General features: G+C 68.8%; 108 protein-coding genes and 4 tRNA genes (1 of these 112 only partly in view). 79 read left to right on the top strand and 33 right to left on the bottom strand.

Features of this window, described 5'->3' with window-relative positions:
* Positions 1-341: integrase core domain-containing protein (locus PYV02_RS11510; protein WP_275759180.1), on the top strand; the 341-nt coding region annotated here is incomplete at its 5' end.
* Between the two features lie 76 nt (positions 342-417).
* A complete protein-coding gene (locus tag PYV02_RS11515; protein ID WP_275759181.1) occupies positions 418-939 on the top strand; it encodes a M23 family metallopeptidase in 522 nt (173 codons plus the stop codon).
* Between the two features lie 118 nt (positions 940-1,057).
* Here PYV02_RS11515 and PYV02_RS11520 read toward each other — a convergent pair whose 3' ends face one another.
* The 3 genes from PYV02_RS11520 to PYV02_RS11530 form a co-directional block, all read right to left on the bottom strand.
* Positions 1,058-1,306, bottom strand: coding sequence for an SHOCT domain-containing protein (locus PYV02_RS11520; RefSeq protein ID WP_275759182.1), 249 nt, complete (start codon positions 1,304-1,306; stop codon positions 1,058-1,060).
* Between the two features lie 248 nt (positions 1,307-1,554).
* Positions 1,555-2,061 (bottom strand): SRPBCC family protein, encoded by a 507-nt coding sequence (locus PYV02_RS11525; RefSeq protein WP_275759183.1) that lies wholly within the window; start codon positions 2,059-2,061, stop codon positions 1,555-1,557.
* 33 nt (positions 2,062-2,094) lie between these two features.
* A complete protein-coding gene (locus PYV02_RS11530) occupies positions 2,095-2,616 on the bottom strand; it encodes an AAA family ATPase (protein ID WP_275759184.1) in 522 nt (173 codons plus the stop codon).
* A gap of 100 nt (positions 2,617-2,716) precedes the next feature.
* Here PYV02_RS11530 and PYV02_RS11535 point away from each other — a divergent pair, with 100 nt between their 5' ends.
* The 14 genes from PYV02_RS11535 (at position 2,717) to mobF (ending at position 24,987) form a co-directional block, all read left to right on the top strand.
* A complete protein-coding gene (locus PYV02_RS11535; RefSeq protein ID WP_275759435.1) occupies positions 2,717-3,004 on the top strand; it encodes a metal-sensitive transcriptional regulator in 288 nt (95 codons plus the stop codon).
* Positions 3,005-3,039: 35 nt separating this feature from the next.
* Positions 3,040-3,393: a heavy-metal-associated domain-containing protein gene (locus tag PYV02_RS11540; RefSeq protein WP_275759185.1), complete on the top strand. Its 354-nt coding sequence runs from the start codon at positions 3,040-3,042 to the stop codon at positions 3,391-3,393.
* The gene (locus PYV02_RS11545) at positions 3,390-5,669 is read left to right on the top strand and encodes a heavy metal translocating P-type ATPase (RefSeq protein ID WP_275759186.1); all 2,280 of its coding nucleotides are present in this window, start codon (positions 3,390-3,392) and stop codon (positions 5,667-5,669) included. Before PYV02_RS11540 ends, PYV02_RS11545 begins: the two co-directional genes overlap by 4 nt.
* Before the next feature lie 190 nt (positions 5,670-5,859).
* The gene (locus PYV02_RS11550) at positions 5,860-6,297 is read left to right on the top strand and encodes a DUF6153 family protein (protein WP_275759187.1); all 438 of its coding nucleotides are present in this window, start codon (positions 5,860-5,862) and stop codon (positions 6,295-6,297) included.
* Between the two features lie 97 nt (positions 6,298-6,394).
* A complete protein-coding gene (locus tag PYV02_RS11555; protein WP_275759188.1) occupies positions 6,395-7,003 on the top strand; it encodes a DUF305 domain-containing protein in 609 nt (202 codons plus the stop codon).
* Positions 7,004-7,205: 202 nt separating this feature from the next.
* Entirely contained in the window at positions 7,206-8,090 is an 885-nt protein-coding gene (locus tag PYV02_RS11560; RefSeq protein ID WP_275759189.1) for a WD40/YVTN/BNR-like repeat-containing protein, read from the top strand.
* A gap of 76 nt (positions 8,091-8,166) precedes the next feature.
* On the top strand, positions 8,167-9,663 hold the full coding sequence (locus tag PYV02_RS11565) for a multicopper oxidase family protein (RefSeq protein ID WP_275759190.1): 1,497 nt from the start codon (positions 8,167-8,169) through the stop codon (positions 9,661-9,663).
* Between the two features lie 26 nt (positions 9,664-9,689).
* Positions 9,690-12,302, top strand: a complete 2,613-nt coding sequence (locus PYV02_RS11570; protein ID WP_275759191.1) for a heavy metal translocating P-type ATPase — start codon at positions 9,690-9,692, stop codon at positions 12,300-12,302.
* Positions 12,303-12,360: 58 nt separating this feature from the next.
* On the top strand, positions 12,361-14,778 hold the full coding sequence (locus PYV02_RS11575) for a phosphoketolase family protein (RefSeq protein ID WP_275759192.1): 2,418 nt from the start codon (positions 12,361-12,363) through the stop codon (positions 14,776-14,778).
* Entirely contained in the window at positions 14,775-17,978 is a 3,204-nt protein-coding gene (locus tag PYV02_RS11580; protein WP_275759193.1) for a beta-phosphoglucomutase family hydrolase, read from the top strand. The genes PYV02_RS11575 and PYV02_RS11580 overlap by 4 nt, the downstream gene beginning before the upstream one ends.
* Positions 17,975-19,024, top strand: a complete 1,050-nt coding sequence (locus PYV02_RS11585; protein WP_275759194.1) for a type II glyceraldehyde-3-phosphate dehydrogenase — start codon at positions 17,975-17,977, stop codon at positions 19,022-19,024. Before PYV02_RS11580 ends, PYV02_RS11585 begins: the two co-directional genes overlap by 4 nt.
* Positions 19,025-19,061: 37 nt before the next feature.
* Positions 19,062-19,817, top strand: coding sequence for an SDR family NAD(P)-dependent oxidoreductase (locus PYV02_RS11590; protein ID WP_275759436.1), 756 nt, complete (start codon positions 19,062-19,064; stop codon positions 19,815-19,817).
* 355 nt (positions 19,818-20,172) lie between these two features.
* On the top strand, positions 20,173-21,033 hold the full coding sequence (locus PYV02_RS11595) for a DMT family transporter (RefSeq protein WP_275759195.1): 861 nt from the start codon (positions 20,173-20,175) through the stop codon (positions 21,031-21,033).
* 420 nt (positions 21,034-21,453) lie between these two features.
* Entirely contained in the window at positions 21,454-24,987 is a 3,534-nt protein-coding gene (gene mobF / locus PYV02_RS11600; RefSeq protein WP_476693113.1) for a MobF family relaxase, read from the top strand.
* Positions 24,988-25,042: 55 nt separating this feature from the next.
* On the opposite strand, the gene PYV02_RS11605 is transcribed toward mobF, so the two are convergent.
* From PYV02_RS11605 to PYV02_RS11615, 3 genes are read right to left on the bottom strand one after another with little or no spacing between them, the layout of a single operon-like run.
* Positions 25,043-25,591: a signal peptidase II gene (locus PYV02_RS11605; RefSeq protein ID WP_275759197.1), complete on the bottom strand. Its 549-nt coding sequence runs from the start codon at positions 25,589-25,591 to the stop codon at positions 25,043-25,045.
* Complete coding sequence (locus PYV02_RS11610) at positions 25,588-26,202, bottom strand: cadmium resistance transporter (protein ID WP_275759198.1); 615 nt, start codon at positions 26,200-26,202, stop codon at positions 25,588-25,590. The genes PYV02_RS11605 and PYV02_RS11610 overlap by 4 nt, the downstream gene beginning before the upstream one ends.
* Positions 26,199-26,552 (bottom strand): ArsR/SmtB family transcription factor, encoded by a 354-nt coding sequence (locus PYV02_RS11615; RefSeq protein ID WP_275759199.1) that lies wholly within the window; start codon positions 26,550-26,552, stop codon positions 26,199-26,201. The genes PYV02_RS11610 and PYV02_RS11615 overlap by 4 nt, the downstream gene beginning before the upstream one ends.
* 316 nt (positions 26,553-26,868) lie before the next feature.
* Between PYV02_RS11615 and PYV02_RS11620 the strand changes: the two genes are divergently transcribed.
* Positions 26,869-27,252 (top strand): sulfate permease, encoded by a 384-nt coding sequence (locus PYV02_RS11620; RefSeq protein WP_275759200.1) that lies wholly within the window; start codon positions 26,869-26,871, stop codon positions 27,250-27,252.
* A 194-nt stretch (positions 27,253-27,446) separates the two neighbouring features.
* On the opposite strand, the gene glnA is transcribed toward PYV02_RS11620, so the two are convergent.
* Positions 27,447-28,883 (bottom strand): type I glutamate--ammonia ligase, encoded by a 1,437-nt coding sequence (gene glnA / locus PYV02_RS11625; protein WP_275759201.1) that lies wholly within the window; start codon positions 28,881-28,883, stop codon positions 27,447-27,449.
* 129 nt (positions 28,884-29,012) lie between these two features.
* Between glnA and PYV02_RS11630 the strand changes: the two genes are divergently transcribed.
* A complete protein-coding gene (locus PYV02_RS11630; protein ID WP_275759202.1) occupies positions 29,013-29,414 on the top strand; it encodes an RDD family protein in 402 nt (133 codons plus the stop codon).
* Positions 29,415-29,450: 36 nt separating this feature from the next.
* Here PYV02_RS11630 and PYV02_RS11635 read toward each other — a convergent pair whose 3' ends face one another.
* From PYV02_RS11635 to lipB, 3 genes are read right to left on the bottom strand one after another with little or no spacing between them, the layout of a single operon-like run.
* On the bottom strand, positions 29,451-30,164 hold the full coding sequence (locus PYV02_RS11635; RefSeq protein ID WP_275759203.1) for a DUF4191 domain-containing protein: 714 nt from the start codon (positions 30,162-30,164) through the stop codon (positions 29,451-29,453).
* 40 nt (positions 30,165-30,204) lie between these two features.
* Positions 30,205-31,197, bottom strand: coding sequence for a lipoyl synthase (lipA, locus tag PYV02_RS11640; protein WP_275759204.1), 993 nt, complete (start codon positions 31,195-31,197; stop codon positions 30,205-30,207).
* Complete coding sequence (gene lipB, locus PYV02_RS11645) at positions 31,194-31,835, bottom strand: lipoyl(octanoyl) transferase LipB (RefSeq protein ID WP_275759205.1); 642 nt, start codon at positions 31,833-31,835, stop codon at positions 31,194-31,196. The genes lipA and lipB overlap by 4 nt, the downstream gene beginning before the upstream one ends.
* A gap of 103 nt (positions 31,836-31,938) precedes the next feature.
* On the opposite strand from lipB, the gene PYV02_RS11650 reads away from it, so the two are divergent.
* Positions 31,939-33,243 carry a protein kinase gene (locus PYV02_RS11650; protein ID WP_275759206.1) on the top strand — a complete coding sequence of 435 codons (1,305 nt, stop codon included), beginning with the start codon at positions 31,939-31,941 and terminating at the stop codon, positions 33,241-33,243.
* On the opposite strand, the gene sucB is transcribed toward PYV02_RS11650, so the two are convergent.
* The 3 genes from sucB to PYV02_RS11665 form a co-directional block, all read right to left on the bottom strand.
* On the bottom strand, positions 33,244-34,707 hold the full coding sequence (sucB, locus tag PYV02_RS11655) for a 2-oxoglutarate dehydrogenase, E2 component, dihydrolipoamide succinyltransferase (protein ID WP_275759207.1): 1,464 nt from the start codon (positions 34,705-34,707) through the stop codon (positions 33,244-33,246).
* A gap of 45 nt (positions 34,708-34,752) precedes the next feature.
* Positions 34,753-36,126, bottom strand: coding sequence for a dihydrolipoyl dehydrogenase (gene lpdA / locus PYV02_RS11660; RefSeq protein WP_275759208.1), 1,374 nt, complete (start codon positions 36,124-36,126; stop codon positions 34,753-34,755).
* Positions 36,127-36,263: 137 nt separating this feature from the next.
* On the bottom strand, positions 36,264-37,748 hold the full coding sequence (locus tag PYV02_RS11665) for a leucyl aminopeptidase (protein WP_275759209.1): 1,485 nt from the start codon (positions 37,746-37,748) through the stop codon (positions 36,264-36,266).
* Positions 37,749-37,840: 92 nt separating this feature from the next.
* On the opposite strand from PYV02_RS11665, the gene PYV02_RS11670 reads away from it, so the two are divergent.
* The 4 genes from PYV02_RS11670 (at position 37,841) to PYV02_RS11685 (ending at position 42,365) form a co-directional block, all read left to right on the top strand.
* On the top strand, positions 37,841-38,761 hold the full coding sequence (locus PYV02_RS11670) for a proteasome assembly chaperone family protein (protein WP_275759210.1): 921 nt from the start codon (positions 37,841-37,843) through the stop codon (positions 38,759-38,761).
* Between the two features lie 21 nt (positions 38,762-38,782).
* The gene (locus tag PYV02_RS11675) at positions 38,783-40,099 is read left to right on the top strand and encodes an MFS transporter (protein ID WP_275759211.1); all 1,317 of its coding nucleotides are present in this window, start codon (positions 38,783-38,785) and stop codon (positions 40,097-40,099) included.
* Positions 40,100-40,285: 186 nt separating this feature from the next.
* Positions 40,286-41,659, top strand: a complete 1,374-nt coding sequence (locus PYV02_RS11680; RefSeq protein ID WP_275759212.1) for an RNA polymerase sigma factor — start codon at positions 40,286-40,288, stop codon at positions 41,657-41,659.
* Between the two features lie 4 nt (positions 41,660-41,663).
* Entirely contained in the window at positions 41,664-42,365 is a 702-nt protein-coding gene (locus PYV02_RS11685; protein WP_275759213.1) for a coenzyme F420-0:L-glutamate ligase, read from the top strand.
* A gap of 34 nt (positions 42,366-42,399) precedes the next feature.
* Here PYV02_RS11685 and PYV02_RS11690 read toward each other — a convergent pair whose 3' ends face one another.
* Together PYV02_RS11690 and PYV02_RS11695 are read right to left on the bottom strand one after the other, a co-directional pair.
* Positions 42,400-43,419 carry a sugar-transfer associated ATP-grasp domain-containing protein gene (locus PYV02_RS11690; RefSeq protein WP_275759214.1) on the bottom strand — a complete coding sequence of 340 codons (1,020 nt, stop codon included), beginning with the start codon at positions 43,417-43,419 and terminating at the stop codon, positions 42,400-42,402.
* Between the two features lie 8 nt (positions 43,420-43,427).
* Complete coding sequence (locus PYV02_RS11695; protein ID WP_275759215.1) at positions 43,428-43,655, bottom strand: DUF7455 domain-containing protein; 228 nt, start codon at positions 43,653-43,655, stop codon at positions 43,428-43,430.
* 223 nt (positions 43,656-43,878) lie between these two features.
* Between PYV02_RS11695 and PYV02_RS11700 the strand changes: the two genes are divergently transcribed.
* Both PYV02_RS11700 and PYV02_RS11705 read left to right on the top strand, forming a co-directional pair.
* Complete coding sequence (locus PYV02_RS11700) at positions 43,879-45,957, top strand: DNA gyrase/topoisomerase IV subunit B (RefSeq protein ID WP_275759216.1); 2,079 nt, start codon at positions 43,879-43,881, stop codon at positions 45,955-45,957.
* A 64-nt stretch (positions 45,958-46,021) separates the two neighbouring features.
* Positions 46,022-47,551, top strand: a complete 1,530-nt coding sequence (locus PYV02_RS11705; protein ID WP_275759217.1) for a carboxylesterase/lipase family protein — start codon at positions 46,022-46,024, stop codon at positions 47,549-47,551.
* A 12-nt stretch (positions 47,552-47,563) separates the two neighbouring features.
* Here the strand turns inward: PYV02_RS11705 and PYV02_RS11710 are convergent, their stop codons facing one another.
* A complete protein-coding gene (locus tag PYV02_RS11710) occupies positions 47,564-50,014 on the bottom strand; it encodes a DNA gyrase/topoisomerase IV subunit A (protein ID WP_275759218.1) in 2,451 nt (816 codons plus the stop codon).
* 12 nt (positions 50,015-50,026) lie between these two features.
* Between PYV02_RS11710 and PYV02_RS11715 the strand changes: the two genes are divergently transcribed.
* Positions 50,027-51,148, top strand: coding sequence for an alkaline phosphatase family protein (locus PYV02_RS11715; protein ID WP_275759219.1), 1,122 nt, complete (start codon positions 50,027-50,029; stop codon positions 51,146-51,148).
* Here the strand turns inward: PYV02_RS11715 and sepH are convergent.
* Entirely contained in the window at positions 51,145-52,155 is a 1,011-nt protein-coding gene (sepH, locus tag PYV02_RS11720) for a septation protein SepH (protein WP_338056620.1), read from the bottom strand. The two genes, PYV02_RS11715 and sepH, sit on opposite strands and share 4 nt — an antisense overlap.
* 172 nt (positions 52,156-52,327) lie before the next feature.
* Here sepH and PYV02_RS11725 point away from each other — a divergent pair, with 172 nt between their 5' ends.
* Positions 52,328-52,621 carry a DUF4193 domain-containing protein gene (locus PYV02_RS11725; protein WP_275759220.1) on the top strand — a complete coding sequence of 98 codons (294 nt, stop codon included), beginning with the start codon at positions 52,328-52,330 and terminating at the stop codon, positions 52,619-52,621.
* On the opposite strand, the gene PYV02_RS11730 is transcribed toward PYV02_RS11725, so the two are convergent.
* Positions 52,618-53,064 (bottom strand): DUF3093 domain-containing protein, encoded by a 447-nt coding sequence (locus PYV02_RS11730; protein ID WP_275759221.1) that lies wholly within the window; start codon positions 53,062-53,064, stop codon positions 52,618-52,620. The genes PYV02_RS11725 and PYV02_RS11730 overlap by 4 nt on opposite strands.
* Before the next feature lie 53 nt (positions 53,065-53,117).
* On the opposite strand from PYV02_RS11730, the gene dut reads away from it, so the two are divergent.
* From dut to PYV02_RS11765, 7 genes are all read left to right on the top strand, one after another.
* The gene (gene dut / locus PYV02_RS11735) at positions 53,118-53,573 is read left to right on the top strand and encodes a dUTP diphosphatase (protein WP_275759222.1); all 456 of its coding nucleotides are present in this window, start codon (positions 53,118-53,120) and stop codon (positions 53,571-53,573) included.
* The gene (locus tag PYV02_RS11740; protein WP_420833630.1) at positions 53,570-54,178 is read left to right on the top strand and encodes a DUF3710 domain-containing protein; all 609 of its coding nucleotides are present in this window, start codon (positions 53,570-53,572) and stop codon (positions 54,176-54,178) included. Before dut ends, PYV02_RS11740 begins: the two co-directional genes overlap by 4 nt.
* Complete coding sequence (locus PYV02_RS11745) at positions 54,175-54,870, top strand: DUF3159 domain-containing protein (protein WP_275759223.1); 696 nt, start codon at positions 54,175-54,177, stop codon at positions 54,868-54,870. Before PYV02_RS11740 ends, PYV02_RS11745 begins: the two co-directional genes overlap by 4 nt.
* Positions 54,871-55,081: 211 nt before the next feature.
* Positions 55,082-57,898 carry an aconitate hydratase AcnA gene (acnA, locus tag PYV02_RS11750; RefSeq protein WP_275759224.1) on the top strand — a complete coding sequence of 939 codons (2,817 nt, stop codon included), beginning with the start codon at positions 55,082-55,084 and terminating at the stop codon, positions 57,896-57,898.
* Positions 57,899-57,907: 9 nt separating this feature from the next.
* Positions 57,908-59,842 (top strand): 1-deoxy-D-xylulose-5-phosphate synthase, encoded by a 1,935-nt coding sequence (gene dxs, locus PYV02_RS11755; protein WP_275759225.1) that lies wholly within the window; start codon positions 57,908-57,910, stop codon positions 59,840-59,842.
* Between the two features lie 28 nt (positions 59,843-59,870).
* Positions 59,871-60,245, top strand: a complete 375-nt coding sequence (locus PYV02_RS11760; protein WP_275759226.1) for a MerR family transcriptional regulator — start codon at positions 59,871-59,873, stop codon at positions 60,243-60,245.
* Positions 60,242-61,219, top strand: a complete 978-nt coding sequence (locus PYV02_RS11765) for an aldo/keto reductase (protein ID WP_275759227.1) — start codon at positions 60,242-60,244, stop codon at positions 61,217-61,219. The genes PYV02_RS11760 and PYV02_RS11765 overlap by 4 nt, the downstream gene beginning before the upstream one ends.
* A gap of 52 nt (positions 61,220-61,271) precedes the next feature.
* On the opposite strand, the gene PYV02_RS11770 is transcribed toward PYV02_RS11765, so the two are convergent.
* From PYV02_RS11770 to PYV02_RS11785, 4 genes are all read right to left on the bottom strand, one after another.
* A complete protein-coding gene (locus PYV02_RS11770) occupies positions 61,272-63,407 on the bottom strand; it encodes a 3-hydroxyacyl-CoA dehydrogenase NAD-binding domain-containing protein (RefSeq protein WP_275759228.1) in 2,136 nt (711 codons plus the stop codon).
* A 1-nt stretch (position 63,408) separates the two neighbouring features.
* Positions 63,409-64,605 carry a thiolase family protein gene (locus tag PYV02_RS11775; RefSeq protein ID WP_275759229.1) on the bottom strand — a complete coding sequence of 399 codons (1,197 nt, stop codon included), beginning with the start codon at positions 64,603-64,605 and terminating at the stop codon, positions 63,409-63,411.
* Between the two features lie 70 nt (positions 64,606-64,675).
* Positions 64,676-65,923, bottom strand: a complete 1,248-nt coding sequence (locus PYV02_RS11780; protein ID WP_420833631.1) for an HRDC domain-containing protein — start codon at positions 65,921-65,923, stop codon at positions 64,676-64,678.
* Complete coding sequence (locus tag PYV02_RS11785) at positions 65,916-66,509, bottom strand: DUF3000 domain-containing protein (RefSeq protein WP_275759230.1); 594 nt, start codon at positions 66,507-66,509, stop codon at positions 65,916-65,918. Before PYV02_RS11785 ends, PYV02_RS11780 begins: the two co-directional genes overlap by 8 nt.
* Positions 66,510-66,598: 89 nt before the next feature.
* Here PYV02_RS11785 and PYV02_RS11790 point away from each other — a divergent pair, with 89 nt between their 5' ends.
* Entirely contained in the window at positions 66,599-67,774 is a 1,176-nt protein-coding gene (locus PYV02_RS11790) for an alpha/beta hydrolase family protein (protein WP_275759231.1), read from the top strand.
* A 1-nt stretch (position 67,775) separates the two neighbouring features.
* Here the strand turns inward: PYV02_RS11790 and PYV02_RS11795 are convergent, their stop codons facing one another.
* Positions 67,776-68,207, bottom strand: a complete 432-nt coding sequence (locus tag PYV02_RS11795; protein WP_275759232.1) for a SufE family protein — start codon at positions 68,205-68,207, stop codon at positions 67,776-67,778.
* A gap of 9 nt (positions 68,208-68,216) precedes the next feature.
* The gene (locus PYV02_RS11800; RefSeq protein WP_275759233.1) at positions 68,217-69,116 is read right to left on the bottom strand and encodes a sulfurtransferase; all 900 of its coding nucleotides are present in this window, start codon (positions 69,114-69,116) and stop codon (positions 68,217-68,219) included.
* Between the two features lie 116 nt (positions 69,117-69,232).
* On the opposite strand from PYV02_RS11800, the gene zapE reads away from it, so the two are divergent.
* Positions 69,233-70,240 carry a cell division protein ZapE gene (zapE, locus tag PYV02_RS11805; RefSeq protein WP_275759234.1) on the top strand — a complete coding sequence of 336 codons (1,008 nt, stop codon included), beginning with the start codon at positions 69,233-69,235 and terminating at the stop codon, positions 70,238-70,240.
* Here zapE and PYV02_RS11810 read toward each other — a convergent pair.
* Positions 70,212-71,372 carry a Na+/H+ antiporter NhaA gene (locus PYV02_RS11810; RefSeq protein WP_275759235.1) on the bottom strand — a complete coding sequence of 387 codons (1,161 nt, stop codon included), beginning with the start codon at positions 71,370-71,372 and terminating at the stop codon, positions 70,212-70,214. The two genes, zapE and PYV02_RS11810, sit on opposite strands and share 29 nt — an antisense overlap.
* Before the next feature lie 225 nt (positions 71,373-71,597).
* Here PYV02_RS11810 and PYV02_RS11815 point away from each other — a divergent pair, with 225 nt between their 5' ends.
* The 3 genes from PYV02_RS11815 (at position 71,598) to PYV02_RS11825 (ending at position 74,785) form a co-directional block, all read left to right on the top strand.
* On the top strand, positions 71,598-72,863 hold the full coding sequence (locus PYV02_RS11815) for an ammonium transporter (RefSeq protein ID WP_275759236.1): 1,266 nt from the start codon (positions 71,598-71,600) through the stop codon (positions 72,861-72,863).
* A 105-nt stretch (positions 72,864-72,968) separates the two neighbouring features.
* Positions 72,969-74,042 (top strand): ammonium transporter, encoded by a 1,074-nt coding sequence (locus tag PYV02_RS11820; protein ID WP_275759237.1) that lies wholly within the window; start codon positions 72,969-72,971, stop codon positions 74,040-74,042.
* Between the two features lie 11 nt (positions 74,043-74,053).
* Positions 74,054-74,785 carry a YqjF family protein gene (locus PYV02_RS11825; RefSeq protein WP_275759238.1) on the top strand — a complete coding sequence of 244 codons (732 nt, stop codon included), beginning with the start codon at positions 74,054-74,056 and terminating at the stop codon, positions 74,783-74,785.
* Here PYV02_RS11825 and PYV02_RS11830 read toward each other — a convergent pair.
* Positions 74,715-75,521 (bottom strand): EI24 domain-containing protein, encoded by an 807-nt coding sequence (locus PYV02_RS11830; RefSeq protein ID WP_275759239.1) that lies wholly within the window; start codon positions 75,519-75,521, stop codon positions 74,715-74,717. The two genes, PYV02_RS11825 and PYV02_RS11830, sit on opposite strands and share 71 nt — an antisense overlap.
* Before the next feature lie 13 nt (positions 75,522-75,534).
* A tRNA-Val gene (locus PYV02_RS11835) sits at positions 75,535-75,610 on the bottom strand.
* A gap of 98 nt (positions 75,611-75,708) precedes the next feature.
* On the opposite strand from PYV02_RS11835, the gene PYV02_RS11840 reads away from it, so the two are divergent.
* From PYV02_RS11840 to PYV02_RS11850, 3 genes are all read left to right on the top strand, one after another.
* Positions 75,709-75,780 (top strand) — tRNA-Gly (locus PYV02_RS11840).
* Between the two features lie 40 nt (positions 75,781-75,820).
* A tRNA-Cys gene (locus PYV02_RS11845) sits at positions 75,821-75,891 on the top strand.
* A gap of 35 nt (positions 75,892-75,926) precedes the next feature.
* Positions 75,927-76,001: transfer RNA gene (locus tag PYV02_RS11850), tRNA-Val, on the top strand.
* 45 nt (positions 76,002-76,046) lie between these two features.
* Here the strand turns inward: PYV02_RS11850 and PYV02_RS11855 are convergent.
* Entirely contained in the window at positions 76,047-76,472 is a 426-nt protein-coding gene (locus PYV02_RS11855; protein WP_275759240.1) for an SRPBCC domain-containing protein, read from the bottom strand.
* A gap of 106 nt (positions 76,473-76,578) precedes the next feature.
* On the opposite strand from PYV02_RS11855, the gene thrS reads away from it, so the two are divergent.
* The 5 genes from thrS to PYV02_RS11880 all read left to right on the top strand — a co-directional run bounded on the left by thrS (position 76,579) and on the right by PYV02_RS11880 (position 81,479).
* On the top strand, positions 76,579-78,492 hold the full coding sequence (thrS, locus tag PYV02_RS11860; RefSeq protein WP_275759440.1) for a threonine--tRNA ligase: 1,914 nt from the start codon (positions 76,579-76,581) through the stop codon (positions 78,490-78,492).
* 2 nt (positions 78,493-78,494) lie between these two features.
* Positions 78,495-79,061 carry an HIT family protein gene (locus PYV02_RS11865; RefSeq protein ID WP_275759241.1) on the top strand — a complete coding sequence of 189 codons (567 nt, stop codon included), beginning with the start codon at positions 78,495-78,497 and terminating at the stop codon, positions 79,059-79,061.
* Positions 79,062-79,103: 42 nt separating this feature from the next.
* A complete protein-coding gene (gene pdxS / locus PYV02_RS11870; RefSeq protein WP_275759242.1) occupies positions 79,104-79,991 on the top strand; it encodes a pyridoxal 5'-phosphate synthase lyase subunit PdxS in 888 nt (295 codons plus the stop codon).
* Positions 79,981-80,574: a pyridoxal 5'-phosphate synthase glutaminase subunit PdxT gene (gene pdxT, locus PYV02_RS11875; RefSeq protein ID WP_275759243.1), complete on the top strand. Its 594-nt coding sequence runs from the start codon at positions 79,981-79,983 to the stop codon at positions 80,572-80,574. The genes pdxS and pdxT overlap by 11 nt, the downstream gene beginning before the upstream one ends.
* A gap of 296 nt (positions 80,575-80,870) precedes the next feature.
* Positions 80,871-81,479: a hypothetical protein gene (locus PYV02_RS11880; protein ID WP_275759244.1), complete on the top strand. Its 609-nt coding sequence runs from the start codon at positions 80,871-80,873 to the stop codon at positions 81,477-81,479.
* A 42-nt stretch (positions 81,480-81,521) separates the two neighbouring features.
* Here PYV02_RS11880 and PYV02_RS11885 read toward each other — a convergent pair whose 3' ends face one another.
* Positions 81,522-81,947, bottom strand: coding sequence for a hypothetical protein (locus tag PYV02_RS11885; RefSeq protein ID WP_275759245.1), 426 nt, complete (start codon positions 81,945-81,947; stop codon positions 81,522-81,524).
* A 34-nt stretch (positions 81,948-81,981) separates the two neighbouring features.
* On the opposite strand from PYV02_RS11885, the gene PYV02_RS11890 reads away from it, so the two are divergent.
* From PYV02_RS11890 to PYV02_RS11930, 9 genes are all read left to right on the top strand, one after another.
* Entirely contained in the window at positions 81,982-82,740 is a 759-nt protein-coding gene (locus tag PYV02_RS11890; RefSeq protein ID WP_275759246.1) for a YebC/PmpR family DNA-binding transcriptional regulator, read from the top strand.
* 5 nt (positions 82,741-82,745) lie between these two features.
* The gene (gene ruvC / locus PYV02_RS11895) at positions 82,746-83,300 is read left to right on the top strand and encodes a crossover junction endodeoxyribonuclease RuvC (RefSeq protein WP_275759247.1); all 555 of its coding nucleotides are present in this window, start codon (positions 82,746-82,748) and stop codon (positions 83,298-83,300) included.
* Between the two features lie 32 nt (positions 83,301-83,332).
* Positions 83,333-83,950: a Holliday junction branch migration protein RuvA gene (gene ruvA, locus PYV02_RS11900; RefSeq protein WP_275759248.1), complete on the top strand. Its 618-nt coding sequence runs from the start codon at positions 83,333-83,335 to the stop codon at positions 83,948-83,950.
* Positions 83,947-84,966: a Holliday junction branch migration DNA helicase RuvB gene (gene ruvB, locus PYV02_RS11905; protein ID WP_275759249.1), complete on the top strand. Its 1,020-nt coding sequence runs from the start codon at positions 83,947-83,949 to the stop codon at positions 84,964-84,966. Before ruvA ends, ruvB begins: the two co-directional genes overlap by 4 nt.
* Before the next feature lie 112 nt (positions 84,967-85,078).
* Entirely contained in the window at positions 85,079-85,480 is a 402-nt protein-coding gene (gene yajC, locus PYV02_RS11910) for a preprotein translocase subunit YajC (protein WP_275759250.1), read from the top strand.
* A 100-nt stretch (positions 85,481-85,580) separates the two neighbouring features.
* Positions 85,581-87,326, top strand: a complete 1,746-nt coding sequence (secD, locus tag PYV02_RS11915) for a protein translocase subunit SecD (RefSeq protein WP_275759251.1) — start codon at positions 85,581-85,583, stop codon at positions 87,324-87,326.
* The gene (secF, locus tag PYV02_RS11920; RefSeq protein WP_275759252.1) at positions 87,326-88,324 is read left to right on the top strand and encodes a protein translocase subunit SecF; all 999 of its coding nucleotides are present in this window, start codon (positions 87,326-87,328) and stop codon (positions 88,322-88,324) included. Before secD ends, secF begins: the two co-directional genes overlap by 1 nt.
* Positions 88,324-88,632: a rhodanese-like domain-containing protein gene (locus PYV02_RS11925; protein WP_275759253.1), complete on the top strand. Its 309-nt coding sequence runs from the start codon at positions 88,324-88,326 to the stop codon at positions 88,630-88,632. Before secF ends, PYV02_RS11925 begins: the two co-directional genes overlap by 1 nt.
* Positions 88,633-88,653: 21 nt before the next feature.
* The gene (locus tag PYV02_RS11930) at positions 88,654-90,897 is read left to right on the top strand and encodes a RelA/SpoT family protein (protein ID WP_275759254.1); all 2,244 of its coding nucleotides are present in this window, start codon (positions 88,654-88,656) and stop codon (positions 90,895-90,897) included.
* Here PYV02_RS11930 and PYV02_RS11935 read toward each other — a convergent pair.
* The 3 genes from PYV02_RS11935 to PYV02_RS11945 form a co-directional block, all read right to left on the bottom strand.
* Entirely contained in the window at positions 90,884-91,444 is a 561-nt protein-coding gene (locus PYV02_RS11935; RefSeq protein WP_275759255.1) for a type IV toxin-antitoxin system AbiEi family antitoxin, read from the bottom strand. The two genes, PYV02_RS11930 and PYV02_RS11935, sit on opposite strands and share 14 nt — an antisense overlap.
* A gap of 74 nt (positions 91,445-91,518) precedes the next feature.
* Positions 91,519-92,757, bottom strand: a complete 1,239-nt coding sequence (locus PYV02_RS11940) for a DUF349 domain-containing protein (RefSeq protein WP_275759256.1) — start codon at positions 92,755-92,757, stop codon at positions 91,519-91,521.
* A gap of 66 nt (positions 92,758-92,823) precedes the next feature.
* Positions 92,824-93,603: a peptidylprolyl isomerase gene (locus tag PYV02_RS11945; RefSeq protein ID WP_275759257.1), complete on the bottom strand. Its 780-nt coding sequence runs from the start codon at positions 93,601-93,603 to the stop codon at positions 92,824-92,826.
* Between the two features lie 87 nt (positions 93,604-93,690).
* Between PYV02_RS11945 and PYV02_RS11950 the strand changes: the two genes are divergently transcribed.
* The 18 genes from PYV02_RS11950 to PYV02_RS12035 all read left to right on the top strand — a co-directional run bounded on the left by PYV02_RS11950 (position 93,691) and on the right by PYV02_RS12035 (position 109,930).
* The gene (locus PYV02_RS11950; protein ID WP_275759258.1) at positions 93,691-95,007 is read left to right on the top strand and encodes a replication-associated recombination protein A; all 1,317 of its coding nucleotides are present in this window, start codon (positions 93,691-93,693) and stop codon (positions 95,005-95,007) included.
* A gap of 192 nt (positions 95,008-95,199) precedes the next feature.
* Positions 95,200-95,829 carry a 30S ribosomal protein S4 gene (gene rpsD, locus PYV02_RS11955; RefSeq protein ID WP_275759259.1) on the top strand — a complete coding sequence of 210 codons (630 nt, stop codon included), beginning with the start codon at positions 95,200-95,202 and terminating at the stop codon, positions 95,827-95,829.
* A gap of 94 nt (positions 95,830-95,923) precedes the next feature.
* Complete coding sequence (locus PYV02_RS11960; RefSeq protein WP_275759260.1) at positions 95,924-96,298, top strand: DUF948 domain-containing protein; 375 nt, start codon at positions 95,924-95,926, stop codon at positions 96,296-96,298.
* Positions 96,299-96,342: 44 nt separating this feature from the next.
* Positions 96,343-96,564, top strand: a complete 222-nt coding sequence (locus PYV02_RS11965) for a hypothetical protein (protein ID WP_275759261.1) — start codon at positions 96,343-96,345, stop codon at positions 96,562-96,564.
* Between the two features lie 65 nt (positions 96,565-96,629).
* Positions 96,630-99,284 (top strand): alanine--tRNA ligase, encoded by a 2,655-nt coding sequence (alaS, locus tag PYV02_RS11970; protein WP_275759262.1) that lies wholly within the window; start codon positions 96,630-96,632, stop codon positions 99,282-99,284.
* Positions 99,285-99,286: 2 nt separating this feature from the next.
* Entirely contained in the window at positions 99,287-99,748 is a 462-nt protein-coding gene (ruvX, locus tag PYV02_RS11975; RefSeq protein WP_275759263.1) for a Holliday junction resolvase RuvX, read from the top strand.
* 2 nt (positions 99,749-99,750) lie between these two features.
* Positions 99,751-101,400 carry an endolytic transglycosylase MltG gene (gene mltG, locus PYV02_RS11980; protein WP_275759264.1) on the top strand — a complete coding sequence of 550 codons (1,650 nt, stop codon included), beginning with the start codon at positions 99,751-99,753 and terminating at the stop codon, positions 101,398-101,400.
* Positions 101,393-102,226 (top strand): shikimate dehydrogenase, encoded by an 834-nt coding sequence (locus PYV02_RS11985; protein ID WP_275759265.1) that lies wholly within the window; start codon positions 101,393-101,395, stop codon positions 102,224-102,226. Before mltG ends, PYV02_RS11985 begins: the two co-directional genes overlap by 8 nt.
* Before the next feature lie 30 nt (positions 102,227-102,256).
* The gene (gene aroC / locus PYV02_RS11990; RefSeq protein ID WP_275759266.1) at positions 102,257-103,450 is read left to right on the top strand and encodes a chorismate synthase; all 1,194 of its coding nucleotides are present in this window, start codon (positions 102,257-102,259) and stop codon (positions 103,448-103,450) included.
* The gene (locus PYV02_RS11995) at positions 103,443-103,940 is read left to right on the top strand and encodes a shikimate kinase (protein ID WP_275759267.1); all 498 of its coding nucleotides are present in this window, start codon (positions 103,443-103,445) and stop codon (positions 103,938-103,940) included. The genes aroC and PYV02_RS11995 overlap by 8 nt, the downstream gene beginning before the upstream one ends.
* Positions 103,937-105,013 carry a 3-dehydroquinate synthase gene (gene aroB / locus PYV02_RS12000; RefSeq protein ID WP_275759268.1) on the top strand — a complete coding sequence of 359 codons (1,077 nt, stop codon included), beginning with the start codon at positions 103,937-103,939 and terminating at the stop codon, positions 105,011-105,013. The genes PYV02_RS11995 and aroB overlap by 4 nt, the downstream gene beginning before the upstream one ends.
* 97 nt (positions 105,014-105,110) lie before the next feature.
* A complete protein-coding gene (locus tag PYV02_RS12005) occupies positions 105,111-105,575 on the top strand; it encodes an aromatic ring-opening dioxygenase LigA (RefSeq protein WP_275759269.1) in 465 nt (154 codons plus the stop codon).
* Positions 105,576-105,594: 19 nt separating this feature from the next.
* On the top strand, positions 105,595-106,035 hold the full coding sequence (locus PYV02_RS12010) for a type II 3-dehydroquinate dehydratase (protein ID WP_275759270.1): 441 nt from the start codon (positions 105,595-105,597) through the stop codon (positions 106,033-106,035).
* Positions 106,036-106,131: 96 nt separating this feature from the next.
* Positions 106,132-106,689 carry an elongation factor P gene (efp, locus tag PYV02_RS12015; RefSeq protein WP_275759271.1) on the top strand — a complete coding sequence of 186 codons (558 nt, stop codon included), beginning with the start codon at positions 106,132-106,134 and terminating at the stop codon, positions 106,687-106,689.
* A complete protein-coding gene (nusB, locus tag PYV02_RS12020; RefSeq protein WP_275759272.1) occupies positions 106,690-107,103 on the top strand; it encodes a transcription antitermination factor NusB in 414 nt (137 codons plus the stop codon). It begins immediately after the preceding gene.
* 74 nt (positions 107,104-107,177) lie between these two features.
* Complete coding sequence (locus PYV02_RS12025) at positions 107,178-108,005, top strand: ABC transporter ATP-binding protein (protein ID WP_275759273.1); 828 nt, start codon at positions 107,178-107,180, stop codon at positions 108,003-108,005.
* 7 nt (positions 108,006-108,012) lie between these two features.
* Complete coding sequence (locus PYV02_RS12030) at positions 108,013-109,053, top strand: aliphatic sulfonate ABC transporter substrate-binding protein (protein WP_275759275.1); 1,041 nt, start codon at positions 108,013-108,015, stop codon at positions 109,051-109,053.
* The gene (locus PYV02_RS12035; RefSeq protein WP_275759276.1) at positions 109,046-109,930 is read left to right on the top strand and encodes an ABC transporter permease; all 885 of its coding nucleotides are present in this window, start codon (positions 109,046-109,048) and stop codon (positions 109,928-109,930) included. The genes PYV02_RS12030 and PYV02_RS12035 overlap by 8 nt, the downstream gene beginning before the upstream one ends.
* A gap of 23 nt (positions 109,931-109,953) precedes the next feature.
* Here PYV02_RS12035 and PYV02_RS12040 read toward each other — a convergent pair whose 3' ends face one another.
* The gene (locus tag PYV02_RS12040; protein WP_275759277.1) at positions 109,954-110,466 is read right to left on the bottom strand and encodes a DoxX family protein; all 513 of its coding nucleotides are present in this window, start codon (positions 110,464-110,466) and stop codon (positions 109,954-109,956) included.
* Between the two features lie 166 nt (positions 110,467-110,632).
* On the opposite strand from PYV02_RS12040, the gene pyrR reads away from it, so the two are divergent.
* The 5 genes in view from pyrR to carA are tightly spaced (each overlapping or abutting the next) and all read left to right on the top strand, a layout consistent with a single transcriptional unit that may run on beyond the window.
* Entirely contained in the window at positions 110,633-111,160 is a 528-nt protein-coding gene (gene pyrR, locus PYV02_RS12045; RefSeq protein ID WP_275759279.1) for a bifunctional pyr operon transcriptional regulator/uracil phosphoribosyltransferase PyrR, read from the top strand.
* Positions 111,157-112,167, top strand: coding sequence for an aspartate carbamoyltransferase catalytic subunit (locus PYV02_RS12050; protein WP_275759281.1), 1,011 nt, complete (start codon positions 111,157-111,159; stop codon positions 112,165-112,167). The genes pyrR and PYV02_RS12050 overlap by 4 nt, the downstream gene beginning before the upstream one ends.
* Positions 112,164-113,462 (top strand): dihydroorotase, encoded by a 1,299-nt coding sequence (locus tag PYV02_RS12055; protein WP_275759282.1) that lies wholly within the window; start codon positions 112,164-112,166, stop codon positions 113,460-113,462. Before PYV02_RS12050 ends, PYV02_RS12055 begins: the two co-directional genes overlap by 4 nt.
* The gene (locus PYV02_RS12060; protein ID WP_275759283.1) at positions 113,455-113,940 is read left to right on the top strand and encodes a PH-like domain-containing protein; all 486 of its coding nucleotides are present in this window, start codon (positions 113,455-113,457) and stop codon (positions 113,938-113,940) included. The genes PYV02_RS12055 and PYV02_RS12060 overlap by 8 nt, the downstream gene beginning before the upstream one ends.
* Positions 113,937-114,564, top strand: partial view of a glutamine-hydrolyzing carbamoyl-phosphate synthase small subunit gene (carA, locus tag PYV02_RS12065; protein WP_275759285.1) — the 5' portion only. The gene runs 506 nt beyond the window's last position; only the first 628 of its 1,134 coding nucleotides appear in the window; its start codon is at positions 113,937-113,939; its stop codon lies off the right edge, out of view. Before PYV02_RS12060 ends, carA begins: the two co-directional genes overlap by 4 nt.

Here is a 114,564-nt window from a genome sequence, read left to right on the forward strand (position 1 = left end):
GCTGGCGCCGCCGACCCGAGCCTGGAACCGTGGTCCACGCGGATCGTGGAGCGCAATACACCAGCTGGCTCTTCGGCCACCGGCTCCGGCAGGCCGGCCTCCTGGGATCGATGGGCAGAGTCGCGTCGAGCGTCGACAACGCGCTCATCGAGAGCTTCTGGTCGACGATGCAACGCGAGCTTCTCGACCGCACCACCTGGGACTCCAGGGCGCAACTCGCGTCGGCCATATTCGAGTGGATCGAGGGCTTCTACAACCCCCGCCGCCGACACACCAGCCTCGACAACCTCAGCCCCGCCGACTACGAAGCCCTTCACAACACTGCCGAAATCGCGGCATGATCAACACACAACAACCGTCCGGGAAACCGGGTCAGGCTCCCTTGCGCTCCAGCAACAGTTGGACAATCAAGCAAGGATGACCCAACAGTTGCTCGTGCTCCGCGAGCGTCGCGCCGCTACGGAGGCGGACTATCTCGCTGGGGTGAGAGAGCGGATCGCGGCAGCCCCCAGTCTCGACGCGGGTGAGATCAGTGATAGCGGTTGGGTCCGCCCGTCGGGAGGGTACATCACGTCGCCGTTTGGGTGGCGAACGGACCCTTGGTACAGCTTCCATACCGGGACCGATCTCGGGGCGAGCTGTGGTGCGAACATCTATGCCGCGACCGGCGGGACTGTGATCTACGCGGGGTGGAGCGGAGGTTACGGCAACTACGTTCTGATCGACCACGGCAACGGGCTTCGTACCGCGTACGCCCACATCGCACCCGGTGGGATTCTTGTCTCCAATGGTCAACGCGTGGAGATCGCACAAAACATCGCGAAGGTGGGCACGACCGGCAATTCGACCGGTTGCCACCTCCACTACGAGGTCCTGGTCAACGGGATCGCCACCGATCCGGCAACCTTCATGGCGGACCGAGGGATCCGGATCGGCTAGGGCACTCTCTGGGCAAAGGTCTCCAAGCGATAACCGTTCAGCGGGTCACCGGCGTGCGCTGCCGAGGAACCACAGCCCGCCCAGCGTGAGCGCCGTGCTTCGACTGAGCGGCTCCACCTCAACTGTCGCCGAGCACTTGGAGCTGTTCGCGGTACTGGTCCGCCGTCACTTCCCCTTTGGCGAATCGTTCGTCGAGGATCAGCCGTGCCGGGGTCTTTGTTTGCACTGATCCCCGGCGCGCTGAGATTCCGCCACGACCGCCGCCGAACAGGCGCACGGCGAGCAGCACGAGAAGCACGATCACGACCAGCGTCAGAGGTCCGATCAGCCACATCCAGCCCATGTCCCAGCCGTATCCCCACATCATGTGGAACTCCTCACCTCGAGTGGTCGTCTCTGAATGGCATCACGGTAACCCGGGATGGAACTCGGTCGCAGGGCCATTGGTCCCGCCGATCCACGCACCCCGAGAACGCTCCAGGTCGCGGCCCATGAAGAACGGGGCCACGTCAGACCCGCGAGACGAGGATGAGCACGACGTTGAGCGGCTTCCTGGGCCGATGCGCTTCTCTTCTGCAACGAGCCGTTAGGCCATGCGACTCCGCTGGTTGTGCGTCAAGTGAAGTGAGAACGTGCGGAACCCAGCATCTGTTGCACACACCAATCGGCGTACATGGAACCGCCGAGCCGACCGAGCCAGCGGCGACGGCTCGGGAGGTCGTAGTCGATCCACACGGTCAATGTGCTGCCCGCCGGTACCTGGGGCGCGATGCGGAAACCCAGGCGATACGCGCCGATCACCACGAGTCGGTCCTCGACGGTCTCCCAGGTCTTCTTCTCGAAGGGAACCCGCTCGGTGACGATCTCATCGACGAAGAGGTCGAATCCCAGCACCTTGCCCCGCATCACGATGTGCGAACCGATCGTGCGGCCGTGCTGGTCATCGAGGATGAGCTGCATCGTGCCGCCGGCCATCATCGGTGAGCGGCTCGACTCCATGTGGGATGACAGGTTGCGGTGGTCGTCGAGAAAGTCGAAGACCTCCTGCGGACTTGCAGGCAGGTCCGCCGAGGCTTCCGCGTGCCGCGGATACGTCCGGTCACCGCTCTGTTGTGTACTCATCGGACAAGGATGACGTAGTTTCGACGGGCTCGACTAGAGCCGATCCAGAATGTAGGCAACTCGGTCAGCGGGGTTGAGGGGTGGCACTTTCACCACCGGGATCGGGAGGTTCTGGTACACCTCGGTGAGCAGGGCATGAATGCGCAGCTGGGCTGCAGCGTCCTCGGTGCGAGCGTAATCCGGGGCGAGGGGAAGCAGGTCGAGGATGAAGGTCGTCCGGTAGGCGACGTGCTGGAGCGCGTCGAGCAGCTGCGGGTCGGGCTCGAGGTCGAGGAACCGGTAGTAGGCCAGCGAGTCGGGAATGGCGCGGTCGAGGAAGACGGTCTCCTCAGGGTCCAGGCTCGCCTCCTGCTCAAGTTGCATCGTGAGCACACCGCGTTGGAACTCCCGCTGTCGGGCGCGCACTTCCTCGACGGCCTTGCCCTCGATGCGCTTGAGGTCCAGGTAGTGGCGGGCGTGCTCGATCGTCGTAGCGAAGCCGCGCTCGCGGAGCAGGTTCACAGTGGTGGTCTTGCCCGAGCTGGGGCCTCCGGTGAGGACATACCAGTTGGTCACAGTCTGTCTCCTTCCTGTTTGCGGCTGGCGGCTGCGAGATCGCTGAGCGATACCCTATACCCCTAGAGGGTAGTATAGGATGGTGAGCGGAGGTGCAGATATGCATGGTCATGGCTACGTGGACGACAAGGGCGCCCTGCTGAAGCGGCTTCGGCGAGCTGAGGGTCAGGTTCGCGGCATTGCCCGGATGATCGAGGAGGATGCGTACTGCATCGACGTGATCACCCAGGTTTCCGCCGTCAAGAGCGCTCTCGAGTCGGTCGCTCTTGCCCTATTGGAGGACCACCTCACGCACTGCGTCGCTGAAGCCACCGCAACGGGTGGACCCGTCGCTGAAGCCAAGCTGCGCGAGGCGAGCGACGCGATCGCCCGGCTCGTGCGCTCTTGAACCGCACCTAACTTCCCATCACGAAAGGATCATCCATGTCTGTTTCCGAAATCCGCGACCTGGGTCTTACCGACAAGAACTCCGGTTGCGCCTGTTGCACCCCGAGCGGTCATAGCGCCGCGGCCCCCAAGGATGTCGCGAGTGCACTCGAGCCTGCTGCAGCGGGCGTTGTGGTGACCGACTATCTCGTTGATGGGATGACTTGCTCGCACTGCGTGCGCAGCGTCACGGAAGAACTGTCCGCGATCACCGGCGTCACCAACGTGGATGTGGCCCTGAACGCGGGCGGAATCTCCCGCGTCCGGGTCGCCAGCGCTGCACCGCTCGACGACGGTCAGGTGCGAGGGGCGGTCGAGGAGGCCGGGTACACGCTCGCACCGGTGTCATGAGCGCGATCGATGTCGATCTCGACATCACCGGGATGACCTGCGCGTCCTGCGCAACCAGGATCGAGCGGAAGTTGAACAAGCTACCCGGCGTCGAGGCCACCGTGAACTTCGCCACCGAGAAGGCCCATGTGCGCTCCGCTGACGTGCCCATCGATGAGCTCATTGGTGCGGTGGAAGCGGCCGGCTACGCCGCCGTTGTTCCCGCGCCGCCGAACGCGGGTGGCGTGGATGGGCCAACGGCGAAGGACGAGGAACTCCTCGGGCTGCGTCGCCGCTTGATCATCTCCGCGGGCCTCGCCGCACCGGTCGCGGTGCTGTCGATGATCCCCGCCCTGCAGTTCACCAACTGGCAGTGGCTAGCCCTGACCCTGGCCGCACCGGTTGTGGTGTGGGGGGCGTGGCCGTTCCACCGTGCCGCGGCGGTGAATGCTCGGCATGGGGCCGCCACGATGGATACCCTCATCAGCGTCGGTGTGCTCGCCGCGTTCGGCTGGTCGCTGTACGCACTGTTCTTCGGCTCGGCCGGGATGCCCGGGATGCAGATGAGCGTCCAGCTGATCGGTACGCCACAGGCCGGCGGGCACGAGCTGTACCTCGAGACTGCCGCGATCGTCACGGTGTTCATCCTTGCCGGTCGCTACATGGAGACCCGCGCGAAACGACAGTCCGGCGAGGCGCTCCGCGCGCTGTTGGAGCTCGGCGCGAAAGACGCCACGGTGCTCCGGAACGGGGTCGAGGCCCGCGTCGCTGTCGACCAGTTGGTTCCCGGCGACACCGTCTTGGTGCGCCCCGGTGAGAAGATCCCTTCTGACGGGCTGGTTCTGGAGGGTGCCTCCGCGGTCGATGAGAGCATGCTCACCGGCGAGTCAGTTCCGGTCGAGGTCGCCCCGGGCGCACACGTGACCGGGGCAACCGTCAACGTCGGCGGCGTGCTCGTCGTGCAGATCACCCGCACGGGCGCGGACACCGAGCTGGCACGCATGGGACGCCTCGTGGAGGAGGCCCAGACCGGCAAGGCCCAGGTGCAGCGCCTCGCCGACCGGGTCTCGGCCGTCTTCGTGCCCGTCGTCATCGGCCTGGCCCTGGTCGCGTTCACCGCCTGGATGATCGCCGGCGCCGGCCCGGAGCTTGCGTTCACCGCGGCGGTGACGACCCTGATCATCGCGTGCCCGTGTGCGCTGGGACTCGCAACCCCGACGGCGCTGCTGGTCGGCACCGGTCGCGGGGCGCAGCTGGGCATCTTGATCCGCGGCCCGCAGGTGCTGGAGCAGACCCGCCGCATCGACACTGTCGTTCTCGACAAGACCGGGACCATCACCGCCGGGATGATGACCGTCACTGGCATCCACCCCGTTCCCGGCGTCCACACCGACGAACTGCTGCGGTACGCCGCCATCGTGGAGCACGGCTCCGAGCACCCCATCGGACGCGCCATCGCCCAAGCCGCACCCGTCGCCGAGCCGGCGGAGGAGTTCACCGCGCATCCCGGCGATGGGGTGCAGGCCGTCGCCGAGGGGCACCTCATCGTGGCAGGCCGCGCCGACTGGCTCCGCGGGCAGTGGGCCCTCGTCGTGCCAGACGCGCTCGCCGCGACGATCGCCGCCGAGGAGGCTCGTGGAGCGAGCGTCGTCGCGGTCGCCTGGGACGGCCAGCTCCGCGGGGCCATCAGCGTCGCCGACACGGTCAAACCCACCAGCGGCGAAGCCGTGGCACGCCTCAAGCGCCTCGGACTCACCCCGGTGCTGCTGACCGGCGACAACCCCGGCGCCGCGCAAGCGATCGCTGCGATGGTCGGCATCAGCGATGTGCGCGCGGGCGTCAATCCCGCGGGCAAGCTCGAGGTCATCCGAGCGTTCCAGGCGGATGGACACGTGGTAGCGATGGTCGGCGACGGGGTCAACGACGCAGCCGCGCTGGCCGCCGCGGACCTGGGGATCGCGATGGGCACCGGCACCGACGCGGCCATCACCGCCGCCGACCTCACGATTGTCAGCGGGGACTTGCTGCTGGTTCCGGACGCGATCCGACTCGCCCGCCGCACCCTCGGCACAATCAAGGGCAACCTGTTCTGGGCCTTCGGCTACAACGTCGCCGCGATCCCCGTCGCGATGCTCGCCCTGCTCAACCCGATCTTCGCCGGAGCGGCGATGGCGCTGTCCTCCGTGTTCGTCGTCACCAACAGCCTCCGGCTGCGCCGCTTCCACCTGCTCCCGGCACCCGTCAGCAGTCATCCCACCACCATGCACTCGAACGCCTCTGCGGCAGCGCGAGCCTGAGATACCAACCCGTTCGCAGGTCGAGAGGAGCAGCGGTGGGACCTTCGGCCCCATACGGCAGACCGGGCAGGCGGAAGTATCGAGGCACGGTGGTCCCGCCCAGGTTTGACGTGCGATCCTGGGGCTGGATGCCTTACCCCTGTTTCTCGGGGGGCAGGGAGTTAGCCTTGGGTGTGAGGGAGGTGGGCGCATGAAGACGATCCGCTCACTGGCGAGCACACACTCGAGCATGCATCGCATCGTGTTCACTCTCGGATTCGCCCTCGCGCTCATCGCAGGTCTGCTCGCGATGCACACGCTCGGCGTCGGCGACACCCACGTCGACTCCGGCCTTACCGCGTCTGCCTCCGACCATGGTCAGGTTGGGGCCGCCACGGATCGCACAGCGGTCGATCCTGGTCACTGCGCGGGTGAGTGCGGGGCTTCGAGAGACATGCCCGAACACTCGATGTTGCTGATGGTCTGTGCGCTGGCGTTGCTCGCCGCCGTCATCGTCATCTTGGCTCCAGCCTTGCTTGCCCGCTTCAGCACGTCTCTGGGCATGACGATGCTCGTTCGTCACGCCGTCCGCGCGGTGCCGCGACTACGACCACCCTCACTGCTCGTCCTGTCCATCAGCCGGACCTGATTCGCCCCCCTTCCCGGGCTCGCCGGGAGGATGCTTCGCCCTACCCGGGCGGCCGAATCACGACCCGTTTTCCGACTGATATCAAAGGACTTACACAATGAGATTTCGCACAATCGCGCTGGCCTCCGGCGCACTCATCACCACCGTTTTGGTGCTGACCGGCTGCGCCCAGAGCAGCACTACGGGCGCAATGCCCGGCATGGATCACGGATCCACGCCCATGACGCCTTCCGAGAGCACGAGCGATGTCAACTTCGCCGATCAGACGTTCGTGACCATGATGATCCCCCACCACGAGCAGGCCGTCGAGATGGCCGACCTCGTTCTTGGCAAGGATGGCATTGACGAGCGGGTGAGTGATCTCGCCCAACAGATCAAGGACGCTCAGGGCCCGGAGATCGAGACCATGAAATCCTGGCTCTCGGCCTTGGACACCCCCTACGACAGTTCCGAGACCGGCGGCATGAATCACGGCGGCGGGATGATGTCCGACGACGACATGGCGGCGCTGGAGTCCGCCACCGGCGTCGAGGCGAGCCGGCTGTTCCTGGAGCAGATGATCCTGCACCACCAGGGGGCCATCGACATGGCGCAGACCGAGCTGATCACCGGCCAGAATGCGGATGCCCTTGCTCTGGCCCAGACGATCATCGACGCGCAGGCCGCCGAGATCGCCACCATGCAGAACATCCTCGGCACCCTCTAAGGTCGGCCTCCGTGCGTGCTGCGGCTGACCCTGCGGGGCGGCCGCAGCACGCACCTCGAACCTCGACGGGCACCGCCTTGTCGAACTCAGATTGGACCGTATTCATGAGCACACGCTCTATTGCACTCTTCTTGTTCGGCGCTGTGATCCTTGCCGTCGCCCTCGGCGTCGCCGTGATCGCGATCTTCACCATCGGAGCAGTATGAACCGCACACACGCGCTCGCGCTGGCCTCCGGCCTGGCCGCCGTCGTAAGCGCCACCGTCCTGTTGTCCGGCTGCTCAACCGGGCCCACCTCGCCACCGGCGAGTCCTGTGGTGAGCTTCGCACACGTCCACGAACTCGTCCTCGGTCAGCAGGAGGGCGATCTTCTGGTCGGCACCCATGAGGGCCTCTACCGGCTGCTGATCGACTCCGACGGCGCCAGCACCGCAACTGGTCCACTTGGTGGCCTCGACTTCGACCCAATGGGGTTCACCATGGCCGAGAACACCGCCTACGCCTCTGGACATCCGGGCCCTACCACCCCGGCAAGCTTCGGCAGCCCGAATCTCGGGCTCATCACCAGCACTGACCTCGGCGAGACTTGGAGCAACGTCTCGCTGACCGGTGTGACCGACTTCCACGCCCTGGCCGTGATGACCAGCGACGCCGAGTTCCCACAGGTTTTCGGCATCGACCCGGGTAATCCGCGACTGCAACGCAGCACGGACGGCGGGCGAACCTGGGGCGACGGAGCCGAGCTGGTCGCGCGTGACATCCTCGTGGTCGGCACCACGCTCTACGCGACGACTCCGGAGGGGCTGGCCGTCAGCGAGGACGATGGGATGACCTTCATTCTCGATCCCGCCGCACCGGCCCTTTACCTTGTCGCCGTAGATCGCCGGGGTGGCCTCGCTGGCGTCGATACGACCGGCACGCTGTGGACCCGCGGCCCCGGCGAGGACTGGGATCACGGCCACACCGTGACCGGGACACCGCAGGCCGTGGCCGTCGACGGGGCACGTATCTATGTCGCCGACGACCGGGGCATCGCCTTCACCGAGGATTCGGGCGCAACGTGGATCGTGCTCGAGGTGCGCGGATGAGTCGCGAGGCGGGGACCTTCGCCTCTCGAACACCAAGGACCACCAGGACAGCATCGACTGACGAGAGAGGACTGGCATGAACTCCGAGATCCGCAACGCGAACCTGACCAGGCGCGGCTTCCTTGCCGTCGGCACCGGAACGCTCGCCGCGATCGCGCTTGCTTCGTGCGCTGCGCCACCGCGATTCGTCACCCCGACCGGGGCGCCGGTGCGGCAGGCTGAGCTGGCCCGCGGTGGCACGGGGCGGGTCACGAGCGTCGAGCTGGTCGCCTCCCCGACGCAGGTGGACCTCGCCGGTACCGTGGCGAACACCTGGAGCTTCGGGTCGGTACCGGCGCCGACGATCCGGCTGACGGCAGGGGACACCCTGCGCGCGAACGTGCGTAATCGGCTCCCGGCTGACACGTCCGTGCACTGGCACGGCCTCGCGCTGCGTAATGACATGGACGGGGTTCCCGGGGCGACCCAGGGCCCGATCGGGGCCGGGGAGGACTTCAGCTACGAGTTCGTCGCCGCCCAACCGGGCACGTATTGGTTCCACCCGCATGTCGGCGCGCAACTGGACCGCGGCCTGTATGGCGCCCTCATTGTCGACGACCCGAACGAACCCCTGGGCTACGACGACGAGTGGGTGGTCATCCTCGATGACTGGCTCGACGGGGTGACCGGCACCCCAGACGAGGTGCTCGAGGAGCTGCGCGGCGGGATGGGCGGAATGATGGGCAACGGCGGTGGCCACATGATGATGGGTGCCCGCTCGGCGTTGCTCGGCGGGGACGCGGGTGACGTGTTCTACCCGCACTACCTCATCAATGGCCGCCCGCCGGCGGACCCGGAGACGTTCACCAGTGCCCCCGGACGGCGGGTTCGGATCAGGATCATCAACGCGGGCAGCGATACGGCGTTCCGGGTGGCGCTGGGCGGTCACCGGCTCACCGTCACCCACAGCGACGGATTCCCGGTGAACCCGGTGGATACCGACGCGATCCTGATCGGCATGGGCGAACGCTACGACGCTCTGGTCACGCTCGGTGACGGTGCGTTCCCGCTCATCGCCGCGGCGGAGGGCAAAGGCGAGACGGCGCTGGCTATCGTGCGCACCGGATCCGGTGATACCCCGCGGGCGTCGGAGACCATCCCCGAACTGACCGGGTCGGTCCTCACGGCGGGCGCGCTCGCCGCCGACCCGAGCGTCGCGTTCCCGGATCGCGCGGTCGACCGTGAGCTGACGGCGAGGCTGTCCGGCTCGATGATGGCCTACGACTGGGCGATCAACGGTCGCCGGTTCGACCCGGCCGACCCCTTGGCGGGCGCACTCGCGGTGGCGCAGGGCGAACGGGTGCGGCTGCGCATCGAGAACACCACCCAGATGTGGCATCCGTTCCACCTGCACGGGCACACCTACCAGCACTCCGGCGCGGGACCGCGCAAGGACACCTCGATCATCCTGCCTGGTCAGTCCTTGACGGTCGACTTCGACGCCGACAACCCGGGACTCTGGGCTGCACACTGCCACAACATCTACCACGCCGAGGCCGGGATGATGACCATCCTCGGCTACCAGGCCACCTGACAACCCAGTAGGAAGAAGCAGAGAACATGCAAGAACGAACCGTCGTCCTGGAAGTATCCGGTGTCCAGTGGGCGTCCTCGAAGTCCGTCGTGGAATCGACCCTCCTCCGCCAACCGGGCGTCATCTCCGTGGAGGCCAACCCGGTCTCCCAGACGGCGAACGTCTCCTACGACCCCGAAACCACCTCGCAGGCCCACTTGCGCCAGTGGATCATCGAATGCGGATACCACTGTGCCGGCCAGTCCGTCCCGAACCATATCTGCGATCCCGCCCACGACTCCCACCAAGCATCCCTGGGCCACCACCACATGCCCGCGACCCAGGAACACACGGTGCCTGACGACAGTCCGCTTCCTCCGGAGCCGACGCAGGAGCACGCAGAACACGAACACGCAGGGCATGAGCATTCGGGGCACGAGTCGATGACCGGACACGAAGCGCACAGCGCCGCGCCGGTCGCGGCCGACCCGACGGCGCCCGACCACACTGCGGCTGACCCCGCCGCGGCAGGCACTGTGGACCACTCGGGTCATGCCGGCCACGGCACACCGGCGCGGAGCAGTCAGGATGTGATGGGGCACGGCGGCGGCCACGCCGGCATGTCGATGGCGTCGATGATCCGCGACATGCGCAACCGGTTCCTGGTCGCGGCGATCCTGTCCGTGCCGATCATCCTGTGGTCCCCGATCGGCCGGGAAGTGTTCGGGTTCACCGTCCCGGCCCCGTTCGGGCTGCGGGATGACGTGTTTTCGCTGGTCCTGTCGCTGCCGGTGATCTTCTACTCGGCCTGGATCTTCTTCGACGGCGCCTTCCGGGCGCTGCGGGCACGGACCCTGGACATGATGGTGCTGGTCGCCGTCGGCGTGGGTTCCGGCTGGCTCTACAGCGTCATCGTGACCCTCACCGGCGGCGGTGAGGTGTTCTACGAGGCCGCCACGGTGCTGGCCGCGTTCGTGCTGCTCGGCCACTGGGTCGAGATGCGTGCCCGCGGCGGCGCGAACGACGCCATCCGCACCCTGCTGGAGCTCGCCCCGGCGCGGGCGGTCGTGCTCCGCGACGGGGAAGAGGTCGAGGTGCCCACCGCCGAGGTGGTGCCCGGAGACCTGATGCTGGTACGCCCCGGCGCGAAGGTCCCCACCGACGGGGAGGTCGAGGAGGGTGACTCCGAGATCGACGAGTCGATGGTCACCGGTGAGTCCCTGCCGGTGGAGAAGACGCCGGGCTCCGCGGTGATCGGGGCGACGGTGAACACCACCGGCACCCTGCGGGTGCGGGCCACGAAGGTCGGGGCTGACACGGCGCTGGCGCAGATCGTGGCCCTGGTGCAGGAGGCGCAGAACTCCAAAGCGCCCGGACAGCGCCTGGCGGACCGGGCCGCGTTCTGGCTGGTGCTGGTCGCCCTGATCGGCGGAAGCGCGACCTTCCTGGTCTGGTGGCTGACCGGCGCCCCCGTGCCGACTGCGATCCTGTTCGCCATCACCGTCGTGGTCATCACCTGCCCCGATGCCCTGGGCCTGGCCACCCCGACCGCGATCATGGTCGGCACTGGCCTCGGCGCCAAACGGGGTGTGCTGTTCAAGAATGCCAGCGCCCTGGAATCCGCCGCGCACATCGACACTGTCGTCCTCGACAAGACCGGCACCCTGACCAAGGGCGAACCCGAGGTCACCGACTACCTGCCGATCGGGATGGACGACATCGAGCTGTTGTCCCTGGCCGCCGCCGCGGAACGCGAGTCCGAGCATCCCCTGGCCAAGGCGGTCGTCGCCTACGCCGACGCGCGCAAGATCCCCCGGCGCACGGCCACCGCGTTCCGCAACGTCACCGGGCTCGGGGCGGTGGCGACCGTGGACGGACGCCGGGTGGTGATGGGCAACGCCCGGCTGATGGCCGAGGAGGGAATCGACATCAGCACCATCTCGGCGGCGCAGAACGATCTGGCCGCCACCGGCCGCACGGCGATCGCGTTCGCCGTCGACGGGAAGGCAGCCGGGGTGATCGCCCTTGCCGACGCGCCGCGGGAGACCGCCGCGGCCTCGATCGCCGCCTTGCACGAGTCCGGCATCGAGGTCGTGATGCTCACCGGCGACAACGAGCCCACCGCCCGACGGATCGCCTCGCTGCTGGGCATCGACACCGTCATCGCCGAGGTCCTCCCGCAGGACAAGTCCGCCAAGATCACCGAGCTGCAGCAGGCCGGGAAGAAGGTCGCGATGGTCGGCGACGGCGTCAACGACGCCCCCGCCCTGGCTCAGGCCGACCTCGGCATCGCGATCGGCGCCGGGACGGATGTCGCGATCGAGACCGCCGATGTGGTGCTGATGCGCTCGGACCCGCTGGATGTTCCGGTCGCGCTGCGCATCGGCAAGGGCACCGTTCGCAAGATGCGGCAGAACCTGGGCTGGGCCATCGGCTACAACGTCATCGCCCTGCCCATCGCCGCCGGCGTGTTCTTCCCGGCGTTCGGCATCATGCTCAGCCCGGAGATCGCCGCGATCAGCATGTCCGGCTCGAGCGTGATCGTCGCCGTCAACGCCCTGCTGCTGAAGCGACTCCACCTTCCCGCCCCGGCCGCGCCCACCCCCGCCGAACCAACGACGGCGAGCAGTCCCGCGCCCGTCCCCACCGGCACCCGGTAGACGCCGCCCGCAACCGCTCGATCCCACACAGGTACCACGCAGAGAAAGCGATGAACTGATGAACACACGCTCTACTCCCACAGACGTCGATCCGGTCCTGGACCCGGCGCAGCTGGAGCGCATCAACGCCTGGTGGCGGGCGGCGAACTATCTCTCGGTCGGGCAGATCTACCTGCTGGACAACCCGCTGCTGCGGGAGCCGCTGCTGCCGGAGCACATCAAGCCCCGGCTGCTCGGGCACTGGGGCACCACGCCGGGGCTGAACTTCATCTACGCCCACCTGAACCGGGCCATCATGGAGCGCGACCTGGACACCATCTACGTGATGGGTCCGGGTCACGGCGGCCCCGGCCCGGTCGCGGCGGCCTGGCTAGAGGGCACCTACACCGAGACGTACCCGGACATCACCCGGGATGCCGACGGGATGCGTCGCCTGTTCCGGCAGTTCTCCTTCCCCGGCGGCATCCCCAGCCATGTCGCGCCGGAGACGCCCGGGTCGATCCACGAGGGCGGCGAGCTGGGCTACGCCCTCTCTCACGCCTACGGCGCGGCGTTCGACAACCCCGACCTGATCGTCGCCGCGGTGGTCGGCGACGGGGAGGCCGAGACCGGGCCGCTGGCAGCGAGCTGGCAGTCCAACAAGTTCGTCGACCCGGCGCGGGATGGCACGGTGCTGCCGATCCTGCACTTGAACGGGTACAAGATCGCCAATCCCACGGTGCTGGCGCGGATCACCCCGGAGGAACTCGACCACCTGCTGCGCGGCTACGGGCACACCCCGTTCTACGTCGAGGGCGACGACCCGGCGCGGATGCACCAGGACTTCGCCCGTGCCCTGGACGCCTGCCTCGATGAGATCCACGAGATCAAGCGCCGGGCGCGCGCCGGCGACACCGGGCGGCCGCGCTGGCCGATGATCGTGCTGCGCTCCCCGAAGGGATGGACCGGGCCCAAGGAGGTGGACGGCAAGCAGGTGGAGGGCACCTGGCGTGCCCATCAGGTGCCGTTCGCCCAGGCGCGGGAGAACGACGGGCACCGCGCCATCCTCGAGCAGTGGCTGCGCAGCTACCGGCCCGAGGAGCTCTTCGACGAAGACGGCGCCCCCGTTCCCGTGCTGGCCACGCTGCACCCGTCCGGCACCCGCCGGATGAGCGCCAACCCGCACAGCAACGGCGGCGGGCTGCTGAAGGATCTGCGGATGCCGGACTTCCGCGACTACGCCGTGCCGGTGGAGACGCCAGGCACGGCCACCGGGGAATCCACCCGCGTCCTCGGCACCCTGCTGCGGGACGTGATGGCCGGCAACATGGAGACCTTCCGGGTGTTCTCACCCGACGAGAACAACTCCAACCGGCTGGACGCCGTGCTCGAGGCCACCAACCGCGCCTGGAATGCCGCCACTATTCCAGGTGACGACCACCTCGCCCCAGACGGGCGGGTGATGGAGATTCTCTCCGAGCACACCATCCAGGGCTGGCTCGAGGGGTACCTGCTCACCGGACGGCACGGGTTCTTCTCCTGCTACGAGGCATTCATCCACATCGTCGACTCCATGTTCAACCAGCACGCCAAGTGGCTGGACACCACCAACAGCATCCCCTGGCGCCGCCCGATCGCCTCCCTGAACTACCTGCTCACCTCGCACGTCTGGCGGCAGGACCACAACGGCTTCTCCCACCAAGACCCGGGGTTCATCGACCACGTCGTGAACAAGAAAGCGGACGTGATCCGGGTGTACCTGCCGCCGGACGCCAACACCCTGCTCTCGGTGGCCGACCACTGCTTGCGCAGCCGTCAGTACGTCAACGTCATCGTCGCCGGCAAGCAGCCCCAACTGCAGTTCCTGGACATCGAGCAGGCCATCGAGCACTGCGCCAAGGGCATCGGCATCTGGGACTGGGCCAGCAGCGACGACGGGCAGGAACCCGATGTCGTCATGGCCTGCGCCGGCGACGTGCCGACCCTGGAGACCCTCGCTGCGGTGACGATTCTCAAGACGCACTTCCCCGACCTGCGCATCCGGGTGGTCAACGTCGTGGACCTGATGCGACTGCAGGACGAGCGGGCACACCCGCACGGGCTCTCCGACCGAGACTTCGACGCCCTGTTCACCACGGACACGCCGGTGGTCTTCGCCTACCACGGCTACCCGACGCTGATCCACCGGCTGACCTACCGGAGGGCAAACCACGGCAACCTGCACGTCCACGGCTATCAGGAGGAGGGCACCACCACCACGCCGTTCGATATGTGCGTGCTCAACGAGCTCGACCGGTTCCACCTGGCCATCGACGTCATCGACCGGGTGCCACGGCTGCGCGACGTCTCCGCGCACGTCCGGGAGGAACTGCGCAACGCCCTCATCCGGCACAGCGCCTACATCCGCGAGCACGGCCAGGACCTCCCCGAAATCCGCGACTGGACGTGGGGCGGGGAGGACAAAGTTCCTCCGGCTCAGGGCGGTGCGCCCAGATGAACGGGGCGCCCGGCATCCAGGGTGCTCACGACCTGGATGCGGTCTATGACGCGGTCCTCTTCGACATGGACGGTGTAGTCACCAACACCGCCGCGATTCACGCCGCCGCGTGGAAGCAATTGTTCGACCAGGTGCTCCAGGACCCGCGTGTTCACGTGGACGATCCCGAGAGGACCTTTGACGCGGTCACGGACTACCGCCGATATGTCGACGGCCGCAGCCGTGAAGATGGCGTGTCCGCCTATCTGGACGCCCGGGGGATCACACTTGAGCCTGGCAAGCCTGACGACCCCCCGGAGGCGTGGACGGTCGCCGGGCTCGCCGCCCGCAAGAACGACCTATTCCTGGCAGAGCTCGGCGCGCGCGGACTGCGCTCCTACCCCGGGACGACGGCGCTGCTCACCCGGCTACGCAACGCCGGCGTTCCGGTCGGCCTGGTCACGGCAAGCCGCAACGCGCGGCAGATGCTCGCGGCGGCCCAGCTCACGGAGCTGTTCGACACCGTCGTGGACGGTCAGATCGCCTTGGAGCAGAGACTACCCGGCAAACCGGACCCGGCGATGTTCTTGGAGGCAGTCAAACGCCTGGGTGTCACACCGGCGCGCGCCGCCGTCGTCGAGGACGCCGTCTCGGGGATCGAGGCCGCCCGTCAGGGTGGATTCGGGCTCGTCGTCGGGATCGCCCGTCAGGGCCACCGCGAGGAGTTCGAGGCGGCCGGGGCGGACATCGTCCTGAACGATGTGGGCGAACTCGATCTGGGCGCGAAGGTCGCCGATCCGTGGGTACTCGTCTATCACGGGTTCGACCCGGCCCACGAGGGGCACCGCGAAGCGTTGACGGCCCTGGGCAACGGGTACCTGGTCACCCGGGGTGCCCGCCCGGAACACACCGATGACGGAACCCACTACCCCGGGACATACCTCGCAGGGGTCTATAACCGCCTCGTCAGCAGCATCCACGGCCGGAGCCTGGAGGAGGAGCACCTGGTCAACGTGCCCAACTGGCTCCCGCTGGACATTCGGGTCGGCAACGGTCCGTGGTGGTCGAGCGGGCGAGTCACGACGCACGAGGAACGGCGCGAGGTGAACCTGCGGTCGGGAATATCGACCCGTTGGGTGACGCTCGTGGGTCCGCGCGGGAAGCGTCTGAGCGTCGTGCAGCGATCTTTCGTCTCGATGGAAGATCCGCACCTGGCGGTGCTGGAGACCACGGTCGTCGCGCTCGGGTGGGGCGGCTCGGTCACCCTCCGGGCGGGCGTCGACGCCGGTGTCCGCAACACCAATGTCGCCGCCTACCTTGGGTCCGACACCAGTCATCTGTCTCCGCCGACGTTCACGCAGGTCGGCGACATCCTCCTCTGCGAGGTGCAGACCAAGCAGAGCCAGATACGGATCGCCACGGCCATCCACCTGCACCTCACCGGGGCGGACGCAGCATGGCAGGAGGCGGGCACGAGACACGGACGTCGATACAGCAGGGAGGTCGAGCTCACACTGGTGGGTGGGGAGCCGGCGACGCTCACCAAGACGGCCTCGATCTTCACCTCCCGCGACTCGGCGATCGCCTCACCGGGGACGGCCGCTGTCAAGCGACTCCACGACCACGCCGGGGACACCGTCGGCGCACTCGATCGTCACCAGGCCGCCTGGGAACGACTCTGGCAGCGCTTCGCCATCACCATCGACGCTGACCCGCGCAGCCAACTCGTGCTGAACCTTCACATCTTCCATGTGCTGCAGAGCCTCTCACCCCACACTGCCGACCTGGACGCGGGCGTGCCGGCCCGCGGCCTGCACGGAGAAGGCTACCGAGGACACGTCTTCTGGGACGAGCTGTTCGTGCTTCCCGTGCTCGGTCTGAGGCTGCCCCCGGTCGCCCGCGCCCTGCTGGACTACCGATGGCATCGTCTGGCAGCCGCCCGCACAGCCGCACGAGAGATCGGCCTGCCGGGTGCGCTCTTCCCCTGGCAAAGCGGCAACGATGGCCGAGAGGAGACACCGGACCAGATCTACAACCCTCGCTCCGCACGATGGATGCCCGACAACTCGCGCCGCCAGCGGCATGTGGGGCTGGCGGTCGCCTACAACGCCTGGCAGCACTACCAGGTCAGCGCCGACCGCGACTGGCTCGCCGAGCGAGGTGCGGAACTCATCATCGAGGTCGCCCGGTACTTCGCCGCCTCCGCCGTGCACGACCCCGCGACCGACCGCTTCCACATCGCCGGCGTGATGGGCCCCGACGAGTACCACGACGGCTACCCCGACGCCCCGGGAGAAGGGGTCCGCGACAACTCCTACACCAACGTGATGGTCGCCTGGGTGTGCCACCGCGCCGGTGACGCACTTCAGGAACTGGTCGGCCACGCCCGCGACGATGTCATCGACCGTCTGCGAATCGACGACGACGAGATCGCGCGCTGGGAACACGTGAGCCGGCGCCTCGCCGTCCCGGTCCATGCCGACGGGGTCCTCAGCCAGTTCGACGGGTACGAGAGCCTCCTCGAACTGGATTGGGCGGGCTACTGGGACCGGTACGGGAATATCGGTCGCCTCGACCTCATCCTCGAGTCCGAGAACGACACCACCAACCGGTACAAGCTGGCCAAGCAACCCGACGTCGTCATGCTCGTCTATCTGCTCGGCCAGGACGGACTGAGACAACAGCTGGGCCGCCTCGGCTACCCGTTCTCGCAGGACGACCTCGTCCGCACCGTCGCCTACTACCTCGAGCGCACCGCGAACGGGTCCACGCTCAGCCGAGTCGTGAACGCCTCAGTTCTCGCCGGCCTCGACGAGTCCCGGTCGTGGTCCCTGTTCCGTGAGGCGCTCATCGCCGACCTGGACGATACCCAAGGGGGAACGACCCGCGAAGGCATCCACCTCGGAGCGATGGCCGGCACCGTCGACCTCATCGCTCGATCCTTCGCCGGCCTGCAATTCGACTCGAAGCAGATCAGCTTCGCACCACGACTCCCAACACGACTGGCGGACCTCCGCTTCCAGTTCGCCTACCGCGGGCACCGGATCGACGTCGACCTGAACCACGAAACCCTCCACGTCCACCTTCTTCCCAGCCTTGCGCCACCGATCCGGTTCAGAACAGGGGAGACCCGGGTGTCGCTGGCCGGGGACGAATCCCATGACTTCCCGCTGACCCGCATTCCCAATTCGCACGACACGATGAGAAAGGCACCTTCATGAACAAGATCCAAGTCGGCGTCAACGGCTACGGGGTAATTGGCAAGCGCGTCGCCGACGCAATACTGCTGCAGCCGGACATGGAGCTCGTCGGCGTCGCGGATATCGCGACTGACTGGCGCATCAAGTCCGTAACCAACCGGCTGCCCCTGTTCGCCTCGACGGAGGACGCGAAGGTGGCGATGATCGCCGCCGGGCTGCGACCGCTGGGGACACTCGACGAGTTGCTGGAGCTCTCCGACATCATCATCGACACCACGCCCAAGCATGTGGCGGCAGGCAATCTGGATCGGTACCGCACGGCGGGGGTCAAGGCGGTGTTCCAGGGCGGCGAGTCCCACAAGACGACCGGACACTCCTTCGTCGCTCAGGCAAATTACGAGAGCGCCCTCGGCCGGGACACCACCCGGGTGGTGTCCTGCAACACGACCAGCATCGTCCGGGTGCTGGGAGCACTCGACAACGCGGGACTCCTCCTGCGCGCCCGCGGCGTGCTCATCCGCCGCGCCACAGACCCGTGGGAGTCGCACTTGGGCGGCATCATGAACACGATGGTCCCCGAGCCCACAATCCCCTCGCATCAAGGCCCCGACGCGCAGACCGTGCTACCCGGCCTCGACCTGGTCACCATCGCAGCCAAGGGTGCCCACACCCAGACGCACAGCCACTTCTGGACGCTCCAGCTGACCCGAAAGGCAACGAGGGAGGAAGTGTTGAGCGCCCTTCGCGCCGCGCCACGCATAGCCTTCATCCGGACGTCTGATGGTCTGGTTGCGCTCAACTCGACGATTGAGCTGATGCGTGACCTCGGTCGCCCCCGAGGCGATATGTGGGAAGTGGCCGTGTGGGAGGACCTCGTGACTGTGCAGGGCGATGAGGCATTTCTCACCTATCAGGTCTACAACGAAGCGATCGTCGTCCCCGAAACCATCGACGCGATCCGAGCACTGACCCGGACCGCCCCCGACGCCGCCTCCTCGATGCACATCACCGATACCACGCTGGGGATGCTCCAGGACTTCCTGCCACCCACCGCGCCAAACAGCTGAACTCAAGTAGCACTACACGAAGGAGAAAACGATGGCTATGGAGTCAATATCAGGGCGCTTCGCCGGGAAGACCGCCGTGGTCACTGGTGCCGGATCCGGCATCGGCAAGGCCACAGCGGTGCGCCTCGCGCAAGAGGGCGCCCGGGTGGTGGCCACTGACATCAGTGAGCCGCGGCTGCAGCAACTGAGCGCCGAGCTGGCGGCTTTCGGCCTTGTGACGGTGGTTGGCGACGTCAGCTCGCAGGCCACCGTTGACGCCGTTCTTGAGGCGGCGCAGGGACGCGTGGATGCCCTCGCCAATGTCGCCGGGATCATGGATGGTTTCCTCCCGCCTGCCGAGATCGAGGACGACATCTGGCAACGGGTCATGGACGTGAACGTCACCGCGATCATGCGACTGACCCGCGCCGTACTTCCTTCGATGATTCAGGCCGGCAGCGGCTCGATCGTCAGCGTCACCTCGGAAGCGGGCCTGCGCGGATCCGCCGCCGGCACCGCCTACACGACCTCCAAGCACGCCGTCATCGGCTTCACCAAGAGCACCGCGTTTTTCTACACACCCAACGGTGTCCGGTGCAACGCGGTCGCGCCCGGGGGCGTCGTGACCAACATCGAGGCACCCTTCAAGTCTCAGTTCGCCGGCGAACGACTCGGACCCTTTATGCAGGTCAACGTCCCTCCGCTTGCCACCTCCGAGGAGCTCGCTGCGGCAATCACCTGGCTGCTCAGCGACGACTCGACCAACATCTCCGGCGCCGTGCTTCCGAGCGACGGCGGCTGGACCGCCATCTGACGGCCATGCACACGCCAGCCCATCGCGGTGGGGCGGGCGCTAAGGCTGCTCTCCTTCGTGTTCCAGCTTCACCGCGGCGGTCACCTCATCAATGTGACGGTCGGTCACCGCAGCGTGAGCGCCCTGGGTGGCTACCTTCTTTGGACCATGCGACGGCGGCGATGACACTACTTCCGTCTCAAGGTGAGAGAGGCATATCAGTGAACAAGATCCAGGTCGGTGTCAACGGCGGGCGTAGGAGACAGCGCGTCGGCTCTCGCGGCCGTGAAGATTCCGGCGACCGACCGTGAATAGCCCCCGACCAGGAGTTGATAACAAGACCACTGCCGTAGCAGGCAACCCGAATCCCTGGCGAATGCTGTGGGTGACACTCTCCTGGGGTTCGTGCTTCGTGGCGATCAGCATCGGGCTGCAGGATGCGCCCCTACTCTGGCTGGCAGCGATGCGCGCCCTCACCGCGGGCGTCGCCCTGCTGCTCGTGACGGGCATCCGACGCACCCCCCTGCCCCGCGACCGACACACCTGGGTACTGATCGTGTGCCTCGGGGTCGTGAACGTGGCACTCGCCTACGCAGCCATGTTCGGCGGGATCATCGGACTGTCCACCGGAGTCGCGGCGATATTGGCCAACGTGCAGCCGATCCTGATCCTCCTGCCCGCCTGGTGGCTGTACCACGAACGCCCCTCTAGGACGGCTCTCGTCGCGATGCTCCTTGGCCTCGCCGGCCTCCTGCTGATCGTGCTTCCAGCCGGGCTCGGTACCGGGGCGTGGTTGTCGCTGAGCTCCGCCGTGGCAGTCACGATCGGCACCCTGATCTCTCGGGTGGTCCGGGCTGATCCGTTCGTCGTAGCGGCCGCGCAACTCCTGATCGGTGGGGCCGTCCTTGCGATCGCGGCAGCCGTTGTCGAAGGCCCGCCGACGATCAACTGGAACGTGCGGTTCGTCCTCGTCCTGCTCTTCATGTCGCTGGTCGGGACCGCAGCCACCACGGTCGCATGGTTCGCTGAAGCCCGACGCGCTCGATTGGACATCCTGACAACGTGGACGCTGCTCGTGCCTGTTGTCGGCATAGCACTGTCGCTCGTGTTCCTCGATGAGCGCCAAAGCGTATGGGGCTGGGTCGGGACCGCCGTCGTCTTGGTATCGATGCTTGTCCTGGTGGTCACACCCCGTCGATCGCCCAGCAACCTACCGGACCAGTTGCCGCCCTCGTGACGTGGGTGACGATCGATACCGACCAGTGACAGGGGCTTGTACGGCTGGCGTCGAGGCGCGCATTCCGCATCGAGCGTTCCAGCCGATCGTTGCGGGATTGCGTGCAGGGAGTCGCCGCTGGCGTTCTCGACCAGCTTCGGAGTGCAGTCACGGATCTTGGTGTCAATCGGTCGCGTCGACGGGCGCGGCCGCTGAGATCGAGCGAGTTGTCCAGCTCGAGCATCTCGCCGCGCGACTTGCGAAGGGTTCGGAAATCCCCGGCCTCACCGTCAATCATACGAAGGACCGCGAGTTGCACGAGGATAGCGATCGGCCCCCAGAGACCAGTACACGTCTGGCACATCGAGGCTGACCCCGCCTGACGGCGGGCTCGGCGGCTCACCTCTTTGACGAGAGAGGCGGTGCCGGGTGTCGGTTTCGATGCGAGTCATGGGTGCGGGGGACGGCTACAAGTACCTACTGCGCACGGTGGCGTCGGCCGACGGGGAGCGGGCGCTGTCAACGCCTCTGACCCGCTACTACGCCGAACAGGGCACCCCGCCCGGCCGGTGGATGGGCAGCGGCCTCGCCGCGCTCGGGCACGGCGAGATCCACGAGGGTGCGCAGGTGTCGGAGGCGCAGCTCCAGCTCCTGCTCGGCATGGGCCTTGACCCGGTGACGGGCGATCCACTGGGGAAGGCGTACCCGGTGTTTCCGAGCGTCGAGGATCGGATCGCCGCTCGGCTCGCCAGGCTCGATCCGGCGCTGGGCGCGACGGAGCGTGCCGAGGCAGTCGCCGTGATCGAGGCGGAGGAATTTGCGCGCACGTCGCGGCGGGCGGTCGCGGGGTTTGACTTCACGTTCTCGTTGCCGAAGTCGGCGTCGGTGCTGTGGGGTGTCGCGGACGCGGCGACCCAGGCGCGGATTGCCGAGGCGCACCATGCGGCCGTTGCGGAGGTCGTTGCATTCATGGAGCGGGAGGTTGCGGCCACGCGCTCGGGCGCAACCTCCCGCGATGGCGCGGTTGCACAGGTCGAGGTGACGGGGCTGCTCGCCACCGCGTTCGACCATTTCGACTCGCGGGCGGGCGATCCGCAGTTGCACACGCATGTCGTGGTGAGCAACAAGGTGCGCACGCTGTTCGACGGCAAGTGGCGGTCGCTGGATAGCCGACCGCTGCACGCGGTGACCGTGGCGCTGAGCGAGCTGCACACCGCGATCTTCGCCGACCACCTGACTCGCGCGCTCGGCGTGCGCTGGGAGCGGCGCGAGCGCGGAGCCGACCGCAATCCGGTGTGGGCGGTCGCCACGGTGCCGGAAGGACTGGCTGCGGAGTTCTCATCCCGGTCGCGGCACATCGAGATCGAGAAGGATCGCCTGATCGCTAAGTACGAGGCGGCGCACGGGCACGCACCATCGCGGGAGACGATCATCCGGCTTCGGCAGCAGGCGACGCTGGCGACCCGGCCTGACAAGGAGGTCCGTCCGCTCGCCGACCTCGCCCAGGAGTGGCGCACCCGAGCGAGCCGACTGCTGGGCCGGGACGCAACCGAATGGGCGCGAGAAGCCGTCGCGGTCGAGCCCGCGAAGCTCCTGTGCGCGGAGGATGTGCCGCCGGAGCGGATCGCCAGGCTCGGCGTGTCGGTGGTCGCCGCGGTTGCCGAGAAGCGCACGACGTGGAGCTTCTGGAACCTGTACGCCGAGGCCGCACGGCAGACGATGGGCTGGCGCTTCACCGGCACGGAGGACCGCGAGGCGATCACTGGCATGATCGTCGATGCCGCAGAGCAGGCGTCCATCCGGCTCACCCCGCCCGAGCTTGCCTCCAGTCCCGCGGCGTTCCAGCGCGCGGACGGGACGAGCGTGTTCCGGCCTCGCAACGCCGCCCGCTACAGCGGTGCCGCGGTGCTCGCTGCTGAGGATCGGCTGCTTGCACGCTCCCGCGAGCAGGTTGCACCGCGCCTGGCCGACGCAACCATTGCGCACTCGCTGCAACCCCGCCGTGGGCGCGCGCTCGGCGACGACCAGCGCGCCGCACTCGCAGCGATTGCGTCGTCAGGGCGGATGCTCGACCTGCTCGTCGGCCCCGCAGGGGCGGGCAAGACCACCGCGCTGCGCGCGTTGCGGCGCGCATGGGAGGCCGAGCACGGGCACGGCTCAGTCATCGGCCTGGCACCGTCCGCGGTCTCGGCCGAAGTGCTGGCCGGTGACCTCGGCATCCCGACAGAGAACACCGCGAAGTGGTGGCAGACCTACCGCGACCACGGCACCGGGTTCGCTGCTGGGCAGCTTGTGATCGTGGACGAGGCATCCCTTGCCGGGACGCTCGCGCTCGACCGCCTCGTGCGCGTCGCGGTCGAGGCCGGAGCCAAGGTGCTGCTCGTAGGCGACCCCGCGCAGCTCCAGTCCGTCGACGCCGGGGGAGCGTTCGGGATGCTCGTCGCCGACCGCGCCGATGTGCCCGAGCTGACGGACGTGCGCCGCATTGCCGCAGCCTGGGAGAAGGAGGCATCCCTCGACCTGCGCCACGGGCGCATCGAAGCCATCGACTCCTACCAGGCCCACGGGCGCATCCGTGCGGGCGAAGCCGAGCGCATGGCTGATGCCGCCCACGCTGCGTGGCAGCGCGACCGCGCCGCAGGACTGGCGAGCATCCTCATCGCCGAGTCGAGCGCGATGGTCACTACCCTGAACCAGCGCGCCCGTGCCGACCTCATCCTCGCCGGGCAGGTCGACGCGCGCGCCGAGGTGCGGCTGCATGACGATACCGAGGCGGCACTGGGGGACGCGATCATCACCCGCCGCAACGACCGCGAGCTGCGCATCGGCCGCGGCTGGGTGCGCAACGGCAGTCGATGGACGATCACCGCCGTCGGCAGCGACGGGTCGCTGCGGGTGCGTCCCGCCGGACGGCGCTGGGGCGCGACCGTGCGGCTCCCCGCTGAGTACGTCGCCGAGCACGTCGAACTCGGCTACGCCGTGACCGCGTACCGGGCGCAGGGGGTCACTGTCGACACCGGGCACACGCTCGTCGAGCCCGGCGCGACGCGCGAGACCTTCTACGTCGCCATGACCCGCGGCAAGGAAGGTAACACCGCCTACGTCTCGATCAACCATCCCGACGAGGACCACATCCACCCGCCCACCCAGGACACCGCCGCAATCGCGGCGCGCAAGATGCTCGCCGGGGTGCTCCAGCACGTCGGCGCGGAACTCTCCGCCCGCCAGATGATCGCCGCCGAGCAGGACGCCTGGGGCTCAGTCGGCCAGCTCGCCGCCGAGTACGAGACCATCGCCGCGGCCGCACAGCAACCGAGGTGGGAAGCCCTCGTGCGCGCGACTCGGCTCACCGAGGCCGAAGCCGACGCCGCCATCGGATCGACGGCGTTCGGCGTGCTCGGTGCCGAACTGCGCCGCGCCGAGGCGGACGGGTACGACGCGGATCGCCTGCTGCGCGCGCTCGTTGCCTCACGCCCGCTCGACAACGCGGGCGACGTGGCTGCGGTGCTCCACGAACGGGTGATCCGAGCCCTGACCCGAACGAACGGTGCCGGGCGCGTGCGCCAGCCCGCCACGCCCATCGCCGGACTCATCACCCCAGCTCTCGGCACAATGGACGAGGACATGCGCACCGCGCTCCGCGAACGCGCCGCACTCATCGAGCAGCGCGCGGACGCACTCGTCGCCGAAGCGGTCGGCGCGTCCGCGGCATGGGTGGTGGAACTCGGCACAGAGCCCGTAGATCCGCAGCTCGCGGCTCTGTGGCGACGCGAGGCACGCACCGTCGCTGCCTACCGCGATACCTACGGCATCACCGAGGCCAGCACGCTCGGACTCGTCGGCGACGACGCCCGGCAGCGCGCAGACGCTGCGCGAGCACACGACGCGATTCTTCGCGCACAACAGCTCGTGGCACGCGCGGCCGAACCGGATTCGACAGCCCGCGCCGTCGGAATGTCCGCACTGCGCCTGTAGCCGCCCCCCAGTGCCATGCACACTGCAACTGCTGACGCACTCTGACCTTGCCTGATCAGGCTTGCCCTTGAGGGTGGACGTTCGTTAGCCGCCGGCCTGCGGTGTTGGGGCCGCGGCCGCGCAGCGGGAAGGTGAGCGCCCAGAGGGCGATTCCGCAGGTTGTGAAGATGTCGGCGACGTTGAAGATCGCAAACCAGTCGACGGCGATGAAGTCGACGACGTGGCCGGTGAGCGGTCCGTTCTCGGCGCGGCTGATCCGGTCCCAGAGGTTGCCCAGCGCCCCGCCGGCCGCGATCGCCAGGAAGATCGTCCCGGTCAGGTCGGCGGTCCGGGCCAGCCGCACGGCGATCCAGCCCACGAGCGCGGCGATGAGGACTATCAGGCCGACCACCAGCGGTGCGCCGACGTCGGCACCGATCCCGAACGCGACTCCGGGGTTGAAGAACAACTCCAGCCGCACGGTGGGGACCAACGGGATGACCGCCCCGTCGGACAGCGACGCCAGCGCCCACGCTTTGCTCAACCGGTCCAGAACGAACGCAGCGACCAGCGCGGTCGCCGCCGCGCCTGCCGCCAGCACCGAGCGGCCTTTGCGACTGGTCACGTCAGGACGTCGATCAGGCGCGGCACGACGCCCGACTCGATGAGGATGTAGAGGCCGAGGCCGATGAACACGACCGGGACGAGCCAGTGCTCGATGCGCTCCAGAGCCTCGGTCATCCGCCGGTTCGTGCCGATGGCCCGGGCGACCAGGCACCACACCGCGACGAGCAGCAGGAACACGACAATGGTGACGACCGTGTCCAGCGGCGGCTGGGTGCGGAACACCGGCGTGTAGAGGGAGATGTTGTCGGCCCCGTTAGCGATCGTGATCCCGGCGACCCCGAGCAGCCCGCCCGCCATGATGGAGCTCTCGTCGTCATCGTCGTCTTCCTCGCTGCGGCGGCGCAGGTAGCGCACCAGCCCGTACACGCCGATCCCGAGCGGGATCAGGCCGAGGAACCCGACCCATTCATCGGGGACGATGGTCAGGCCGAGGGCCGCGACCACGCTGATCGCCACGAGGGCGATGAAGCCCAGGTACTGCCCCAGGACCACCTGCCAGCCCTTGAGGGAGCCCCTGGTCGTTGCCAGGAACAGCACGGTGAGCACCACGATGTCGTCGATGTTGGTCGCGGCGAACAGCCCGATCGCCGCCGCGATCGTCCCGATCATCGTCCAGCCCCGGTTGCCTCGGGTCGTCCGTAGGTCGCGCAGAGGTCGACCTTGTGCCCGGTGGCAGCCAGCAACACCTCGGCGGCCTCCAGGATGTCGTTCAGCTCCGGCCGCGTGAGCGAATAGAATACCTGCCGGCCCTCCACCCGTCCCTCGACTAATCCGCAGTCACGCAAGCAGGCGACGTGCTCGGAGATCGTTGACTGCGCGAGCCCCAGCTCATCCACCAGGTCTCGCACCCGCCCCTCACCACCCATCAGCCGCTGAACGATGCGCAGCCGCGTCGGGTCCGCGAGGGAGTGGAACAGCGAAACGGCAGCGAGCTGCTCAGGCGCATCAGTCATCGGCATACGCCGATTATATCGTTAGTTTACGTTGATCGATTCCGTTGCCACGACTCAACGGGATGGGGAGCCGGTAAGCCAAGCTCCGGCGTCGAGCGAGGTCTCTTCTGTTTTGAAGTCGTTCGGGCCAGGCAAGTCCCAGGGCGCTGACAAGTTGCATGACAGCGGACAGCCGCTCTTTCCTGTGTCCAAAGTCGGGCGTACCCTGGGTTTCGAGGTAGTAGCCACGATTTCTAGGTCGCTTGCGACGGTCCCATCGGGACGCTCCCCACATGATCTACCTCCTCGGCGGAGCTACGCACCCTCTCAGGAGGCGGACATCATGCTCCGACTGCTCTGGAATCTCAGCAACCGCGTCCGGCTGTTCCTGCGGACCTACATGCCGACGAACATCCTGCTCGATGCACTGCGCACGCGACGCGGTCTGAAGTGGGGCGTGCCCGCCATGCTGATCGCCGCGCCGTACCTGCTCGGCGCGTGGCTCCTGACCGTCTGGATCTCCGACGGCGGGCCGAGCTGGCTGAACCTGCTCGTGCCGCTGTTCATCTGGAACGCACTGAAGTTCCTCGTCAACGGCCCGATCACGCTCATCATCCTGATCCGGGCACGCCTTGCCGAGCGACGTGCTCGCCGAGTCGCCGAGCGGGAGTCGGCGGCTTACGCTGCGGGCGGCGACCTCCCCGTGCTCACCGCGACGCGCATCTGACCCGGCCGTACGGGACCGCCGACGGCACCGCAGAAGCGGTTATCCGCTCCGTCCGAAATCCCGTCCGTTTACTGCCCGTAGCCGTCCGTAAACGTCCAGAGATAGACTGAGCCCCAGACGGCAACTGCCGCCTGGGGCTCAGAAAATCACTGGCCTCGGAAACCGGAAGTACGGTCCCGAAGACCTCCCCGGAATCAGACGCCGAAGTACAGCTCGTACTCGAACGGGTGCGGGCGCTGCGCGAAGGGCAGGAGTTCCTTCTCGCGCTTGTACTCGATCCAGGTCTCGATGAGGTCCTTGGTGAAGACGCCACCCTCGAGCAGGAACTCGTGGTCGTTCTCGAGCGCGATGAGCGCCGCGTCGAGCGAGCCGGGAACCTGCGGGATGTTCTTGGCCTCCTCGGGCGGGAGCTCGTAGAGGTCCTTGTCGACGGGCTCGTGCGGCTCGATCTTGTTCTTGATGCCGTCGATGCCGGCCATGAGCTGCGCCGCGAACGCGAGGTACGGGTTGCCCGAGGCATCCGGCGCACGGAACTCGATGCGCTTGGCCTTGGGGTTCGTACCCGTGATCGGGATGCGGATCGACGCCGAGCGGTTACCGGCCGAGTACACCAGGTTGACCGGCGCCTCGAAGCCCGGGATCAGGCGGTGGTACGAGTTGACGGTCGGGTTGGTGAAGGCGAGCACGGCGGGCGCGTGCTTGAGGATGCCGCCGATGTACCAGCGGGCGATGTCGGAGAGTCCGCCGTAGCCCTTCTCGTCGTAGAACAGCGGCTTGCCGTCGTTCCACAGTGACTGGTGCGTGTGCATGCCCGAACCGTTGTCGCCCATGAGCGGCTTCGGCATGAAGGTCGCGACCTTGCCCCACTCGAGCGCCGTGTTCTTGACGATGTACTTGAACTTCAGGATGTCGTCGGCGGCGTGCACCATCGTGTCGAACTTGTAGTTGATCTCGCCCTGGCCGGCGGTGCCGACCTCGTGGTGGCCGCGCTCGACCTCGAGGCCCGCATCGATGAGCTTGAGCATGATGTCGTCGCGCATGTCGGCGTGCTTGTCGAGCGGCGTGACGGGGAAGTAGCCGCCCTTGTACGGGGTCTTGTTGGCGAGGTTGCCGCCCTCTTCTTCGCGACCGGTGTTCCACGCGGCCTCGTCGGAGTCGACCTCGTAGAAGCTCTTGTTCTGCTTCACCTCGTAGCGCACGTCGTCGAAGATGTAGAACTCGGCCTCGGGGGCGAAGAACGCGGTGTCGGCGATGCCGGTCGAACCGAGGTACTTCTCGGCCTTCTTGGCCACCTGACGCGGGTCGCGCGAGTAGATCTCGCCGTTGCGCGGGTTGTAGATGTCGAAGACGAGGATGAGCGTGCGCTCGGTGCGGAACGGGTCGAGGTAGGCCGTCGAGATGTCCGGGATGAGCTGCAGGTCGGACTCGTGGATGGACTGGAACCCGCGGATGGAGGAACCGTCGAACATCTGACCGACCGCGAAGAAGTCCTCGTCGACCGTGGACGCCGGGATCGTGAGGTGCTGCTGGATGCCCGGCAGGTCGGTGAAGCGGATGTCGATGAACTTGACGTCCGTATCCTTGATGAACTTCAGGACCTCGGAAGCGTCCTTGAACTTGGGGTTGGACATAGGCGGTACTCCAATGGGTGCAGAGCGGGATGGTGCAGTCGCAGCCACGTTGAGGGTATGTGCAGGGGGTTTCACCGGCGTCACGCAATTGTTTCCGGCATGTTACGGGCGGCTCGATAGGATCGTGGCGTGCCGAGTCCAGCCCCCGCGACCGACTGGCCGGGCAAGCGGCTCGGGCTGCCGCAGACGGGGCCGCGGTCCGTCGGCCGGCTGGGCCGCAGACTCGCCGCCCTCGCGATCGACTGGGCCGCCGCGGTCGTCATCTCCGTGGCGTTCTTCGACTACGACCCCCTCGCGACGCTCGGCGTCTTCGCCGTCGCGCAGATCGTCTTCCTGCTCACGGTCAACGGCAGCGTCGGGCACCTGGCCCTGGGGCTTCGGGTCGTGCCGGTCGCCGGCGGCTACCTGGGGTGGTGGCGTCCGTTCGCGCGCACGGCGCTGCTGTGCCTGGTGATTCCGGCGGTCATCTGGGATCGCGACCAGCGCGGGATGCACGACCGGCTGATCGGCACGGTGCTCGTCAGGCGCTAGCGGGCGTCCCGATCGACAGGTTCCACCAGCGGCGGATCACCGCGGACGCGGCGCGCGCACCTTGGTCGGGTCCATGCCCTTCGGGATCGGCAGCCCGTTGCGGCCGAGCGAGTTGAGCCGGTTCGACACCGCGATCACCTCGGCCTTGCGCAGTGCGTTCTTCAGGGAGCGCAGCTTGCCGGGGAGCTTGTGCAAGGGGGTCGACTCGGGGTCGGGCCCCACGTACACGAACGTGATCGGCACGTTGGGCAGGATGCGCGCGACGTTGCGGCGCTCGTCGTCCAGCATCCGCTGCGTGCGGCTGCGCGGGCCCTCGCCGATGAGGGCGATGCCGCCGCGTCCCACGGCGCGGTAAACGGCGTCCTGGGTTTTCGGGCTCACGGAGATCGGCATCTCGCTCGCCGTCCAGCCGCGTCGCAGCGAGCTCTTGAGCACGGCACCGACCGCGCCGGGCTGGCCGGCGATCTGCGAGTACGCGGCGCGCTCGGCGAGCCGGCCGAGCACGATGAGGAACACGAGCAGACCACCGAGCAGGCCGGTGATCACATAGAGCACGAAGCCGATGACGTTGTCGCGCGAGAGCAGGAACGCGAGCACGAGACCGACCGCGAGCGGGCCCACGAAGGAGAGGATCATCCACCACAGGGCGGTCTTGTCGTAGCGGATGGTCATCCTGAAGACCTGGACCATCTGCTTGAGACGTCCCGGCTCCTTGGCGGCCTTCGGGGCTGTGGTGGAGGTGCGTGCCATGGTTCCTAGGATACGGGTGTTCTCGGCGACGTCGGCCCGCTCAGGAGACCGCCTGCGCGAAGCCCAGCTCGGCATCCGCGAGGTGCTTGAGATGGTCGGGGATGGCACGCCCCTTCGAGAGCATCGAGCGCGCCCAGAGTCGGCCGGCCCGGTAGCTCGAGCGCACCAGGGGACCGGCGAGCACGCCGAGGAAGCCGATCTGCTCGGCGGCGGTGGCGAACTCGACGAACTCCTGCGGCTTCACCCAGCGGGCGACGGGCAGATGCCGCGCGGAGGGGCGCAGGTACTGGGTGATGGTGATGATGTCGGTACCCGCGTCGTGCAGGTCCTGCAGGGCCTGCAGCACCTCGTGCGGCTCCTCGCCCATGCCGAGGATGAGGTTCGACTTCGTGATGAGCCCGGCCGCGCGCGCCTGGGTGAGCACGTCGAGTGAGCGCTCGTAGCGGAACGCGGGCCGGATGCGCTTGAAGATGCGCGGCACCGTCTCCACGTTGTGCGCGAACACCTCGGGGCGGGAGTCGAAGACGATACCGAGCAGATCGGGGTTGCCGGAGAAGTCCGTCGCGAGAATCTCCACACCCGTGCCCGGGTTCTGCTCGTGGATCTGCCGCACGGTCTCGGCGTGCAGCCACGCGCCCTCGTCGGGCAGATCGTCGCGCGCCACACCCGTAACGGTCGCATAGCGCAGATTCATGCTGCGCACCGACTCGGCGACGCGACGCGGCTCGTCGGTGTCATAGTCCGCGGGCTTGCCGGTATCGATCTGACAGAAGTCGCAGCGACGGGTGCACTGGCTGCCGCCGATGAGGAAGGTCGCCTCGCGGTCTTCCCAGCACTCGTAGATGTTCGGGCATCCGGCCTCCTGGCAGACCGTGTGCAGGCCCTCGCCCTTGACCAGATCCTGCAGCTGCCGGTACTCCGGTCCCATCTTCGCGACGGTCCTGATCCACTCCGGCTTGCGCTCGATGGGCGTCTCGGCGTTGCGCACCTCCAGGCGCAGCAGCTTGCGGCCGCCGAGGTCGTGCCCGCTCATGCAGGCACCGCCATCGCGTGCTCGAAGTGTCTGCCGATCAGGGGCACGACATCGCCCGGGGTGACCTCGCGACCGAGCACACGACTGATCGAGGTGACCCCGGCATCCAGGATGCCGCACGCCACGATCTTCGAGTACGCGTCGAAGGCGTTGCTGCAGTTGAGTGAGAAGCCGTGCATCGTCACCCCTTGCGCGACGCGGATGCCGATCGCGGCGATCTTCTGCGCGCCCACGGGCTGCTCGTGGCCGATCCACACGCCCGAGCGGCCCTCGACGCGACCGCCGTCGATGCCGAGTTCTGCGAGCACGCCGATGAGCATGCCCTCGAGGCGGCGCACGTAGCCGACAACGTCGACGGGCTCCGCCAGCCGCAGGATGGGGTAGCCGACCAGCTGTCCCGGACCGTGCCAGGTGATCTTCCCACCGCGGTCCACGTCGATGACGGGCGTGCCGTCGGTGGGCCGCTCGAAGGGCTCCGTGCGTCTGCCCGCGGTGTAGACGGAGGGATGCTCCAGCAGTAGCAGGGTGTCGGGCTTCGAGCCCTCGACGACGGAACGATGGGTTGCGCGCTGAAGCTCGAGAGCTTCGACGTACGGCACGGAGTTGGCGCTTAGCCCCGTGACGACAATGTCGACCACGCGCATAGCCTAGCTCCTCGCTCCCAGCACGCGCGGGGTCGTCGCCGTCCACGGGTGTGCGGCGGGCCCACGGGTGCGCGCGGCCGGGCGACAGGGTGAGGGGATGGTGGTGGATTCGCTCGGGGGATACCGCGTCATCCGCAAGCTCGGCGACGGTGGCCGAGCCGAGGTGCTGCTCGGACACGCGGACGAGGCGTCGGAGCCGATGGTCGCGCTCAAGGCCTATCGACCGGGGGTTCCGGATGCCGCGGCGATGACCGAGGCGCAGGCGCTGCACCGCGGGGCGGGTGCGCACGTGATGCGACTGATCGACGTGGTGCCCGGTGCGGACGGGGCGCCGGTGCTGGTGCTCGAGCGCCTCCCCGGGGGCTCGCTGGAGCGCCTGTTGCAGCAGCGTGATCGGTTGCGGGCGGGGGAGGCGATCACGATCCTTGCGCCGATCGCGCAGGCGGTCGCCCGATTGCACGATGCGGGCGTGCTGCACGGCGGCATCGCCGAGCGCGCGGTGCTCTTCGATGGTGGCGGCGCGCCCGTGCTCGCGTGCTTCGGCCGGGCTCTGCTCGTGGAGCCCGGTCTCTCACAGGCCGCTCGCGAGGCCGACGCGGGTTTCGCCGCCGACCTGGCGCAGTTCGCCGCCGTCGCCCGCGCGGTGCTCGAGCGCACCGACGAGCCCGGCGCGCCCGCCCTGCTCGACTCGCCGGGCACACTGGCGTCCTTCGCGGGCCGCCTGTTCGAACTCGGCGAGCCGCTCCCGGTGCGATTCGACGCAGGCGGTGCGGAACCGAGGGCCGTGCCGGCGCGGCTCGTGCGGGCCGAGGGCGCGCCGGAGCCGCAGGCGACCGCTCCCGCGGCGCTGGCCGTACCGGACTGGATCGAGCGGATGCTCCCGGCGTCGGTCCCGGAGACCCTCGGTCGGCTGCGCTCCGCGCTCGCGACGGTGCGCCGCCCGGTCTGGATCGCCACCGCCGCCGTGGGTGTGGCGCTCATCGCGGCGCTCGTGCTCGTGCCCATGGGCGGAACGCCCGATGCCGCGCCGCGGGTGCCGGCCTCGTCGCCGACCGCGGAGTCCGCGGACACCGGACCGGTGACCGCCGACGACCCGGTCGCGGCGGCGATCGCGCTGCTCGCCACGCGCGAACGCTGCCTGCGCGACCTCTCGGTGCTGTGCCTGGATGCCGTCGGTCAGGCCGGATCCGCCGCCCTCGCCCAGGATCAGGAACTGGTCCGTCGGCTGCAGGACGGCGGCGAGCTTCCGGCGCTCCCGCAGCCGGACCCGGAGATCGTGACCATCGTGGAACGCCTCGGGGACTCGGCGATCGTCTCGCTCGGCCCGAACAGCGAACCGGCCTCGGTCCTTCTGATGAAGGGCGAGGCCGGTTGGCGGATCAGGGAGTACCTGTCCGGCTGATCAGATGCCGAGGTTGCCCTCGAAGTCCCCGCTCTCGAGGCGGTCCTTGACGGCCGTGAGGAAGCGGGCCGCGTCGGCACCGTCGACGATCCGGTGGTCGTAGCTGAGTGCCAGGTAGACCATGGAGCGGATCGCGATGGCGTCGCCGCCGGCGTCGCTGACCACGACCGGCTTCTTCGACACGATTCCGGTGCCGAGGATCGCGGACTGGGGCAGGAACACCACGGGCGTGTCGAACAGCGCGCCGCGCGATCCCGTGTTGGTGAGCGTGAACGTTCCGCCGGCGAGCTCGTCGGGCTTGAGCTTGTTCTCGCGGGTGCGCTCGGCGAGGTCGGCGATCTGCTTCGCGAGGCCGGCGAGGTCGAGGGTGCTCGCATCGCGGATCACCGGCGTGAGCAGGCCGCGCTCGGTGTCGACGGCGATGCTCAGGTTCTCGTGGGCGGGGTAGACGATGCTCTCGCCTTCGACCGTCGCGTTGATGATCGGGTAGGCCTTGAGCGCCTCGACCGCAGCGAGGGCGAAGAACGGCAGGAACGACAGCTTCACGCCCGTCTTGGCCTGGAAGTCCGCCTTCACCTGATCGCGCAGGTGCGCGACGAGCGTCACGTCCACCTCGACGACCGTGGTCAACTGCGCCGTGGACTGCATCGAGATGACCGCGCGCTCGGCGACCACCTTGCGCAGGCGTGACATCGGCACGGTGGTGCCGCGCAGCGGCGAGACCTCGAGCGGCTTCGCGGCTGCGGCGGCGGGAGCCGGTGCGGAACCAGAGGCCGTGGTCGCGGCACCCGCGGAGAGCACGTCCTGCTTGCGGATGCGTCCGCCGACGCCGGTGCCGGCGAGGGATGCCAGGTCCACACCGCGTTCGTGAGCGAGCTTGCGCACCAGAGGCGTGACGTAGCCGGCGTGCGACTCGGGGGAGACCCCGGCGGGCGCAGGTGCAGCAGGGGGTGCGGGTGTAGCAGCGGGTGCGGGTGTAGCAGCTGGTGCCGGCGCAGCAGCGGGGGCCGGCGCAGCGACGGGTGCTGGCGCGGCGACGGGCGCGGCTGCCGGCGCAGCCGGCGCGGCAGCTGCGGGGGGCGTGTCGACCGCCGGGGCCTGCGCGGGAGGCGCGGCGGCAGCGGGCTCGGCGGCGGGGGCGGCGGGGGCCGCGGGCTCGGGAGCCGGAGTCGGCTCGGGAGCCGCGACCGGCTCGGGCGCTGCGGGCGCTGCCGCGGCGGCTCCGGAGCCGTCACCGATGGTCACGAGCGCGGTGCCGACCTCGACGGTCTCGTCCTCCTGCACGAGAATCGCCTCGATGACGCCCGCGACGGGGGATGGGATCTCGGTGTCGACCTTGTCCGTCGATACCTCGAGCAGCGGCTCATCCACCTCCACCCGGTCGCCGACCTTCTTCAGCCAGCGGGTGACCGTTCCCTCGGTGACGCTCTCGCCGAGCGCCGGGAGGTTGACGGATTCGCTCATCAGTGATGCTCCTTTGTACCGTGCAGTTTCAAGTCTAGGTGAGGGTCAGATGCCGTGCAGGGGCTTGCCGGCGAGGGCGAGGAACGCCTCTCCGAGCGCCTCGTTCTGCGTCGGGTGAGCGTGGATGAGGGGGGCGATGTCCTCGGGGTACGCCTCCCAGTTGACCGCGAGCTGTGCCTCGCCGATCAGCTCGCCGACGCGAGCGCCGATCATGTGCACGCCGACCGTCGGGCCGTCCTTCACGCGAACGACCTTCACCGATCCGGAGGTGCCGATGATGTGGCTCTTGCCGTTGCCGGCGAGGTTGTAGTCGTAGGTTGCGATGGCATCCGCGCCGTACTTCTCGGCCGCCTTCGCCTCGGTGAGGCCGATGGAGGCGACCTCGGGGTCGCTGTAGGTGACCTTCGGGATGTTGACGTCCTCGATGACGATCGGGTTCAGGCCCGCGATCTCCTCGGCGACGAAGATGCCCTGCTGGAACCCGCGGTGGGCCAGCTGGAGTCCGGGAACGATGTCGCCGACGGCGTAGACACCTGGGATGTTGGTGGCGAGACGCTCGTTGGTGATGACGAAGCCGCGATCCATCGTGACCCCGACCTCCTCGAAGCCGAGTCCGGCGGTGGCCGGGCCGCGGCCCACGGCGACGAGCAGCAGCTCGCCCTCGAAGGTCTTGCCGTCTTCGAGCGTCACGACGACACCCTGGTCGTTCTGGGTCACGCCCTGGAAGCGCACGCCCAGGTTGAACTCGATGCCGCGCTTGCGGAAGGCGCGCTCGAACTGCTTGCTGATCGCCTCGTCCTCGTTGGGGACCAGGTGGGGGAGCGCCTCGATGATCGTGACCTCAGCACCCCAGCTCTTCCAGACGCTGGAGAACTCGACGCCGATCACGCCGCCGCCGAGCACGAGCACCTTCTTCGGCACGAAGTCGAGCGCGAGCGCCTGCTCCGAGGTGATGACGCGGCCGCCGATTTCAAGGCCCGGCAGCGAACGCGAGTACGAGCCGGTCGCGAGCACGACATTCTTGCCGACCACGGTGTCCGCACCGACTTGCACGGTGGTGGGCGAGATGAGCTTGCCCTCGCCCTCGATGGTCGTGATGCCGCGGGCCTTGATCAGGCCCTGCAGGCCCTTGTACTTGCTCGCCACGACCTCTTCGCGGTACGCGGTCACCGCGCCGATCTCGACGCCGCCGAACGTGGAGGTCACGCCGTACTTCGCGGACTCGCGGGTGACGTCGGCCACCTCGGCCGAGTGCAGCAGCGCCTTCGTGGGGATGCAGCCGACGTGCAGGCAGGTGCCGCCGACCTTGTTCTTCTCGATCAGCCCGACGGTCATGCCGAGCTGGCTCGCGCGGAGCGCCGCGGCGTAGCCACCACTTCCGCCGCCAAGAACTACAAGGTCAAAAGTGTGCTCAGCCAATTTCCCGGAAACTCCTCGTGTGAAGGACTCGTGCACCGGCACGCCAGGAGGGTGTGGTGGAGGCTGCCGGAGTGGGGCGGAAAAGACCCGCCTGAAGAACCCTACTACTCGGTGCGGTGCGCCGCTGAGCGCGCCCCTCAGCCTTCCGCGAACTCGCGGGCGAACTCGATCAGTGCGCGCACGGCCACTCCGGTCGGTCCCTTGCCGGTGAAGCCCCAGCCCGCTGCGCCGTTGTTCGCGGGGCCGGCGATGTCCAGGTGCGCCCAGGGGATCGGCGTGCCTTCTGGCGAATCGCCGACGAAGTCGCGCAGGAAGGCTGCGGCGATCAGCATGCCGCCGGCGGTGTTGCCCGGCTTCACGTTGGCGATGTCGGCGATGTCGGAGGCGAGCAGCGGACGCAGCTCGGGCCCTATCGGCATCGGCCACAGGGTCTCTCCGACCCGATCGCCCGCGGCGACGACCCGGCCGACGAGTTCCCGGTCGCCCATCGTGCCGACATAGCGCGTGCCGAGCGCGATGGATGCCGCCCCCGTCAGGGTTGCGACGTCGATGATCGCGTCCGGCTGCTCCTCGCTCGCGGCCACGAGCCCGTCCGCGAGCACGAGTCGTCCCTCCGCATCGGTGTTGAGCACCTCGACGGTCTTGCCGCCGCGGATGCGCAGCACGTCGTTCGGGCGGATGGCGGTGCCGGACGGGAGGTTCTCCGCGAGGCACAGCCACGCCGTGACCCGCAGCGGCAGCTTCAGCCGTGCCGCGGCGAGCACCACCGCGAGCACCGTCGCGGCACCGGTCATGTCGTACTTCATGCCGATCATGGATGCCGGCGGCTTGAGCGACAGTCCGCCCGAGTCGAACGTGATCCCCTTTCCGACGAGCGCGAGGTGACGCTCGGCGTGCTCGGGGGCGTAGGCGACCTTCACCAGTCGCGGCCCGCGCGTCGAGCCCTGGCCCACCCCGAGGATGCCGCCGAAGCCGCCGGCCTCGAGCTCGGGTTCGGCGAGCACCTCGACGCTGAGTCCGTCATGCTCGGCGAGGGCCGCCGCCTCGGCGGCGAAGGTCTCCGGGTAGAGATCGCTGGGCGGCGCGTTGACGAGGTCGCGCACGGTGTGCACGGCGGTCGCGATGGTCGTCGCCCGCTGCACCAGGGCATCCGAGCCGACTGGGGTCACCACGACGATGGTCGCCGCCGGGGGCTTCGCGGCCTCGAGCGAGGCGTTGCGGTAGGCCGTGTACCCATAGGCGCCGAGTGCGGCGCCCTCGAGCACCGCGAGCGCCTCCTCCTCGGTCGAGGCCGGGAGCGCGATGACGAGCGAGTCGATGCCACGCAGCTGGCGTGCAGCCGAGCCGGCGGCGTAACGCAGGTCGTCGACGGTGATCTCTCCGCCGCCGAGACCGACGAGCGCGATGCTCTCGGTCGCGCCGTATCCGCCCGGCAGACGCCGCACCTCGTCGTGCCCACCCGTCACGCCGATCGCCTCGAGGGCGAGCTGGAGCGGCTGCAGCGCGAGGTCGTCGCCCAGCAATTGCGGGCCATCATCCGTCTTGCGCACCCCGAGCACGAGCACGTCGCCCTCGATCTCGAGGGCGGGGCGGTCGGAGGTGGAAAGCGCGGGCACGGTCATCCGGCCATCGTATCCACCGTCCGTCGTGCTGTTCGCTGTGAGCGTGCGCCCGTGCCCGGCGCACATGCCGGGGCCCCGATTACCATGGAGCCATGCTCGATCCGACCGGTCTGTACGACATCTCGACCGAGGTCGTCGACGTGCCGTCCGGCCTGCATCTGGTCGCGGCTCTGACCGGATTCACGGATGCCGGCTCCGCCGTCACGCAGTTCAGCGAGTACCTGCTGTCCACCCTCGACCACCGCGTCGTGGCGGAGTTCGACAGCGACGCGCTGCTCGACTACCGCGCCCGCCGCCCCACCATCTACTTCGACCAGGATCACCTGAGCGAGTACCACCCGGCCAAGCTCAACCTGTACCTGATGCGCGATGAGCTCGACCAGCCGTTCCTGTTGCTGACCGGCTACGAGCCTGACTTCCAGTGGGAGCGCTTCACCGCGGCGGTGCTGCAGCTCGTGGATCGCTACCGGGTCAAGGACACCACCTGGGTGCACGCGATCCCCATGCCGGTGCCGCACACCCGCCCGATCGGCGTGACCGTCAGCGGCAACCGCACCGAGCTGATCGATGCGATGTCGGTATGGCGACCGCGCACGCAGGTGCCGGCCAACGCGCTGCACCTGCTCGAGTACCGGCTGCAGGAGCTGGGGCATCCGACGACCGGCTTCGTGCTGCTCATCCCGCACTATCTCGCCGAGACCGAGTACCCGGCCGCGGCCGTCACGGCGCTCGAGAGCGTGAGCGCGGCGACCGGGCTCATCTTCCCGACCGACCGGTTGCGCGAAGAGGGGCGCGAGTTCCTCGCGAAGATCGACGGGCAGGTCGAGGGCAACCAGGAGCTCGCTCGGCTCGTGGGCACCCTGGAGGAGCGGCACGACTCCTACATGCTGGAGAATCCCCTGCGCTCGCCGTTGACCGACGTCGACGGCGAACTGCCGAGCGCCGACGAGATCGCGGCCGAACTGCAGGACTTCCTGGCCAGTCGCAGCACCGAGGACGAGGACTCCGCATAGCGGCTCGCTAGCATTGGCGCAATGTCCTCGCGCCAATGGATCGTGCTCGTCGGGGGCATGCTCGCCTACGTCGTCGCGGTCTTCCAGCGCAGTTCGCTCGGGGTCGCCGCCGTCGAAGCGACGGATCGTTTCGGGGTCAACGCCGCCGCACTCTCGACGCTCGCCGTCGTGCAACTCATCGTCTACGCGGTCATGCAGGTGCCGTCGGGGGTGCTGCTCGACCGGTTCGGTCCGCGCGCGCTGCTGATCGGCGGCGCGCTCGTGATGGTGGCCGGGCAGGCCACCCTCGCGCTCGCTCCGTCGCTCGGCGTCGCCCTCGCGGGGCGCGTCCTGCTCGGGGCCGGGGATGCCGGCACGTTCATCGCCGTGCTCCGGCTGGTGAGTCTGTGGTTCGCCGCGCGACACGTTCCCGTGCTGTCGCAGGTGGTGGGATCGGTCGGCCAACTCGGTCAGGTGATCTCCGCCTTTCCGTTCTTCTTCCTGCTGCACCTGTGGGGGTGGACGCCCGCGTACCTCTCCGCCGCGGCGCTGTCCGTGCTCGCGGCCGCGGTGGTCGTCGCCACCGTGCGCGAACCTCCCCGGGCCGCGATCGCCCGGGCGACGTGGGCGGCATCGATCGCGGACGTGCGGCGCAGCTTCGCGCATCCGGGCACGCAGCTCGGATTCTGGGCGCACTTCGTCACCGCCGGGCCCGCGAACATGTTCGTGCTGCTCTGGGGATTCCCGTTCCTCTCCGTCGGGCTCGGCTACGGCCCGAGCCTCGCTGCCGGTCTGCTGACCCTGGTGGTGGTGACCGGTGCCGTCGCTGGGCCGGTCGTCGGCATCCTCACCGCCCGGTTTCCGCTGCGACGCAGCACGCTCGTGCTGTTCGCGGTGTCGGTGCTCGGTGCGGTCTGGGCCGCGGTGCTGGCCTGGCCGGGCGGCCCGCCGTTCTGGCTCGTGGTCGTCTTGATCGTCGTGCTCTCGACCGCGGGGAGCACCGCATTCGTCGGCATGGACTTCGCGCGCACCTTCAACCCGCCGACCTCCCACGGTTCGGTGACCGGCTTCGTGAACATGGGCGGGTTCAGCGCGACGCTCGTCATCATGCTGTTGGTCGGCATCGTGCTCGACGCGGTGGATCGCGCCCGCGGCGGATCCGGCGTGCCCGCCGAGTTGTACTCGCTCGCGTCGTTCCGCGTCGCGTTCCTCGCGCAGTTCCTGATCGCGGGCACCGGCGTGGCGATGCTCGTGCACGCACGCCGCAGGACGCGCCGCAGATTGCTCGCCGACGAGGGAATAGCGGTGTCCCCTCTGTGGGTTGCAATCATGGAGGCCTGGCGTCGACGGCGGCGATGACCGCGTGGCGGGGTCCCCGCGCAAAGCGTGCAATAATTGAGGCTTGAGACCCGGTCTGGTCCAGGGATCCGCGACACTCGATGCGAGCGTCACGGTGAGGACTTGACATGGGTCTTAGTACTGCCCGAAAGCGGCACGGCTGCGCACAACCAGCGCGCAGACCGACCAACAGGATGAGGTGCTCACATGGCAACCCGAACCAAGGCTGCTCCGGCCAAGGCTCCTGCCGCGTCGACGAAGGCGTCGACGCGTACGCAGGCCACGAAGGATGACGCTCCCGAGGTGGAGCCCAAGGTCGTGAAGGCCACGACGACCAAGGTCGCCGCAAAGGCGCCCGCGAAGGCATCGGCCGCCAAGAAGCCTGCCGCGAAGGCGGGCAAGGCCGGCGACCCGGCAATCGATGAGGACATCGTCGATGAGCCCGTGGAGATCGACGAGGACGACGTCGAAGACGTCGAGGTCGTCGCCGTGGTCGAGGTGGAGACCGAGGACGTCAAGGATGACGACACCGACGCCTCCGACGATGACGACGACGACGAGGAGAAGTCGACCGGCAAGGACGAGGCCCTGCCGACTGGCGCGCTCGTGCTGTCCCTCGTCGACGACGAGGACGAGGTCCCCGTCTACTCGAGCGCCATCACCGGAGCCACCGCCGACCCGGTGAAGGACTACCTCAAGCAGATCGGCAAGGTCGCGCTGCTCAACGCCGCCGAAGAGGTGGAGTTGGCGATGCGCATCGAGGCCGGCCTCTTTGCCGAGGACAAGCTCTCGCACATGTCCGCCAGCGAGCAGCGCTCGACCCTCGGGCGCGAGTTGCAGTGGGTGGCCAAGGATGGCCAGCGCGCCAAGAGCCACCTGCTCGGCGCGAACCTGCGTCTCGTCGTGTCGCTGGCCAAGCGCTATACCGGTCGCGGCATGCAGTTCCTGGATCTGATCCAGGAGGGCAACCTCGGCCTCATCCGCGCCGTCGAGAAGTTCGACTACACCAAGGGCTTCAAGTTCTCGACCTACGCCACGTGGTGGATCCGCCAGGCGATCACCCGGGCGATGGCGGACCAGGCCCGCACCATCCGCATCCCGGTGCACATGGTCGAGGTCATCAACAAGCTCGCGCGCGTGCAGCGCCAGATGCTGCAGGACCTGGGTCGCGAACCCACGCCCGAGGAGCTGAGCCGCGAGCTCGACATGACGCCCGAGAAGGTCATCGAGGTGCAGAAGTACGGCCGCGAGCCAATCTCGCTGCACACCCCCCTCGGTGAGGACGGCGACAGCGAGTTCGGCGACCTCATCGAGGACACCGAGGCGGTCGTTCCCGCGGATGCCGTGGGCTTCACGATGCTGCAGAAGCAGCTCGAGTCGCTCCTCGACTCGCTGTCCGAGCGGGAGGCCGGCGTCATCCGTATGCGCTTCGGTCTCGGCGATGGCATGCCCAAGACGCTCGACCAGATCGGCGACACGTTCGGTGTGACGCGCGAGCGCATCCGGCAGATCGAGTCGAAGACGATGGCCAAGCTGCGTCACCCGTCCCGGTCGCAGTCGCTGCGCGACTACCTCGAGTAGACCGGTGGCAGCCAAGGCCAACGAGGGCAAGTCCCTCGAGGTCACGGTCGACGGGGTCGCCTACCAGCGCATCCCGATCAAGACGCATGTCGTGCTCGCGGGAGAGAACCTCGCCGAGGTCGTCACCGGATACGCGGCCAAGCTGCTGGAGGACGGCGACACCCTGTTCGTGACCGAGAAGATCGTCGCGATCACGCAGGGCCGCGCCTTCCCCGTGGAGTCGATCGAGCCGCGCCGACTCGCCACCTTCCTCTCCCGTTACGTGACGAAGACCTCGCACGGCATCGGGCTCGGCATCCCGGAGACGATGGAGATGGCGCTGCGCGAATGCGGCACGCCACGCATCCTGTTCGCGGCGGCGGTCGCGGCGGTGACCAAGCTCTTCGGTCGTCGCGGCGATTTCTACCGGATTGCCGGCTCGAAGGCTCGCGCGATCGACGGCCCGACGAAGAACACCATCCCGCCCTACGACTCGCAGGTCGTGCTCGGCCCGGAGCGTCCGAACGAGGTCGCAGCCGAGTTGCGCACGGCGCTCGGCAAGGCCGTGGATGTCGCGATCGTGGACATCAACGACTTCGGCGGCAACATCCTCGGCTCCACGCTGGGTCGTGCGGCGGATGCCCGCCTCGCCGCGATCCTCAAGGACAACCCGCTGGGTCAGGATCGGCAGTCGACGCCGCTGGGGATCATCCGCGTCGCACGCTGACCGCGCGCCGATCTCGACTCGAGCGCAGCCGAGATCAGAATCCCGTGACCTCTTTGAACAGCGGTCGCAGTCCCGTGCGCACGCCCGAGACGCTCGGCTTGAGCTGGAAGACGCCCGAGTTGTAGTTGCCCTCGATCACGACGGGTCCGTCGGGCGTGACGGCGATGTCCCAGCCGACGTAGGGGATCTGGGGAACCTCGTGCCCGAGCTTGTCCACGAGGTCGAGCACCTGGTCGAACAGCGGCACCCGGAAGCCGACGATGGACACTCCGGTGATCGGGTGCACCGTGTGGATCGCCCCCGACTCCGCGGTGAAGGCGCCGTAGTGGGCCACGCCCTCCTCGTCGAGCATCGTGTACATGCCGCCCTGGCTGACGTTGTCGACACTCCCGCCGGCGCCGGCCTTGAGGGTCGCTCCGAGGATGCGCACGTCACCAGCGTCGGTGAGGTAGCTGATCATGCGCAACGAGTTCACGCTCGAGGGGTTCAGGCTCGCCATCACGGGATGCTGCACGATCACCTGCTCCACCAGGAACTGGCGTCGCTCGGTGAGCTCGGCGTGCAGCGCTGCGAAGTCGGTGATTGCGGCGCCGGAACGCTTCTCGATGCCGTAGCCGCCGAGGCTGTCGGGCACCTTCGCCATGAAGTCGCCGTGCTTGCGCACGAACGCCCCGAGTTCATCGGGGGTCGCGTCACGGATGTCGAGCCAATCGCGACCGAGGTACTTGCCGAAGCGCACGTTGAACTTCGACTTGTCCCGGAACAGGGGCCGGTACTCGGCCTGGTTGACCTTCAGCACGAGCCGGTCGGACTTGGGATGCGTCATGTACGTGCGCCGCTCGGCGCGCGTGAGCAGGTGGAAATCCCAGTCCGCGTAGTCCTGGAACGCCACCTCATGGAAGGCGGCACCCCACAGCATGTCGAGCACGATGAGCGGCCGCGGCATCCACGTCTGCTTGCTGGCGCGCGTGGCGATCTCCCAGACGGCCTTGCGATCGAAAGCCCTCGCGCGGTCGACGAGATACCGCAGGCGTCGGCCGACGCCGAGTCCCACCGAGGTCGTTACTTCGTGGGCTCGAGGAGTCGCGAGGACTCGTCGTGCCAGGCGAGCGCGGTCGGGAAGAGCTTGTCCTTGAACTTGGCACCGTGGTGCGCGCAGAACAGCAGGTCGCCGCTGGCCAGGGTCACCTTGATGTAGGCCTGGGCGCCGCAGGAGTCGCAGCGGTCGAGGGCGGTGAGGACGTAGTCCAGCTCGTCGACGGCGCTGTTCTCGGTGGCGATCTGAGACATGTGCTGCTCCTTCGGGCTGGATGATGAACCTGCGTGATCACAATCCTTCCACGCCTCTGTTACAGACGCGGGTCAATTACCGGGTATTTCGCTGTGCGCGTAGCCGCTGCGGCCCCGTGATCGGCCGGAGCGGCCCGGCGCGGGTGTCGGTGCGAGGCAACAGGCTCGGGTGAGCCTACTGTTGAACCGGCTTGTGCCATGCACGACAAGGAGTGGACCCGAATTGAGCGCCGACTACAACGCCCGTCATCTCTCGGTGCTGGAGGGCCTCGAGGCGGTGCGCAAGCGCCCCGGGATGTACATCGGGTCGAACGACTCTCGCGGTCTCATGCACTGCCTCTGGGAGATCATCGACAACTCGGTGGACGAGGCGCTCGGCGGCCACGGATCGAGCATCGACGTGGTGCTGCACGCCGACGAGAGCGTCGAGGTGCGAGACACGGCGCGCGGCATCCCCGTGGACATCGAGCCGAAGACGGGCTTGTCGGGCGTCGAGGTCGTGTTCACGAAGCTGCATGCCGGCGGCAAGTTCGGCAGTGGTTCCTATGCGGCCTCGGGCGGTCTGCACGGCGTCGGTGCCTCGGTCGTCAACGCGCTCTCCGAGCGGCTGGACGTCGAGGTCGACCGCGACGGCAAGACCTGGGCGATGTCGTTCCATCGCGGCGAGCCCGGCGTGTTCGACGACCGCGGCGGGCAGAAGACGCCGGATGCCCCGTTCACCCCCTTCACCTCCGGCAGTGAACTGCGGGTCGTCGGCAAGGTTGCGAAGAACGTCACCGGCACGCGCATCCGCTATTGGGCCGACCGACAGATCTTCGCGAAGGGCGCGAGCTTCCAGACCGAGGAGCTGCTCGATCGGCTGCGGCAGACGGCGTTCCTGGTGCCCGACCTCAGGCTCGAGCTCGAGGACCACCGCGGCGAGACGCCGTTGCACGAGACCTTCCACTTCGCCGGCGGCATCGGCGAGTTCGTCGAGCACCTGGCTCCGGATGCCCCGATCACCGACACCTGGCGCATGGTCGGCACCGGCACCTTCACCGAGACCGTGCCCGTGTTGCAGGACAACGGACACATGGTCGCCACCGAGCTGCAGCGCGAGTGCGCGGTCGACATCGCGCTGCGCTGGGGCACCGGCTACGACACGGTGTTCAAGAGCTTCGTCAACATCATCGCCACCCCGAAGGGCGGCACGCACCAGGCCGGCTTCGAGCAGGGCATGCTCAAGTTCCTGCGGGCCGAGGTGGAGAAGAACGCGCGCCGGCTGAAGGCGGGCAACGACAAGCTCGAGAAGGACGACATCCTCGCTGGCCTCACCGCGGTGCTCACGGTGCGTCTGCCGGAGCCGCAGTTCGAGGGCCAGACCAAGGAGATCCTCGGCACCCCCGCGGTGCGTGCGATCGTCGCGAACGTCGTCGCCAAGTCGATGGCGGAGAAGTACGCCTCGTCGAAGCGCGACGACAAGGCGCAGGCCGCGCTCGTGCTCGACAAGGTCGTCGCCGAGATGAAGTCGCGCATCTCGGCGCGCGCCCACAAGGAGACCCAGCGTCGCAAGAACGCGCTCGAGAGCTCGTCGTTGCCGGCGAAGCTCGTGGACTGCCGATCGAACGACGTCGCCAACAGCGAGCTGTTCATCGTCGAGGGCGACTCCGCGCTGGGCACCGCCAAGCTCGGCCGCGACAGCGAGTACCAGGCGCTGCTGCCGATCCGCGGCAAGATCCTCAACGTACAGAAGGCGTCGGTGAGCGACATGCTCTCGAACGCCGAGTGCGCGTCGATCATCCAGGTGATCGGGGCCGGCTCCGGCCGCAGCTTCGATCTCGAGGCCGCCCGCTACGGCAAGGTCATCATCATGGCGGACGCGGATGTCGACGGTGCGCACATCCGCACGCTGCTGCTGACCCTCTTCTTCCGCTACATGCCGGAGATGATCCGGGACGGACGCGTCTATGCTGCGGTGCCGCCGTTGCACCGCGTGATCGTGATGAACCCTGGCTCGAAGCCGAACGACACGATCTACACCTACTCCGAGGCCGAGCTCAACGCGGTGCTCGCCGGCCTCAAGAAGTCCGGCAAGAAGTACCAGGACCCGATCCAGCGCTACAAGGGGCTCGGCGAGATGGATGCCGATCAGCTGGCCTCCACCACGATGGACCGGCGCCACCGCACGCTGCGCCGGGTCAACATCGGGGATGCCGAGGCCGCCACCAAGGTCTTCGAACTGCTCATGGGCAACGACGTCGCCCCGCGCAAGGAGTTCATCGTCGCCGGCGACGGACTCAACCGCTCCCGCATCGACGTCTGAGCGCCGCACGCACCGCCCGTTCGTCGCGCACCGCCCGTTCACCTCGGGGCGATAGCGTGCCGCCATGACCGGGTCGCTCGAGTTCGAGGTGACCGGCGGTGCGGTGCGCGGCACCGTGCGGCGCGGGCTTCGCATGTGGCGCGGCATCCCGTACGCCGCACCGCCCACCGGCGAGCGACGGTTCAGGGCACCGGCCGCGGTAGTGCCCTGGCGGGGGACCCGGGACGCCGCGGAGTTCGGTCCCATCGCCCCCCAGGACCGCGACGGGCAGTTCCGGGTGCGCACCAGCGCCCCGATGTCCGAGGACTGCCTGACCCTCAATGTGATCGCGCCCGAGGGACCCGTCACGGCGGCGCCGGTCATGGTGTTCCTGCACGGCGGCGCGTACTCGGTGGGCTCGGCTCGCGAGATCCGCAGGCAGGGCGAGGGACTGGTGCGGGAGGGCGGGGTGGTCTTCGTCAACCTCAACTACCGCCTCGGCGCGCTGGGCTGGCTCGACCTGTCGAGCTTCTCGACCCCGGAGCATCCGATCGAGTCCAATCTCGGGCTGCGCGATCAGATCGCGGCCCTGGCGTGGGTGCGGGACAACATCGCGGCGTTCGGCGGGGATCCGGCCCGCGTCACGCTGTTCGGCGAGTCGGCGGGCGGTAACGCCGTCACGACGCTGATGACGGTGCCGTCCGCGCGCGGTCTCTTCGCGCGGGCCATCGCGCAGAGCGCACCACCGAACGCGATCTATCCGCCGGAGGTGACGGCGGTCTGGGCCGGCGAGTTCATGGAGTTGCTGAGCGGCCGAGTGGACGACCTGGCCGTCGAGAGCACGAGCCACGAGGATGCCGCGACGCTGCTCATGACGGCGAGCACGGGCGCGCTGGTGCGCACCACCACGGAACTGCAGCTGCTGATGCCTGACCGCTTTCCGGGCACGGTCGCGCTGTGCCCGGTGATCGACGGAGCGCTCGTGCCGGAACGACCGCTCGACGCGTTCAAGGCGGGTCGGGCGCATCCGGTTCCCCTGATCATCGGCACCAACGATCGCGAGGGTTCGCTCTTCCGCGGGCGACTGGACATCCTCGCGACCACGCCGCCGCGCATCCGCGCGATCTTCGCCCGCACGCCCAAGCGCTCGCGACGCGCGCTCAAGGCCCAATACCCGGGCCTGCCGGCCAGACGGCCGGCCGCGGACTTCGGCGGCGACTTCGCGTTCTGGTACCCGAGCGTGAAGGTCGCCGAGCGGCACGCTCGATTCGCTCCCGTGCACATGTATCGCTTCGACATCGCGCCGCGGCTGCTACGCCTGGCCGGCCTGGATGCGACGCACGGTCTCGAACTGTTCGCGCTGTTCGACCGGATGAACGGACTGTTCGGCCGTGGCATCGGCGCGCTCGGCGGGCGGCGGGCCTTCAAGCGCGCAGGGTCACGGATGCAGCGGCACTGGCTGCGATTCGCGTGGGGGGATCCGCTCGCGCCCGAGTGGCCCCGGTACACGCGCCGTCGTCGTCGCACCCTGGTCTTCGACCGGGCGGATCGCATCGAGAAGGACCCGCGCTCCGAGCGGCGTCTGGCCTGGCAGGACTTCGTGCCGCACGTGTGACGCCGGCCGCGATCAGACCGATTCGCCGATCGAACCGATGACCGCGTCGAGAGGGGTGCCCGAGGCATCCCGCTTGGCGCCGCCGTCCGGCAGCGTGCGCGCCGCGCCGTCCGTGCCGACCGCCAGCGCGGGCGCCGGACCGACCCAGGCGAGACCGAGCACATCCTCGCCCTTGAGGAAGGAGTGCGCCCGCACGCCGCCCGTCGCGCGCCCCTTGCCGGGGAACTCGGAGAGCGACGACACCTTGGCCCGTCCGGGATCGGCGCCGGCGATCGTGGCCACCGAGGTGGAAAGCGTCGCAACGACGTTGTCGACGCCGGGGTCGACGGAGCCGAAGAACATCACGCTCGCCTTGGCGCCCAGGTTGATGCCCGCCATGCCGCCCGCGGCCGGCCCCTGCGGCCGCACCGCCGACGCGGCGAAGTGCAGCAGCTGAGCATCCGAGGTGACGAAGACGAGTTCCTCGGCGTCGCCGCCCTGGGTGACGCCGACCACCTCGTCGCCCGGCTTGAGCGCGATGATCTCGAAGTCGGGCTTGGCGGGCCAGCCGCCCATGGCGACGCGCTTGACGACGCCCTGGCGGGTGCCGAGCGCGATGGGCTCGCCGTCGAGCGTGACGAAGCCGAGCACCCTCTCCTTGCCGCCGATCGCGAGGTAGTCGTTGATCTTGGCCCCCGCGGCGAGCTGGATCGAGTTCGCAGGCACGCTCGGCAGGTCAACGGCCGTGAAGCGGATCAGGCGACCGGTGTTCGTCACGGCGCCGATCTCGGTGCGGCTCGTGGTCGTCACGCGGGAACGGATGGCGTCGTGCTTGCTGCGCCGACGTTGCGCCGACGGCGTGGAATCCTCGGTGACATCCACCCGGATTGCGCGCCCCGTGGTCGAGAGCAGCACCTCGCACGGCGCGTCCGCGATCTCGAGCACCGGCGCCGCTTTGCGCGCGGCGGCCGAGGTCGCCACCGACGGGCGGGCCTGCGTGAGCAGGGTGCGACGCGGCGTGCCGAACTGCTCGGCGACCTGCTCGAGCTCATCGGAGACGAGCTGGCGGATGCGGGCCGGGTCGGCGAGCACACCCTCGAGATAGGCGATCTCGGCGCGCAGCTTGTCGGCTTCGGCCTCGAGCTCGATGCGGCTGAACTTGGTGAGCCGCCGCAGGCGCAGTTCGAGGATGTACTCGGCCTGCAGGTCGCTGAGCTCGAACACGTCCATGAGTCGGGTGCGCGCCTGGTCGCTGTCGTCGCTCGTGCGGATCACCTGGATGACCTCGTCGATGTCGAGGATCGCGATGAGCAGCCCCTCCACGAGGTGCAGCCGCTCGCGGCGCCTGGCGAGCCGGAACTCGCTGCGTCGCCGCACGACCGACAGGCGGTGGTCCAGGTAGACCTGCAGCAGCTCCTTCAGCCCCAGCGTTCGGGGCCCGCCGTCGACGAGGGCGACGTTGTTGATGGAGAAGGACTCCTCGAGCGGCGTGAGCCGGTAGAGCTGCTCGAGCACGGCATCCGGGCTGAAGCCGGTCTTGATGCCGATCACCAGGCGCAAGCCGTGCTTGCGGTCGGTGAGGTCGGTGACATCGGAGATGCCGCTGATCTTCTTGGCGTTCACGCCGTCTTTGATCTTCTCGATCACACGCTCGGTGCCCACGAGATACGGCAGCTCGGTGACGACGAGGCCGGTCTTGCGTGCCGTGATCGACTCGACGGAGACGCGGGCTCGGGTCTTGAACGCGCCGCGGCCGTTCGTGTACGCGTCCTTGATGCCGTCGAGGCCGATGATCGTGCCGCCGGTGGGCAGGTCGGGCCCGGGCACGAACGACATCAGGTCGTCGAGGCTCGCATCCGGATGATCGAGCAGATGCCGCGCGGCACCGACGACCTCGATCAGGTTGTGCGGGGCCATGTTCGTGGCCATGCCGACCGCGATGCCGCTCGCCCCGTTGACGAGCAGGTTGGGGAACGCCGCCGGCAGCACCTCCGGTTGCATGAAGGAGTTGTCGTAGTTGGGCACGAAGTTCACGACGTCCTCATCGAGGTCGTCGGTCATCGCCAGTGCCGCGGCCTGCAGTCGCGTCTCGGTGTATCGCGGTGCCGCCGGTCCGTCGTCGAGCGTGCCGAAGTTGCCGTGCCCGTCGATGAGCGGCACCCGCAGCACGAAGTCCTGGGTCAGGCGCACCATCGCGTCGTAGATCGAGGCGTCGCCGTGCGGGTGCAGCTTGCCCATCACGTCACCGACGACGCGCGACGACTTCACGTGCCCGCGATCCGGTCGCAGCCCCATCTCGCGCATCTGGAACAGGATGCGGCGCTGCACGGGCTTCAGCCCGTCGCGCGCGTCGGGCAGGGCCCTCGCATAGATGACGGAGTATGCGTACTCGAGGAACGATCCCTCCATCTCGGTGGCGAGATCGATGTCCTCGATGCGTTCGCCGGCGGGGGAGGGCGCGGTCGGGTTGTCAGGGGTAGCCATAAGATCGAGGCCATGTTACCGGCGCTCGATCCCCAGGCGCCGAGCCTTGCCGATGTGCTGCGAAGTTGTCTGGAATCGGTGCAGTCCGCCCCGAACCGTCTCGGGTTGCCGCCCGCCGACAGCGCCATCGTGCTGCTCGTTGACGGCCTCGGTGCCGATGCGCTGCGCGCGAGCGCCGGACACGCCCGCACGCTCATGTCGGCGATGGGCAAGAAGGACACGATCGCCTCCGGATTCCCCACGACCACGGCCTCGGCGCTCGCCTCGTTGACCACGGGGCTCACCCCCGGTCAGCACGGACTGGTCGGCTACTCCGTGCTCGATCCGCAGAACGATCGCGTGATCAACCAGCTCACCGGGTGGGACGACCGGCTCGACCCGCATCGATGGCAGGCGCATCCGACCCTCTTCGAGACGGCCGGACGCCTGGGCTTGGCTCCCGCCGCCGTCGGGCCGGCGAAGTTCGCCGAGTCGGGGTTCACGCAGGCGGTGCTGCGGGGCGCGAACTACGTCGGGGCGCGCTCGATCGCCGAACGACTGGAGGTCGCCGCCGAACTCGCCCGCACCCCGGGGGCGCTCGTCTACGTCTACGTGGCCGAACTCGATCAGGCCGGCCACGCGCACGGCTCGCAGTCGTCGCAGTGGACGCGAGCGCTCGAAGAGACGGATGCCGCGCTCCGCTCGGTCGCACCGACGCTGTCCCCGCGCACCGGCCTCCTGGTCACGGCCGATCACGGCATGATCGACATCCCGCAGCATGCCCACGTCATCGTCGACGACACCTCGGAACTACTCGAGGGGGTGCGGCACGTCGCGGGCGAGCCGCGCTGCCTGCAGCTGCACCTGCACGACCGGCGGCAGACCGTGGCGCTCGCCCAGCGCTGGCGGGCCGTCGAAGGCGAGCGTGCATGGATCGCGACGCGCGACGAGGCGATCGCGGCGGGCTGGTTCGGCGCGGTGCGGGATGATGTCGTCCCGCGCATCGGCGACGTGCTGATCGCCGCGCGCAAGAACGTGGCGTACTACCTCGCCGGGTCGTCCGGCATGACGATGGTCGGACAGCACGGCTCCTGGTCGCCGGCCGAGCTGCGCGTGCCCCTGTTGCGGATGGGAGCGTACGCGCGCGGAGCCTAGGCCGGGTCCTCGTCCGGTCGAGCGCCGAAGACGATCTCGTCCCAACTCGGCATCGCCGCGCGACCCTTCTTCGTGCGCGGTTGCGGCTGCGTGGAGCGCGGACTCGCCGGCGGTTCCTCCGCCTCGGGCATCGGTACGTCGATCACGCGGATCGTGCCGGTGGAGGGGTGCGCGGCGCGGGCCTCGTCCTCACCGAAGCTCGCGGACTCCCGTTCCCCGCGGCGCCGACGCAGCGCCTCGAGCAGGTCGGCGGTCTGGTTGCCCGGTACCGGCTCCTCCTCGTGCCGTGCGATCGAGATCGGCTTGGCCGCGGTTGCGGATGGTGCGGGTGCCTCGGCGGGATCGATCGCGAACGCCCCGCTGTCGAATCGCGTGGCATCGGTCGGCGCGGTGGGGGACACCGCGCGAAGCCGGGGCATGAGCGGCCCGGCGGCCTCGCCCTGCGAGAGGGAGATCGCCTCGTTGTTCAGGGGTACCAGGGAGTGCTTCTTCGGGTCGAACTGCCAGCGGGCGTCATGGTCGATGTGGTTCGCGGTGAACGCGAGCTTGACGATCCATCCGGTCGCCTCCTTCCAGCTCGCCCACCGTTCGCCGACCGCACCGAGCTCGTGCAGCCGTTCGCGGATCGCGGTGCCGAAGGACTTGCCCTGGCTGAGCGGGTCGGTGTCGCCCGCCATGCGCACCGGCACGTCCAGTGCGGATTGCACCACGAACTCCCGCTCCGCCAGCACGGGACCCTCGAAGCGCTGGATGTACTCGAGCGGCGCTCCCGTGATGGATGCGACATCCTGTGCGGACATGCCGGAGCGGATGTGCGCCTGGATCTCGCGCGGCGAGAGCTTCGGTCCGACGCCCGGATCCGTCACGGTCTGCCGGAGCTTGGATTGCATGAGCTCGTCGATGGGGATGCGGTAGCGCGTCCCGTCGTCGGCGGCGACGAGCAGCGCGCCGTTCTCGACGCCGATCACTCGCAGGTCCTGCATGACGATGCCCTCCCGGCCGTGCATTTGGGCACCAGGATGACACGCCGTCGGCCTGTTTCCGGGGAATAGCGCGGGCGTGCCGGATGTTGCATCGGCGACGGAAAGCGACGGCTCTTCAGGGGTTTGCTATTTGCAACCTCGTGATGCACACTGTCCCCGCCGATTGAGCACGCATGTTTACTAGAACTGGATGGGCATGGCCACCGACTACGACGCACCTCGCAAGACCGACGACGACAGCGAGTCGATCGAGGCTTTGAAGGAGCGCGTTCCGGACAAGTCGTCCGGTTCGATCGACGTCGACGACGCCGACAACCCCGGCAGCTTCGAGCTGGCCGGCGCGGATCTCTCCGACCTCGACCTCGACGTCGTGGTGCTCCCGCCTCAGGCGGACGAGTTCACCTGCGTGAACTGCTTCCTCGTCAAGCACCGCTCGCAGATCGACCACGAGACCAAGCTCGGACCGATCTGCATGGAGTGCGCGGCCTAGCCTCGGTTCTGCAGCGCCCTGACGAGTTCGTCGGGACGTCGCGTCGACACCAGCCAGTACGGCGTGGGGTCGTCATGATCCCGCAGCTCGACCTTCACCACGGGGTCGACCCAGCCGCGGATCAGCAGCCAGGCCCGCGCGTCGAGCCGCGGCCCGCGTTCGGCGCGCGCCTCGTCGCCCGCGAATCCGGCGGCCGTGCCGAGCAACGATCGCGGAATGCGGGCGCGGCCGGCGATGAACTCGTCGTCGGTCACCTCGATGCGCGGGGATGCGGCCAGCAGCAGCACGATGCAGCCCGCGTACAGCACGATCGCGACCACGATCCCGGCGGTCAGGTCGATCGGCAGGAACACGAGCAGGCTCGCAGGGATGACCAGCGCGGTGGCTACGTACAGCCAGGGGGCGGGCCAGAGACGCTCGCGATAGTGGGGCACGTCATCCATTGAACACCCCGCGGGCATGCGAGCAGTTCAGCGTTCTGCACTACCCTCGTCACGTGGTTGACAACGTCGAGGTGCTCATCGCCTCCGGTCGGATTCCCGAGTACGCGCACGCGGGAGACGCGGGTGCGGACCTTCATGCCGCCGACGCGCACGTCATCGGTCCGGGGGAGCGTGCGACCGTCGGCACCGGCGTGTCCATCGCACTGCCCGACGGCTACGTGGGCTTCGTGGTGCCGCGATCCGGACTCGCGATGCGGCACGGCATCACGATCGTCAACAGCCCCGGGACGGTGGATGCCGGCTACCGCGGCGAGATCCGCATCACCCTGCTCAACACCGATACCGCGCACGCCTTCGTGATCGAGCCGGGCGATCGGATAGCGCAGCTCATCGTCATGCCCGTGTCACGGGCCCGTTTCATCCCGGTGGAGTCTCTGCCGGGCAGCCAGCGCGGCACGTCCGGTTTCGGTTCAACCGGCATCGGCGCCGCAGAGGGAGTGCAGTCGTGAGTGACATCATCGGGATCGAAGCATCGGGAGAGGGTGCGGGGCAGCCCAAGTCCGCGCCCGAGGATCGTGCATCGGCCGGTCCGCTCGACGAGGCTGAGGCGAACGCCGTCCGCCCCTACGTCGACCTCGGCGGCGTGAAGATCCTCCCTCGGCCGGAGCTGCACCTGCGGCTCGAGGTGGAGGAGGCGACCAAGCGCGTCGTGGCCGTCAGCCTCGACTACGCGGGCTCCACGTTGCAGGTGCAGCCGTTCGCCGCACCTCGATCCAGCGGTCTGTGGCACGAGATCCGTCAGCAGATCGTGGACCAGATCCAGAAGCAGGGCGGCACCACCCGCATCGTCGACGGAGTGTTCGGTCCCGAGGTGCTCGCCGAGATCCCGGCCCAGCAAGGCGGCAGCCGCCTGGCCAGGTTCGTCGGCGTCGACGGCCCGCGGTGGTTCCTGCGCGGCGTGATCGCCGGCGAAGGCGCGACCAACGCCGAGGCCGCCGCGAAGGTCGACGACCTGTTCCGTTCGATCGTGGTCGTGCGCGGCACCACGCCGATGCCGCCGCGTGACCTCATCCCGCTGCACATGCCGGCGGCGGGTCAGGGCGCGAGCGAGTGAGCGACGAGCAGCAGCCGCCCTCGTTCAGGGAGTCGCTGCAGGCGGCGGCGAAGCGCTCCGGCTTCGGCAAGGTCGAGCCGGGTCAGGCCCCGACGGGTGCCGCGCTCCTGGCCGCGATGGGCGGGGTGCGCGGACTGGTCGAGTCGATCCTGCCCGGGTTCGCGTTCCTCGTGGTCTACACGATCACGCAGGAACTGCTGCCCTCCGTGCTCATCCCGCTCGCGATCGCCGTGCTCTTCCTGCTGGTGCGGCTGGTCATGCGTTCGCCCTGGACGCCGGCAGTGGCCGGCATCGTCGGCATCGGGCTCTCGGCGGGCCTGGCCCTGCTGACCGGTCGCGCCGAGGACAACTTCGTGCCCGGCTTCATCATCAACGCCGTGTTCCTCGTCGGGCTGATCGTCAGTCTCGCCGTGCGCTGGCCGATCATCGGCGTGATCGCGTCGCTGATCACGGGCGAGGGCAGCGGTTGGCGTACCGACCGCGCGAAGTTCCGGGTCGCCGTGATCGCGACGCTGCTGTGGTGCGGTCTGTTCGCGGTGCGGCTGGGCATCGAACTGCCCTTGTATTTCACCGGAGAGACCCAGGCGCTCGCGGGCTTCAAGCTCATCCTCGGTGTGCCGTTCTACGCGGCGATGCTCTGGGTGACCTGGCTGCTCGCCCGCACCGTGTACTCCCGCGTCGAGGAGGACTGAGCGCGCCCGGCGCGGCTCCCGACGTGAGCGCCGCGACGTGATACATTTATCTTGATATCAAGATAGTTTTGCGCCCGATCGAGGGTGAAACCGCACCGCGGCGGGCTTAGGCTTGCCTTGCTGGCAGCGTGTCCGAAGGGCCGCGAGGATAGCCAGGGCACCGCGGCGGGACGGCGCAGCGCAGCGAGTCAGTCACAGCAAGGGAGACGACATGTCGGCAGTGAACAGTTTCGGGTCGAAGGACACGCTCACGGTCGGGTCGACCGACTACGAGGTGTTCCGCATCGACACCGTCGACGGCCACGAGAAGCTGCCGTTCAGCCTGAAGGTACTGCTCGAGAACCTGCTGCGCACCGAGGACGGCGCCAACGTCACGAAGGAGCAGATCGAGGCCCTCGGCGGCTGGGTTCCCACCGCGGAGCCGGACACCGAGATCCAGTTCACCCCGGCCCGCGTGGTCATGCAGGACTTCACCGGTGTGCCCTGCATCGTCGACCTCGCCACGATGCGTGAGGCGGTCGGCGCCCTGGGCGGCGACCCCAACAAGATCAATCCGCTCGCTCCCGCGGAACTCGTCATCGACCACTCGGTGATCGCCGACCTGTTCGGCACCGAGAACGCCCTCGAGCGCAACGTCGAGATCGAGTACGAGCGCAACGGCGAGCGCTACCAGTTCCTGCGCTGGGGACAGACCGCCTTCGACGACTTCAAGGTCGTGCCGCCGGGCACCGGCATCGTGCACCAGGTGAACATCGAGTACCTGGCACGGGTCACCTTCACCCGCGAGGTGGGTGGCAAGCTGCGCGCCTACCCGGACACCTGTGTCGGCACCGACTCGCACACCACCATGGTCAACGGCCTCGGCGTGCTCGGCTGGGGCGTCGGCGGCATCGAGGCCGAGGCGGCCATGCTCGGCCAGCCCGTCTCCATGCTCATCCCCAAGGTCGTCGGCTTCAAGCTCTCCGGCGCCATCCCGACGGGCGTGACCGCGACGGATGTCGTGCTCACCATCACGCAGATGCTGCGCAAGCACGGCGTGGTCGGCAAGTTCGTCGAGTTCTACGGCGAGGGCGTCGGCCAGGTGCCGCTGGCCAACCGCGCCACCATCGGCAACATGAGCCCGGAGTTCGGTTCGACCGCCGCGATGTTCCCGATCGACGAGGTGACGCTCGACTACCTGCGCCTGACCGGCCGCAGTGCTGAGCAGGTCGCCCTGGTCGAGGCCTACGCCAAGCTCCAGAAGCTCTGGCACGACCCGGCCGTCGAGCCCGTGTTCAGCGAGTACCTCGAGCTCGACCTCAGCACGGTCGTGCCGTCGATCGCCGGGCCGAAGCGTCCGCAGGATCGCGTCGAGCTCAGCCGGGCCAAGACCCAGTTCGAGCTCGACATCGTCGACTACGCGGGTCAGCGGCTCTCCGAGGTGGACGCCGCGGTCGAGGCGACCTTCCCCGCGTCCGACCCCGTCGGCTTCACCCCTGAGGACGAGGAGAGCGCGCACCAGCACTCGCACACGCAGGCGAGCATCGCCCCGGCATCCGTCTCGCGTCCCACCAAGGTGACGCTCTCGGATGGCTCGGGCTACACGCTCGACCACGGTGCCGTCGCGGTCGCGGCGATCACCTCGTGCACCAACACCTCGAATCCCTCGGTGATGCTCGCCGCCGGTCTGCTCGCGCGCAACGCGAACCAGAAGGGCCTCAAGGCCAAGCCGTGGGTCAAGACCACGATGGCGCCCGGCTCGAAGGTCGTCACCGACTACTACGAGAAGGCCGGCCTCACCGACGACCTCGAGGCTCTCGGCTTCTACACGGTCGGCTACGGCTGCACGGTGTGCATCGGCAACACCGGTCCGCTGATCGAAGAGGTGACCGAGGCGATCAACCGCAACGACCTCGCCGTGACCGCGGTGCTCTCGGGCAACCGCAACTTCGAGGGTCGCATCAGCCCCGACGTCAAGATGAACTACCTCGCGAGCCCGCCGCTCGTGATCGCCTACGCCCTCGCCGGTTCCATGAACTTCGACTTCGAGACCGACCCGCTCGGCAAGGACAGCGACGGCAACGACGTCTTCCTCAAGGACATCTGGCCGGATGCCGCCGAGGTGCAGGCCACGATCGACTCCTCGATCTCCACCGAGATGTTCACCAAGGAGTACGGAGCGGTCTTCGACGGCGACGAGCGCTGGCGTTCGCTGCCAACGCCGGACAGCGAGGTCTTCGAGTGGGACGAGCAGTCGACCTACGTGCGCAAGCCCCCGTACTTCGAGGGCATGACGCTCGAGACGACCCCGGTCACCGACATCGCGGGCGCGCGCGTGCTCGCCAAGCTCGGCGATTCGGTCACGACCGACCACATCAGCCCGGCCGGCAACATCAAGGCCGACAGCCCTGCGGGCAAGTACCTGCAGGAGCACGGCGTCGATCGTCTCGACTTCAACTCCTACGGCTCGCGCCGCGGCAACCACGAGGTGATGATCCGCGGCACGTTCGCGAACATTCGCCTGAAGAACCAGCTGCTCGACGGTGTCGAGGGCGGCTTCACGCGCGACTTCACGAAGGCCGATGGCCCGCAGTCGTTCATCTACGACGCGAGCGTGAACTACCAGGCCGCGGGCACCCCGCTCGTCATCTTCGCGGGCAAGGAGTACGGCTCCGGTTCGAGCCGCGACTGGGCGGCCAAGGGCACCTCGCTGCTCGGTGTGCACGCGGTGATCGCGGAGAGCTTCGAGCGCATCCACCGTTCGAACCTGATCGGCATGGGTGTGATCCCGCTGCAGTTCCCCGCGGGGCAGACGGCGGACAGCCTGGGCCTGGACGGCACCGAGGTCGTGACGATCTCGGGCATCGAGGCCCTCAACGCGGGCACCACACCCAAGTCGGTCCGCGTCGTCGCGGCGCCCAGCGAGCACTCAGCGCCGGGCAAGGCGACCGTCGAGTTCGACGCGGTCGTGCGCATCGACACGCCCGGTGAGGCCGACTACTACCGCAACGGCGGCATCCTCCAGTACGTGCTGAGGTCGCTCGTTTAGGCTGGTGCCATGAGCCTGCTCGAGAACATCCGCGGTCCACGCGATCTGGATGGATTGTCCGACGAGCAACTCGTCGAGCTGGCCGCCGAGATCCGCGATTTCCTCGTGCGCGAGGTGTCGAAGACCGGCGGCCATCTCGGCCCGAACCTCGGCGTCGTCGAGCTGACGATCGCCATGCACCTGGTGTTCGATTCGCCGCGGGATGCCGTGATCTTCGACACCGGACACCAGAGCTACGTGCACAAGCTCCTCACCGGACGGCAGGACTTCAGCCGGCTGCGCGAGCAGGGCGGGCTCGCGGGCTACCCGCAGCGCAGCGAGTCGGTGCACGACATCGTGGAGAGTTCGCACGCGTCGAGTTCGCTGTCGTGGGCCGACGGCATCTCGCGCGCCTTCGACATGACCGGTCAGCACGACCGCCACGTCGTGGCGGTGGTCGGGGACGGCGCGCTGACCGGCGGCATGACGTGGGAGGCGCTCAACAACATCTCCGACGACAACAGCCGCAACCTCGTCATCGTCGTCAACGACAACGGTCGCTCGTATGCGCCCACGATCGGCGGGATGGCGCACTTCCTCAACGACGTGCGCACCCGTCGCTCCTATCGCAGCCTGCACTCCACGTCGCGCAAGGTGTTCGAGCGCTTCGGTGCGCCGGGTCGTGCGCTCTACCGCGGAATCCGCGGCGGCACCCACGGGTTCCTCTCCCGGCTGACGAACAACGAGGCGCTGTACTCGAACCTCGACATCAAGTACCTCGGTCCCGTGCACGGCCACGACATCCGTGCCCTCGTCGAGGCGTTCCAGCAGGCCAAGAACTATGGCGCCCCGGTGATCGTGCACGCCATCACCGAGAAGGGGCGCGGCTACCGGCCCGCGCTGCTCGACACCGCGGATCAGTTCCACGCCGTCGGTCAGATCGACCCCGAGACGGGAGAGCCGATCGAGGCCGCCAGCAAGCCGAGCTGGACCAGCGTGTTCGCCGACGAGATCGTCGAGCTCGCGGATGCCGACCCCCGGCTGGTCGGGATCACCGCGGCGATGCTGCGGCCGACCGGGCTCCACAAGTTCGCGGAGCGGCACCCCGACCGCGTGCTCGACGTCGGCATCGCCGAGCAGCACGCGGTGACCTCGGCGGCGGGGCTCGCGTTCGGCGGGTTGCATCCCGTGGTCGCGATGTACGCGACGTTCGTCAACCGCGCCTTCGACCAGGTGCTCATGGATGTCGGCCTGCACCGGGCCGGCGTGACCTTCGTGCTCGACCGGGCCGGCGTCACCGGTCCCGACGGGCCGTCGCACCACGGCATGTGGGACTTGGCGATCCTGCAGGTCGTGCCGAACATCCGCATCGCCGCACCGCGGGATGCCACGTGCCTGCGCGAGGAGCTGCGCGAGGCGGTGGCCGTGGATGACGGCCCCACCGTGCTGCGCTTCTCGAAGGGCAGCGTCGGCACGGAGTACGACGCGGTACGCCGCACCGATGACGGCGTGGACGTGCTGCGCGAGGCGCCGCACAAGGACGTGCTCATCGTCACCGTGGGACCGATGGCCAAACTCGGTCTGCAGGTCGCGGAGCGGCTCGCGGCACAGGGGATCGGTGCAACGGTGATCGACCCCCGCTGGGTGGTGCCGGTGCCGCAGAGCGTGATCGGCTTCGCGGCGGAACACCGCATCCTGATCTCCATCGAAGACGGCATCCGGGTCGGCGGCATCGGCACGCGCATCCGTCAGGACCTGCGCGCCGCTGGCGTCGATACCGCGGTGACCGAGCTCGGCCTGCCCGACGAGTTCCTGCCGCACGGCAGCCGGGACTGGATCCTGGAGCAGGTGGGGCTGACGCCGCAGGCCATCGCGCGCGACGTCGTCGCCCAGGTGCTCGGCAGCAAGATCCCCGTGGCGCGGCCGCTGCCGACGGAAGCGGATGTCGACTCCCGTTTGACTTAGAGCGCGCCCGAAGTTCTAGCCTGAGGGCATGACCACCACGGATGCCGGGCTCTCGATCGCGCAGGTCGCCGAGTCCACCGGGCTCACGACCCACACCCTCCGGTACTACGAACGCGCGGGACTCATCGGGCTCATCGACCGGGCATCCTCCAGTCACCGCCGCTACACCGAGGCGGACGTCAACTGGGTCGTCTTCCTGACCAAGTTGCGCGCCACCGGGATGCCGATCGCCCAGGTGCGCGAGTACGCGGACCTGGTGCGCCGCGGCGAGTCGACCACCCAGGCCCGAATGGACCTGCTCCTTCGGCATCGTGTCGCCGTGCTCGCCCAGCTCGACGAGGTCACCCAGAGCCTCGCCGCCATCGACAAGAAGATCGAGATCTACAAGGAGAAGTGCAGTTGAAGACCATCAGACTCGGAACCGACGGACCACGGATCGGCCGAATCGGCCTCGGGCTCATGGGCATGAGCGCCTTCTACACCGGTGCCGCGCAAGACGACGCCGGATCGATCAGAACGATCCATCGCGCACTCGAGCTCGGCGTGAACTTCCTCGACACGGCCGAGATCTACGGCCCCTATCTCAACGAGGAGCTGCTCGCCAAGGCGATCGTCGGCAAACGGGACCAGGTGGTGATCGCCACGAAGTTCGGCACCCTCCTGCACCGCACCGATGGCAGTCGCGGCCTCGACGGCAGCCCCGAGAACGTGCGACTGTCGGTGGAGGGTTCGCTCACGCGTCTCGGCACCGACCACATCGACCTCTACTACCAGCACCGCATGGACCCCGCCACGCCGATCGAGGAGACCGTGGGGGAGTTGGCGACCCTGATCGCGGAGGGCAAGATCGGCGGCTACGGGCTTTCGGAGGCGGCGCCGGCCACGATCCGTCGTGCGCATGCCGTGCATCCCGTCACCGCCGTGCAGACCGAGTACTCGCTGTGGTCCCGCGACCCCGAGGCGGAGATCCTGCCGACGGTGCGGGAGCTGGGCATCGGTTTCGTGCCGTACTCGCCGCTCGGCCGGGGCTTCCTCACCGGCACGATCCGCTCGCTCGATCAGCTCGACGAGACGGACTTTCGGCGCGCGAATCCGCGTTTCGAAGGCGAGAACCTCGAGGCGAACATTGCGATCGTCGAGAAGGTGGATGCCGTCGCCGCCGAACTCGGTGCGAAGCCCGGTCAGGTGGCGCTGGCCTGGCTGCTCGCCCAGGGGGACGACATCGCGCCGATTCCCGGAACCAAGCGCATCCCGTACCTCGAGGAGAACGTGGCGGCGGATGCACTCGTGCTCACTCCGGCACAGCTCGAGACGCTCGGCAGCCTGCCCGTCGCCACCGGCGACCGCTATGCGGACATGACGCCGCTGAACCGATGACCCGCAAAATGACGAGCGCACCGGGATCGGATCCCGGTGCGCTCGTCGTCGGCTACTTGACGCCGCGGATCGGCGGGTGGTGGAAGGTGTCTCCGAACGCGCGCTCGGAGGCACCGACCCGGTCGAGGTAGGGGGTGATGCCGCCCATCTGGAACGGGTAGCCAGCGCCCATGATCATGCAGAGGTCGATGTCCTCGGCCGCCGCGACGACCTGATCCTCGAGCATGCGGTGGATCTCGTCCGCGAGGCCGTCCTCGAACCGGATGCGCAGCTGCTCGGCCGTCAGCGGCTTCGCATCCGCGGGGCGGTGCTTGTCGACGATCGCCTGTGCCTTGGGATCGACGCCCTTGACCTTGCCCTTGCCGTCCTTCTCGAGGATCGTGCCGTAGTCGGCGAGCTCGTGCAGCGCCTCCGACTCGAAGAAGCGGTCGGGGAACGCGGCGTGGTGCGTGTCGAGCACGTGCGCGCCGACCTTGAGGCCGACGAGCTCGAGCAGTACGAACGGGTCCATCGGCAGACCGAAGGGCTTGACCGCGTCGACGACCGCCTGGAAGGGCGATCCCTGCTCGACGGCGTGCATCGCCTCACCGAGCACCTTCGCGAGCACGCGGTTGACCACGAAGCCCGGGGTGTCCTTCGTGATGACCGCCGTCTTGCCGAGCTTGGCGGCGGTGGCCATCGCGGTGGCGAGCGCGGCATCCGTCGTCTTCGGCGTCTTGACGACCTCGATGAGCGGCATGACGGCCACCGGGTTGAAGAAGTGGAAGCCGACGACGCGCTCGGGGTTCTTGAGCTTCGCGCCGATCTGCTCGACCGACAGCGAGGAGGTGTTGGTCGCGAGGATCGTCTCGGGGGAGATGTACTGCTCGACGTCGGCGAAGACGTTCTGCTTGGCCTCGAGCTCCTCGAAGATCGCCTCGATCACCCAGTCGCAGTCCGCGAAGTCGGCCTTGTCGGTCGTGCCCGAGACGAGCGCCGTGAGGCGGTTCTGGTCGTCCTTCGAGATGCGGCCCTTGGCGGCGAGGTCGTCGATGTCCTTGCGGATGTGGGCGACACCCTCGTCGACGCGCTGCTGGTCGAGGTCGGTGATCACCACCGGCACCTGCAGCTTGCGCACGAAGAGGAACGCGAACTGACGCGCCATGAGACCGGCACCGATGATGCCGACCTTGGTGACCTTCTGCGCGAGCTCGCGATCCGGGGCGCCGGCGGGGCGCTTGGCGCGCTTCTGCACGAGGTTGAAGGCGTAGATGGATGCGCGGAACTGGTCGCCGGCGATGAGCTCCTCGAGCGCGGCGTCCTCGGCCTTGAAGCCCTTCACGCGGTCGGTGTTCTTCGCCGCCTTCAGGAGTTCGAGGGCCTTGTAGGGGGAGACCGCGACGCGGCCGATGCGGCTCTCGAGCGTCTTCTCGGCGATGCCGATCGCGATGTCCCACTTGGCCAGGCGCTCCACCTTGCCGGGCTCGTGCTTGCGCTTGACCTTGGTCTTGCCGGAGATGACCCCGTCGGCCCAGCGGATCGAGTCCTCGAGGAAGGTCGCCGGCCCGAACATCGCGTCCGCGATGCCGAGCTCGAGCACCTGCGGGCCCTTGAGCATGCGGTTGTTCTTGAGCGGGTTCGAGATGATCACCTCGAGCGCGTTCTCGATGCCGATGAGGTTCGGCAGCAGCCACGCGCCGCCCCAACCCGGGATGAGGCCGAGGAACACCTCGGGCAGCGCGAAGGCGGGCACCGAGGCATCCACCGTGCGGTAATCGGCGTTGAGGGCGATCTCGACGCCACCGCCGAGGGCGAGGCCGTTGACGAACACGAAGGTCGGCACGCCGAAGTCGTGCAGCTTGCCGAGCGTCGCGTGCCCGAGCTCGCCCATGAGCCGCCCGATCTCGCGCTCGGAGATCTCGCCGACCTTGGAGAGGTCGGCGCCGGCGGCGAGGATGAACTGCTTGCCGGTGACCGCGAGGCCGTGGATCTCGCCCTTGGCCGCGCGGGCCTTCTGCGCGTCGAGCACGGTGCCGAACTCGATGAGCGTCGTCGGCCCGAGAGTGTTCGGGCGGTTGTAGTCGAGCCCGTTGTCGAGCGTGACGAGGGCGAGCGTGCGCCCGCCGCTCAGCGGCACGTCGCGCACGTAGGAGTGGGTGACGACCTCGTCGGTGGAGAGCTCCGCGAGCTTTGCGAAACGGTCGGCCATGTTACTTCTTTCCCTTGTAGTGCGGGTTCTCCCAGATGACCGAGCCGCCCTGGCCCAGCCCGATGCACATCGCGGTGAGGCCGTAGCGCACGTCCGGCCGCTCGGCGAACTGAGCGGCGAGCTGGATCATCAGCCGCACGCCGGAGGAGGCGAGCGGGTGCCCCATGGCGATGGCGCCGCCCCACGGGTTGACGCGCGGGTCGTCGTCGGCGATGCCGAAGTGGTCGAGCAGGCTGAGCACCTGCACCGCGAACGCCTCATTGATCTCGAACAGCCCGATGTCATCGATGGTCAGACCGGCCTTGCGCAGCGCCTTCTCGGTGGAGGGCACCGGGCCGATGCCCATGATCTCCGGCTCGACGCCGGCGAAGGCGAAGCTCACCATGCGCATCTTCGGCGTGAGGCCGAGCTCCTTGGCGGTCGCGCCGCTGGCGATGATGGAGACCGCCGCGCCGTCGTTGAGGCCGGACGAGTTGCCCGCGGTCACCCGACCGTGCGGGCGGAACGGGGTCTTGAGACCGGCGAGCCCCTCGAGCGTGGTGTCGGGACGCAGCGCCTCGTCGCGGGTGGCGAGGCCCCAGCCCTCGGCGCTCTGGACGGCGACGGGAATCAGGTCGGGCTGGATCTTGCCGGCCTCGTAGGCGGCGGCCGCCTTCTGCTGGCTGCCCAGCGCGAACCGGTCGGCGCGCTCCTTCGTGAGCTCGGGGAAGCGGTCGTGGATCTTCTCGGCCGTGTTGCCCATGTTGAGTGCATCCGGGTTCACGAGCTTCTCGGAGATGAACCGCGGGTTGGGGTCGGCGCCCGAGCCCATCGGGTGGTGGCCCATGTGCTCGACGCCGCCGGCGATGCCGAGGTCGTACATGCCGAAGCCGATGGCGCCGGCGATGGTCGTGACCGAGGTCATGGCGCCGGCGCACATGCGGTCGATCGCATAGCCGGGCACGCTCTTGGGCAGCCCGGCGAGCAGCGCCGTGGTGCGACCGATGGTCAGACCTTGGTCGCCGGTCTGCGTCGTGGCGGCGATCGCGACATCGTCGAAGCGGTCCTTCGGGATGCCGGGGTTGCGCTCCAGGAGGCCGATCATGGCCTTCACGACGAGATCGTCTGCCCTCGTCTGCCAGTACATGCCCTTTTCGCCGGCGCGTCCGAACGGGGTCCGGACACCGTCGATGAATACGACTTCTGCTCTCTCGGCCACAATGCCTCCACTTTCAGGTCGAATCGATCCTACGGCGGGGGTTCGGCGGGCCGGATTCCTTTGATCCTTCCTACGAATCGGCCTCGGGGGCCGGTTCGGGCTCCTGTGCCGACTCCACAAAGGCCTGAGCGATCACCTGTGCGGTTGCGTCAAGCTGCCACGGTCGAGCGCCGAGCTCCCGCAGTGCTGCCCGGACGGTCTCGGGGGTGATCTCGGCGGGTGGCGCCCACGCCACGCGACGCAGGGAGTCCGGGGTGAGCACGTTCTCGACGGGAATCGACATCGCGGTCGCGACCTCCGTGACCGCGGCGCGGGCGAACTTGAGTCGGCGGTCCGCCTCCGGGTTGCGGTCTGACCAGATGCGCGGCGGCGGGATGCTCTCGCCGGGTGCGCGCAGCACGGGCAGCTCGGTGGTCGCCAGGCCCGCCTGGATGGCATCCCACCAGCGATCGATCTGCGTGCGGCTCGCGCGCCCGGTGAACTCCTTGATCGCGGCGAGGTCGCGCTTGGTCTCCGGCAGCAGACGGGCGGCGGCGATCAACGCGGAGTCGGGTACGAGCCGACCAGCCGCGGTGTCGATCTCGCGCGCGTAGGCGTCGCGCGCCTCCCAGAGCTCGCGGGCGACGGCGAGGTTGCGCGCCCCGCGGATCGAGTGCAGCCCGCTGAGGCGGCGCCAGGGCTCGGTGCGCACGATCACCAGGTCGCGCTGGAGCACGGCGGCGAACTCCTGCTCGGCGATCTCGGTCTTGCCGTCCCGCGCGAGCACCTCCGCGAGGGCCTCCCGCAGGTCGACGAGCAGCTCGACGTCGAGCGCGGCGTAGACCAGCCAGGCCTGGGGGAGGGGGCGGGTCGACCAGTCGGCCGCGGAGTGCTCCTTGGCCAGATGGATGCCCAGCAGGTCCTCGACGACGGCGCCGAGGCCCACGCGCGCCAGGCCGGCGAGGCGTGCCGCGAGCTCGGTGTCGAACAGTCGCGTGGGATCGAGCCCGACCTCGCGAAGGCAGGTGAGGTCCTGGCTCGCGGCGTGCAGAATCCATTCCTCGCCCGCGATGACCTCGTTGAGCTCCGCGAACGAGCCGACGGCGGGCGGGTCGAAAAGGAAGGTGCCGGCGCCGCGCCGGAAGATCTGGATCAGATAGGCCCGCTGCGAATAGCGATAGCCGGATGCCCGCTCGGCATCGATCGCGATCGGCCCGACACCGGCGGCGATGGCTCCGACCGCCGCGAGGTACGCGTCGCGGTCGGCGATGACCTCGACTTCCTCGTGGGCGGCCTCGTGCGGGGCGTCGGCCGGAGGCGTCTCCGGCAGGCTATTCACGTCCGACTCGTCGCGCAGACAACAGGCTCACTCCCTCGACGGCCGGCGGAAGGCCGGCGAGCATGCACAGCAGGTCACCCCAGCCTTCCACATGGGGAGCGATGTCGGAGTCGTCGGGCGACCAGGACGCCCGCAGTTCGATCTGAGCGCCGTCACCCTGCGACTCGAGCTCACCGAAACCGGTGGAGAGGATGCGCGTGGCGGTGCCGGAAGCGGTCGTGTAGTGCGCACCTCGGGCCCTGAGCGCATCGACGAGCCACGACCAGGCGACCTCGGCGAGGAACGGGTCGACGCCCATCTCCGTCTCGAGCGGTGCCTGGGCGTAGCAGATCACTCGCAGGGCGCCGTGCCAGGCCTCCGGCAACGCGGGGTCGTAGAGCAGCACGAAGCGACCGGTGCCCAGTTCGGAGTCGGAGTCGTGGCGGGCGGGCGTGACATCCGCTGCGAGGGCGAAGGAGTAGGGGGCGAGCGTCGCGGGTGCCGGAATCTCGCTGATCACGAGCTCAGGCCTCGTTGCGGCTCGGCGGAGCGAGTCGATGGCGGCAGCGAATGGTGCGGGAACCTGCGCGGCGGGTGTCTCGGGCACGAGTGAAGATTAGGCTTTGGCGGGGATATCTCCGCCGAGGCACGCCGCCCTGTGGACGGCGCGCACAACCGAACACCAGAGGAACGAGCATGGCGCACAGCGGGCATCCGGACTCGATTGCCGGTCGAATCGTCACCACGGCGGCGATCGCCGTGGGCGGTGCGCTCGCCGTGACGGCGGCAGCGGCCGCCGCGGTGACGGTGATCTTCGCGCGCACCGTCGTCACGCCGCCGGCCAAGCGGGAGGAGGATGTGCGCATCCTCGGCCACGACGAGGCGACGATCACGCTCTCGGCCACCCTCGACTCGCTGACCCCGGGCCGGTACAGCCTGTGGTTCCGCCAGGACACCGGTCATGCCCGGGTCGGCGAGATCCTGTCATACACGGCGACGACGGTGACGCGGCAGCTGCTCGGCGTGCAGCTCGGCGACCTGCGGGGTGCGACGCGTGGTCGCTTCAGCGGATGGTTCTACCTCTCGCCCGGCGAGCTGCCGGTGGAGTTCACCGAGGTCGAGGTCGAGACCGAGCTCGGCCCCGCGCCGGCGTGGTACGTGCCGGCCGAGCGCGCATCCAACCGGTGGATGATCGGGGTGCACGGGCGCGCGGTGCGACGTCAGGAGGCCATCCGAGCGATCCCGGTGTTCCGCGAGGCCGGCCATGACAGCCTGCTCATCTCCTACCGCAACGACGGCGATGCGCCGCGGAGTCCCGATCACCGGTACGCCCTCGGCGACAGCGAGTGGCGCGACGTCGATGCCGCCATGCGGTACGCGGTCGAGCACGGTGCCAAGGAGATCGTGCTCATGGGGTGGTCGATGGGCGGGGCGACGGTGCTGCAGGCGCTCACCCGTTCACCGCTGGCCGATCGCGTGACCGCGGTGGTGCTCGACTCGCCCGTCGTCGACTGGGTGACGGCGCTCGAGTACCAGGGGGTCGCGAACCGCCTGCCGAAGCCCTTGCAGTGGGGCGTGCTGCGGCTGCTCTCGCAGCGCTGGGCGGGGCGGGTGACCGGGCAGCGCGAGCCCATCGACCTGCACCGACTCGATTTCGTGCGTCGTGCGGACGAACTGCACACGCCGATCCTGCTGCTGCACAGCGATGACGACGGCTACGTGCCGTCGACCGCGTCGCGGGCGCTGGCCGTGGCGCGGCCGGACATCGTGACCTTCGAGCCGTTCGACACGGCCCGGCACACGAAGCTGTGGAACTACGACGCGGACCGCTGGAACGCGGCGATCCGACGGTTTCTGCAGGGCGTGCGCTGAGTCAGGAGGCGAGCCGCGCCCGAACCTGACGCTTCGCCCGGGCGAGCATGCCGGTCATCCCTCGGATGCGCAGCGGGCTGACCGCCTCGGTCAGTCCGAGCGTGTTCGGGAAGTCGTCGGGGATCGCGAGCAGTTCCTGGGCGTCGAGTCCCGAGAGTCCCTGGGCGAGGATCGACGCGAACCCACGGGTGGTCGGCGCCTCCTTCGGTGCGGTGGCGTACATGTGCACCCGGGACGCGTCATCCACCTCGACGAAGATGAAGACGGGGGACTGGCACTCCTCGACTCGCTCGAGCAGGTCGGGGTGGTCGCGGTAGCGCTCGGGCAACTCGGGCAGTTCATTGGCGAACTCGAGCAGCAGCTGCAGACGGTCCCGCACCTCGAGGCCGAGGAAGTCCTCACGGATCTCGGCGAGCTGGTCGGGCAGGGTCACCTCTGAATGCTACTTCGCCGGCACCGTGCCCGGCTCGCTGCCGCGAGCGATGGGCACCCGCACCGCCGAACCCCACTCCGTCCAGGAGCCGTCGTAGTTGCGCACGTTGTCGAAGCCGAGCAGATAATGCAGTACGAACCAGGTGTGGCTGGAACGCTCGCCGATGCGGCAGTAGGCCACGATCTCATCGCCGTCCACGAGTCCTGCCTCGCCGCGGTAGATCGCCTCGAGCTCGTCGAGCGGCTTGAAGCCGCCGTCCTCGGCGACCGCGCGCGCCCACGGCACGCTCTTCGCGGTCGGGATGTGGCCGGCGCGCAGGGCGCCCTCCTCCGGGTACGCGGGTGCGGAGGTGCGCTCGCCCGAGTACTCCTCGGGGGAGCGCACGTCGATGAGCGGCTTGCCCAGGTGCTCGAGCACGTCGTCCCGGAACGCCCGGATGCCGCTGTCGTCGCGTTCCACGATCGGATAGTCGACCGGCTCACGCACGGGCACCTCGGTGGTGTACGCCCGGCCCTCGGCCTCCCACTTCGCCCGCCCGCCGTCGAGCAGGCGCACGTCCTCGTGACCGAACAGCCGGAACACCCAGAGCGCATACGCCGCCCACCAGTTGTTCTTGTCGCCGTAGATCACCACCGTGTCATCGCGCGAGATGCCCTTGCCGCCGAGCAGGGCGGCGAATCCGGCGCCGTCGATGTAGTCGCGGGTGACCGGGTCGTTGAGCTCGGTGTGCCAGTCGATCTTGACGGCGCCCTCGATGTGGCCGGTCTCGTAGAGCAGCACGTCTTCATCGGACTCCACGACCACCAGACCCGGCGTGCCGAGGTGCTCGGCGAGCCACTCTGTGGAGACGAGCCGTTCCGGGTGCGCGTACTCGGCGAAGCGGCTGGATGTGTCGTACTCGACGCTCATGAGATCCTCCGTGGTGCTGGGCGGCTAGGCTGGGAAGCCCTGATCGAATCTACGCGTCGCAGGCGATGCCGGCAGGGTTCCCGTAAGACTTCGACACACAATCACGAGGCTTCAGCATGACCGCAGAGACGAATGTCTCGTTCGGCCATCTCGTCGACCGCGACGCCGCGCTCTCGGCGCAGCAGATGGTCGAGCACCTGGTGCCACCCCGCCAGTTCGCGGGCGCGAGTCTGGACAACTACCGACCCGACCCCGACTACCGCTCGCAGGCCGCGGCGGTCGAGGCCATCCGCGACTTCGGCTCGGGTGCGCAGGGCGGCGGCCTGTTCCGCAAGCGCGCCCCGGTGCCCAAGCCCGGGGTCTACCTCGACGGCGGGTTCGGCGTCGGCAAGACCCACCTGCTGGCAGCGCTCTGGCATCAGGCCAAGGGGCGCAAGTACTTCGGCACGTTCATCGAGTACACCGCGCTCGTCGGCGCCCTCGGCTACGCGCCGACGGTCGAGCTGCTGAAGGGTGCGAGTCTGCTCGCGATCGACGAGTTCGAGTTGGACGACCCGGGCGACACGCGGCTCATGGCCCGCCTGCTCAACGAGCTCGCGGCATCCGGCACCCGCATCGCCGCGACCTCGAACACCCCGCCGAACGCGCTCGGCGAGGGCCGGTTCGCCGCCCAGGACTTCCTGCGCGAGATCGACTCCCTCGCGGACCGCTTCGAGACCCTGCGCATCGACGGCCTCGACTATCGCCGCCGAGACGTGGAGGCGCATGCCCGGGTGAGCACGGATGCCGCGGCAGAACTCGCGGGCATCGCCGGTGCGACCACGCTCGACGACTTCGATGCCGTGCTCCGCCACCTGTCGACCGTGCATCCCTCGCGGTATGTGCGGCTCGTGGAGTCGCTCGCGGCGATCGGCCTGACGGGCGTGCATCCGATCGGCCACCAGACGGACGCGCTGCGGTTCGTCGCGTTCGTCGATCGCCTCTACGACGCTCAGGTGCGCATCGTCGCGGAGGGCACCCCGCTCGACTCGGTGTTCCCCGAGGAGATGCTGCAGGGCGGCTATCGCAAGAAGTACCTGCGGGCGATCTCGCGCCTCATCGCGCTGACGTCTGGGACTGACTGAGTCGGGTGTAGTGACGCCCGCGCACCGCGGTGAGCGCTCCGCCGATGATCGCCGCGATCACCGAGGCGAGCAGCACCGCGAGGGTCACCTCGTCCGCGACCTCCGGTTGGGGCTCGTACGCCAACTCGTTCATCAGCAGTGAGACGGTGAAGCCGATGCCGCCGAGCGCGGCGATCGCGATGATGTCGGGCAGCGGCATGCGCTGCTGCTTGCTGCGTCGTCCGGCGAGTGCGATGGCGATGAGCGCGCCGACGGTGATGCCGACGAGCTTGCCGACCGGCATGGCGACGATCACGCCCCAGAAGGCCGGGCTCAGTTCCGTGATGCTCGCCTGCGGAATCGGCACGAGTGCGGCGACGATCGCGAAGAGCGGCAGGATCACGGCGTTGGACCAGGGCTCGATGGCGCGCCTGGTGCGCTGGCCGGTCGCATCCGACATCACCAGACCGAGCGCGACGCCGGCGATGGTCGGGTGGATGCCGGAGAGGAACACCAGCACCCAGGTGGCCAGTCCGATCACGATGAGCAGGGGGAGCAGCCAGGGTGCGGCGCCGCGACGCATGCGGTAGCTGAGCCAGCCGAACATCAGCACGAGGGGAATGGCGGCCAACAACGGCAGGGGCTGCAGATCGCGGGTGAAGAACGCGGCGATGATGATGATCGCGATGAGGTCGTCGATGACCGCGATCGCCAGCAGCAGTGCTCGGAATCTGGCCGGCAGCGACCGGCCGACGATGGCGAGCACGCCGAGTGCGAAGGCGATGTCGGTGGCCGTGGGAATCGGCCAGCCCTGCGCGAGATCGCCGTCGCGCACGATGATCAGGAAGATGATGGCGGGTGCGACCACCCCGCCGACGGCGGCGGCCGTGGGCACGAGCGCCTTGCCGGCGGTGTCGAGTTCGCCGTGGCGCAGCTCGTGCCGGAGCTCGATCGCGGCGATGAAGAAGAAGATCGCGAGCAGGCCGTCTTTGATCCAGTGCCCGACCGAGAGGTCGATGGGGCCGGCCCCGATGTGGAAGGTCTCGACGGCTCTGGCGGCATCCCCGAGCGGGGAGTTGGCCAGGATGAGCCCGAGGGCTGCTGCGGCGACGAGGAGCATGGCGGCGAAACGGTCGGAGCGCAACAGCTGCATGCATCGATCCTAGAAGGGTCGGCAGAGTGCCCGAACTCGCAGCCAATCGGAGGTCCACCGAAACACGATGTTTACATGCCGCATGGCCGCGTAACACCGACGAAACACCGGGGCACCCCCGGTGAAACCTCCCGTCGCCAGACTGTTCGCGTACCCGAGGCGAGATCCTCCCCTGTGTGGACCCGACGGTGCATCTCCTTCGCAGCAACACTAGAGAGGTACACAATGGATCAAGGCAATACCGCCTTCTTGCTTATCGCAGCCGCGCTCGTGCTGCTGATGACCCCCGGCTTGGCGTTCTTCTACGGCGGACTCGTCAAGGCCAAGAGCGTCATCAGCATGATGATGATGAGCTTCGGAGCGATCGGTCTCATCGGCGTGCTCTGGGCGATCTACGGCTACGCGATCGCGTTCCCCGGCGCTGAAGGAACGATCTTCCCCTGGTCGATCGACACCGGCGCGCTCTTCCTGAACAACCTCCTCGAGGTGCCCGAGGGAGCCGCCTACCCGCCGCTGGCCTTCGTCGCGTTCCAGGCGACCTTCGCGATCATCACGGTCGCGCTCGTCTCCGGTGCGATCGCCGACCGCGCCAAGTTCGGCGCGTGGATGGTCTTCGCCGGTGTCTGGGCGACCGTCGTCTACTTCCCCGTCGCCAGCTGGGTCTTCAACTTCGGCCTGGCCGAGGACGGCAGCTTCGCCTACGGCGGCTGGCTGACCCACGGTCTGCAGGATGTCTTCGGCCTCGGCACGATCGACTTCGCCGGTGGTACCGCGGTGCACATCAACGCCGGTGCTGCGGCGCTCGCGCTCGCGCTCGTGCTCGGCAAGCGCGTCGGCTTCGCCAAGGGTGCGCACGTTCCTCACAACCCGCCGTTCGTGCTGCTCGGTGCCGGTCTGCTGTGGTTCGGCTGGTTCGGCTTCAACGCCGGTTCGGAGCTCGCCGCTGACGGCACCGCCGCGCTCGCGTTCGTGAACACGATCATCGCTCCCGCCGCGGCCCTGCTGGCATGGCTCGTCGTCGAGAAGATCAAGGATGGCAAGCCCACCTCGATCGGTGCCGCATCCGGTGCCGTCGCCGGCCTCGTCGCGATCACCCCGGCGTGTGCCTCGCTCACCCCGGGCTGGGCGATGCTCCTCGGCGTGCTCGCCGGTGTCATCTGCGCCCTCGCGATCGACCTGAAGTTCAAGCTCGGCTTCGACGACTCGCTCGACGTGGTGGGCATCCACCTCGTCGGTGGTCTCGTCGGAACCCTGTACCTGGGCTTCTTCGCCACCGGCACCGGCCTCGTCTTCAGCGGCTCGGGCACCCAGCTGCTCGTGCAGGCCATCGCGGCCTTCTCGGTGCTGGTCTACTCCTTCGTGCTCGCCTTCGTCATCGGTTTCATCATCGAGAAGACGATGGGCTTCCGCGTGAAGAACGAGGACGAGGTCGCCGGCATCGACCTGGTCGTGCACGGCGAAGAGGGCTACGTGCTCGCGGACGCCAAGTAGCAACCAGCTCGAGCGACACGACGTCGTCCGACACACAGCAGGGGTGCCGCTTCTTCGGGAGCGGCACCCCTTACTGTTCTCGCGTGGGGTACGGAGGGTGAGCCGATGAGCGTGATCGCGGCATCCGCACTGCTCGTGGTACTCGTCTCGTTGGCGGTCGTCGACGCACGGATGCTCCCCGCCGCCCCTTGGACGCGCTCCGTGCTCTTCTCGCTCGGGTGCGCCGCCAGCGGAGCGCTCGCCTGGCTGGTGATCGCACCGCTGCTCGCGCCGCAGGTGATCGGGCCGCTGCTGTGGCCGCTCGCCGCCCTGGCGGGGATCGCCGTGTACCTTCCCACGATCGCGGTGCGCGCGGGAGGCGGCGGCCCGGTCTCGACTCTGGTGTACGGATTCTGCTGGTGCGCGCTGGTGTTCGTGCCGACCGCGATCATGACCTTCGCGCTGTTCGACTCGGCGACGCCGCTCGGGCTCGCGCCGCTGGACCACGGCGGCTCGCTCGCCACGAACGTCGCCGGGGGAGCGGCCGCCCTCGGGGTGCTGCTGGCCAGCGGCGCGAACGCGCCGCGACCGCGCACGGCGCTCATCGCCCGCGGCACGGCGGCCGTCGCCATGCTCACGCTGAGCCTCGGCTGGTTGGTGTGGCTCGCGGCGGCGGAGCTGGCGATCGATGAGGCGACCACGAGCATCCTGATCAACGGAGCGATCGGCGGTGTCGGCGGCATCGGGGGGTGGCTGGTGATCCAGCGCATCCGCCACCAGACCACGACGCTCGACGCGGTCGCGGCCGGCCTGCTCAGCGGACTCGTCGCGGTGAGCGCCGGCGCGCCGCTGTTCACGCCCCTCTCCGCCGCGATCGCCGGGTTCGTCGCGGGTCTGCTCGCCGGGCTCTTCACCTTCACCCGCGTGCGCGCCACCCGGCGGCAGCAGTGGTTCGTGGTGGGCTCGCACCTGATCGCCGGGGCGGTGGGGTTCGTGCTGCTCGGCGTGCTCGCCACGGGCCAGGGCTACATCTTCACGGGCGACACCGGCATCACGTGGACCGGGGTGTTCTCGTTCTTCGAGCGGGAGGTGCTCAGCACCCTGCTGGTCGCGGTGTGGTCGACGCTCGTCTCCTTCGTGCTGTGGGCGGTCATCCGTCGCATTCCGGGGCGCCGAGCGGTGCAGCAGCCCGAGACATGATGCCGGAGCCGGTGAGCACGCGTGCACCCGAGCTGCCCGGGCGCACCGTCGCGAGCCAGCGGTGGACGCAGCTCGCATTCCTGCACTGGCGGGTGGAGTCATCCCGCGTCGCCGCGTTCCTGCCGCCGGGCGTCCTGCCCGACGAGCACGACGGCTCGAGCTGGGTGGGCCTCATCGGGTTCCGGCTCGACCGGGCGACGCTGTTCGGCAGCCCGCCGGTGCCGCACCTCGGTGACTTCGCGGAGATCAACGTGCGCCTCTACGGCGTCGACGGGGCGGGTCGTCGCGGGGTGGTGTTCCGGTCGCTGGAGGCATCCCGCCTCGCCGCAGTCGTCGCCGCGCGCGCCGCGTTCTCGCTGCCGTACTTCTGGTCGCGCACCGCGATCGAGCATCGGGATGACGAGGTCACCTACCGCTCCGAGCGTCACCTCGGCACCGGGTCGACCCTCATCCGCGTGCGTACCGGCGCGCCGTTGGAGCCGGACGCGACCCAGGCGTTCCTGACGGCCCGCTGGGGCCTCTACACGCGGCGTCTGGGCCGCACGGTGTTCCTGCCCAACTGGCACGAACCGTGGCCGCTCGCGGCCGCTGAGCTGCTGGAGCTCGATGACGGGTTGCTCGCAGCCGCGGGATTCCCCGGGGTCGCCGATCGGGCGCCGGACTCGGTGCTGTTCAGCTCGGGGGTGACGACGCGATTCGCAGCTCCGCGGACGGTACCGGCTCGCCGAGCATCCGTCGACTGAGCAGGGTGGCGCCGGCCACGGCCGCGGGCATCGCGATGATCGTGCCGCCCGGGATCAGGAAGACGAGATAGGTGGCCACGCCGAAGCCGACCGAAAGGGCGCGGTTGGCCTTCAGCGTCGCCCGCCGGCCCCGCAGGCGCTGACCGCGCGCGCCGAGGGCGAAGCTCGTGAGGTCGAGGGTGAGCAGGCGGCCGCCGGCGAAGGCGCCGAGCACGGCCGCGCCGATCGTGCCGACGACGGGAACGAACTGCAGCGCGAGGATCGCCACGCCCAGGAGCACGGCGGGCACGAGCATCCGCAGGCCGTCGGCGATGTCGCGACCGACGCCGCGCCAGAACCCGATGCCGGATTCCGGCACCGGCCCGAAGCGGCGCTCTACGCTCGCCCAGATGCGCTCGTAGACCACCGCGCCGACGATGAGCGTGACGGTCGTGAACAGGAAGATGCCGAGGAACGCCGCGGCGGCGAGGATGGCGAGCCCGGCCGCGACGCGCGTGATCGTGCGCCACGGTTCATCCCATTGCTCGGCGAACGGTGTGATCGCGGTCGTGAGCGTCTCGAGGTTGATGCCGAGCACGGCGATGCCGGTGATGAAGGCGGCGAACACGATGATCGCGGGCACCCAGCCGAGCAGCATCCAGCCCGGTGCGTACCGGAAGTGGCCGAAACCGCGGCCGAGGAACGAGACGCCGGTGAAGAACTCGCGGATCGCGCTGCGGCCGTCGGCGGGTGCCATGCGGCCAGCGTAGTGGTGGGCGATACCGGACTCGAACCGATGACCTCTTCCGTGTGAAGGAAGCGCGCTACCAACTGCGCCAATCGCCCGCGGTCAACAATCCTGCCATACGCGGCGACCCGCCGGTAACAGGTTTGGAACGTGCCCCAGGATCGGCTACAGTCGTCTAGCACGCGAAAGCGAGCATGCGGATGTGGCGCAGTGGTAGCGCATCACCTTGCCAAGGTGAGGGTCGCGAGTTCGAATCTCGTCATCCGCTCGGTGGAAGGCCTCGGGGAAACCCGGGGTCTGCCGCACACGGTGGCGTGGCCGAGAGGCGAGGCAACGGCCTGCAAAGCCGTGTACACGGGTTCGAATCCCGTCGCCACCTCGGAAGGCCAGGCCTTCACACAACTCAATAAGCATGGGCGATTGGCGCAGCGGTAGCGCGCTTCCCTGACACGGAAGAGGTCACTGGTTCGATCCCAGTATCGCCCACCACGACTCGAGGCCTCGGAGCGATCCGGGGCCTTTGTCGTTCCCCGGCTACTGCAGTTCGTCGACCAGCCCCACGAACGCCGCGAGCACGAGCGGCCAGCCCTCGTCGTACTCGCCGCGCGCCGACTCCGGGTCGGTGTGGCGCTCCCAGCCCGTGTGCACGAGGGTGATGAGGGTCTGGTCGGCGTCCGGCTCGAAGGTGATCGCGACATCCGTCGACTGCTCGATCGGATGCCCGGGGTGCCACGTGAACGCGAGCGCGCGTGGCGGCTCCCACTCGGTGACCTCACCCCATACGCTCTCGCGGTCGCCGGAGCGCTCCACGATGCGACCCTCCTCGAACGCGACGCTGCCGTCGCCGAACACCGAGTAGCGCTCGAGCGGCCACCAGGCGTTCAGGCGCTCCGTGAAGAGCTCGAATGCGCGAGCCGGATCGGTATCGACGAGCGCCTGGCGACGCAGCGGTTCGGTCATGGCCGGTACGGTATGCCACGGGCGCGGCAGTGACAAGAGCCGCGACTAAAGTTGATCCGTGAGCCAGACCGGATTCGACCTCTTCACCGACCGCACCGTCGTCGCCATGCGCGTCAACGGCGAACTCAAGGACCTCGCGGCGATGGTGACCGAGACCGACACCGTCGAGGCGGTGACCATCGATTCACCCGATGGACTCAACATGCTGCGGCACTCGGCCGCGCACGTGATGGCGCAGGCGGTGCAGTCGATCAACCCCGAGGCCAAGCTCGGCATCGGTCCGCCGGTCACCGACGGGTTCTACTACGACTTCGATGTGGCCGAGCCGTTCACGCCGGAAGATCTGAAGGCCATCGACAAGGCGATGGATCGCATCATCCGTCAGGGTCAGCGCTTTCAGCGCCGCGTGGTCACCGAGGACGAGGCGCGCGCCGAGCTCGCCGGCGAGCCGTACAAGCTTGAGCTGATCGGGTTGAAGGGGCACGCCACGGGCACCCAGCAGTTCGAGGACGGCGAATCCGTGGAGGTCGGCGGCGCGGAGTTGACGATCTACGACAACGTCGACGGCAAGACCGGCGAGGTGTACTGGAAAGACTTGTGCCGCGGCCCGCACCTGCCGAACACGCGCATGATCGGCAACGGCTGGAAGCTGCAGCGCAACGCCGCCGCCTACTGGCGCGGCAGCGAGAAGAACAAGCAGCTGCAGCGCATCTACGGCACGGCGTGGCCCACCAAGGACGAGCTTCGGGTGTACCTCGAGCGCCTCGAGGAGGCCGCCAAGCGCGATCACCGCAAGCTCGGGAGCGAGCTCGACCTGTTCTCGTTCCCGGAGGAGATCGGCTCGGGCCTGGCGGTGTTCCACCCGAAGGGCGGCATCATCCGCGCCGAGATCGAGAACTACATGCGCGAGCGGCTGATCGCCAACGACTACGAGTTGGTCAACACCCCGCACATCACCAAGGGCCACCTCTACGAGATCAGCCAGCACCTGCACTGGTACAAGGAGGGCATGTTCCCGCCGATGCACCTCGACGAGGAGCGCGACGCGGAGGGGCACGTCACGCGCCAGGGCCAGGACTACTACCTCAAGCCCATGAACTGCCCGATGCACAACCTGATCTTCCGGGCGCGCGGTCGCAGCTACCGCGAGCTGCCGCTGCGGTTGGCGGAGTTCGGCACGGTGTACCGCTACGAGAAGTCCGGCACCCTGCAGGGCCTGACGCGTGTGCGCGGTCTGACCCAGGATGACGCGCACATCTACGTCACCCCGGAGCAGGTCGAGCCCGAGCTCGCCCGCCAGCTCGAGTTCGTGCTCGAGACGCTGCGCGGCTACGGCCTCGACGACTTCTACCTCGAGCTCTCCACTCGCGACCCCGACAAGTCGGTCGGCACCGACGCGCAGTGGGAGGTCGCGACCGAGACCCTGCGTCGGGTGGCCGTGGATTCCGGACTCGAACTCGTCGACGATCCCGGGGGAGCGGCGTTCTACGGCCCGAAGATCTCGGTGCAGGCCCGCGACGCGATCGGTCGCACCTGGCAGCTCTCCACGGTGCAGCTCGACTTCAACCAGCCCGAGCTGTTCGAGCTCGAGTACACCGGCTCCGATGGCACGAAGCAGCAGCCGGTGATGATCCACCGCGCGCTGCTGGGTTCCATCGAGCGGTTCTTCGCGATCCTGCTGGAGCACTACGCCGGTGCGTTCCCGGTGTGGCTGTCGCCCGTGCAGGTGGTCGGCATCCCGGTCGCGGAGGACTACGAGGGCTACCTCGGCGAGATCGTCGACCGGTTGAAGGGCCTCGGTGTGCGCGCCGAGCTCGACACCTCGAGCGACCGCATGCAGAAGAAGATCCGCACCCACACGCTGCAGAAGGTGCCGTTCCAGCTGATCGCCGGAGCGGAGGATGCCGCGAACGGCTCGGTGAGCTTCCGGTTCCGTGATGGCAGCCAGGAGAACGGCATCCCCGTGGATGCCGCGATCTCACGCATCACGGAGGCGATCGCGACCAAGGCGCAGGTCTGACCGTGCGCGACTACGACGGCACCGAGCTGGGCACGGTGGAGGACGGCGCGGCCTTCGCCGCGGTGCCCGACGCATTCCAGCGGCTGTGGACGCCGTACCGCATCGCCTACATCAAGACCAACCAGGAGCGCGAGCCCGAGACCGACGAGTGCCCGTTCTGCGTGGCGCCGACCCTCTCCGACGAGGACGCCCTGATCGTGCATCGCGGCGTGCACGCCTACGTGCTGCTGAACCTCTACCCGTACAACAGCGGTCATCTGCTGGTGTGCCCGTATCGGCATGTTGCGACGTATGACGAGGCGACGCCCGAGGAGGTCGCCGAGATCGGTAGCCTGACCCAGGAGGCGATGCGCGTGCTCACCGAGACCGCGCAATGCCACGGCTTCAACATCGGCATGAACCAGGGCCGCATCGCCGGAGCCGGCGTGGCCGACCACCTGCACCAGCACGTGGTGCCGCGGTGGGCGCTCGACGCGAACTTCTTCCCGATCATCGCCGGCACCAAAGCGGTGCCGCGCCTGCTCGGCGAGGTGCGTGCCGAGGTCGCCGAGGCATGGCCAAGCCACTGAGCGCCGATTGGCTCCCAACCACCCCGAGTAGAATCTAGGAACATGACTGAAGAACTGGGCACGAACCGCGTCAAGCGCGGACTCGCCGAGATGCTCAAGGGCGGCGTCATCATGGACGTCGTCACCGCCGACCAGGCGAAGATCGCCGAGGATGCGGGAGCGGTCGCCGTCATGGCCCTCGAGCGCGTGCCCGCCGACATCCGCGCCCAGGGGGGTGTCGCGCGCATGAGCGACCCCGACCTGATCGACGGCATCCGTGCCGCCGTGTCGATCCCCGTGATGGCGAAGGCGCGCATCGGCCACTTCGTCGAGGCCCAGGTGCTCGAGGCCCTCAAGGTCGACTACATCGACGAGTCGGAGGTGCTCTCGCCCGCCGACTACGTCAACCACATCGACAAGTGGCAGTTCACCGTGCCGTTCGTCTGCGGCGCCACCAACCTCGGCGAGGCCCTGCGCCGCATCACCGAGGGTGCGGCGATGATCCGCTCGAAGGGCGAGGCCGGCACCGGGGATGTCTCCGAGGCCACCAAGCACATCCGCACCATCACGGGCGAGATCAACGCGCTGAAGTCGAAGTCGAAGGACGAGCTCTACGTCGCCGCCAAGGAGCTGCAGGCCCCGTACGAGCTGGTCAAGGAGATCGCCGAGACCGGCAAACTGCCCGTCGTGCTCTTCACCGCCGGTGGCGTGGCAACGCCCGCGGATGCCGCGCTCATGATGCACCTCGGTGCCGACGGTGTCTTCGTCGGCTCCGGCATCTTCAAGTCCGGCAACCCCGCCCAGCGCGCCGCGGCGATCGTCAAGGCGACCACGTTTTGGGAGGACCCGCAGGTGATCGCGGAAGCCTCCCGCGGTCTCGGCGAGGCGATGGTCGGCATCAACGTGTCCGACCTCCCGGCACCGCACCGGCTCTCCGAGCGTGGCTGGTAGCGTTCGGGTCGGCGTCCTCGCCCTGCAGGGCGACTTCCGTGAGCACCTCGCGGTGCTGAACGGGCTCGGTGCGGATGCCGTGCCGGTCAAGCGCCCGGAGGAACTCGAGCGCGTGGCCGGCCTGGTGATCCCGGGCGGTGAGTCCAGCGTGATGGACAAGCTGAGCCGCCTGTTCGGGCTGGCCGAACCGCTGAAGGCGGCGATCGCATCCGGACTGCCCGTCTACGGCACCTGTGCTGGACTGATCATGCTCGCCGACACCGTGCTCGATGCGATCGAGGGCCAGCAGTCGCTCGGCGGTTTCGACCTGGACGTTCGGCGTAACGCCTTCGGCGGGCAGCTGGACTCCTTCGAGACCGACCTCGACGTGCCCGTGCTCGGCGAGCCGCCCGTGCACGCGGTCTTCATCCGTGCGCCCGTGGTCGAGCGGGTGGGGGAGCGGGCCACGCCGCTGGCGCAACTGGAGGACGGGCGGGTGGTCGCCGTCGAGCAGGGTCCGCTGCTGGGCACGTCGTTCCATCCCGAGATGACGGGGGATACCCGGTTCCACGAGTACTTCCTGACGAAGGTGCGCGCCGCCTGAGCCGCGCCCTGGCGGCATGGGTGGCGGAGGCCTGCTCGCCGTCGCCATGGACCTTGCGGCACGGATTCGGGCCGACACGCCGTGCGGCGCCCGCCGACACGCGGTGCCGGGCCCGAATCCGTGCAGCACCGCACGCAGCACGGCACGCAGCAGCGCACGTGCAGCAGCGCACGTGCAGCACGGCACGCGCAGCAGCGCACGCGCAGCACGGCACGCGCGGCACCGCAGGCCCGACTCGAGCACCGCACGCGTGCACTCGTGCCCCGCGAACCCGCGGCGTGCGGCAGAGTTGCAGCATGAAGCTGTACTCGGACTTCGGTGCCAGGCGCACGCGGCAGATCATCGGCGACCTCGTGGCGATCGGGCTGATCGCGCTCTGGGTGTGGTTCGGCGTGTTCCTGTTCCAACTGGTCGAGAACCTCGCGGCCTTCGGCGTGCAGATGGAACAGGCCGGGGCCGGCTTCAGCGAGACCATGACGCAGGTCGGTGAGACGCTCGGCGGGGTCCCGCTGATCGGCGGCGGCATCCGCACTCCGTTCGATGGGGCGAGCCAGGCAGGTCAGGCGCTCGAGGCGGCGGGGCAGAGTCAGCAGGATGCTGTGCTCCAGCTCGCGCTCGGGCTCGGTATCGGCATCCCGCTGCTGCCGATCGTGATGATCCTGGTGCTGTGGCTCGTGCCGCGCATCCGCTTCGTGCGACGGGCGGGCCGTGCCAACGCCGTCGTCAACACCGGCGTCGGCATGGATCTGCTCGCGCTGCGCGCCCTCGCGACCCAGAAGCTGCCGGCGATCACCGCGGTGAGCCATGACGCGCTCGGGGCGTGGCGCCGTGGGGACGAGCACGTCGTGCGGCAGCTGGCCCAACTCGAACTGCGTGCGTCGGGGGTTCGCCTGCGCGACTCCTGACGCGCGCGACGGCCCGCTCGGCGGGAGAGCGCGAGATGCGCCTCACTCCTCGACGATCGTGGAGCTGCGCGGTCGCGCTCCACGAATGGCCGCCCACGCCGCCGACGCGGTGACCTCGCGCACGAAGGCGGTGGCGCGCGCGGGGTCGTCGATCGCGAGGTGACCGGATGCCGCGGCATCCCGCTCGGCCGAGCGCGCGAACCGCCACGCCAACCGCAGCACCCGCTCGGGCCCATCGCTGCCATGGCGGCGGAGCCGACGCAGCACGGCCACCTCGAACTTGTCGCCCGCGCGCTCCCAGCGGAACTCGAGCACGTCGTCGCCGTCGGCGGGGGCGGCGTGCTGCGCCCGGTGCTCCCGATAGAACACCGCCATGGCGCGCAGGCCGGACGCCGGGGTGAGCCGTGCCGGATCGCCCGCCGAGCGCACGAAGGCGTTCTTCGCGTACAGGATCCGGAACCACGCCACGGACCAACGCTACGCGAACCGTAGAATGGTGCCCATGTCAGGCCATTCCAAGTGGGCCACGACTAAGCACAAAAAGGCGATCATCGATTCGCGCCGTGCCAAGTCGTTCGCCAAGCTCATCAAGAACATCGAAGTCGCCGCGAAGATCGGGGGCGCCGACCTCGCGGGCAACCCCACCCTGTACGACGCCGTGCAGAAGGCCAAGAAGACCTCGGTGCCCAACGACAACATCGACCGCGCCATCAAGCGCGGTGCCGGCATCTCCGGTGAGTCGGTCGACTACCAGACGATCATGTACGAGGGCTACGGCCCCAACGGTGTCGCGCTGCTCGTGGAGTGCCTCACCGACAACAAGAATCGCGCGGCCGCCGAGGTGCGCACGATCATGACGCGCAACGGCGCGACGATGGCCGACCCCGGCAGCGTGGCGTACAACTTCCACCGCAAGGGCGTGATCTCGATCACGAAGACGGATTCAGTGACCGAGGACGACATCCTGCTCGCGGTGCTCGACGCGGGCGCCGAAGAGGTCAAGGACCATGGCGGCGGCTTCGAGGTGATCACCGAACCCTCCCAGCTCGTCGAGGCGCGCAAGGCCCTGCAGGAGGCGGGCATCGACTACGACTCGGCCGAGGCGGAGTTCGTGCCGAGCCTCACCGTCGACGTGGATGTCGAGACCGCACGCAAGGTGTTCCGCCTGATCGACGCGCTCGAGGACTCCGACGACGTGCAGAACATCTACGCGAACTACGACGTGTCGCCCGAGGTGCAGGCCGAACTCGACGAAGACTAGACCGCATGACGTTGCGGGTGCTCGGCATCGACCCAGGGCTGACCCGCTGCGGCGTCGGCGTCGTGGATGTTGCCCCCACCCGCACGGCGACGCTCGTGCACGTGGGGGTGATCCGCACCCCGCCCGAGCTCCCGCTCGAACGGCGGCTGCTCGCGATCGCCGAGGGCATCGCGGCGGTGCTCGACGAGTTCTCGCCGGCGGCGGTCGGGTTGGAGCGCATGTTCGCGCAACAGAACCTGCGCACGGTGATGGGCACGGCGCAGGCGAGCGGCGTCGCGCTGCAGGTCGCGGCATCCCGCGGTCTCGTGGTGGGGCTGCACACGCCCAGTGAGGTGAAGGCGGCGATCACCGGGTACGGTTCCGCCGACAAGCGGCAGGTGGGTGCGATGGTCGCGAGAGTGCTCGGTCTCGCCGAGGTTCCCAAGCCCGCGGATGCCGCGGACGCCCTCGCAATCGCGATCTGTCACGCCTGGCGCGCCCCCGTCGCGGTGGCGCCCGACACGGCACTCACCCCTGCCCAACGGGCGTGGCGCGATGCCGAGCGGGCCGCCCGGGCCTAAGATTCGAACATGACTTCGAACGGAGCACGCCCGTGATCGCCTCCGTGCGCGGCACGGTGCTGAGCGCACTCGGTGGCGCGGTGGTGATCGAGGTGGGCGGCGTCGGACTTGCGGTGCAGGTCACCCCGCAGCACGCGCTCTCCCTGCGCGTCGGCGGCGAGGCGTTCGTGCACACCGCCCTCGTGGTGCGCGAAGACGATCTGTCGCTCTTCGGATTCCCCGACGCGGAGGCGCTGGCCGTGTTCGACCTGTTGCGCGGCGTGAGCGGCGTGGGCCCGAAGAGCGCGATGGGCGTGCTCGCCGCGATGACGCCGGCGCAGATCGCTGCGGCGGTCGCGAGCGACGACGACGGCGCCTTCCGCAAGGTCTCCGGCATCGGCCCGAAGACCGCGAAGCTCATCACGGTCTCACTCGCCGGCAAGCTGCACGTCGCCGCCTCCGCACCGTCGTCGGCCACCGCGCCCGCGAACGTGCGCGAGAGCGTCACGGTCGCACTGGTGGGGTTGGGTTGGGCCGAGCGCGTCGCGCTGCAGGCGGTCGAGGATGCCCTGGCCGCGGCATCCGACGGCGAGCGTCAGAGCGTGCCCGCCCTGTTGCGGCTCGCCCTCGCGGGGCTTGGGCCTCAGCAACTTGCCGGGAGCGCATCGTGAGCGACCCGATCGTGCAGCCGACGGTCGAATCGGATGCCGAGCTCGCCTTCGAGGGCGCGCTGCGTCCGCGCTCCCTGGCCGAGTTCGTCGGCCAGACCAAGGTGCGCGGTCAGCTGCAACTGTTGCTGCAGGCGGCGGCGATCCAGAACCGGGCGCCCGACCACATCCTGCTCGCCGGGCCGCCGGGGCTCGGCAAGACCACGCTCGCGATGATCGTCGCGCACGAGAGCGGACGGCCGCTGCGCATGTCGAGCGGTCCCGCCATCCAGCACGCGGGCGACCTCGCGGCGGTGCTCTCGTCACTCGTGCCGGGCGAGGTGCTCTTCATCGACGAGATCCATCGCATGGCACGCTCCGCGGAGGAGATGCTGTACCTGGCGATGGAGGACTTCCGCATCGACATCATGGTGGGCAAGGGGGCGGGCGCGACATCCATCCCGCTCGACCTGGCGCCGTTCACGCTCGTCGGCGCGACCACCCGATCGGGGCTGCTGCCCAATCCGTTGCGCGATCGTTTCGGCTTCACGGCGCATCTGGAGTTCTATGACGAGCCGGAGCTCGAAGAGGTGCTCGTGCGCGCTGCGCGCCTGCTCGAGCTCGACATCGATCGCGAGGCTCTCGCCGAGATCGCCGGACGCTGTCGCGGCACCCCGCGTATCGCCAACCGGCTGCTGCGCCGCGTGCGCGACTACGCACTCGTGCACGGCACCGACGGGCTCGCCGCGGTGCACGCCGCGCTCGAGCTCTACGACGTCGACGCCCTGGGCCTCGACCGCCTCGATCGCGCGGTGATGCAGACGTTGCTGACCCGCTTCGACGGCGGACCGGTCGGGCTCAACACCCTCGCCGTCTCGGTGGGGGAGGACGGCGAGACGATCGAATCGGTCGTCGAACCCTTCCTGGTGCGGGTCGGCCTCATCAGCCGCACGCCGCGCGGCCGGGTCGCCACGCGCGCCGCGTGGAAGCACTTCGGCATCGCATCCGGTCAGCCCGACCTCTTCGGGGATGACCTATAATTCTCAATGGTCGCGCGAGCAGCGCGCTATCAGGCTGTATTCCTAGACTCGCCGCCTGACACTCAGTCTTCTCGGAAGGTATTTCATGCCCATTGATCCGTTGACAATCGGAATGCTCGCCATTCTGGCCGTCTTGATCTTCTTCATGTTCCGCAACTCCCGCAAGCGCAAGCAGCAGCAGGAGGAGCTCGCGTCGAAGATCGTTCCCGGCGCGGAGGTCATGACGAACTTCGGCCTGTTCGGCACCCTGAAGTCGATCGACGAGGTGAGCAACGTCGCCGAGCTCGAGATCGCCAAGGGCACCGTCATCAAGGTTCACCGCCAGACCCTCGCGAAGGTCGTCGAGCCCACGACCGAGGGCGAGCCCCGCTCCGTCGAGGAGGCGCGCGCCATCGCCGACCGCGAGCAGGCGGAGCGCGAGGCGGCCGAGGCCGCGGCGAAGACCGAGCCGGAGTTCGGCGAGCGGGTCGAGAAGAAGCCGGCCCGTCGCACGACCAAGAAGACCGGCGAGTAGCCGCTACGCTTGGATGCCAGCCCTCGCGGCTGGCAGCTCAAGGGCGCCCGTGAGTCGCGTGCACCCGTAGCGTCCTGCAGAGAAAGCTGAGTTCGCCGAAGTGGCCAGAACAACCTCCGCCAAGCCGGCCAGGAACACGCCCGTCAAGCGCGCGTGGCGATCCCTGACCTGGCTCGGGGTCATCACCGCCGTGCTGACCGGCATCCTGGGCCTCGGCGTCGCCTTCGGCGGCGCGTCGTGGGCGCCGAAGCTCGCACTCGACCTCGAGGGCGGCACGCAGATCGTGCTCGGCGCTCAGCTGGAGAGCGGGCAGGTCGTCACGCAGGATCAGCTCGATCAGGCTGTGTCGATCATCCGCGACCGCATCGACGCGGCCGGGGTGTCCGAGGCCGAGGTGACCACGCAGGGCGACCGCAACGTGGTCGTCGCGATCCCGGGCGAGCCCGACGAGCAGACCCTCGCGCGCATCCAGTCGTCGGCGAAGCTCGAGTTCCGTCCGGTGATCTACACGGATGTCGCGGCCACGAGCACGGTGGACAACACCGGCGACAGCACCGCCACCCCGTCGCCTGAGGACACCGCGTCGCCCACCCCGGAGCCGACGGAATCGCTGTCGACCACCCCGACGGCGAGCCCCACCGACGCGAGCGACCCGAACTGGGTGAGCCCTGCGCTCTACCAGGAGTACCTCGACTTCGACTGCGCCACCGTCGACGAGAGCGCCGCGAACGTCGCACCGGCGGGCGAGCCGCTGGTCACCTGCGACACCCAGAACGCCTACAAGTACCTGCTCGGTCCCGTCGAGGTCGCCGGTGAGAACATCGCGGACGCCTCGAGCGGGCTCGTGCTCAACTCGCAGGGCGTCAGCACCGGTCAGTGGGGCGTGTTCATCACCTTCGACGGCACCGGCACCGAGCAGTTCGCCGCGGTCACCGAGCGTCTCTTCGGGTTCCCGCAGACCGACCCGCGCAACCGCTTCGCGATCGTGCTCGACGGCCGCATCATCTCCGCGCCGACCACGCAGGCGATCATCACCGACGGCAAGCCGCAGATCAGCGGCTCGTTCACGCAGGAGTCCGCCAAGACCCTCGCCGACCAGCTCAAGTTCGGCGCACTGCCCATCGGTTTCGAGGTGCTCAGCCAGGAGGTGATCTCGGCGACCCTCGGTTCCGCACAGCTCGCCAGCGGCCTCATCGCCGGCCTCATCGGCTTGATCCTGGTCGTCGGATACTCCGTGTTCCAGTACCGCGCCCTCGCGAGCGTCACCCTCGCCTCGCTCGTCGTCGCGGCAGTGCTGACCTACCTCGTGATCGCGATCATGTCGTGGCGGCAGGGCTACCGGCTCTCGCTCGCCGGCGTCGCGGGTCTGATCGTGGCGATCGGTCTGACCGTCGACTCCTTCATCGTGTACTTCGAGCGCATCCGCGACGAGTTGCGCGACGGTCGTAGCCTCGAGGGCGCGGTCGAGGCCGGTTGGAAGCGGGCGCTGCGCACGATCCTGGCCGCCAAGTCGATCAACCTCATCTCGGCGATCGTGCTGTTCATCCTCGCGGTGGGCAACGTGCGCGGCTTCGCCTTCACCCTCGGCATCACCGTCGTCATCGACGTGATCGTGGTCGTGCTCTTCACGCACCCGATGCTGCAGCTGCTTGCGGCGACGCGGTTCTTCTCCAGCGGGCATCCCGCCAGCGGACTGGACCCGAACGCGCTCGGTGCGGTGTATCGCGGCCGAGCCCAGTTCCGGGCTCCGGTGGTCGCCGGCAAGTCCGGCGCGAGCCGTGAGGCCGCGAGGCGGCAGACGATCGCGGAGCGCAAGGCCGCCGAGCTCGACGGGAAGGACTCCTGATGGCCAGCCTGGTGCAGTTCGGAAACGACCTCTATACCGGTAAGCGCTCGTTCGACTTCGTCGGCAAGCGTCGCATCTGGTACGCCATCGCGGCGCTGCTCATCATCGCCTCGGTGGTCGTGCCGATCCTGCGCGGTGGGTTCGTCTTCGGCATCGAGTTCCGCGGCGGATCCGAGTTCCAGGTCGCCGGCGTCGAGGCGCAGCCCGACCAGCAGCTCGCGACCGACACCGTGCTCGCCGCGGTGCCGGATGCTTCACCCCACGTCTCGCTCGTCGGCGACGAGGCCAACCGGTCGCTGCGGGTGCAGACCGAGCAGCTCGGCGCGGAGCAGTCCAACGAGGTGCGTCAGGCGCTGGCGGACGCGTTCGGTGTGCCGCTCGAGTCGGTGACGGCATCCTTCGTCGGGCCGTCATGGGGCGCCGACATCAGCGCTGCGGCGATCCGGGCGCTCATCGTGTTCGTCGTGCTCGCGGCGCTCTTCATGTGGATCTACTTCCGCACCTGGAAGATGTCGCTCGCGGCGAACCTGTCGCTGCTGCACGTGATGATCATCACGGTCGGCGTCTACGGCATCTTCGGATTCGAGATCACCCCGGCGGCCGTCATCGGCTTCCTGACGATCCTCGGCTACTCGCTCTACGACAGCGTCGTGGTCTTCGACAAGGTGCGCGAGAACACGGCGGACGACGCCGAGAGTTCCACGCGCACCTTCGCGGAGTCGGTCAACCTCGGTGTCAACCAGACTCTGGTGCGCTCGATCAACACGGGTGTCATCGCGGCGCTGCCGGTCGCGGCGATCCTCTTCGTCGGTGCGTATCTGCTGGGCGCCGGCACGCTGCGCGACATCGCCCTCGCCCTGTTCGTGGGCATCGTGGCGGCCACCTACTCGACGATCTTCATCGGCGCGCCAATCTACGCGCACCTGCGTGAGAACGAGCCGGCGATCAAGGAGCGCACCAAGCGCATCCTCGCCAACCGCGAGGCGGCACGGCAGTGATGGATGCCGCAATCGGCACCGCCGAGGCGGTGGCACTCGCCGCCGCCGGCACGCCGCTCATCGACGTGCGCGAACAGAACGAGTGGGATGCCGGGCACGCCCCCGAGGCCGTCCTGCTCCCGATGTCGCAGATTCAGGAACGGCTGGGCGAACTCCCGGACGGCCGGATGCTGATCGTTTGTCACAGCGGAGCTCGCTCCGCGCGAGTCACCGAGTACCTGCGCGCGCAGGGACACGACGCCGCGAGTGTCGAGGGCGGCATGGTCGCCTGGCCCCACGCGGGCGGCTCCATCGTCTCCGAAGCCTAGAATCGGTTCGGAGGTGGTCGCATGACGGAAACGACGCAGACCACTGCCTCCCTGCGCACGCTGCTGCCGCGACTGTTCTCCCGGGCGCAGCCGGCCGGCGCGGTCGATCGACTGATCAAGACCGTTCGCACGCATCATCCCAAGGCCGACATCGCGCTCATCGAGCGCGCCTACGCCGCCGCCGAGCGCGCGCATGCCGGCCAGCTGCGCAAGAGCGGTGAGCCATACATCACGCACCCGGTGGCGGTCGCGCAGATCCTGGCCGACCTCGGCATCGGGGCGAAGACGATCGCGGCGGCGCTGCTGCACGACACCGTCGAGGACACCGAGTACACCCTCGACATGGTGCAGGCGGACTTCGGCGACGAGATCGCGATGCTCGTCGACGGTGTCACCAAGCTCGACAAGCTCAAGTACGGCGACAGTGCGCAGGCGGAGACCGTGCGCAAGATGGTCGTCGCGATGTCCAAGGACATCCGTGTGCTCGTGATCAAGCTGGCCGACCGCCTGCACAACGCGCGCACCTGGGGGTTCGTGCCCGAGGCGTCCGCGGTGCGCAAGGCCACCGAGACGCTGGAGATCTACGCGCCGCTCGCGCACCGGCTCGGAATCCAGGCGATCAAGCTCGAGCTCGAAGACCTGTCGTTCGCGGTGCTGCACCCGAAGCTCTACGTGGAGATCGAGAGTCTCGTCTCCAAGCGCACGCCGCAGCGCGAGCACTTCGTGCAGGAGGTGATCGACGCCGTGCGCGACGATCTGCGCTCCGCGAAGATCAAGGGCACGGTGGCCGGTCGCCCGAAGCAGTACTACTCGATCTACCAGAAGATGATCGTGCGCGGTCGCGAGTTCGACGAGATCTACGACCTGGTCGGCATCCGCGTGCTCGTGAACTCGGTGCGGGACTGCTACGCGGTGCTCGGCTCGATCCACGCGCGCTGGAACCCGATTCCCGGGCGGTTCAAGGACTACATCGCAACCCCGAAGTTCAACCTCTACCAGTCGCTGCACACGACCGTGATCGGGCCGCAGGGCCGTGCGGTGGAGATTCAGATCCGCACCCACGAGATGCACCAGCGGGCCGAGTTCGGCGTCGCGGCGCACTGGAAGTACAAGGCACGCGTCAAGGGTGAAGAGGTCGGCAACCGGCGCGACGACGCCGACATGGCCTGGCTCGCGCACATCACCGACTGGCAGGCGGAGACCAGCGACCCCAGCGAGTTCCTCGACTCGCTGCGCTTCGAGATCGGCGCCAAGGAGGTCTACGTCTTCACGCCGCAGGGCAAGGTGATCGGGCTGCCCGCCGGTGCCACCCCGGTCGACTTCGCCTATGCCGTGCACACCGAGGTCGGGCACCGCACCATGGGCGCGAAGGTCAACGGCCGTCTTGTGCCGCTCGAGAGCGTGCTCAACAGCGGCGACTCGGTGGAGGTCTTCACCTCGAAGAACCCGGATGCCGCGCCCAGCCAGGACTGGTTGAGCTTCGTCAAGAGCACGCGCGCCCGCAACAAGATCCGCGCCTGGTTCACCAAGGAACGCCGCGACGAGGCCATCGAGCACGGCAAGGACGCGATCGCTCGCGCCATGCGCAAGCAGAATTTGCCGCTGCAGCGACTGATGACCCAGGACACCCTCGCCGAGGTCGCATCCCAGATGCGCTACGAGGATGTCTCCGCCCTCTACGCCGCCGTCGGCGAGGGCCACATCTCCACCCAGTCGGTGCTCGAGAAGGTGCTCGCGTCACTGCACACCGAGGCGGAGACCGACGAGGAGTTCGAGTTCACGCCCAAGGGGCGCAGCCGCACCATCAAGAACAGCGACTCGGGCGTGCTCGTGCGGGGAGCGCCGGACATCCTGGTCAAGCTCGCGAAGTGCTGCACGCCGGTGCCGGGGGATGAGATCGTCGGTTTCGTGACCCGCGGCGCCGGGGTCTCCGTGCACCGCGCGGACTGTCACAACGTGGCCTCGCTCGAGTCGGAGCCCGAGCGCATGATCGAGGTCGAGTGGGCGCCGACCTCGAAGTCGGTCTTCCTCGTGCAGATCCAGGTCGAGGCCCTCGACCGTTCCGGGCTGCTGTCGGATGTGACGCGGGTGCTGAGCGAGAACCACGTCAACATCCTGTCGGCCACGGTGTCCACGTCGAGTGAGCGGTTGGCGCTCAGCCGCTTCGTGTTCGAGATGGGCGATGTCACGCACCTCGACCGGGTGCTCAATGCCGTGCGTCGCATCGACGCCGTCTACGACGTCTACCGGGTCAACTCCGGCTGAGCGCGCTTCCTCGCTCGAGCGCGTCGAGCCGTTCGTGCGCGAGCCGCTTGAGCGGCAGATTGCGTCGTCGATCGAGTTCGCTGCGGCAGTCGGCGAGGTCGAAGGCGTGGTCGGCCATGAGCGCCGCGATCGTGCGGCGCTCCGAGTCGCCGAAGTGCGTGCTGAACCGCGCGAGGTCCAGTACGGTGCGCAGCGGGCTGGTGACGGCGAGACCGTCGAGCTCGACGATCTCCTCCGCGGTGATCACGACCTCTCGCACCACCGTGGACCTCGGGTCGGCGATGCGGGCGCGCGCCCCGATCGCCACGCAGACCTCGTGCCGAGCGGGTGCCAGACCGGCGCCCCAGATCCAGGCCGCGCTGCGTTGCTCGGCGATCACCCGGGCGGGCAGGCCGGCATGCACGACCAGGGCGCGGTGCTGGGCGGTCTCGATCTCGTCGACCGGGGCGAACCCGGTATCGAGGCCGAACAGGTCGCCGTCGAGTCGCGCCGCGTGCAGCTCGGGCAGCGGGAGGTCGAGGGTGGTGAGCACCGAGGGCAACCGCATGCGACCATGGTGGGCCGCGGCATCCCGAGCCGGTGTGCGCAGCCGCGGATCGGTGGAGAGCAGCCCCCTGTGGATTAGCGGCCCAGGGCGCCCAACCAGGCCTTGCGGGCCTCGAGCGCTTCCTCGGCCGCGGCGATCTTCTTCTGGTCGCCGCCCGCCTTGGCCTCCGCGAGTTCCGTCTCGAGCTTGGCGATCGCCTCGTTCAGCTGGCCGAGGAACCCCGACTCGCGTTCCTGACGCTCCGGGTTGTTCTTCTGCCAGTGCTCCTCGTCGAGCTTGCGCACGGCCGTCTCGACCTTGCGCAGCCGGTCCTCGATGATCTTGACCTTGTCGCGGGGGACCTTGCCGATCGCATCCCAGCGCTTCTGGATCGACAGCAGGGCCTCGCGGGCCTTGTTGCGGTCGGTCTCCTTCAGCAGGGGCTCGGCCTCGGTGAGCAGCTCCTCCTTGAGGGCGAGGTTCGCCTCGAACTCGACGTTGTCCTTCGCGTCAATCTCGCTCTTGGCGGCGTAGAGGGCATCGCCGGCCTCCTTGAAGGCGGCCCAGAGCGAGTCGTCGAACTTCTTGCCGGCGCGTCCGGCGGCCTTCCAGCGGTCGAGCAGACCCCGATACTCGGGGATGCCGTCCGCGCCGCGGCCGATGAGCGCCTGTGCCTTCTCGACCAGTGCCTGCTTGGCAGCGCGTGCGTCTTTGTGGGCGCTGTCCAGCTCGGCGAAGAACGCCTTGCGGTGTCCGTCGATGGTCGCCCGCGCGGCACGGAATCGCTTCCACAGCTCGTTGGCCTCGTTCTTGGGCAGTCGAGGACCCTCGGCCTGGTGCTGCTGCCAGCGCGCGAACAGCGCGTCGACGGATGCCGTGACCTGCTTCCACTGCGCCTTCGCCGGGTCGGCCGCCGCGATGGTCTCGACCTCGACGACGATCGCCTCGCGCTCGGCGAGCGCCGCTGCGACCGCCGCCTTGTTCTCCTCGGACTGCTTCTCGGTCAGTTCGGTGACGGTGCCGCCGAGTGCCTCGATGCGCTTCTGCAGGGCGGCGAGGTCGCCGACCGCGTTGGCGGTCGCGATCGTCGCGGCGAGCGACTTCACGGTCTTCGCGATGTCCGCCGCAGGAGCGCCGCGCTTGGCGCGCTGCTCCAGCAGGGTCACTTGCCCTGCGAGTTCGGTGAACTTGCGCTCGAAATAGGCGAGTGCCTCCTCGGGCGTGCCGTCCGGGTACTGTCCCACGGCGCGCTCGCCGGTGGCCTCGCGCACGTAGACGGTTCCCGTCTCGTCAACGCGGCCCCACGGAGCCTGATCGTCTGCCACTGCACTCATCCCTCTGCTCGGGCCGGTTCCGGCCGGGATTCAGCTTATGGCAAGCGGCCCGGGCTTCCGGAGGCGTTACTGGATCGTGAGACCCGTGATCGTGGTCGCGACGACGGGGGCGCCATCCGCGGCACCGTCGACGACGCCCGCCGCGGCGATCTGGGCGATGAGCGTGTCGAGGCCCGACGTGACGTGGCCGAAGATCGTGTAGCCGCCGGCATCGTCGTTCGGCAGGGTCGTGTCGGCGAGCACGATGAAGAACTGCCGGCCGTTGCTGTACGCGTCGCCGCCCGAGCGGGCCATCGCGATGCTGCCCGCCGGGTAGAGCTGGTCCACCGGGGTGTTCTCGAGCGGCCCGAAGCTGTAGCTCGGGTCGCCGGCACCGGTTCCGTCGAGCGATCCGCATTGCAGCAGCGCCGCGGCGTCGCTCGAGACGAGACGGTGGCAGGTCTTGCCGGGGTAGTACCCGGACTCCGCGGACGCCACGAACGACGCGACCGTCTGCGGCGCGGCAGCGCCATCCAGCTCGATGCCGAGTTCGACGTCGTTGAGGCCGAGTGTGCCGGTCCAGGTGCGGAACTCGGAGAGCGCGACATCCGGAACATCGCCGACGTTCTCGCCCGCGACGGGCGTCTCGGCGCTGATGGTCGGCTCGGGGGTCGGGGTGCCCGGGCCGCCGTTGAAGTAGAAGACCTGGGTCACCGTCGCGAGCGCGGCGACGATGATCACGCCGCCGATGGCGAACAGGTTGTCGAATCTGCGACGCTTCGTCTGCGTCTCGTGCACCTGCTGGCGCGCGGTGTAACGGCGCAGGCGCTCGCGCGCTTCACGATCGGTGCTCTTGGCCTTTGCCACCCGGTGTCTCCTTCGGTCCCTCGGATACTGTACGGTGCCGCCTGCGGGCGCCCAAACCTGCCGGTGGCCACGGTTAGCATTGCGCCTATGGACGCCCAACCCGGACTGCGCAGCGGCGCGACACCGCTCGCCGTGCGGATGCGACCCCGCACCCTCGACGAGATCGCGGGCCAGCGGCATCTGCTCGGTGCCGGCTCGCCGTTGGTGAGCCTCGCGACGGATGCCTCGGGGGAGCGCGGTGCGACGTCGATCATCCTCTGGGGGCCGCCCGGCACGGGCAAGACCACCATCGCGAAGGCGATCGCCGCGTCATCCGGCCGCAAGTTCGTGGAGCTGTCGGCGGTGACCGCCGGAGTGCGCGACGTGCGCCAGGTGATGGAGGAGGCGCTGTCGGCACGCGACCTGTACGGGCTGTCCACCGTGCTGTTCCTCGACGAGATCCATCGTTTCACGAAGGCGCAGCAGGACGCGCTGCTGCCGGGCGTCGAGAACGGCTGGGTGATCCTGGTCGCCGCCACGACCGAGAACCCGTCGTTCTCGGTGATCTCGCCACTGCTGTCGCGGTCGCTGCTGTTGACGCTGGAGCCGCTCAGCGACGACGACCTGGGCGTGCTCATCGATCGCGCCCTCGAGGATCCCCGGGGTCTGGCGGGCAAGGTCGTGCTCGAGCCGGAGGCCCGGGCCACCATCATCCGGCTTTCGTCGGGGGATGCCCGGCGCGCCCTCACCGCGCTCGAGGCGGCGGCGGGGTCGGCCTCCGCTGCGGACAGCCCCATCACCGCCGAGATCGTCGCCACCGCGGTGGACCGGGCGCTGCTGCGCTACGACCGGCAGGGCGACGAGCACTACGACGTGATCAGCGCCTTCATCAAGTCGGTGCGCGGCTCCGACGTCGATGCGGCGCTGCACTACCTCGCGCGCATGATCGAGGCGGGGGAGGACCCGCGCTTCATCGCCCGGCGGGTGATCATCTCCGCGGCGGAGGACATCGGCATGGCCGACCCGCAGGCGCTCGTGATCGCGATGGCGGCGGCGGATGCCGTGCAGCTGATCGGCATGCCGGAGGGCCGCATCCCGCTCGCTGAGGCCGTGGTCTACCTCGCGACCGCGCCGAAGTCGAACGCCTCGTACCTCGCGCTGGATGCCGCGATCGCCGACGTGCGCGCCGGCAAGATCGGCCGCGTGCCCAAGCACCTCCGCGACGCGCACTACCCCGGCGCGAAGCGGCTCGGCCACGGCAAGGGATACAAGTACGCCCACGACGAGGAGTTCGGCGTCGCGCAGCAGCAGTACCTGCCCGACGAGCTTCTCGGCACCGAGTACTACCGTCCGAGCGCCAACGGCAACGAGCGGGATGTCGCGGCGCGCCTCGAGAAGCTGCGCTCGATCATCCGCGGCCAGTAGTGGTACTCTGGACGCTGCCCAAGGCCTGATTTCCGCGCGCGGCTGCAACGGAATCGTCGGCCGAGAGGTTCATGGTCTGTAGCCGACCTGATCTCGCAGGGTCATCCCTCTGATTTCACCGGACGATGTTGCGCGCGCATGCGTGCTCGCGAGTCTCCGGTTGCCAACGTCAGATCGACAGAAAAGGAAACCGTGTCTACCAAGTCACGTACTCGCAGCAAGACCCGCCTCTCGCGCGCGCTGGGCATCGCCCTCACGCCGAAGGCGGCCAAGTACCTCGAGAAGCGCCCCTATGCTCCCGGTGAGCACGGTCGCACCAAGCGCAAGGCGGACAGCGACTACGCCGTGCGTCTGCGTGAGAAGCAGCGCCTGCGCGCCCAGTACGGCATCCGCGAGGCGCAGCTGAAGATCCAGTTCGAGGAGGCGCGCAAGACCGCGGGCCTGACCGGTGAGAACCTCGTCGAGCAGCTCGAGATGCGTCTCGACGCCCTCGTGCTGCGCTCGGGCTTCGCTCGCACCACGGCGCAGGCGCGCCAGATGGTCGTGCACCGCCACATCCTCGTCGACGGCCAGCTCGTCGACCGCCCGTCGTTCCGCGTGAAGCCGGGTCAGCTCATCCACGTCAAGGAGCGCAGCGAGTCGATGGAGCCCTTCCAGGTCGCCGCCGCCGGCGCGCACCTCGACGTGCTCCCGAAGGTCCCGGCCTACCTCGAGGTCGAGATCGACAAGCTGCAGTCCCGCCTCGTGCGTCGCCCCAAGCGCGCCGAGGTTCCGGTGACTTGCGAAGTGCAGCTCGTCGTCGAGTACTACGCGGCGCGCTGATCTCGACTCCGCTCGATCATCGGGCGGACCGACACCGATACGCTGGAGCGGGTCACCGAAAGGTGGCCCGCTTCGTCGTTCTCAGGAGGTATCCATGACCGGTGGTGACATCGCGGGATTGATCGCCGCGGGTGTGTTCGCGATTCTCGTCGCGCTGCTGGCGGTGCCGATCCTCAAGCTCGGCCGGGTGTTCGATGAGACCTCGGATGCCATCCGCGGCATCAAGGACGAGGTCACTCCGCTGCTCGAAGAGGCCACGACCACCGTGAGCGAGACGAACAAGCAACTCGCCAGAGTGGATGCGATCACCTCCAGCGTCGAGGAGGCGACGGGCAATGTGGCATCCCTCGTCGCGCTGTTCGCGGCGACCGTGGGCGGGCCGCTCATCAAGATCGCGGGGTTCTCCGCCGGGGTGCGGGCCGCGATCGGCGGGCTGCGCACACCGAAGCGCCGGGGCCCGAGGACGTAAGCTTGCAGGGTCGTTCACCACACCATCCACACTGAGGAGCACCCATGAAGAACATCGTCCTCCTGCTCGTCGGGGTCGCTGTCGGTTTCGTCGTCGCGCACCAGGTCGCCAAGACCCCCGAGGGCAAGCGCTTCTTCGAGGATGTCGACGCGAAGGCCCGTGAGTTCGGCAGCGCGGTCGTCGACGGCTACAAGGCGCGCGAGGCGGAGTTGCGCGCCGCGGTCGCCGAGGCCGAGGACGTGATCGCGGATCTCCGCAGCCGCTGAATCTCGACCCCGCTCGATCACCGGCGCCGCAGTCGCCGGGCGATCGTGCTTGACCTCAGGACACCATGTACACCGCTGATATCCAGAACCGCTGGCTGACCTTCTTCGGCGATCGCGGTCACACCGTCGTGCCGTCCGCCTCGCTCGTGAGCGACGACCCCACCCTGCTGTTCACGGTGGCCGGCATGGTGCCCTTCGTGCCGTACCTCACCGGCCTCGTGCCCGCGCCGTACCCGAGGGCGACGAGCGTGCAGAAGTGCATCCGCACCCTCGACATCGAAGAGGTCGGCAAGACTCCGCGGCACGGCACGTTCTTCCAGATGAACGGCAACTTCTCCTTCGGCGACTACTTCAAGAAGGAAGCCATCGAGTACGCCTGGGAGCTGCTGACGACGAGCGAGTCCGATGGCGGACTCGGCTTCGACGAGAAGGACCTCTGGGTCACCGTCTACAAGGACGATGACGATGCCGTGGCCTACTGGAAGGAGGCGGCGGGGCTGCCCGACCACCGCATCCAGCGCCTCGACAAGGACACGAACTACTGGTCGACCGGTCAGCCGGGACCGGCCGGGCCGTGCTCTGAGATCTTCTTCGACCGTGGTCCCGAGTACGGCGCCGACGGCGGTCCGGCCACCGACGACGACCGGTACGTGGAGATCTGGAACCTCGTCTTCATGCAGTACCTGCGCGGCGAGGGCAGCGGCAAGGACTTCGAGATCCTCGGCGAGCTGCCGAAGAAGAACATCGACACCGGCATGGGCATGGAGCGCGTCGCTTTCATCAAGCAGGGCGTCGGCAACTTCTACGAGATCGACCAGGTGCGCCCGGTGCTCGACAAGGCGGCCGAGCTCTCGAAGCGCAAGTACGGCGCCCACCGCGACGACGACGTGCGCATGCGCGTGATCGCCGACCACGTGCGCTCGAGCCTCATGCTCATGACGGACGGCGTGAGCCCGTCCAATGAGGGTCGCGGCTACATCCTGCGCCGCCTGCTGCGCCGCACCGTGCGCGCCATGCGGCTGCTCGGCGTGGAGGAGCCCACCTTCGGCGAGCTGTTCCCGGCCTCGCGCGACGCGATGCAGGCGCAGTACCCGGATGTGGCGACCGAGTTCGATCGCACGTCGCGCCTCGCGATCGGCGAGGAGGAGACCTTCCTCAAGACCCTCGCCGCGGGCACCACGATCCTCGACCTCGCGGTCACCCGTGCACAGCAGTCCGGTGCCAAGGAGATCCCGAGCGACTCGGCGTTCCTGCTGCACGACACCTACGGCTTCCCAATCGACCTGACGCTCGAGATCGCCGAGGAGGCTGGACTCTCCGTCGACCGCGAGGCCTTCGACGCGCTCATGCACCGCCAGCGCACGATGGCGAAGGAAGACGCGAAGGCCAAGAAGCAGCACCTGGCCGACCTCTCCGTCTACAGCGCGTTTCGTGCCATGGGCGAGACGGTGTTCACCGGCTACGACTACCTCGACACCGAGACCACCGTGCTCGGGCTCATCGTCGACGGCGCCTCCGTGAACCGAGCGACGGCGGGTCAGATCGCCGAGGTGATCCTCGCGGAGACCTCGCTCTACCCGGAGTCCGGCGGCCAGGAGGCCGACGCGGGCACGATCGTCGGCTCGGGCTTCGAACTCGAGGTGCTCGACGTGCAGCGCCCGGTGAAGGGCCTGGTCAGTCACAAGGTGCAGGTCACCAGCGGCGAGGTCGGGGTGGGGGATGCCGCCACCAGCGTGGTCGACCCGGAGTGGCGCCGCGGCGCCACCCAGGCGCACTCCGCGACGCACCTCATCCACGCCGCCCTGCGGCAGATCCTCGGCCCGGAAGCCCACCAGTCGGGCTCGTACAACAAGGCCGGATTCATGCGCCTGGACTTCTCCTGGAACCAGGCGCTGTCGCACGCGACGAAGACCGAGATCGAAGAGGTCGCCAACAACGCCGTGCGCGACAACCTCGAGGTGACCACGCGCATCCTGCCGTTGGCCGAGGCGAGGTCGCTCGGCGCGATGGCCCTGTTCGGCGAGAAGTACGGCGAGACGGTGCGGGTCGTGGAGATCGGCGGACCGTGGTCGCTCGAGCTGTGCGCGGGAACCCACGTGGGACGTTCCTCGGAAGTGGGCCTGATCAACCTCGTCGGCGAGCAGTCGGTCGGCTCGACGAACCGCCGTGTGGAGGCGCTCGTCGGCATCGAGGCGTTCCGTGACCTGGCGGCCGAGCGCGCGATCGTCTCCGAACTCACCAGCTCGCTCAAGACCCCGCGGGAGCAGCTGCCGGATCGCATCGCCGCGCTCGTGGCGGACCTCAAGGCCGCCGAGCGCAAGATCGCCCAGTTCGAGGCGGGCCAGCTCGCCCAGCGCGTGCCCGCCATCCTGGAGAACGCTCGAAGCGTCGGCAAGGTCACCTTGGTCGCCGAGCACATCGGCACCGTGAACTCCGGTGACGACCTGCGCGGACTCGTCACCACCGTGCGCGAGCGCCTCGGCTCCGCGGCGAGCGTGGTCGCTCTCGCGGCGGATGTCGCGGGCAAGCCCGCCGTGATCGTCGCCACGAACGATGCCTCGCGCGGCCTCGGCTTCAAGGCCGGCGCGCTCGCGAAGGTCGCCGCCGGCGTGCTCGGTGGCGGTGGCGGCGGCAAGGACGACCTCGCCCAGGGCGGCGGCTCGGATGTCGCTGCCATCCCCGCGGCGCTCGAAGCGATCACCGCGACGGTCGGGCAGTAGGCGTGCGTGCCGGGGTGCGCCTGGGCGTCGATGTCGGCACGGTGCGCATCGGTGTGGCCCGCAGCGACCCCCACGGCATGATCGCCACGCCCGTCGAGACGGTGCGACGCGGGCCGGGCGATCTGGCACGGATCGCCGAGCTCTGCGTCGAGGTGGAGGCCGTCGAGGTGATCGTGGGACTGCCGATCGCCCTCTCCGGCAACGAGACCGCGTCGACGGCGGACGCGCGCAGGTTCGCGCTGGAACTCGCCAAGGTGCAGGGCGCGCCGGTGCGACTCGTGGACGAACGGCTCTCGAGCGTGTCCGCGAACGCGGCGCTGCGCAGCGCCGGCCGCACCTCCCGCACGTCGCGCACCGTCGTCGATCAGGTTGCCGCCGTTGTCATTCTCCAGAACGCCCTCGACTTCGAGCGCTCGGCCGAACGGCCGCCCGGCGACGTCGTCACCCCCGACGAAGGACTGTGAGCATGGCCGACGAGCCGAGCTGGGAGGACATCTTCCTCCCCAAGGCGGAGCCGACAGAGCCCGCCGCACCCGCCGCGCCGAAGGGAGAGCCGGAGTACCCGCCGACGCAGGTGTATCCGGCGCAGCCTGCCGCGGCGAGTCCTGCCGAGCCGGAGGATCCCTTCGCCGCGCTCTTCGGCGGGGCCGCACAGCCTGCGGTTCCGGCTCAGGCGCCCCAGACGCCCGAACAACTCCCCGCTGCGGCACCCGACGCGTTCGCCGCGCTGCTCGGCACCGGCGAGACCGCGCCGGCCACGCCCGCCCAGCCGGAGTCCACGGCGGCAGCGCCCGACCCGTTCGCCGGTCTGTTCGGCACGGGGGAGACGGCGTCGGCGGCAGTGTCGGCGGCCGCAGCATCCGACCCCGCCCCCGGATCGCCCGACGACCCCTTCGCCGGCCTGTTCGCCGGTGCGGCGCCGGTGGCCGCGGCGGCGACCCCGAGTGCGGGGATGACGCGGCGCGAGCTGCGCGAGAGCGAGTCCGGGCGACCGCGCGGCGGCTCGTCGGGCCGCGGCGGTGGCAAGCCTCCCGCCAAGCGCAATCTGCTGTGGCTGAAGATCACCCTGCCGATCGTGCTCGTGCTCGGTGTCGTCGGCGGCGGTGCGGCGTACGCGTGGTTGAACTACAACGAGCAGGTGCGCGAGCTGCTCGGCATCCCGCTGCCGACCGACTACGAGGGCACGGGCAACGGCGAAGAAGTGATCGTGACGATCGTCTCGGGCGACATCGGCTCCGACGTGGCGGCGAAGCTGCACGAGGCCGGCGTCACCATGACCTTCGACGCCGTCTACGACTACCTGGTCGAGAACCCCGACATCGGCTTCTTCCCCGGCAACTGGCGGCTGCAGAAGGAGATGAGCGCCGCATCGGCGATGGCCGCGTTGCAGGACACCGCCAACAAGGTGACGGCGCAACTGCTGATCACCGAGGGCACGGTGCTGCCGAACGCGCTGGAGATCATCGCGAGCACCACGGGCATCCCGCTCGAAGAGGTGCAGGCGGCCGCGGCCGACCCGACGAAGTACGGTGTTCCGGCGCAGGCGCCCAGCCTCGAGGGCTACCTGTTCCCGGCGACCTACGAGCTCGACGGCACCGAGACGGCCGAGGGCATCCTGCAGCTGATGGTCACGACCATGTTCGAGCACCTGGACTCCTTCGGGGTACCCGTGGAGCAGCGCCACGAGGTGCTCACGAAGGCCTCGATCGTGCAGCGCGAGGCGGGGTTCAACCCGGACGACTTCTTCAAGGTCGCGCGGGTCTTCCAGAACCGTCTCGATCAGGGCATCAACCTGGAGTCGGATGCGACGGTCGCCTACGGCACCGGGCGTCTCGACACCGTGTGGACCGAGCCCGAGGAACGCGCCGACGCGAGCAACCCCTACAACACCTACGCGAATCCCGGGCTCCCGGTCGGCCCCATCGGCCTGCCCGGTGATCTCGCGATCGAGGCGGTGCTGAGCCCCGCCGAGGGTCCGTGGCTGTTCTTCGTGCCGATCAACCTCGCCACCGGAGAGACCATGTTCTCGGAGACGGCGGAGGAGCACCAGGGCTACGTCGATCAGCTGCTCGAGTGGTGCGACGCCAGTGCGGAGAACGCCACCTACTGTGAGTGAGTTCGAGCGCAACAGACTCGCGGTGCTCGGCTCGCCCATCGGGCACTCGAGATCGCCGGTCATCCACCGTGCCGCCTACGAGGTGCTCGGTCTGGCGTGGACCTATGAGGCCGTCGAGATGACGGGGGAGCGGCTCGCCGCGTTCGTGGCCGGGTGCGGCCCCGAGTGGCGCGGCCTCTCGCTCACGATGCCGCTCAAGCGCGACATCCTGCCCCTGCTGAGCGAGCGCGCCGGACTGGTCGACGTGGTCGGCGGTGCGAACACGGTGCTCTTCACCGATCGCGGATTGTACGGCTTCAACACCGACGTCGTCGGCGTCGTGCGCGCGCTGCGGGATGCCGGCCTCACTGCCGCGCACACCGCTCACCTGCTCGGCGCGGGAGCGACCGCCGCCTCGGTGATCGCGGCGCTCGCGGAGCTGGGCGTGGAGATCGTGACGGTCGCGGCGCGCGTGCCCGAGAAGGCTCAGCCGCTCGTGGGGCTCGGGAACGGTCTCGGTGTCGCGGTGGTGGTGCGCGACTACGGCTGGCAACCCGACCGGGAGCCAGATGTCGTCGTCAGCACGGTTCCGGGAGGTGCCGAGGTGCCGGAGTTCTCTGCCGCGCTCCGCGCACACGCCGTGCTCCTCGACGTCGCCTACGACCCCTGGCCGAGCGCGCTCGCACGGGTCTGGGGCGAGGCCGGCGGCCGAGTCGCGTCCGGGCTCGACATGCTCGTCCATCAGGCGATCGGGCAGATCCGGGTGTTCCTGCACGGCGATCCGAACGTGCCGCTGCCCGACGAGACGCTCGTGCTGGCCGCCATGCGCTCCGCGGTCGCGTCCTGAGCCCTCTCGGGCTATGGGAGGATTGTGGCCATGCTGCGTTGGTTGACGGCCGGTGAGTCGCACGGACCCGAACTCGTCGCGATTCTCGAGGGGATGCCCGCGGGCGTGCCCGTCGGCCCGGAGGAGATCCAGGCGGACATGCAGCGCCGCAAGCTCGGGTACGGGCGTGGCGCTCGCCAGAAGTTCGAGCAGGACGAGCTGACCATCAGCGGCGGCATCCGGTTCGGCCAGACGATGGGCAGCCCGATCGCGTTGCGCATCGGCAATACGGAGTGGCCTCGCTGGGTGGACGTGATGAGCGCGACCCCGGTCGATCTCGACACGCTGCCGAAGGGCCGTGGCGCCCCGCTGACCCGACCGCGCCCCGGGCACGCAGACCTGGTGGGAATGCAGAAGTACGGCTTCGACGAGGCGCGCAACGTGCTCGAGCGCGCCTCGGCGCGAGAGACCGCCGCGCGCGTCGCCCTCGGGGCGGTGGCGCGGGCGTTCCTCGCCGAGCTCGGCGTGCGTCTCGTTGCCCACACGCTCTCCATCGGCGCGGTGCGCGTGCCGGATGGCAGCGCACTGCCGACCGCCGACGATGTCGCGATGCTGGATGCCGACCCGCTGCGCTGCTTCGACCCGGCGACCTCGGAGGCGATGGTCGCCGAGGTGGACCGCGCCCACGACGACGGCGACACGCTCGGCGGCGTCGTCGAGGTGCTCGCGTACGGCCTCCCGCCGGGCCTCGGCTCCTACACGCACTGGGATCGGCGGCTCGACGCGCGCCTCGCTGCGGCGTTGATGGGCATTCAGGCGATCAAGGGCGTCGAGGTCGGCGACGGCTTCGAGACCGCCCGCCGGCGCGGCTCAGAGGCGCACGACGAGCTCGTGCGCGGTGCGGACGGCATCGAACGGCTCAGCAATCGCGCGGGCGGCACCGAGGGCGGCATGTCGACGGGCACGCCGTTGCGCGTGCGTGCCGCGATGAAGCCGATCTCCACCGTGCCGCACGCGTTGCGCACCGTGGATGTCGCCACCGGCGATGCGGCGGAGGCGCACCATCAGCGCTCCGACGTCTGTGCGGTGCCCGCGGCCGGAGTGGTCGCCGAGGCGATGACCGCCCTGGTGCTCGCCGATGCGATGCTCGAGAAGTTCGGCGGCGATTCCGTAACGGAGACCAAGCGCAATCTCGACGGCTACCTCGCCGCGATCCCCGAGGCGCAGCGGACGACCGGTGCCTGACGGCGCCATCGTCGTGCTGATCGGGGCGCCGGGCGCGGGCAAGTCCCGCACCGGCCGACGCATCGCACGCCTTCTCGGTGCCCCCGTCATCGACACCGACAAGGTGATCGTCGCCGAGCACGGTCCGATCCCGGCCATCTTCGCCGAGCACGGTGAGCCGCACTTCCGGGAGCTCGAGCGCGCCGCGGTCGAACACGCGCTGCGCGAGCCCGCCGTCGTCACGCTCGGTGGCGGCGCCGTGCTCGATCCGGCGACGCAGGCCGACCTCGCCGGACTTCCCGTCGTGCAGCTGACCATGTCCGAAGCGGCGGCTCGCGGGCGGATCGGCGGCACGAAGCGGCCGCTCGCGCGGGATCCGGAGGCCTGGGCCCGACTCGTCGCGGCACGGCAGCCGATCTACGACCGCCTCGCCGACCTCACCATCGACACGTCCGAGCAACCGCTCGACGACGTCGCGAAGCAGATCGTCCAGTGGTTGGAGACCCGATGAACGAGACCACGATCATCCCGGTCGGCGGCAGCGACCCGTACGACGTCATCATCGGCCGCGGCACGCTCGTCACCATCGCCGACCAGCTCGGCTCGCGAGTGGCCAAGGTGCTCATCGTGCATCCCCCGACCCTGGGCGCGAAAGCGAACGCGCTGCGCGAATCGCTGCAGGGCAGTTACGAGGTGCTGCTGGCCGAGGTGCCGGACGCCGAGGATGCCAAGCGGGTCGAGGTCGCGGCCTTCTGCTGGCAGATCATGGGGCAGACGGACTTCACCCGCACGGACGCGGTGATCGGCTTCGGCGGCGGCGCGACGACCGACCTCGCCGGTTTCGTCGCCGCGACCTGGCTGCGAGGCGTGCGTCTGATCCAGGTGCCGACCAGCGTCGTCGGCATGGTGGATGCCGCGGTCGGCGGCAAGACCGGAATCAACACCTCCGAGGGCAAGAACCTCGTCGGCTCGTTCTACGCCCCGGCGGCCGTGGTCATGGATCTGGATGTGCTCGACACCCTTCCGCGCAACGAGATCCTCGCCGGCTTCGCGGAGATCGTGAAGTGCGGATTCATCGGCGAGCCCGAGATCCTCGACATCATCGAGGCCGACGTCGACGCCGTCACCGATCCGACCGCGCCCCAGTTCCGTCGTGTGCTCGAACTCTCGGTAGGGCTGAAGGCTCGTGTCGTGAGCGAGGACTTCAAGGAGTCGGGGCTGCGCGAGATCTTGAACTACGGCCACACCCTCGGGCACGCGATCGAGCACGCCGAGCGCTACCGCTGGCGCCACGGTGCGGCGATCTCCGTCGGGATGGTGTTCGCGGCCGAGCTGGGACGGCTGGCCGGGTCGCTGTCGGACGCCGTCGTGGATCGGCATCGCAGCATCCTCACCTCCCTGTCGCTACCGATCGACTACCCGCTCGGTCGCTGGCAGACGCTGCTGGCGACCATGCAGCGCGACAAGAAGGCCCGGGCCGGCATGATCCGGTTCATCGTGCTCGACGACGTCGGCAAGGTCACCACCCTCAACGGACCGGACGAGGCACTGCTGTTCGCGGCGTACCAGGAGGTCGGCGTCTAGCCGGTGGGACCTTCGGCCCCCGCCTGGGGGCATCGATCCGCCACGATGGGCGCGGTGCGGCGCAACCGTCGCGCTGACCCAGTCGGAAGGCATGATCATGACCACCACCACGGACCAGGCCACCAAGGCACCGGACACTCGCGCGCGGCTGCTGAGGCTCGTCGGCGCACTCGGCATCATCGGCGGCATCGTCATGATCGCGGCAGGGGTCGGCGTCTGGACGGCCGTCAGCGTGCAGCTCGCGGCGGAGAAGATCGTGGTGGCCGAGGATGCGGCGTTCCTCGCCGGCGCAGCCGTCGCTGACCCGTTCACCGCCTACGCCGAAGCCGACATCATCGCCCATCACGCGCTCGAGGCCAGCGGCGGCTCCACCTACGCGCAGCTCGACCGCGACGACCCGGTGCGCGAGACCATGATGAACGCGTCGTTCCTGCGGGCGTCGCTGTTCACGTCGATCGTCTCCTTCGGGGTCGCCGCGTTCGCGATCGGCGCGGGCCTGCTGTTCGCGCTCTTCGGCTGGGCGGTCGTCGTGCTCGCCGGCCGCACCGCGCAGCGTTCCTGACCGGCGATACACTCGGGGCGTGACCACCGTCTTCGTTCTCAACGGACCGAACCTCGGCCGACTCGGCAGTCGCGAGCCCGACGTGTACGGCAGCGGCACCCTCGACGACCTGCGCGAGCTGCTCGTGGCGCAGGCGCCGGAGGGGTTCACGGTCGACCTGCGGCAGACCAACGATGAGGCCGAACTCATCATGTGGTTGTACGAGGCCGTCGACGCCGGATGCCCCGTGGTCCTCAATCCCGCCGCCTTCACGCACTACTCCTACGCGCTGCGGGATGCGGCGGCCCTCGTCACCAAGGCCGGGCTGCTGCTGATCGAGGTGCACCTGTCGAACCCGCACGCCCGCGAGGAGTTCCGGCACACGAGCGTGATCTCGGGGATCGCGACCGGGGTGATCGCGGGATTCGGATTCGACTCCTACGCGCTCGCCCTCGACCTGATCGTGCGTCGCCTCGGGTAGACTCGACCGCTGGTCTGCGCGTCTGACAGGCGTGGGTCTCGACAGGTTCGGGTCTCGACAGGCTCGACCACCGAATAACGAACGGAACGAACACTCATGGCGTCTACCGCTGACATCCGCAACGGGGTGGTCCTCAACATCGACGGCCAGCTCTGGAGCATCATCGAGTTCCAGCACGTCAAGCCCGGCAAGGGCGGCGCCTTCGTGCGCACCAAGGCGAAGAACATCATGACCGGCAAGGTCGTGGACCGCACCTTCAACGCCGGGGCGAAGATCGAGATCGAGACCGTCGACCGCGCTGACTTCCAGTACCTGTACCAGGACGGCGAGAACTACGTCTTCATGGACAAGGGCAACTACGACCAGATCACCCTGACCCCCGCGCAGGTCGGCGACGCCGCCAACTTCATGCTGGAGAACCAGGACGTCACGATCGCGCTGCACAACGGCGACCCGCTCTACGTCGAACTGCCCGCCTCGGTCGTGCTCGAGATCACCTACACCGAGCCCGGCCTGCAGGGCGACCGCTCCACCGGCGGCACGAAGCCGGCGACCGTGGAGACCGGCTACCAGATCCAGGTTCCGCTGTTCTTGGAGCAGGGCACGAAGGTCAAGGTCGACACGCGCGACGGCAGCTACCTCGGCCGCGTCTAAGTGGGAGCCCGCAGCAAGGCGCGCAAGCGCGCCCTCGACGTGCTCTACGGTGCCGATGTGCGGGGCGAGTCGATCAACACCGCCCTGGCCGACGAGGCGGCGCGTGCCGCCGCCGACCCGAAGCGCTCGAACTCTTGGGACTACGCTCGCGAGATCGTCATCGGCATCACCGAGCACGGTGACGAGATCGACGAGCTGATCGAGACCTATTCGCTCGACTGGCCGATCGCCCGGATGCCCGCCGTGGACCGCGCGCTGCTGCGCATCGGCGTGTGGGAGATCCTGTTCAACGACGAGGTGCCGGACGCGGTGGCGATCTCGGAGGCCGTGGAGTCCGCGCGGGTGCACAGCACCGAGGACTCCGCCGGCTTCGTCAACGGACTGCTGGGCCGGATCGCGGCGACTCGGGGCTGATCGTCGCGCGGACTAGATGACGTAGCGTTACGCCCGGCGCGCGCGTGCGCATCCGGGCCGCATAACGTGAAGGCGTGTCCACAGCAACCGAGGCTCGTATCGCCGCGCCCGCACTGAGCGTCTCGCTCGATGGGGTCGGTCGCACCTTCGCGACGGCTGGGTCCGAGCCGAGGGTCGTGCTGCGCGACGTCTCGCTCGAGATCGCCGCCGGGGAGATCGTCGCCCTCATCGGTGCGTCCGGCAGCGGCAAGTCGACCCTGTTGCGTCAGGTCAGCGGGCTCGATCGACCCGACACCGGTGCCGTCGCCATCGATGGCACTCCGCTCGTCGGCGTCGACCAGCGTTGCGCCGTGGCATTCCAGGAGCCCCGGCTGCTGCCCTGGCGCACGGTGGCCCACAACGTCGAGCTCGGCCTGCCGCACGGCACGCCGAAGGCGGCGGGGCGCGAGCGGGTGCGGGAACTGCTCGAACTCGTCCAGCTCGGCGCGTCGGCCGACCTGCGGCCCCGCCAGATCTCGGGGGGCATGGCCCAGCGGGTCTCGCTGGCCCGCGCCCTGGCCCGCAACCCCGGGGTGCTGCTGCTCGACGAGCCGTTCGGCGCCCTCGACGCCCTGACGCGCTTGCGGATGCAAGACCTGCTGCTCGACATCCACGCCGCCGAGCCCGCCACGATCCTGCTCGTCACCCACGACGTCGACGAGGCCCTCTACCTGGCCGATCGTGTCGTGCTGCTCGGCGAAGAGGCGGGATACGGGGCCGGTTCCGGCGCGGTCATCCGTTCCACGATCACCGTGCCCGGTCGGCGCCCCCGCGACCGCGGCGATTCGGCACTGGCCCATCTGCGTGCCGAGCTCCTCGTGGGGCTCGGCGTCTCCACCCATCACCCCGTTCACACCTTCTGAGGATCACATGGCCCGCACACTGACCCTGTCCATCACAGCACTGGCCGCCGCCGTCGCGCTCACCCTCACCGGCTGCGCCGGCGAGGGCTCGGGTGTCGTGGCCGAACCGGAGCCCACCAGCACGCTGCCCGGCGAGTGGAGCGCGGATGTGCTCAACATCGACTTCGCGACCTACAACCCGCTGAGCCTGATCATCAAGGACCAGGGCTGGCTGGAGGAGGCCACCGACGGCAAGGTGACGATCAACTGGATCCAGTCCGCCGGCTCGAACAAAGCCAACGAGGCCCTGCGCGCCGGTGCGATCGACGTCGGGTCGACCGCCGGTTCCGCGGCGCTGCTGGCGCGTGCGAACGGCTCGCCCATCCAGACCATCGACATCTACTCGCAGCCGAACTGGGCCGCGATTCTGGTTCCCGCCGGTTCCAGCATCAGCTCGGTCGAAGAGCTCAAGGGCAAGTCGATCGCCGCGACGAAGGGCACCGACCCCTACTTCTTCCTGCTGCAGGCTCTCGGCGAGGCCGGGCTGAGTCTCAGCGACGTGAACGTGCAGAACCTTCAGCACGCCGACGGCAAGGCGGCGCTGGAGTCCGGTGCCGTCGACGCGTGGTCGGGTCTCGACCCGCTGCTGTCGACGTCGGTCGCCGTTGCCGGGTCCAAGATCATCTACGACAACATCGACTTCAACAGCTACGGCTTCCTCAACGCGACCGAGTCGTTCATCGCCAAGTCGCCCGACCTCGCACAGTTGGTCGTCGACGCCTACGAGAAGGCTCGTGAGTACGCGATCGCCAACCCGGACGAGACCGCGGCGATCCTCGCCGAGGTCGCCGCCATCGACGTCGAGATCGCCACCGCCGTGATCGCCGACCGCACCAACCTCGAGGTCGACCCGAAGCCGGGCAAGAAGCAGCGCGACGTGCTCGCCTTCATCGGCCCGATCTTCGTCGAGGCCGGAGACGTGGCATCCCAGGGCGACATCGACACGGCGCTCGAGTCGCTCTTCGACACGCAGTTCATCGACAACGCGAACCCGAGTCTCATTGGCTGACAAGGCTTCCCAGATCGCGGTCGGCTCCTCTTCGGGGGAGCCGGCCGCGACACTGCTCCAGTACGACTCCCAGTTCGGGTATTCGGCCGCTGGCACCGCGACCTCGCAGGCCCGCCGTGATGGGCGTCGCCAGGGCTGGTTGATCGCGCTCGGGTTCGTGGTGCCACTCGCGCTGCTCGGCGCCTGGCAACTCGTCACGGTGCTCGAGCTGGTGCCGTCGTACCGGCTTCCCGCGCCGATCGAGGTCTGGAACGCCGGCGTCGATCTGGCACAGCGCGGACTGCTCGCTCAGTACGTCGGCATCTCGGTGCAGCGCGTGCTGCTGGGCTTCGTCTTCGGCGCGGTGATCGGCCTCGTGCTGGGCGCCATCGTGGGCCTCTCGAAGCTCGCGAGCGCGTTCTTCGCGCCCACGATCGGCGGCTTCCGGGCCGTGCCGTCGCTGGCGTGGGTGCCGTTGCTGATTCTCTATGTGGGTATCAACGAGGACTCCAAGGTCATCCTCATCGCCATCGGCGCGCTGTTCCCGGTCTACACGACGGTGGCAGGCGCCCTGCGTCACGTGGATCCGCACCTCGTGGAGCTCGGCACCGCCTACGGTCTCAGCCAGTTCCAGCTGCTGCGACAGGTGCAGTTGCCGGCCGTGGTGCCGAGCATCGTCTCGGGGCTCCGGCTCGCCCTCGCGCAGTCCTGGTTGTTCCTGGTGGCTGCCGAACTCATCGCATCCTCGATGGGACTCGGGTTCTTGTTGGTGGACTCGCAGAACAACGGGCGCGTCGACCGCATGTTCCTCACGATCATTCTGCTCGGCATCCTCGGCAAGTCGACGGATGCACTGATCGGCCTGCTGGAGCGGTACCTGCTCAAGCGCTGGGGGTAGCGCTCGAGCAGGCACCGCCGTTCTCAGCGCCGAGCGGCGTGGGCCCGGCTGTGTCCGGCGACGACGAGCAATCCCGCGACGAGCACGAGATTCTTGGCGATGAATTCGCCTTCGAGGGTCACGAGGAACGGATTGCCGGTGTGCACCACGGCCGGCTGGAACACGAACACGGCAAACGTGCCGAGCAGGTGCAGCACCTGGATCGCGGCGACCCACGGCACGAAGAGGTTGGCGATCAGCGCGGCGCCGAGCACGACCTCCGCGATGCCGAGCCCGACGACCGCGACCTCGGACGGGACGAAGGGCAGCATCGCGGCGACGAGGTCGGCGATCGGGCTCGCGCCGACGATCTTCAGGATGCCGAACCAGACGTAGACGACGCCGAGTGCGATGCGCAGCAGGGGGATCGAGATCGGCTTGAGCACCGCGATGGTGAGGTCGACGAGGTCGGCCACCCAGGCGAAGGGCTGCGGTCGCACCTCGATGGCACTCGGTCGCACGGTTCGGGGCGGGGTGAGGGTCGGTGTACTGGTCATTGGGGTCTCCTTTCGGGGTATGACCCAACCCTCGGGCGCCCGGCGTCCCTGCCGACAGGGGTGCGCGTCGCGGGTCGCACGGGACATCCGCCCGGGACGATCGCGCTACACTAGTGACAACAGATTTCCTTTAAGTCCGTCCTGTGAGGCGGGGAAGGAGGTCAGGATGACTGCGCGCACCGTGCTGCAGGAAGCTGACATCGCCCGTGCGTTGACTCGGATCGCTCACGAGATCCTCGAGTCCAATCGTGGCTCCTCCGATCTGGTGCTGCTGGGCATTCCCACCCGCGGGGTGGTGCTGGCCAATCGCATCGCCGGCATCCTGGACTCGATCGAGCCCGGCACCGGCACCGTCGGCGCTCTGGACGTGACCATGTACCGCGACGATCTCGCGCATCAGCCGACGCGTGCGCCGAGTCCGACACAGATCCCTGCCGGTGGGGTCGACGGCAAGACCGTGGTGCTCGTCGACGACGTGCTCTACTCCGGTCGCACCATCCGTGCCGCCCTCGATGCCCTCAGCGACCTGGGACGCCCGCGCGCGGTGCGGCTGGCGGTGCTCGTGGACCGTGGCCACCGCGAGCTGCCGATCCGCGCGGACTTCGTCGGCAAGAATCTGCCGACCTCGGCCGCCGAGCGCATCAACGTCCGGCTCAGCGAGATCGACGGCGACGACGAGGTGACGATCGCATGAGGCACCTGCTGAGCACCCGTGACCTGACCCGTGACGAGGCGATCGCGATCCTCGACATCGCCGAGGACATGGCGGATGTCGCTGACCGCGAGGTCAAGAAGCTCCCCACCCTGCGCGGCCGCACCGTGGTCAACCTGTTCTTCGAGGATTCGACCCGAACCAGGGTCTCGTTCGAGGTCGCTGCCAAGCGGCTCTCCGCCGACGTCATCAACTTCGCCGCGAAGGGCTCGAGCGTCTCGAAGGGGGAGAGTCTCAAGGACACCGCGCAGACGCTGGCCGCGATGGGCGCCGATGCGGTGGTGATCCGGCACGGGGCCTCCGGTGCACCCGCGGTGCTCGCGGGCAGCGGCTGGATCGACGCGGGCATCGTGAATGCGGGCGACGGCACCCACGAGCATCCGACGCAGGCCCTGCTCGATGCGTTCACCATCCGGCGGCGACTGCACGGCGGTGCCTCGCGCGGCAGGGCCCTCGATGACGTGAGCGTGACGATCGTCGGTGACATTCTGCACTCCAGGGTCGCGCGCTCGAACGTGTGGTTGCTCACGACGCTCGGAGCCCATGTGCGCCTCGTCGCGCCCGCGACCCTGCTGCCGGTGCGCATGAAGGATTGGCCGGTGACGGTCTCCTACGACCTGGACGAGGCCGTGAACGCGGGGCCCGACGTGATCATGATGCTGCGCATCCAGTCCGAACGGATGAACGCCGCGTTCTTCCCGAACGCGCGGGAGTACAGCCGCCAGTGGGGTCTCGACGACGCACGGGCCGCGCGCCTGCCTGCGGCTAGCATGGTGATGCACCCCGGCCCCATGAATCGCGGCCTGGAGATCTCCGCGGGCGCGGCCGATTCGCCGCAGTCCACCGTGCTCGAGCAGGTCGCCAACGGGGTCTCGATAAGGATGGCTGTGCTGTATCACCTACTCGCAGGCGCGGTTGAGCTTGGCGGATCGCATCGCGATGCCGCGACGCCAGCGCCGAGCGAGCGTGCGAGCGAGGACGAGGCATGAGCCTGCGAATAGTGGGAGCCGCGCTGCCGGACGGCACGCGCACGGACCTGTTCGTGCGCGACGGTGTGTTCGTCGACGATCTCGGCACAGACGATCACCGCACCGTCGATGCGGAGGGCCTGCTCGCGCTGCCCGGCCTCGTCGACCTGCACACGCACCTGCGTGAGCCCGGCTTCGAGCAGAGCGAGACGGTGCTCACCGGTTCACGGGCCGCAGCATCCGGCGGCTTCACCGCGGTGTTCGCGATGGCCAACACCATGCCGGTGGCCGACACCGCCGGCGTCGTCGAGCAGGTGCAGTCGCTCGGGGATGCCGCTGGCTACGTGACGGTGCGTCCGATCGGTGCGGTCACCGTGGGGCTCGCGGGGGAGCGACTCGCCGAGATCGGTGCGATGGCGCAGTCCAGGGCCGCCGTGCGGGTGTTCTCCGACGACGGCCACTGCGTGCACGACCCGTTGCTGATGCGCCGTGCCCTCGAGTACGTGAAGACCTTCGGCGGCGTCGTCGCCCAGCACGCCCAGGAGCCGAGGCTCACGATCGGTGCGCAGATGAACGAGGGCGCGGTCTCCGGCGAGCTCGGGCTCGCCGGCTGGCCCGCCGTCGCCGAGGAGGCGATCATCGCGCGCGACGTGCTGCTCGCCCAGCATGTCGGCGCCCGGCTGCACGTGTGCCACGTGTCGACCGCGGGCAGCGTCGAGGTGATCCGCTGGGCCAAGGCCAGGGGCGTGGATGTCACCGCCGAGGTCACCCCCCACCACCTGCTGCTCACCGAGCAGCTCGTACGCAGCTACGACTCGCGCTTCAAGGTCAACCCGCCCCTGCGCCGGGACGAGGACGTCGTCGCCCTGCGGGAGGCCCTCGCCGACGGCACCATCGACATCGTGGCCACCGACCATGCGCCCCACCCGGCGGAGGCCAAGGAGTGCGCCTGGGACGAGGCGGCCAACGGCATGGTGGGACTGGAGTCCGCGCTGAGTGTCGTGCAGGCCTCGGTCGTCGACACCGGCCTGCTGACCTGGAGCGACGTGGCCCGGGTGCTCTCGATCGCGCCCGCCGAGATCGGCAGGCTCGACGGGTACGCCGCGCCGTTCGCCATCGGCTCCCCGGCGAACCTCACGCTCGTCGATCCCGCTGCACGGCGCGAGTTCGGTGTGGAGCACCTGCACGGTCGCAGCACGAACTCGCCGTACCTGGGGCGCACGCTCCCGGGCCGCATCGTTGCCACGATCCATGCCGGGCGGCCGACCGTGCTCGATGGCGCGCTGCTCGAACCGGAGGAGGTGCGCCGTGGATAGGTCGGTGCTGATGGGCCTCGTCGTGCTGTTCATGCTGGCACTGCTCGGCCTCATGGCCTGGGGTTGGTATGGGCGCCGCAAGCGTCAGCGCGATGTCGCCGCGCCCGTGCCTGTGCCTGTGGAGATCGGGGCGGTGCTCGCGCGGCTCGAGGGCAAGTACGTCGCGACCACGGAGGCCGGGGACCGGCTGGACCGGCTCGCGGTGCACGGCCTCGGCTTCCGAGGCGACGCCACGCTCACCGTGGCGGAGGGCGGCGTGCTCGTCGGCCTGTCCGAACGCGACGTGTGGATTCCGCTGGCGGATCTGCGCGGCATCCACCGTGCCACCTGGACCATCGACCGGGTGGTCGAGACCGACGGCCTCGAGGTGCTCGACTGGACGCTCGGTGAGCGACCGGTGGAGAGCGCATTCCGCATGCAGCAGCCCAAAGCCCTCGAAACGGCCGTAGCCCAACTACTCGAACGGAGGGCCGCGTGAGCCCCGAACCCGCCGTGCTCGTCCTGGAGGACGGCACGAGATACACCGGCAACGCCTACGGTGCGGTCGGTCGCACCCTCGGCGAGGTGGTTTTCGCCACCGGCATGACCGGCTACCAGGAGACCCTCACCGACCCGAGCTACGCCGGACAGATCGTCGTGATGACGGCGCCGCACATCGGCAACACCGGCGTCAACGACGAGGATCCCGAGTCGAGCCGCATCTGGGTGGCCGGCTACGTCGTGCGCGACCCCTCCCGCATCGTCTCCAACTATCGTGCCGACGGCTCGCTCGACGACCAGCTCGTGCGGGACGGCATCGTCGGCATCAGCGGCATCGACACGCGCGCCGTCACGCGGCGACTTCGCGATGCCGGGGCCATGCGCGGCGGCATCTTCTCGGGCGCGGATGCCGCACTCGGTCCCGATGCGCAGCTCGCCATCGTGCGCGAGGCCGCCGAGATGTCCGGCCAGAACCTCTCCAGCGAGGTCTCCACGCGCACGGAGTACGTCATCCCCGCGGTCGGCGAGAAGCTGGGCAACCTGGCGGTGCTCGACCTCGGCGTGAAGACTTCGACGCTCAACGCGCTCGCGCAGCGCGGCTTCGAGGTGCATGTGCTGCCGC

It is taken from the genome of Antiquaquibacter metalliresistens (assembly GCF_029211225.1).
Lineage (GTDB): Bacteria > Actinomycetota > Actinomycetes > Actinomycetales > Microbacteriaceae > Rhodoglobus > Rhodoglobus metalliresistens.

Coding starts and splice junctions, on each gene's coding strand:
- PYV02_RS11855 (WP_275759240.1), bottom strand. CDS start 76,472: ATGACCGAACCGCTGCGTCGCCAGGCGCTCGTCGATACCGATCCGGCT.
- PYV02_RS11680 (WP_275759212.1), top strand. CDS start 40,286: ATGGCAACCCGAACCAAGGCTGCTCCGGCCAAGGCTCCTGCCGCGTCG.
- PYV02_RS11590 (WP_275759436.1), top strand. CDS start 19,062: ATGGAGTCAATATCAGGGCGCTTCGCCGGGAAGACCGCCGTGGTCACT.
- PYV02_RS11820 (WP_275759237.1), top strand. CDS start 72,969: ATGAGCGTGATCGCGGCATCCGCACTGCTCGTGGTACTCGTCTCGTTG.
- PYV02_RS11550 (WP_275759187.1), top strand. CDS start 5,860: ATGAAGACGATCCGCTCACTGGCGAGCACACACTCGAGCATGCATCGC.
- aroC (WP_275759266.1), top strand. CDS start 102,257: ATGCTGCGTTGGTTGACGGCCGGTGAGTCGCACGGACCCGAACTCGTC.
- PYV02_RS11635 (WP_275759203.1), bottom strand. CDS start 30,164: ATGGCACGCACCTCCACCACAGCCCCGAAGGCCGCCAAGGAGCCGGGA.
- PYV02_RS11830 (WP_275759239.1), bottom strand. CDS start 75,521: ATGGCACCCGCCGACGGCCGCAGCGCGATCCGCGAGTTCTTCACCGGC.
- PYV02_RS11585 (WP_275759194.1), top strand. CDS start 17,975: ATGAACAAGATCCAAGTCGGCGTCAACGGCTACGGGGTAATTGGCAAG.
- PYV02_RS11555 (WP_275759188.1), top strand. CDS start 6,395: ATGAGATTTCGCACAATCGCGCTGGCCTCCGGCGCACTCATCACCACC.
- PYV02_RS11810 (WP_275759235.1), bottom strand. CDS start 71,372: ATGCAGCTGTTGCGCTCCGACCGTTTCGCCGCCATGCTCCTCGTCGCC.
- yajC (WP_275759250.1), top strand. CDS start 85,079: ATGCTCGCCATTCTGGCCGTCTTGATCTTCTTCATGTTCCGCAACTCC.
- PYV02_RS11965 (WP_275759261.1), top strand. CDS start 96,343: ATGAAGAACATCGTCCTCCTGCTCGTCGGGGTCGCTGTCGGTTTCGTC.
- sepH (WP_338056620.1), bottom strand. CDS start 52,155: ATGCACGGCCGGGAGGGCATCGTCATGCAGGACCTGCGAGTGATCGGC.
- PYV02_RS11620 (WP_275759200.1), top strand. CDS start 26,869: ATGCTCCGACTGCTCTGGAATCTCAGCAACCGCGTCCGGCTGTTCCTG.
- PYV02_RS11650 (WP_275759206.1), top strand. CDS start 31,939: ATGGTGGTGGATTCGCTCGGGGGATACCGCGTCATCCGCAAGCTCGGC.
- efp (WP_275759271.1), top strand. CDS start 106,132: ATGGCGTCTACCGCTGACATCCGCAACGGGGTGGTCCTCAACATCGAC.
- PYV02_RS12030 (WP_275759275.1), top strand. CDS start 108,013: ATGGCCCGCACACTGACCCTGTCCATCACAGCACTGGCCGCCGCCGTC.
- PYV02_RS11520 (WP_275759182.1), bottom strand. CDS start 1,306: ATGATGTGGGGATACGGCTGGGACATGGGCTGGATGTGGCTGATCGGA.
- PYV02_RS11715 (WP_275759219.1), top strand. CDS start 50,027: ATGTTACCGGCGCTCGATCCCCAGGCGCCGAGCCTTGCCGATGTGCTG.
- PYV02_RS11665 (WP_275759209.1), bottom strand. CDS start 37,748: ATGACCGTGCCCGCGCTTTCCACCTCCGACCGCCCCGCCCTCGAGATC.
- PYV02_RS12050 (WP_275759281.1), top strand. CDS start 111,157: ATGAGGCACCTGCTGAGCACCCGTGACCTGACCCGTGACGAGGCGATC.
- dxs (WP_275759225.1), top strand. CDS start 57,908: ATGAGCCTGCTCGAGAACATCCGCGGTCCACGCGATCTGGATGGATTG.
- mltG (WP_275759264.1), top strand. CDS start 99,751: ATGGCCGACGAGCCGAGCTGGGAGGACATCTTCCTCCCCAAGGCGGAG.
- PYV02_RS11930 (WP_275759254.1), top strand. CDS start 88,654: ATGACGGAAACGACGCAGACCACTGCCTCCCTGCGCACGCTGCTGCCG.
- PYV02_RS11950 (WP_275759258.1), top strand. CDS start 93,691: ATGGACGCCCAACCCGGACTGCGCAGCGGCGCGACACCGCTCGCCGTG.
- thrS (WP_275759440.1), top strand. CDS start 76,579: ATGCGCGTCAACGGCGAACTCAAGGACCTCGCGGCGATGGTGACCGAG.
- PYV02_RS11935 (WP_275759255.1), bottom strand. CDS start 91,444: ATGCGGTTGCCCTCGGTGCTCACCACCCTCGACCTCCCGCTGCCCGAG.
- PYV02_RS12005 (WP_275759269.1), top strand. CDS start 105,111: ATGACCACCACCACGGACCAGGCCACCAAGGCACCGGACACTCGCGCG.
- pdxS (WP_275759242.1), top strand. CDS start 79,104: ATGACTGAAGAACTGGGCACGAACCGCGTCAAGCGCGGACTCGCCGAG.
- PYV02_RS11545 (WP_275759186.1), top strand. CDS start 3,390: ATGAGCGCGATCGATGTCGATCTCGACATCACCGGGATGACCTGCGCG.
- PYV02_RS11730 (WP_275759221.1), bottom strand. CDS start 53,064: ATGGATGACGTGCCCCACTATCGCGAGCGTCTCTGGCCCGCCCCCTGG.
- lipA (WP_275759204.1), bottom strand. CDS start 31,197: ATGAGCGGGCACGACCTCGGCGGCCGCAAGCTGCTGCGCCTGGAGGTG.
- PYV02_RS11925 (WP_275759253.1), top strand. CDS start 88,324: ATGGATGCCGCAATCGGCACCGCCGAGGCGGTGGCACTCGCCGCCGCC.
- PYV02_RS11880 (WP_275759244.1), top strand. CDS start 80,871: ATGAAGCTGTACTCGGACTTCGGTGCCAGGCGCACGCGGCAGATCATC.
- zapE (WP_275759234.1), top strand. CDS start 69,233: ATGACCGCAGAGACGAATGTCTCGTTCGGCCATCTCGTCGACCGCGAC.
- PYV02_RS11725 (WP_275759220.1), top strand. CDS start 52,328: ATGGCCACCGACTACGACGCACCTCGCAAGACCGACGACGACAGCGAG.
- alaS (WP_275759262.1), top strand. CDS start 96,630: ATGTACACCGCTGATATCCAGAACCGCTGGCTGACCTTCTTCGGCGAT.
- PYV02_RS11705 (WP_275759217.1), top strand. CDS start 46,022: ATGACCGGGTCGCTCGAGTTCGAGGTGACCGGCGGTGCGGTGCGCGGC.
- aroB (WP_275759268.1), top strand. CDS start 103,937: ATGAACGAGACCACGATCATCCCGGTCGGCGGCAGCGACCCGTACGAC.
- PYV02_RS11570 (WP_275759191.1), top strand. CDS start 9,690: ATGCAAGAACGAACCGTCGTCCTGGAAGTATCCGGTGTCCAGTGGGCG.
- sucB (WP_275759207.1), bottom strand. CDS start 34,707: ATGAGCGAATCCGTCAACCTCCCGGCGCTCGGCGAGAGCGTCACCGAG.
- PYV02_RS11790 (WP_275759231.1), top strand. CDS start 66,599: ATGGCGCACAGCGGGCATCCGGACTCGATTGCCGGTCGAATCGTCACC.
- ruvC (WP_275759247.1), top strand. CDS start 82,746: ATGACGTTGCGGGTGCTCGGCATCGACCCAGGGCTGACCCGCTGCGGC.
- PYV02_RS11710 (WP_275759218.1), bottom strand. CDS start 50,014: ATGGCTACCCCTGACAACCCGACCGCGCCCTCCCCCGCCGGCGAACGC.
- PYV02_RS11580 (WP_275759193.1), top strand. CDS start 14,775: ATGAACGGGGCGCCCGGCATCCAGGGTGCTCACGACCTGGATGCGGTC.
- PYV02_RS11515 (WP_275759181.1), top strand. CDS start 418: ATGACCCAACAGTTGCTCGTGCTCCGCGAGCGTCGCGCCGCTACGGAG.
- PYV02_RS11960 (WP_275759260.1), top strand. CDS start 95,924: ATGACCGGTGGTGACATCGCGGGATTGATCGCCGCGGGTGTGTTCGCG.
- PYV02_RS11940 (WP_275759256.1), bottom strand. CDS start 92,757: ATGAGTGCAGTGGCAGACGATCAGGCTCCGTGGGGCCGCGTTGACGAG.
- PYV02_RS11770 (WP_275759228.1), bottom strand. CDS start 63,407: ATGGCCGACCGTTTCGCAAAGCTCGCGGAGCTCTCCACCGACGAGGTC.
- acnA (WP_275759224.1), top strand. CDS start 55,082: ATGTCGGCAGTGAACAGTTTCGGGTCGAAGGACACGCTCACGGTCGGG.
- PYV02_RS11615 (WP_275759199.1), bottom strand. CDS start 26,552: ATGCCGATGACTGATGCGCCTGAGCAGCTCGCTGCCGTTTCGCTGTTC.
- PYV02_RS12040 (WP_275759277.1), bottom strand. CDS start 110,466: ATGACCAGTACACCGACCCTCACCCCGCCCCGAACCGTGCGACCGAGT.
- PYV02_RS11610 (WP_275759198.1), bottom strand. CDS start 26,202: ATGATCGGGACGATCGCGGCGGCGATCGGGCTGTTCGCCGCGACCAAC.
- PYV02_RS11565 (WP_275759190.1), top strand. CDS start 8,167: ATGAACTCCGAGATCCGCAACGCGAACCTGACCAGGCGCGGCTTCCTT.
- secF (WP_275759252.1), top strand. CDS start 87,326: ATGGCCAGCCTGGTGCAGTTCGGAAACGACCTCTATACCGGTAAGCGC.
- PYV02_RS11815 (WP_275759236.1), top strand. CDS start 71,598: ATGGATCAAGGCAATACCGCCTTCTTGCTTATCGCAGCCGCGCTCGTG.
- PYV02_RS11695 (WP_275759215.1), bottom strand. CDS start 43,655: ATGTCTCAGATCGCCACCGAGAACAGCGCCGTCGACGAGCTGGACTAC.
- PYV02_RS11535 (WP_275759435.1), top strand. CDS start 2,717: ATGCATGGTCATGGCTACGTGGACGACAAGGGCGCCCTGCTGAAGCGG.
- PYV02_RS12055 (WP_275759282.1), top strand. CDS start 112,164: ATGAGCCTGCGAATAGTGGGAGCCGCGCTGCCGGACGGCACGCGCACG.
- mobF (WP_476693113.1), top strand. CDS start 21,454: ATGCGAGTCATGGGTGCGGGGGACGGCTACAAGTACCTACTGCGCACG.
- PYV02_RS11575 (WP_275759192.1), top strand. CDS start 12,361: ATGAACACACGCTCTACTCCCACAGACGTCGATCCGGTCCTGGACCCG.
- PYV02_RS11890 (WP_275759246.1), top strand. CDS start 81,982: ATGTCAGGCCATTCCAAGTGGGCCACGACTAAGCACAAAAAGGCGATC.
- PYV02_RS11540 (WP_275759185.1), top strand. CDS start 3,040: ATGTCTGTTTCCGAAATCCGCGACCTGGGTCTTACCGACAAGAACTCC.
- PYV02_RS11670 (WP_275759210.1), top strand. CDS start 37,841: ATGCTCGATCCGACCGGTCTGTACGACATCTCGACCGAGGTCGTCGAC.
- PYV02_RS11595 (WP_275759195.1), top strand. CDS start 20,173: ATGCTGTGGGTGACACTCTCCTGGGGTTCGTGCTTCGTGGCGATCAGC.
- glnA (WP_275759201.1), bottom strand. CDS start 28,883: ATGTCCAACCCCAAGTTCAAGGACGCTTCCGAGGTCCTGAAGTTCATC.
- PYV02_RS11675 (WP_275759211.1), top strand. CDS start 38,783: ATGTCCTCGCGCCAATGGATCGTGCTCGTCGGGGGCATGCTCGCCTAC.
- PYV02_RS11800 (WP_275759233.1), bottom strand. CDS start 69,116: ATGAGCGTCGAGTACGACACATCCAGCCGCTTCGCCGAGTACGCGCAC.
- PYV02_RS11525 (WP_275759183.1), bottom strand. CDS start 2,061: ATGAGTACACAACAGAGCGGTGACCGGACGTATCCGCGGCACGCGGAA.
- PYV02_RS11760 (WP_275759226.1), top strand. CDS start 59,871: ATGACCACCACGGATGCCGGGCTCTCGATCGCGCAGGTCGCCGAGTCC.
- PYV02_RS11560 (WP_275759189.1), top strand. CDS start 7,206: ATGAACCGCACACACGCGCTCGCGCTGGCCTCCGGCCTGGCCGCCGTC.
- pyrR (WP_275759279.1), top strand. CDS start 110,633: ATGACTGCGCGCACCGTGCTGCAGGAAGCTGACATCGCCCGTGCGTTG.